Genomic DNA, 115,343 nt, shown 5'->3' with positions numbered 1-115,343 from the left:
TCCTGCCCGAAGAAATTCTTCAGAAAGCATCGGGACGTCGAAGCGGCTGGAATTGAAGCCCGCTAAATCGCAACCTTCCAACATATCGGCCAACGATTTTGCCACTTGTTTAAAGGTCGGACTATCTTTCACATCATCATCGGTGATACCGTGAATGGCTGTCGACTGGGCAGGAATAGGCATCTCGGGGTTGATAAGCCGGGATTTTATTTCTTCTTTCCCGTTCGGATGGACTTTCAGTAACGATATTTCTACAATCCTGTCTTTTGTAATATTTATCCCCGTGGTTTCCAAGTCAAAGAAAACCAGCGGGTTTTTGAGGTTTAGTTTCATTTATCAATCATTTAACATCATCGGCATCAGCAGTGTGAGCATGTCTTCGTTTTCTTCGTTTTCGGCAGGAAGAATAATTCCGGCACGCGAAGGATCAGAAAGTTCGAGCTTCACATCGGTGGATGGAATATTGTTCAGTATATCAATCAGGAAAACAGCTTTAAAACCAATATTCATTACGTTTCCGTTATACTGGCAAGGAATCATTTCTTCTGCTGAAGTCAGAAAATCAATATCCTGCGCCGAAACAACAATTTTGTCTTCCGACAGTTGCAGCTTTACCAGACTGCTTGCCGGATTTGAAAATACGCTCACGCGTTTTAAAGCATTCAGCAACGCAAGCCTGTCGAGCGTAACGTTGTTGGGATTATTTTGTGGAATTACCGAATTGTAATTGGGATAGCGTCCTTCCACGAAACGACAGATCATCACAAAGTTCGACATCGTTATGTACGCATTGTTTTCGTCAAATTTCACATCCACCGTTCCGTTTTCCTTCGGAAGGAGCGACCTCAGCAAGTTAGCCGGTTTTTTCGGCAGAATAAACGACGATCTTCCATCCCCTTTCACGTCTTTATGAATTACACGCACAAGCTTGTGTCCGTCTGAAGCAACGAAAGTCAGGTCATCTGTAGTGATATCGAAATAGATACCGTTCATCACCGGGCGCAATTCATCGTCAGCCGTAGCGAAAACAGTTCTGTTGATGCCGTTGAAAAGTGTTTCGGCAGGAATATTGAGTCCTATTGCCGATTCTTTCAACTCTTTGGGTCTTGGATATTCATCGCCTTTTAAACCTACAAAATTGTACTTCCCGTTGTGGTAGTATATGTAAATTTCAAGCGTTTCGTCGTTTACATCGAAAGTGAGCGGCTGGTCGGGAAGCTCTCTCAGCGGATCCAACAGGTTTTTTGAATTAATGGCCAAACTGCCTGTTCCTTCCGAGCTGTTCACTTCGACTTTGGTTTCCAATCGGGTTTCGTTGTCGGCGGCTGTAATGGTCAACACATTTCCGTCCAGTTCCAAGAGAAAACAATCCAAAATAGGTAACGAATTTTTTGAATTGATAACTCTGCTGATCGCTTGCAGATGGCTCAACAATGTGGCGCTTGATACTACAAATTTCATAGGGAGTGAATTTATTTAATGTTTGATGTTTTGATATAATTTAGCAAATATACAAAATTATCCGTTTTGAAAAGATTTGTCTGTCCAATTTTTCCAAGATTTGTCGATAAGAGCATTTGGTCATTTCTTATTCCGGGGATGATGTTCAATAATCTCTTGCCTCAGAAAACTTCGGTCCATGTGAGTATATATTTCGGTAGTTGTGATTTTTTCATGCCCCAGCATTTCCTGAATTACACGGATGTTCGCTCCTCTTTCCAACAGGTGTGTAGCAAATGAATGACGAAAAACATGTGGACTGATCTCCTTGCTGATTCCAGCTGCCTCAGCGTATTGCCTGATATAATAAAAAACCGTGACACGCGAGATAGCTGTTCCTCTTGAACTTAAAAAAACAACATCTTCACTTCCTTTTTTCACCCTTTGTTGATTGCGGTGCAAAAGATAATTTTTTATTTTTTGGATAGCTGTTTCCGATATGGGAACCAGCCGTTGCTTGCTACCCTTCCCCTGTACGCGTATAAACCCTTCATCGAAGAACAAATCGGAGAACCTGAGGTTAGTCAGTTCAGACACACGCAGTCCACAACTGTATAGTGTTTCGATAATCGCATAGTTTCGGGCACCTTCGGCAGTGGAGACATCTATTCTGTCTAACAAGCAATCGATTTCCTCAACAGACAGCACTACCGGCAGCTTCAACCCAATTTTGGGAGCTTCCAACAACAGGCCGGGGTTTTCCTCGATAAATCCGTCAAGGACAAGATAATGAAAAAAAGACTTAATCCCCGATATTATCCGTGCCACCGAACGAGCTTTTATACCGTTGTCGTGCAATTCAGCAAGAAACTCCTCCAAGTGTTGAAGCTTCATTTCAGTGAAGGAAAGGTTCCGGGTCTCTGCAAAATCAATCAGTTTTTGCAGATCGGTCATATAAGCGTCAATGGTGTTTGACGATAGCCCTCTTTCCAAGAGCAGGTAGCGTTTGTATTTTTCGACAGGTGAGTTTCGTTGCATCGGTTAGCGTTTGTCCATTTCCGATATCCGATTTTTTGCTTCGTCAATATACCGGCATATTGCTTCGATTATCTTACTCTTCTCATCTTCCCGAACGTTTTTTTCATGGTCTAATTTCAGCAAAACATCCGATAATTCCTCGTCTCCCATCATCTTGAAAAGCGGCAATATTTTGTGCGCAACCTGTGCGGCGTTTTCCATGTCGTTTTTCTCAAAACAGGTCTTGAGGTCATTGTTGTTCTTCCCGGTATCGAGCACGAACGCCCTCAGTATTTCCAACGAACTTTCCCGGTCGTCTTTAACAACGTCAATCAATGCAGAAACTCCTTTACTGTTTTCAACCGCTCCCATCTCCTCAGCCAATGTGATCCTCACGTATTTATTAATCATCGTGAAAAGTTGTGCGGAAGTGAAAGGCTTGTTTAGAAAATCAGTAAAACCCAACTGTTTGAAATCAGCAGAAGACAAATCCGATTTCGCCGACAAGGCAATAACCGGCGTTGATTTCGATTGAAAGATGTCAGAGTCTAACATGCTTTTTACAAGTGTGAAACCATTTGTCCTTGGCATTTGAATATCCAGAAATATTAAATCGAAAATCTTGTTTTTTAAAATATTCAACACATTATCAGGATCGACTTCGGTAACAACATTTATCTTTTTCAATTTGAGCATTTCAGCCAGCATTGTCAGCTGAATCGGATCATCATCTACAGCTAGCACCGAAATATTTTCACAATCAAAATCGGGACAACCTTCACCTGAACTCCATGTTTCTGTCAACCGCGATGTTTCAAGCGGAAGATCAACAAAAAACTCGGAACCTTTGCCTCTCTCGGATCGCAGGTGAATTTTTCCACCCAACTCATCTACCAACCCTTTTGTTATAGCCAGTCCGAGACCGCTTCCTTCTTCCTGCTGCCCTATTTTGTCGGGTTTTATCTGGGTAAACTCCTGAAAAATATACTCCTGATATTCTTCACTGATTCCTAATCCGGTGTCTCTTACCGAGAATTTCAAAATCGTTTTGCCTATATCATTTACCGGCTCAACAAAAACCTCAACCGTCCCTTGTAACGTGTACTTTATCGCGTTTGAAATCAAGTTGGAATAAATCTCCCGGATCATAAACGGATCCCCAAAAACAAGTAAATCTCCGGGGACTTTATTGACCACATTGTATTCCAGTTGTTTTTTTTCAGCAAGGGGTTTAAAGCTGTTCACTGTATTTTCGACCAGTTCATGCAAATTAAAATTCATCTCCTTGCGCAACCACGTACCTGATTCTATTTTCTGATAATCGAGAAGGTTTGTGACCAGTTGCAACACATGATTTCCCGATTTTTTCATGTTTTTCAAGTATGTTTTCCGGGTGTTTTCATCGGCTCCCGACTCCATCAATTCCACATATCCCAGAATTGAACTCATCGGCGCCTTTATATCGTGTGAAATGGATAACATCAGCTTTTCGCGTGACCGCAGCAATTGGTTGATGCGGACGTTGGATTCTTCCAATCTTCTTCGATACTTCTGGCTTCGGTTGATATCCATCAAAAACAACAATCCAAAAACAAGCGCTATCAATATGGCCAGAGAAGTGACACCCAACACCGTTTTTGAAGACCGGTTGAGTGTGGCCTCTTTTTCTTCAATAAGCCGGATTGACTTGTTGATTTCCTCCTGTTCGATAGATTTTAATAAATCATCGATTCGTGCGGTCAGCAAATGATTAGTGTTAGTCATTGAGGATTGTCTTAGAAGTAACGCGGCCTGAAATTTTCGCTGACTATCCAGATTCAACCTTTCGGAATACCTCACCATATTGACCACCGTGTCGATTGCCAGCCTGATGTTATCGCGGGAAATATCAGCAGCAGAAGGACGGTTTTGAATGATCAGGGTTGAGTCCTGCTTACCCCTTATGGCATCCCCGATTCTTTTAAAAAGTCCTTTTTGCTCACTTTTCACAACCGTGGTATCGCTCTCTTCGACCGATTTGCGGACAACGTTTTTCCGCTCCATGTATTGCTTAATTTGATCATTAAGGTTTCTGGGAACAAATGTACTGACTGTCTCACGGATTATCCCCGGAGTTTTGTTGATGGAGTCCAACAAGACAGCTATGGCACGAAGGTTTTCTTCTTTTTCATCCAGCAACACTTCAATACTGTCGAGTTTAATTACCCGCAACGTATCTTTTGAAAGTTGTTTCAACGAGTTAATCTTAGCATTAATTTCTGGCCTTAGTGAATGGTATCGGGCAAAGTAATCTGCCGCACTTTCGGGAGTGTACAGGTTTTGTGTGCTTTCAATTTCGTATAATTGATTGATAACATTACCTACAATAATCAGTTCAGACATATCTTCGTTCCGGACCCTTGTCTCTGAAAATCTGACAAGATTCTGGTAAACGGCCAACAACCCCACAATCATGATTGCTACGACCAGGACATACCCGATAATTACCTCATATTTTATGGAAGAACGTGATCCGGATGATTCCATTCAATTGATTCAGGTGATTAATTTAATTCTACGTTGTAAAGTTTTATCTTGTTGTACAAGGTTTTTCTGTCAATATTAAGTATTGATGCCGCCACGGTTTTATTTCCTTTGGCAATTCCAAGTGCTTCGATTATTTTTTCCTTTTCGTAATTTTCTTTCTTCAATCCTTCAATGACTTGCTTCTGCGGCTGAACAGACTCCGTTCCTTCCCCTGCAAGGTTTTTAAAAAGAACAGGCAGAATCGTTTCGGGAACTGTATTTCCTTCTGTCAACAGGCAAGCTTTAAAAATTAAGTTTTTCAGCTCTTTAATGTTCTCCTCCCAAGAGTGCTTAAAAAACGCTTCAAGAACTTCGGGGGCAATATTTTTCACCTTCCTGTCCAACTGTCTGTTTGCCACACCCAAAAAATGTTCAGCGTAAAACAAAATGGCCTCCTCGTTTCCCCGCAAAGTGGGGAGTTCAATGTATGACCTCAGGAGTGAGTCGACTAGTTTCGGGAGCAATACCGAAGTTAGCTGTTCCTTTTTTTCTCCAGTCGTTATGATAATTTGGACAAAATTATCATCTTTCTTCTGAGAGGAGAGGGCTTTCAACAACAATGTCTGAAAATTGATACCGGTCTTCTGAAGATTTTTAACAAGCAGTAAGCCCCCTTTTGCTTTATCAAGCGCCTGCAAAAACAACTCTTCATAATCTCTCCGCTCACCGTTCCTGTTCAGTACTTGCGAATCCAGATCGAAAGTTACAAACGGACCCGAATCTATTCTGCTCCTGCTGTAAATATAGTGCGCAACGGAAGTTTTTCCGGTTCCCTTATCCCCGATAACCAACAGGTGGGAATCGTCGTGTACAACTTCACTCAGCTTATCGAAAACCCTCGTGTAAATCTCCCCTCCCGGCCGAATCAATGGATCCCGAAACTGTTCCGTAATTTTTTGATTCTCCTGGTATTTTAGGGCATCGTCAATCTTTTTGTACAAGACTTCCGCTTCAATGGGCTTTGCGATATAATCCACCGCTCCCAGTTTCATAGACTCTACTGCCGTTTCAATATCAGCATAGCCGGTCATCATAATTACCAAAATATCTGAGTCGAACTTTTTAATCCATGACAGGAAAGAAAAGCCATCAGCTTCGGGCATCCTGATATCTGAAAGGATCAAATCGTAAGCTTCATTTTTTACTTTTTGTTGGGCCTCCTGAACACTTATGGCCGTATCTGCCTGGTAGTGCTGCTTCACCAACCAGGATTTCAGCATCAGGCAAATAGTCAAATTATCGTCTAGGATTAGGATTCTTTTCATGTTATAAGCTGAAGGTTATTCATTTCCTCCCATTGATCTCTCTTTATGAAGTTCCCTGGAAATCATGACTCCCGAATAAAGCAAGAAAACGGCCCCGATCATCATCGACAACGCCCACAAATTGTTCTTCCTAAACATCAGGTAGGTGCCAACAATCATCAACACACACGCAATCACCTGAAAATTGAATAATCGCTTTCCGCGAACACTCTTACCCGGATAAGGTGAAAGAGCCGTAACCCCACTGAAAATCAGCACTGAAACTGCCATAATCCACGGGGCAACCAATGGGGCAAAAAGATACAATACAGCAGATATTAAGATGACAATGCCGGAAATCTGATAAATGGTTTCTTTTGATTTATGCATTAATTTTCACTTTAAACTTCAGAACAATGATTTCTAATGTATTTAACATAAAATGTCCAATTCAACGGTACCACAAATTTAATAAAATAAACTTATCAGGTACTTCCTTTTCAGAAAACTTTCGCCACCTCCAGGGTTTACTATTCAATCACGAAGATCTCTTCGTTTTCTTTCTTCATCAAATAGTTTTCCCGGGCATATTTTTCGAGATTCTCCAGACTTGACTGAAGTTCATTTAACTTGGCCTTATCTGTTTCTGTTTGTTTGCGGTAATATTCGATTTGTGTTTTCAGGTCACGGATTTCGTTTTCGTATTTGATTCGCTTCAGCAGGCTACTATCACTGAAAAAGAACAACATAGCTATAAGAGCTACCAAAATTATCAATTGATAGACCGATAAGCTTAATACCCTTTTTTTCATAATTTTTCTGAAATCCATAAAGTTCAGCTAATCTTGAGAAACTGTTTGAATTTTATACTACAAAATTAAACGAAATTTCATACTAATTCAAACGATTTCGTGGAATTAAGTGAAATATAACAGAGACAGCGCGGGTTTTTCCCGGTTTTTGAAGTATCTTTACGCTTTGTAAACTTTAAAATTCACTATAAAATATGAAAAGATTCTTCTCCATCACCGTTGTTTTTTTCTTTGCAGTATATGCAACTTATCCCTGCACAAATCTACTCGTAGGCAAAAAAGCATCGGTTGACGGTTCAACCCTTATTTCCTATTCTGCCGATTCTTACAATCTTTACGGTGAACTTTATCATTGGGAAGCTGCACAATACAATCCCGGTACGATGCTGAAAGTATATGAATGGGATACGGGAAAATACCTGGGTGAAATACCGCAGGCACTCAAGACCTACAACGTTATCGGCAACATGAACGAACATCAGGTAGCCATCGGGGAAACCACCTTTGGCGGACGTCCCGAGTTAAGCGACTCCACCGGAATCATGGATTACGGAAGCTTGATTTATATTACCCTGCAACGGGCAAAAACTGCACGTGAAGCCATAAAAGTCATGACCGGCCTGGTAGCTGAACACGGGTATTACAGTTCCGGCGAATCTTTCTCCATTGCTGATCCAAACGAAGTTTGGGTAATGGAAATGATTAGCAAAGGCGTTGGCAACAAAGGGGCTGTATGGGTGGCTGTCCGCATTCCCGATGATTGTGTATCGGCACATGCCAACCAGGCACGTATCCAGCAGTTTCCTTTAAACGATCCCGAAAACTGCCTCTACTCTCCCGATGTTATTTCTTTTGCCAGACAACAAGGATATTTCTCGGGCAAAGATGCCGATTTTAGTTTTGCTCAGGCTTATGCACCCCTCGATTTTGGAGCGCTACGTTTTTGTGAGGCGCGTGTATGGTCGTTTTTTAATCGCGTAAATAAAGATATGGGAAAATATGTAACGTATGCACAGGGTAAAACTATCGATCCGATGCCGTTATATATCAAGCCGGATAAAAAACTCAGTGTCCACGATATCCAGGGTATGATGCGCGACCATTATGAAGGAACCGAACTCGACTGGCGTTTTGATGTCGGTGCCGGCCCGTTCAACTCTCCCTATCGCTGGTCTCCACTCACCTTCCAAGTAGATTCAGTTGAGTACTGCAACGAGCGTCCAATTGCTACTCAACAGACCGGATTCTCTTTTGTCGCTCAAATGCGTTCCTGGCTGCCTGAAACGATTGGAGGTATTCTGTGGTTCGGTGTTGACGACGCTGCTCAAACAGTTTATTATCCGGTTTACTGCGGACATGCCCATGTACCGGAAGAGATGGCGGTTGGCAACGGCGATTTACTCACCTACTCCGAAACATCGGCTTTCTGGACGCACAATTGGGTGTCGAACATGGTTTACACACGATACAGCGATATGAACATAGACATGCAAAAAGTGCAGCAGAAACTGGAAAACAATTTCAGGGAAACACAGCCCGAAATTGAAAAGAAAGCATTAAATTTGTACAGGAAATCCCCGCCAGAAGCTGTTCGTTTTCTCACCAACCACACCAATTCTTTGATTAGAGATGGTCTACAGGAGTGGAAGAAGCTCGGACAATACTTAATGGTGAAATATGTGGATGGTGTGGTAAAGAAAGAAGAAAACGGGAAATTCAAAAGAAACCCGCACGGACAACCCGCGTCACCGGAACGTCCTGGTTATTCAAATGAATTTTATAAAAAGGTTATCGACCAAACCGGAGAAAAATATAAGGTTCAAAAAGTAGAACCAACGGTGGATTAATTATATATTTTGTTATTCTATGGACAACGAAACATTATTAGCTCAAGTAACCGATAAGGCTCAATTATGGCTTAGCGGCAACTACGACGAAGAAACAAAAAAAGAAGTAAGGCAGATGCTGCAAAACGAAGACAAGCGTCAACTGATTGATGCGTTCTACAGAGATCTAGAGTTTGGCACAGGAGGTCTTCGTGGCATTATGGGGGCAGGCAGCAACCGAATGAATATTTACACCGTTGGTGCGGCTACGCAAGGATTATCCAACTACTTGTTACAGGAGTTTGCCGAGTTGGAACAGATCAAAGTAGTCATCGGGCACGATTGCCGGAACAACAGTCGTAAATTTGCCGAGATATCTGCCGATATTTTCACCGCAAACGGAATTAAAGTGTTTCTTTTCGAAGACTTACGTCCGACACCGGAAGTTTCATACGCCATTAGAAAACTCGGTTGTCAGAGTGGAATTATGCTTACAGCATCACACAATCCCAAGGAATACAACGGATATAAGGCCTATTGGGAGGATGGAGCACAAGTACTTGGGCCGCACGACAAAAACATTATTGCTGAAGTAAACAGAATCTCATCGATAGAAGAAATTAAGTTCAACGGCAACAAGGAATTGATCGAGATTATCGGGAAAGACATGGACAAGGCCTTTATCGACAAGGTTAAAAGTTTTGTTCTTTCTCCCCAAGCTATTGAAAATCAAAAAGAATTAAAGATTGTTTATACACCCATCCATGGAACCGGCATCAAGCTTATCCCCGATGCGCTGAAAGCCATTGGATTCACGAATGTTATCAACGTACCCGAGCAGGACGTAATAAGTGGAGATTTTCCGACAGTCATCTCTCCCAATCCCGAGGAGCCGGCAGCATTGGACTTAGCTATAAAAAGAGGTATCGAAACAGAAGCTGATGTTGTTTTAGCCACTGATCCCGATGCCGACAGAATCGGAGCAGCCATCCGTGACGACGAAGGCAATTTTAGGCTGGTCAATGGTAACCAGACCATGCTTATCCTTATTTATTACCTGATGACACGCCGCAAAGAGTATGGGCTGCTAAAAGGTAAGGAATTTATCGTAAAAACGATTGTCACCTCCGAGTTGGTGAAAAAAATCGCAGACAAGATGGGCATCGAAATGTTCGACTGTTACACCGGATTCAAATGGATTGCCGACGTTATCCGCAAGAACGAAGGGGTAAAAAAATACATCGGTGGAGGAGAAGAAAGCTACGGATTCCTCGCCGACGATTTTGTGCGCGACAAAGATTCGGTATCAGCCTGCACGCTGTTTGCAGAAGTTGCAGCCTGGGCAAAAGATAATGGAAAGACACTGTACCAACTGCTTCAGGATATCTATGTAGAATATGGGTATTCCAAAGAGGCAGGTATTTCATTGGTGCGCAAAGGGAAAGAGGGTGCCGACGAAATTGAAGCCATGATGAAAAACTTCAGGGCGAACCCCATGAAAGAATTAGCAGGCTCACCCGTTATTTTATCGAAGGATTTTGTGAAACTGGAAAGTGTGGATTATGTCAAAGAAGAGGTGACCACACTCGAGATGCCCACAACATCTAACGTGTTACAATACTTTACAGAAGATGGCACAAAAGTATCTATTCGCCCTTCCGGAACTGAACCCAAGATAAAATTCTATATTGAGGTACAAAGCTCTCCCATATCTTCGCGCGAAGAAATTCTACAAGCGGAGGCTCAGGCAGATGAAAAAATTAATGCTATCAAAGAATTCTTCGGAATCTAATCATCGAATAATTATTAAAATGAGAAAAAAACTGACCATTGCCCTGGTGGCCCATGATCATCGAAAAGCCGACATGGTCGACTGGGTTATCTTTAATTCAGATTTCCTATCCCACCATCATCTGGTCTGCACGGGCACAACCGGCGGACTGGTTCGTGATGCACTGAACGAAGAAGGAGTATTTCCCGAAATTACCTGCATGAATTCCGGCCCTATGGGTGGGGATGCTGAGATCGCAGCCATGGTGGTACGCAAAGAAATCGATCTCGCCGTGTTCCTGATCGACGACCTGAACGCACAGCCGCACGAGGCAGACATCATGATGCTGCTGCGCCAGTGCCGTATACATAACGTACCTATAGCCTGTAACCGTTACAGCGCCGACCTGATGATTACCAGCAGTCTGTGGGACGACCTGTCTTATGTCCCCATGCCGCCGCGATACGAAAAATTTGAACGAAATTAATGAGACGGGAAACAAGAGACTGTCTCAAAATAAAAAACAACCCTACTGATACAATGAATATTCGGATTTGTTCTCGGATAGGTGAATAAAAAGAAGAAAGAGGGTGAAATCACACATTGAGATTCACCCTCTTTCTTGTATGTTTTTTAATAACAAAGATTACTTTACAATCTTTAGCTCACTGACGATATGAGGTGCGTTCATGATTTTATCGATTGTGTAAAGCACGTAACGGACATCCACGCTGATCGTACGTTGCATCTCGGGTTCAAAGACAATGTCTCCGCTCAACGCCTCCCAGTTTCCGTCGAACGCCAATCCGATAAGTTCCGCTTTCCCGTTAAAAACAGGGCTTCCCGAATTACCTCCGGTAATGTCGTTATCGGAAAGGAAATTCACTCGCATAGTCCCATCCTTAGCTGCATATCTTCCAAAATCTCTTTTTTGGAGAGCATCAACGATGTAAGGTTGTAAATGAAATTCCGGATCGTTTTCCTTATATTTTTCCAACACTCCTTTTTCGGTCGTATAATAATCATACCAGACCCCGTCGCGCGGCTTATATCCTTTCACCGATCCATAACTCATTCTTTGGGTAAACGTTGCATCGGGATAAAAATTCTTTCGAGAGTCCATCTCCATCAATGCAGCCATCAGTTCTCGCTCACCCCTCATCATGTTTTCATATGCCGACATCATTTGCCCCGAGAGTTCGTAGCCCATATCTTTAGTCGATAATGCCAGCTCCATAGCCGGGTCTTTGGTCAGCATTTCCGTATTTGCATCTTTCAACAAATTCATCAAATCAGTAAGGTTGGTAAATTGAGAATTGGCAAACAACCAATCGGCATACTTGTCGTAATCCCCATCAAATTGGGTTTTAATTTTTTTGTAAATATCGGGAAGGTACTTTTCCGGAACTCGCTGTTCGTAGAGCCGCATTAATACAGGAAGGACTTTCCGGTCAAGTTTTGACTCATAATTTTTATACGACTCAATGATCCTGTCGTTGATAAATTCAGCCTTGTCTTCTTCCGTCCCGTCCATATCAAACTGAAGGATGGTATTGGCAAAGCGGATCAATTCGATTCCGTTGTTAAACGTTTCGAGAAAATAGGTCGTGTAACGAGCCATATCAGTAGAACCGGCATACGCTTCTTCCAGCGTTTTTAGCAGATGACCGTATTTTGCCTTGTTTCTTTCGCTTTTGTTGATCCAGCTTGTCAACCGGCTTTCCAACAAGCGCTTTTCCGCCAATACGTCAAGTTTAACAAGGGCTTCGTTCATACCCATGGAGTTTTTCCAGTAGTTTGAGCTTCCGGCATACTTGTTAGCATATTTCAACCGGATAGTATCGTTTTTAGTCATGGCATCCCACCAGATATCCTGTTTGGCTCCACGTACCTCAACACGCGGCTTGTTCTCCGATTCCATTTGCTGCGCAATTCCAAACGACGAAAGATAGCGTTGTGTGCTTCCCGGATAACCGATGGTCATGGCATAGTCGCCGTCTCTCACTCCTCCCAAGGAAACCGGAACCACATATTTAGGCTTGTATGGCACATTATCGGCGTTGTGTTTAGCCGGTTTATTGTTCCTGTCCGCATACACGCGGAAAACCGAAAAATCACCCGTGTGGCGGGGCCACATCCAGTTATCCGTATCACCTCCGTATTTTCCTATCGACGATGGTGGAGTTACCACCAAACGGATATCACGAAAAACATCATAAACTACTTTGTAGTATTTATTCCCTGAATAAAAAGGGATAATCCGCACAGAGGTAAAGGGATCGTCGTCGTATTGCTTGAGCAGTTCATCCGAGATAGAGTCGATGGCCAATTCGCGTTGTACTTCGCTTAACACGGAAGGCACCTTAGGCAAAATCTGCTGGGTAACTTCCTCCATACTGCGGAGAAAAGAAATAGTCAACCCATCAGCATATAATTCCTGTTGCAAATTATCGGCTTTGAAGCCATTTTTCAGGTAATCCGCTTCAACCGAACTTAGTTTTTGAATAGCACCGTACCCGCAATGGTGGTTGGTAAAAATCAACCCTTTGTCGGATACGGCAACACCGGAACAACCGCCGCCGAAAATGACCACTGCATCTTTCAGCGAAGCGTTTTTCTCATCGTATAGTTTGTTTACTGGAAAAGTGAATCCCAGTTCTTTCATTCGCTCCACACTCTCCCGATTAAGTTCTTTCAAAAGCCACATTCCTTCGTCGGCTTTGGTTGCAAGTGCCACAAGCAATATGGCAGTAATCAATAGTATCTTTCTCATTTATTTCAAATTAAGTATATTATTTCCTGAAATATTTATTTATAATGGGTATCTGCTGCAAAGGTAAGTCCTTTTTTAAAACTATAAGCAGGTAAATTCCTATTAAAACAGTGTTTACAAGTAACCTTAATCCGGCACAACCAATATTTCCGTGAGTAAACATTATTCCCGCAAACAGGAACGAGGCTATGACAACATAAAATCCTGCCGATTTTAAATCGTATTGAATGGGATAGTTTTTCTGACCGAGAAAATAAGAAACCACCATCATGACAAGGTTAGCAAAAAATGCTGTCCAGGCACAAGCCATGTAACCGTATTCCGGGACAAATAAGATATTTCCCAACACCGTTACAACGAGTCCGATTAAGGATAAATAAGCGCCCCACCGGGTCTGATCGGTCAGTTTATACCACAACGACAGATTGAAGTAGATACCAAAAAACAACTCTGCTGCCATCACGATTGGAACTATAGCAAGCCCCTCCTGATAGTTAACCTCCAGCAAATATTTTACGATATCGAGATACCCCATGACAGCCAGGAAAATAAACAGCCCAAAAATAATGAAATACTTGGTTGCCTGGGAATAGGCCAACTTATTGTCACCTGATTCTTTATTTTTAGCAAAGATAAACGGTTCGAAAGCGTATCGGAAAGCTTGAGTGAACATGACCATAATCACCGCAACCTTAAACGAAGCCGTGTAAATGCCCAACTGCCCCATCTTATCTACTTCGGTAGAAAGGTGCGGATAAAGCATTTTATCCAGGTTCTGATTCATTATTCCGGCAACACCCAGCACAAGCAACGGCAGGGAATAGACCAACATTTTCTTCAGCAAAACTCCGTCGAAAGTATATTTCACCCTCAATTGCGGTGAAAGCAGCAGTAACCGGATAAACGACGCCATCAGGTTGGATATCAAAATATAGTCGACTCCCTTGCCTATATCGAACCAGAAAAAAGCTCCGGGGAATTTTACGGCAAGCCAAGGACAGGCCAGGAAGAAAAAAAGATTGAACGCGATGGTTATCACAACATTCAGGACCTGTATGGTTGCAAACCGGATGGGACGTTTTTGATACCTCAAAAAAGCGAAGGGAATTGCACTGAGCGTATCTAATCCGAGTATGATAATCAGCAGCAGAACATAGTGTGGTTTTATAGCCTCACTTCCAAAAATGGTTGTTATAGGATTTAAAAATAAGATTGCTAGGAGAATGAACAAAAACGTCGTAAAAGCAATACTGATAAGCGTTGTTGTATAAACCTTGAGTGGATCTTCATCGCTTTTATTCGCAAACCGGAACAATCCGGTTTCCATCCCATACGTAAGAATTACAACGGTGAGTGCAGTCCAGCTGTACAGATTGCCCACCACTCCCATTTGGGCAGTATTCATCAAAACATAAGTCCAAAAGGGGGTAAGCAACCAGTTTAGAAATCTGCCCAATATACTGCTTACTCCGTAAATTGCTGTTTCCTTTGCAAGGGTTTTCATTCCTCCTGCCATACATCCAAATCTTTGAAATTAACGGCAAAAGTACATAAAATAGGCTTTTGTTTGCCAATTTGAGGCATAATTATACATCTTTTAAATAGCGTTAGGATGGAACTTTCGAAAAAAACCGTTTACTTTGTAGCTTTATTGAGGAATCGTGATTTATGGCACAAGAAGACGTTTTTAAAAAGATTGTATCGCACTGTAAAGAGTACGGATTTGTTTTTCCATCGAGCGAGATTTACGATGGGTTAGGCGCCGTTTACGACTACGGGCAAATGGGTGTTGAACTGAAAAACAACATCAAAAAATATTGGTGGGACAGCATGACCTTACTGCACGAGAACGTGGTGGGGATTGATTCTGCCATTTTTATGCATCCAACTATATGGAAAGCTTCGGGGCACGTGGATGCTTTTAACGATCCGCTGATAGACAATAAAGACAGCAAAAAACGTTATCGGGCCGATGTATTGATTGAAGAATACCTGGCAAAGATTGACGAGAAAATAGAGAAGGAAGTTGAAAAGGCAGCCAAACGGTTCGGGGACAGCTTTGATGAAAAGATGTATCGCGAAACCAATCCGCGCGTATTGGAGAATCAACAAAAACGCGACGAGGTCCATGCCCGGTTTGCAAAAGCATTGAATGACAGTAATCTTGATGACCTGCGTCAACTCATTGTTGATTGTGAAATAGCCTGTCCGGTAAGCGGATCCAGGAACTGGACAGAAGTACGCCAGTTCAACCTGATGTTTGCCACGGAAATGGGCTCTACTGCTGAGGGTGCCATGAAGGTATACCTCCGGCCAGAAACGGCGCAGGGCATTTTCGTCAACTTCCTTAATGTGCAAAAAACCGGTCGGATGAAAGTTCCTTTCGGCATCGCACAGATTGGCAAGGCTTTTCGTAACGAAATCGTTGCCCGTCAGTTTATTTTCCGCATGCGCGAGTTCGAACAGATGGAGATGCAGTTTTTTGTAGCGCCGGGCACAGAACTCGACTGGTTTGAATATTGGAAAAAGGAGCGATTAAAATGGCATCAGGCTCTCGGTTTCGGCAATGAAAATTATCAATTTCACGACCACGACAAGTTGGCCCATTACGCCAATGCCGCTACAGACATTGAGTTTCGCATGCCTTTCGGCTTTAAGGAAGTGGAAGGAATTCACTCCCGCACCGATTTTGATTTGTCCCAACACGAAAAATACTCGGGCAAGAAGATGCAGTATTTCGATCCGGAACTCAACAGTTCCTACGTTCCTTACGTAGTGGAAACTTCTATCGGGGTAGATCGGATGTTTCTTTCAGTCCTCACCAGCTCCTATTGCGAAGAGAAACTGGAAGGCGGGGAAATTCGCGTAGTGCTGAAAATTCCTGCAGCCATAGCTCCCGTGAAACTAGCTGTCCTTCCCTTGGTAAAAAAAGACGGATTGCCCGAAAAAGCAACTGAAATAATGGATGCATTAAAATTCAGTTTTGCTTGTCAGTACGACGAAAAAGACAGCATTGGCAGGCGCTATCGTCGCCAGGATGCTATTGGCACGCCTTACTGCGTCACCGTTGACCACCAGACATTAAAAGACAACACCGTGACGGTTCGTGACCGGGACACGATGGAGCAAAAACGGGTTACCATCAACGAAATTGAGAAAGAAATTTCATTCAACACCGACATAAAACAGTTGCTTAAAAAACTTAATAAATAAAAAGACATCAGAAGTCAGAACACAATCTTTGCAATTGGGTCCTGGTTCTAAAAATCTTTAAAGAATATGAAAACAACATTATACTCCTTCGTCGTTGCCTGCTTGTCCCTGTTTCTTGTTTCCTGCGAGAAGACAGTCAGTTTTGATGATGAGTTCAAGATGGATAACGAGAAGCAATTTGCGAAAATTACTGCAAGCTCAGAATACACAAAAATTGAATCCCAATCGGGAAACGGACACATCATGTACAAAGAGATCACCGACGGTGATACCGGGGAAACGCCTTATTTTACGGATCAAGTCAGTGTGTTGTACACCGGTTGGTTCAAAAGGTATTGGACCAAGGAGGATACATTTACCGGCGATGACGGGAATCTTTTTAAGAACAAAGTGATTTTTGACTCAACCGCCGACAGGAATAATGTTCCCAGTAAATTTACCGTGGGCAGCGAATTAATTGACGGATTCAGCACTGCCTTACAACACATGGAGGTAGGAGATAGATGGGAGGTATGGATTCCCTGGCAATTGGGTTATGGAGCCACAGGTAGAGGTGATATAAAAGGCTACTCCACCCTGGTTTTCGAAATTGAGTTGTTGGAAATTGTGAAATAAAAACCTCCATAGTACTACAACGTCGATAAAAATTTCTCAATGGCACTCCTCACTTGTGGGCGGGTGCCATTAAATTTATTAATCATCACCGTGAAGGCATATTGCTTGTTTCCATCAATAAGATAGCCTGAATAGCACTGCACTCCGCCAATACTTCCGCTTTTTGCTGATATTTTGCCCTCGTATTTCGTGTTGCGCATAAAACTGCGTAATGTACCGTCTTTTCCGGCTTTGGGTAGCGAATCGAAAAAAACTTTCGAATTTTTGCTTTTCGTGTACATATATGCCAGAATTTCGGTCAGGAATGCCGGGCTGAACGCATTCTGAGGTGCAAGTCCGGACCCGTCATGCAACGTAAGCGACGAGATAGAAATCCCTTGTTGTTCCCAAAATTTCTTTACATAATCGATCCCTGCCTGAAGCGCATCGCTGTATATATCGGTATTTTGTGTTCTTCCGATTATCCTGAGCAAATGCTCTGCGTAATGGTTATTGCTCTTTACATTCACCTCCTGCACGATATCTTTCATCGGCCGTGAAGTTTGCGTGTGAACGATCTTTCCCGGTTTATACTGTACCTGTTTTTTTGCCAGATAATCTGTCCTTGCAGTTTCTACTTGACTTATTTTTATCCCCGAACGGACAAGATAATCAGCCAGCGTTTCACCTAAAAAAAGACCCGGATCAGGGATATCGCCCTTGATGCTGAACTCGGCCTTTCCAGCAGGAATATTCCCTTTCACTGTTCTCTCGTATGAAAACGGAATACCATAGATGTAACCATTATCACTTCCCGTCGTATTTAGTGTAAGAAAATTGGTGAACCGGATCTTTTTCATATCCGGCTCCGTCCGAAGAATCCGGGGCGGGGCGATCTTGGCAGAAGTATTAAAAAAAAGTTTATATGTATTATCAAAAATACTTATCCCGTAACTTCCCGAGGCGTAGTAATTTCCGATATCAATCCAAGTCCATTCGGGCGAAATACCGTCGTATCCGAACAGGTTATCGACTACGTAAATGCTGTATTCTCGATCCGGCTGCAATTCTTTCTTCAGCGCATCGGTGATATTGATGAAAAATGCGGTCGTGTTGTCGCCAAAGACATCACTGCCAAGCGTGGGATCACCCGAGCCAAGCACCAGGATCCTTGTAGGATCACTCTCATCCAAAGTCACCTGTGTAACGTATCTATACTCGCTACCCAACAGCTCCAGGGCCGTTGCGGAAGTAATAACCTTTGTTATCGATGCCGGCGTAAGCGATTTTTGCGGATCGTGCGAAACAATTGTTTTCCCGGTATTCAGGTCCGTGACCTGAATACCTACCGAGGCATGCTTCAAGGCGGCATTATTGAGGAGTTGTTGCAGCCCAACCTGCGAATAGGATAACCAAACGGAACACAGTGAAAGATATAAAAGAAGAAATCGTTTCATTCGTTTTTTTTAGTACGGACAAAAATAAGAAAAAAAAGACAAACTGGTTTATCTCTACAACAATTCATCCTTAATCGTCAAAAATAATTAATTGTCGTGCACAGCGCAAAAAAGACACCGCCTTACTGAAAGCGGTGTCTTTGTAATCACTATTTAAACAGGTCTTCTTAAAATTTGAAACCTACTGCAAGGTGCGCATTTTGACTTTTTACGTTAACTTCTTTATTTCTAGAAATATTGAGCAAGCCCATATCCCATCCCAAATCGACAAGGAAAGAACCGAATTCGGCACCAACACCTATACCGACACCAGCGTCGAAAGGCTTATACCCCATTCTCTTATCAAAAGTATTAACACTGTTTGTAGAAGCATTTATCTGTTTAAGGGCAGCGTCGACTGCTGCTTTTTGATCTGCCGGCACATTGCCTGAAACTTTTACAGTTGACTTACCGCTTATTTTGCCTCCAACTCCATAGGCCGCATAGGGACCGGCATGCAACACAACACGCGCCCCGGGGGTTACATCTATTTTATAGGCAAGGTGCAGAGGGATCTGCAAATACATGGCATTGGCTGTTTTATCCACCGTACCCGAAAGCTTAATGTCTCCTACTTTCTGGTCTATTTTTGTGGAAGATAGTTTTGCTCCTTTCGTAATAAAATATAATCCGGACTGAATAGCCACATTGGATTCAAATTCATAATCAGCTGCTATACCCACGTTAAAACCTAATTTCATCTTGGTGTCTTTTACCTCTTTTCCGTAAAAATTCGACATGTTTACTCCGCCTTTAATTCCTAGAGACAATCCCTGAGCGCTCACAGCTCCAACCATGGCCACCATGGCCAATGCCAATACAATCTTTTTCATAACTTTTTTAAATTAATAGTTAGTTTGTTTAAAAATTCAACGAAGTGATGTTGTTTCTCACTTCCGATAATAAGACGCAGGGAAACAAAAAACCCTCACTATTCGGTTGAAAAAATTCACAAAAGATTACTGCTTACAATAAAAAAACACCGCCCAAAAAGCGGTGTTTCCAACGTTTATAATTCTGAAAAATTAGAATTTGTAACCTACGGAGAGGTAGGCGTTTTGATTTTTTACGTTTCCACTACTTGAATTGGATATATTAACCAGACCCATATCCCATCCGACATCAACCAGAAAGCGACTGAATTCTGCACCAACGCCAAGTCCTAAACCGGCATCAAACGGTTTAAGCATTTTGTTTTCTCCAAAAACATTAACGCCCTCACTTTCTGTTGAACTACTACCGGACGATACTTTAAGTTTCGATTTTCCCCCAACCCCGTATGCGACATAAGGACCTGCGTGAAATACAATACGGGTACCCGGAGTCACCTCCTGTTTATAAGCGAAGTGAACGGGGAGTTGTAAGTACATCGGATTTACAGTAATGTCTCCTGAAACGGTTCCCAGAGAGCCACTGTATTTAGCCCCTTTCGTCGTGAAAAATAATCCGGTTTGAATAGCCATGCTCGGGGCAAAGTCATAATCTGCAGCTAGACCGACATGAAAACCAATTTTCATATTTTTGTCGGTCAATTCATCACCGTAAAAATTCGACATATTAACGCCGCCTTTAATCCCCAGATTCAATTGTGCACTTGCTGCCGTTACTATAGCCAGCATGGCAACCACTAACGATAATCTTAATTTTTTCATAATTTAATTGTTTAATTAATAAATATAGCCTGTTCAAAAACAATGTTCATTACACTTCTGATACGCTTAATAAACAACCGTTTTGTTTTTTTTGTTCGGTTTTGAATTTTTCAACGGATGCTTAACAAAAAGCATGCATCAAATGTAATCCAGATTAAAACAGCCACAAAATGAGAATGGGAACTGTGTGGAATTTCTCAACAGGTTTTTAACAAAAATTCTGCCTATTGATGCTTTTTTGATGTTTGTTAGGGATAAAGACTACTTAAATCACACGTATTTCAACTGATACAGTTGTTCCGGGAAGAACAATTTCTCTGCCAATTCCTGCAGTTGCACTGCACTTATGGCATCTATTTGGGAAAAAACCTCTTCCAAAGGAAGGTAATGATTAAAATGAAGATAGCTTTTAGCCATTCTCAGGGAGATACTTTCATTGTTTTCAGAAGCGATGCCCAGCTGTCCTTTATATTGTCTTTTTGCAGTTGCCAGTTGACCTGAGGACAAAGGAATCTCTATAATCCTTCTTAACTCTTTATTGATAAGCTTTAAACACCGTTCCACTTGTCTTTTATCGCAGGCAAAATAGACGGAAAACAGCCCCGTATCGGTGTACAACGTTACGTTCGATTCCACGTTATAGACCAATCCGTTTTTTTCACGCAACGAATTGTTAAGCCGGCTGTTGGTAGCTCCCCCGGCAACAATATGATTCAACAAATAAAGAGCGTACCTGTCCGGTTGAAACATATCAAAAGTGCGGGCTCCGAGGATAACATGCGTTTGGGCGGTACCTTTTCCAATCCGGCTCTTTTTTGCTGTTTCGCTCAGGGGACGTTCGCGCTTTTTGGATAATAAATACCGGGTATCGGGGAAACCGAAGTATTGTTCAGTCAAGCGTACCACTTTGGAAAAAGGAGTTTTTCCGAATGAAAACAAAACCATATTCGCAGGGGAGTACTGCCTGTTTACAAAATCGTCCACTTTTTTCTTATCCAAAGCAAGTAACGACTCAGATGTTCCCAGTATGTAATGCCCTATCTCGTGATTAGGAAACAAGAGATTTTCAAAATCATCAAATATCAACTCAGACGGTGAGTCGGCATAACTATTCATTTCATCTAAAATAACGTCTCTTTCTTTTTCTATCTGATGTTCGGGAAAAGTGGAATGAAAAACCATATCGCTTAACAACTCCACTGCTCTCTCAAAATATTCGGATAAAAACGTAGCGTAAATAAACGTTTCTTCCTTTGTGGTATAAGCGTTAAGTTCGCCGCCCACGTTCTCCATGCGGTTAATGACATGATGTGCCTGGCGCTTTTCAGTTCCTTTAAACAACATATGCTCCACAAAATGTGCCATCCCCTGTTCGTCCGGAAATTCGTCACGGGAACCCGTATTAATGGCTATTCCACAGTAGGATATTTCCGAGGGGAAAGGGTGATGAATAATGCGTAAGCCGTTGGTTAAGTGATGGGTTTGAAACATGTTCGATAATGGGTGTTAATTCTGGACTTCTTTCATCATGTACTTTTTTTTCTGCTCCGGCGTTAACTTCTCGATGGCGTATCGCAGCATTGTCCGGGGCATTTCCGTATAATGTGCGTCCAGAAAACAGGTTAATGTTTTTTCATCGCGTTTACCGGCTTCACGCAACATCCAGCCACAGGCTTTGTGCATTAAATCGTGACGATGGGTAAGAAACTTTTCAGCAAGTTTCAACGTATCTGTAAAATCTTTTTTTCGGATAAAGGCCAATGTGGAAATAATGGCTATCCGTTGTTCCCAGAGGTTTTCACTGCTGGCCAGTTGATACAGGACCGACCTGTCTTTGTCCAGAAGCCACTCCCCTACAATATGGTAAGCCGACACGTCCACCAGGTCCCAATTATTGATACCGTGAGTATGGGCAAGGTAAAATTCAAAAATTTCTTTACGCCCCGTGTCGCAGGCTTTTTCAAATTGCTCAGACAGAATGACCAAAGCACAAAAACGACATTCGTGATACTCGTCATTCAACAGTTTCCCGAGTTCGTCAAACGAAAGGTTTTTGTTAGCTTTAGCCACCTTTCTCGTTTCGGGGACAGTACTTCCTATAAACCGGTCGCCTTCACCGTACTGACCTTTTCCGGTCTTGAAAAAATACTTGGAATGTTCTGCTTTTTGGGGATTTCCAAAAGAGAACACCTGTTGTTTTACACTTTCTGCTGTCATGCTAATTAGAATTTAGCGTAGGGTATTGTGTTCAAAACTCTACGTCCATCAATTTACCCGGGACACCTCGTATTTGCCTTCGTAAAAACCAATAATATTATGTACCATTTCCTCCGCCATCCGATGACGGTCTTCAATGGTTCTGGTTCCGGCATGAGGCGAAAGTACCACATTATCCAACACCAGTAACTCGGAAGAGATTTTTGGTTCATTTTCATATACATCAAGCCCGGCAGCCCATATTTTTTTTTCTTTCAGCGCTTGAGCCAATGCTTTTTCATCGACCATATTTCCTCGGGCTGTATTAATAAATACCGCTGTAGGTTTCATTACGGAAAACTCTTTTTCTCCGATCAACTTTAAGGTTTGAGAAGTGGAAGGTGCATTCAGTGAAATAAAATCTGCCATTCGCAGTAACTCATCAAAAGAGACGTATGAAGCACCATAACGTTCTTCAATTTCCGGACTTAACCGGTTCCGGTTATGATAGATTATATTCATCCCTGAAGCTACTGCACGTCGCGCCAGGGCTTGTCCGATTCTTCCCATTCCGATTATACCCAAGGTTTTTCCAAAAATAGGCAATCCGGCATCTCCGTACACACCCCAGTCAACCGCCCGGTGTTCGCGTAGCTTCCGGTCATAATACCCAATTCGCCTTCCTGCGGCAAGCAACAAGGCAAATGCCAATTCAGCCGTAGGTTCACACGTCGTTTTGGGAATATTGGTTACCACAATTCCTTTCTGGGTTGCGTATTCCACATCAATATTATTGTAACCGACACCGTAGTTAGCAATCACCTCCAACCTCACTCCCCTGTCCATTATTTCCTTATCGGTAAAAAAACTGAAGTTAGGTATTACAACCTCATAATCAGAAATCATTTCCAGTACCTGGTCGCGTTTCATGTCTTTATCCTGTGGCATAAAAACTTCAAACTTCTCAAAAAGTTCTGCTAAAGATTCTCTGTGCAGGGCAGTTGTTATAAGAATTTTCTTCATGATCGGATTGTTTTTCATTAAACGAGCGTTGCGCAAAATTGTTTACGAGGGACATTCTGAAAATATCATACACGCTAAAAGAAAAAAGAGTGAGCATTACTACCCACTCTCTTTTCGCTCTTCAGGCTGGACTTGAACCAGCGACCCTCTGATTAACAGTCAGATGCTCTAACCGACTGAGCTACTGAAGAATTTCACTTCTCTTTTTTTAACGTTATTTTTCGCTCTTCAGGCTGGACTTGAACCAGCGACCCTCTGATTAACAGTCAGATGCTCTAACCGACTGAGCTACTGAAGAATTTTATATTTCTTTTCAGAAAAGTGATGCAAAAGTACTACAAATTTTCAAATATTCCAACAGCTTTGTCATAAAATTATCGGAGATGTTTTCAACACAAGTTTTTGTAGATAAATCATCTTTTATTTAAAAAAGTTTTTATTACCTTTGAAATCAAATAAACGAGTATTAAAACGCTTTTTTATGATTTTCAGATTCGCAATTATATCGGATGAAGTAGAAAACTTCAAAAGAGAAATAAAAATAGATGCCGACAATACTTTCTTGGATTTATTCAAAGCGATTGTCGACTGCACCGGTTTCAATGAAAGCGAGATGGCTTCTTTCTTTCTTTGTGACGACAACTGGCGTAAAGAGCAGGAAATCACTCTTGTGGAAATGGACACTTATTCCGATGAAGACCCTTATACGATGGCTGAATGCGTGCTGAACGACTACTTGGAAGATGAAAAACAAAAATTGCTTTTCGTATTTGACTACCTTACCGAGAGAGCATTGTTTATTGAGCTCTCGGAGATTATTACCGGTAAAAGCTTGAAAAAACCGATATGTACACTCTCCGTAGGAGAAGCGCCTAAACAATTCCTTAATTTCGATGAGATCGCAAGCACCTCGGCATCGCTGGACGTAGATGAGTCCTTTTTCGGAGATGAAAGTTTCGATTTGAACGAACTCGACAAAGAGGGCTTCGACGGGTTAGACGATATTGAGATATCAGCAGAAGAAAGCGACCTCTATTGACTTCACTTGTTTTGACGAAATAATCATCTTCCTGAACCGCAACAAACTACCTGTTTTATGAACACTTTGCTCGTGCTTCTGGGACCTACAGGCGTGGGCAAAACTGAAGTAAGCCTTCAGATAGCTGAACGGTTGAATAGCCCCGTAATATCCTCAGATTCCAGGCAAATATACAAACAAATGGTCATCGGTACGGCGGCGCCTACCAACGATCAACTAGGACGTATTCCCCACTACTTTGTAGGAACTCTTGAACCTGAAGATTATTACAGTGCCAGCCAGTTTGAGGAAGATGCTGTTCCGCTTATCGAAAACCTTCTGCAAACCCATTCGTTTGTGGTGATGTCTGGTGGCTCAATGATGTACATCGATGCTGTTTGTCAAGGGATTGACGAAATCCCGACCATCGACGAAAAATTACGAAAAGAAATTCATGACCTTTACCTGAAAGAAGGGTTGGATGCTATTCGTTCCCGTCTGAAAATCTTGGATCCGGTTTTTTACAACCAGGTCGACTTGAAAAATCCCAAGCGGGTAATTCATGCGCTCGAAGTATGCCTTATGGCAGGAAGGCCATATTCATCACTGCGAACGAATCCGAGAAAAGAAAGGAATTTTAACATTGTAAAAATCGGATTTATGCGCCCGCGGGAAGAATTATATGAACGTATCAACCGTCGCGTTGACCAAATGATTGAGGACGGCTTAGTGAAAGAAGCCTGGGAACTTTATCCGAAACGACACCTGAATTCTTTAAATACCGTGGGTTACAAAGAACTTTTCGATTATTTCGACGGGAATTGCACCCTTGATTTTGCCATCGGGAAAATAAAACAACATTCTCGAAACTATGCCCGCAAACAAATGACGTGGTTCAAAAGGGACAAGGAGATTAACTGGATCGACCTTTCCAATAATAAATTGGATGCAGTAGAAAAAAGCATTCACCTGATTTCCCAATGCAATCGGATGGGGAAAAAAACCGACGGTTAACTTCCCTGTTTCTTTTTGGTCTGCGGTACAATTTTCTCGGCTTTCAGCCTCATAACCCCCATGGAAGTATCTACCTTACCCTCCATTTCATTGCCTTTGACCTTCGAAACTACAGTAACATACTCCGATTCAACATAAACACCCAATTTTAATGTGTCGGATTTGAGAAAAACATCGGATAACTTCACCTTAAGACCTGAATCGAAAACGAGATTGCCCGATAATGACTTATCCTTTTCTTCAAGGAAAATCACCCCTTTTTCGTATCCGAAAGGTGCTTCCGGCACACTGTACTTCCACTCTCCCAGTACGATTTTATTACTTTGTGCATTTACAATAAAAAAGACTCCTGTTGTCAAAAACAACCCCAAAACGATAAATAATCTTCTCATAACTATTGATTTTTGAAAGAAAGATTTTTGAATTTATATGACCAAAGATATAAATTTTTCGCACAAGAAAACTCTTAAAATAAAAATATATAAAGCATACATAAAGAACTGAATGAACTCAAACCCATATTGCACTGTTTAATCCATGAAAGGAGAATAAAGAAATGAAACTGTCTGCATACACCCCCATTGATCCCGATTTTTTTGATCTGTTTCAACAAGAAATCAAAAAAGGTTCGGTCAAGGTGATCTATTTTGACGCGAATCAGTTTCCGCATCTGAAAGAATCGAACGGAAAAGTAACAGCAATCGTTAGTAAACAAGAATCGGGACAATTTATGGTTTTCGAAAACGGTGATGAGGTGAGGACCGACCGGATCATTGTTTACAACGGTAAACCCGGTCCGGCCTATGATGAGTACGACGCTTACGCACTCGCTCCGCTTACCTGTAAAGCAGGATATGACGATGACGATTGTTAGTTCTACGCTTGGCAGGCCGATTCCTCTCAACGGTATTGACAAAAAAATAGTTAAGTTGAATAACAAAAAAGGTTATTTAGCTATCTTTGTTTTCTCAAAATAGGATTAGAAGTCATTTATGGCACTTAGGCAACAACAGGAACTCAAACAAACTCAAAAGTTATCGCCTCTACAGATGCAGGTGATAAAACTGGTTGAATTGAATTCTGTAGAGCTGGAAGACAAAATAAAGCAGGAGCTGGAAGATAATCCTGCGTTGGAAGAAGGAAATGAAGAGCTTAATCCGGAAAGTTCCGATGAGTTTCCGGAAAGTGAAGATAACTTGTCGGAAGAGGATATTGTGTTGGGTGATTATTTTTCCGAAGAAGATATCCCGGATTACCAGTTAAACAAATCCCACAGAAAAAGCGAACCCGATTTTATCGAAGCAACTTACTCGGATGATAAAAGCCTCAATGAAATTCTGCTGGAACAGATTGGTTTACGCCAACTGAATGCCCGGGATCAGAAAATTGCCGAGTACATTATCGGTAACCTTGATGAGAACGGGTATCTGCAACGAAGCCTGCAAGCCATATCCGATGACCTGTTGTTTCAACAAAACCTGGATGTTCCGGAAACGAATTTACAATCCATCCTGGAAATAATCCAGGATCTCGACCCCGCAGGTGTTGGAGCAAGTGATTTGCAGGAATGCCTCAGGCTTCAGTTGCAACGGAACGAGCCTACAAAGGGAAATAGGTTGGCGCTGGAAATTATTTCCAATTATTTCGAAGAGTTTTCGCGTAAACACTACGAGAAAATCATGCGTCAACTAAATATTTCACAAGACGACTTACGCGATGCCATCCATGAGATAGTTTCACTCAACCCCAAGCCCGGCAGTGCTTTGGGTGATTCAATAGAAGTGGCCATGAGCAACATTACCCCTGACTTTATCGTGGAGTCTTACAACGGTGAAATCAGCATGTACCTGAACAACAAAAATATCCCGGAGTTAAAAATAAACCGCGATTTTTCCGAAATGCTGCAAGGATACGCTCAAAACAAAGAGAGTATGAGCAACGATGCCAAGCAAGCCGTTTTGTTTATGAAACAAAAGGTAGATTCGGCAAAATGGTTTATCGATGCAGTCCGACAACGGCAAAACACGCTGCAGAGAACCATGGAGGCCATTGTAAATTTTCAATACGATTTTTTCGTCACAGAAGACGAGACAATGCTCAAACCCATGATCCTTAAAGACATTGCCCAAAAAACAGGGTTCGACATATCCACCATATCCCGGGTAAGCAACAGTAAATACGTACAAACCAATAACGGCGTTTATCCACTGAAGTTTTTCTTTTCCGAAGCGATGCAAAACGAAGCAGGAGAAGATGTATCGTCTCGCGAAGTAAAATCTCTCCTGAAGGAGTGCATTGAAAACGAGAATCCCTCCAAACCGCTTACCGACGAGCAGCTGACCGCACTGTTGAACAATAAAGGGTACATCATTGCCCGTCGAACAGTCGCAAAATATCGCGAACAGTTGAATATTCCTGTGGCACGTTTAAGAAAAAAAATTTAACTTTGCCGTTTCAAAAGCATAACCCAGCAATGAATCAATTTGCCCGAATTATATCGTCAGTTTTCCAGCCGTTATTAATGCCTGTATACAGTATTTTACTGCTTTTTGTTTACACGCATTTCAAATTATTGTTTGCCAATCAGTTTTGGACAATAATGGCACCTGTGATTCTTTTTTCATTTGCGGTTCCCGGTATCCTTATCTACGCGGTATACAAATTGAAATTAATTTCCGACCTGTCACTCAAGATCCGAAAGGAACGTTTTATCCCCTATTCCATTGTGTTGGTTTCTTACCTCGTTATGATATTTTACTATTACCGGATTGGAATGCCTGGATGGTTTCTTATGCTTGTTGCTTCTTCCATTGCGGTTATCCTCATCGCTATATTCATTACCATTTGGTGGAAAATTAGCGCTCATATGTTCGGTATCGGCGGTTTGCTGGGGGGGGTAATGTCGGTAAGTTATTTCATTGAAAAATCCAATCCCTTTTACCTGTTCATGGCACTTTTCACCGTAGCTGGATTGGTTGGCGTATCGAGATTAATATTACGAAGACATACTTTCGGACAGGTTGTCGGAGGGTTTTTCCTCGGATTTATCATTTCTTTTCTCTTTGTATGGATCGGAACGCATATTTAGTGCTGTATCCCTTTACTTAAAAAGATTTTGCAGTAAAGAAAATATATAGTATTTTTACCCTACAATTAAAACCACTCACATTAAAAAAATAACTTCTATGAATTTTCCTGAAAATTTAAAGTATTCAAGCGACCATGAATGGGTGAAAGTTGACGGAAACGAGGCTTACATCGGCATTTCCGATTTCGCACAAAGCGAACTGGGAGAAATTGTTTTTGTTGATATCACAACAGAAGGAGAAAAGGTTGACAAAGGAGCCGTTTTTGGCAGTATTGAGGCAGTAAAAACCGTTTCTGATCTTTTGATGCCCATAACCGGCGAGGTACTTGAAGTCAATCCCAAGCTGGATGACCAACCTGAACTGGTAAACCAAGATCCCTACGGAGAAGGATGGATCGTAAAAGTAACTATCGAAGAGGAAGCCGATCTCAATGAGCTTCTCTCAAGTGATGCGTACAAAGCCCTCATAGGACAGTAAACAGATGGATCCAATAATAAGTATAATAATGGGCAGTACTTCCGACTTACCCGTCATGGAAAAGGCTGCCTGTTTTTTTGACGAAATGGAAGTTCCGTTCGAAATAAACGCACTTTCTGCACATCGCACACCCGAAGCTGTTGAGCAATTTGCCAGGAATGCCGAAAAACGGGGAATAAAGGTTATAATAGCAGCAGCTGGGATGGCGGCCCATTTGCCGGGTGTAATTGCGTCAATGACCACACTTCCCGTTATCGGCGTCCCTATAAAAGCTTCACTGGACGGTATGGACGCACTGCTTGCCATCGTGCAAATGCCTCCGGGAATCCCGGTTGCCACTGTTGGCATTAACGGATCACTTAACGCCGCTATTCTTGCGTTGCAGATGATCGCAACTGGAGATGAATCACTCCGGCAAAAATTGGCAACCTACAAAGAGGACCTGAAGAGTAAAATCACTCAAGCTAACGAAGAACTGGCAGGCATCAAATTTAAATTCAAAACAAATTAAATAAACTGTCAGCAGAAAACTATTCCAACAACCTCACGATTTGTTGGTATTTTTTATTCTTTCGCCTGAATTCTTAAAACAAAGAAGTGGAAATTGATTTTGTAATAACCTGGGTAGATATGAATGACCCGAGATGGCAAAAAGATTTTGCCATCTATTCGGGGAAAATAGACAACACGGTAAATGAGTTGTCAGAAGCTAGATTCAGAGACTATGGGCTACTAAAATACTGGTTCAGGGGAATAGAAAAATTTACCCCTTGGGTACGAAAAATTCATTTTGTCACCTGCGGACAAAAACCAGAATGGCTAAATGAGAATCATTCAAAGCTGCATATAGTTAATCACGAAGATTTTATTCCTGAACAATATCTACCTGTATTCAATTCAAATTTGATAGAAATTTATTTGCATAAAATCCCCGATTTAGCGGAACAATTTGTCTATTTTAACGATGATTTTTTTGTAACAGACCATACCCCTGCAACTCGTTTCTTCGAAAATGGACTTCCTAAAGACATTGCCACTTTTCGCACTAACTTTGGACGTTCTCAGTTTGGTAAGATGCTGAAGAATAACATCAGACTGATCAATAAGTTTTTTGATAAAAAAGAGGTTTTAAAAAGGGATTACGATAAATGGTTTCATGAATCGTACGGCAAAAGGAGAAGGTTAGCATATCTGCTAAAACCATACAATAAGTTTGTGACACTGCGAACCCCGCACAATGCGCAGCCTTTTCTAAAATCTACGTTTCATGAAGTTTGGGATAATTGTGGAAAGGAATTGACCGAAATGTCGAAAAACAGGTTCAGAAGTTCTTCCGACCTTACACCTGAATTATTCAAGACCTGGCAAATTTGCACTTCAAAATTCCTACCCTACAACACCTATCAAGACACAAAGATGTTCCCTCTTATTTTGAAATCTAAAAAAGCAATCCGTGCTGTCCGCGAACAAAAATACAAACTTGTCTGCTTAAATGACAACATACATATTCGGAACTACGATAAAAAGCTCAAAGAATTAAAAGCATCTTTTGAAAGTATTCTCCCAGAAAAGTCGAGCTTTGAATTGTAATATTGTCTCTATCCTACAGTTCATAACCCGATTTTTCAGGAAAGAGAGCTTCTAAAAAGGGCTTCACCCTCTCACGATCTTTATCTGTTGCCCGATGAGTATCGTTCAGACAGAAAAGCACTGGATTATACGACATGATATAATCCATAAAATCAGGTTTTTGCAGCCGGATACGACAAGATTCTTTTCGGCTCACGTAACGGAGCACTCCCCTTTTTTTTACCAAGGCATAGTATGAGTAAATGATCCGTTGGATGTCGTGTTCACTTCTCAGGTGATTGATCAGGGTCGATAAAATTTCATCCTTGAAATCTTTTTCTACCACGTTTCTGTAATCTGTTTTCAGATACGAATCTATATTATGGTGCGGAGTGCCGGAATAATATTTCCCAAATTTCTCTTTGATTAATCGGGCTGCTCTGTCAATGGTTTTTCGATAGATATTGGTAGGAATATTGAATATCCCCCTTATTCGACTCATCCAATTTCCTAAAAATGCACGCTGCAAGCGCACAATCGGCATTCCTTCAGAATTGAAAAAGAATTCAGGACCTATTTTAGCATTGAAAAACATATCGTCGTTAGCGTAAAGAAAATGTTCCGATAAGCCGGGAATTTTATATAAATAATGTTCAATGATTACCGAGTTGTAACATGGCAAGGCTTCGGGCGGAATAAGCGCACGGATATCTATAACTTCCACCTTTTCGTTTTTCAGATTCAGCCATTTAGGCTTTTGCTCATCGGTAACGATAAAAACTTTCCGGATCCAGGGAACATATTTCTCTGCAGAACGTAGTGAATATCTTAATTCATCATTGTCGGCGACACGCGCCTTTGAAGTGGCCTCGATATTCAAGCTGGTTTTATTCTCTAAATATTCTCTTTTCTTGGCCAACCATTCCGGGTCGCCACCATCGACCCACAGATAAACCAGATCAATTTCATATGGACTCATATAGCTTTTCATACTCTTCGAAATGGTTGTTAGTCGAAAATGATTCCGCATATTGTTTTTCTTTCCGTATCCATTCTCTGTCGTTATAAAATTCCTCCAAGTTATTATCTATTAGAGATTTCATGGAGTATGCATCAAAATGATCCCAGAAATAAGCAAACTTTCCACCTATTTCTTTCAGGCTTGTTTCCGCTGAAGAGAACACCGGTTTTCCAAACTGCATGGCTTCAATTACTGGCAACCCAAAGCCTTCAAACAACGAAGGAAAAAGAAAAGCCTCGCAGTTCTTATACATCCATATTTTTTCCTTATGCAGAATTCCACCAAGCAAGGTAACATTCGTTATCCCCTCATTTTTGATGCGTTCTTTCATCATTAGGGCATATGCATTTTTTTTCTTTTTTTTGGCTTCCGTACCCGCGATATAAAGATGTTTTCCAGGATATAACTTCATTAAATCAAGCAAGACGTGGAAGTTTTTCTTTTTCCGCAAAGCGCCAATAGAGAAGAAAAAAGGCATTTTAATATCGATACTGGGTTTAGAGGCCATACTTTCATTAAAAGGCTCTACGTAATTGTAAATCACGCTGCATTTCTTTCCGTTAAGGTTCAGATTTCTCTCTACTTCTTCTTTGGTAAAGTGAGAAATACAAACCAGTTGATTTGCCCGGTCTATTTTCCCCTGGATTTGACGGTGTTTTCTGTATCGGCTAAATCCTTTTCTTTCGTACAGATAGTTCAGATCATGGAATGTCAGTATCTGTTTTGTACCAGAATAGAAAGGTCTGAACTTGCTTAACTGATGTGTCGAATGCCAAACATCAAACTTTGGAAATAAAAATGGGAATCGTCTTTTGAGTCGTTTGGATGATGAGAGGTAGTTGACCTCGTTGCCAAACTTGCCCATCATATCGTCAGGAACCAGCAATGTAAGAGAATAACGAGCAGTTCCTTTTTTATAATTATTCTCAAAATATTTGCCGTAAGTCAACGCTATCTGTCCAAACCCACTGTATATATTATTCAGGGCTGATAAATCAACCAATACCTTTCTCATTAGCTTTTTTTAAAATTTATATCCGCCCCCCACAACCGATTAAAAGGATGTATATGCAACGCAACAACCCTATCCTGTCAGGCAGAAAGGCAAGATGCATCTATTTAATACCATCCACTTGAAAATATTGATCCAAAGATAATAAAAAAAGTAGCGATAATACCGGCCATTGTCCGATAACTATAAAATGTGCAACACTATTTTTTTATTAAAATAAAAAAAGAAAAAATTGATATTGTCCACAATTAATCTTGCAAGAATTTTACTATTTTTGTCAGATACTACAAAACATGTATGCTATGAAAGAAAATGACGGAAAACAAAAAATTTCGCGAAGAACAGCTTTGAAATACATGGGATTGGGTGCTGCGGTTATTCCGGCAAGCCTATATTTGGGCGGCTGCACAAAAAAAACCGACAAGAGCCAACCCGTTCCGGATTTGACCAATATTCCTACCGACAAAATGACATATACAGCCTTGTCTAAAACGGGTGACAAGATTTCGCTTCTCGGTTTTGGTACGATGCGTTATCCTACCGTGGAACGAGAAACACCCGAAGGGATAAGAAAATTCATCGATGAAGAAAAAGCAGGACAATTGGTGGATTACGCCATAGCACATGGCATAAACTATTTTGACACCGCATGGATGTATCATCAGGGAGAATCGGAAATTGTTACCGGTAAACTCCTGAAAAAATACCCCCGCAACAGCTTTTACCTGGCAACAAAATTGCCGGGCAGTGTGAAATCGAGAGAGGATGCCATTGCCACGTATCACAAACAATTGGAGAAACTTCAGGTAGATTATTTTGATTACTATCACCTGCACAGCTTAAGCAGCGATGTCATGTACGAACGTATTTACAAAGAATGGGGGATGCTGGACTTTCTGCTGAATGAAAAGAAAGAAGGACGCATCCGGAATCTGGGATGGTCTTTTCACGGTGATCAGCCTCTTTTTGACAAGGTGCTTGCAGAGCCTGTGGACTGGGATTTCGTGATGATCCAGATGAATTACTTCGACTGGAAATACGGCCGTGTTCCTGCGGAATACATGTACAACAGGCTGGTGGAACGAAATATTCCTGTTATGATCATGGAGCCGTTACTGGGAAGCCGTTTGGCAAAAGTAAGCCGTGCCGTATCGGAAATGATGCAGGAAGAACGTCCTGGCGATACGCCTGCACAGTGGGCTTTCCGGTTTGTGGGTTCACATCCACAGGTAATGGTAGTGTTAAGCGGTATGACGTTAATGGAACATTTACAGGAAAACATAAAAACCTATTCTCCCCTTGTTCCGGTCACCGATAAGCAGAAAGACATGTTGGCAAAAGCAGCGGAAATTATCCGCACCTACAAAATCATACCGTGTACGGATTGCAAATATTGCGTTCCTTGTCCGTATGGGGTTGATATTCCCGGAATCTTGCTTTATTACAACAAGGCGACCTGGGACAGTAACCTTCCTGATCTCGAAGGGCAACGTGATGCTGAATTCGAACGTGCTTCCAGGGCATTCCTGGTAGATTACAACCGCACTATTCCCGAACTGGAACAGGCAAACCATTGTATCAATTGCGGTGAATGTGAACCTACTTGTCCACAGAACATAAAAATCCCCACCGATTTATTGAAAATCGATAATCTTGTTCAACAACTAAAAACTACCTGATACCATGTTAAAGAAAATGAGAATTGCTTTGGCAATAGCCTGTTTTATTGTTATTTCCCTGCTGTTTCTCGATATCTCGGGCGTATTGCACAAGAATTTTGCTTTTTTAGCCGAATTTCAATTTATCCCGGCCCTGTTAGCACTCAATGTAGTTGTACTGGTCGTGCTTGCTGTGCTCACTCTGGTTTTCGGACGTATTTACTGCTCAGTTATTTGTCCTACAGGAGTATATCAGGATATTGTTTCTTACTTCGCCAGAAGAATAAAGTCGAAAAAAACACGCCGCTACAGTTTTTCCGCTGCAAAAACGGTGCTGAGAATAGTAGTTCTCGCCGTTTTTATTGTAGGGGTTGTTGCCGGAATCGGTATTGTTTCGGCTATTCTGGATCCTTACGGAGCATACGGCCGGATGGTTACCGAATTAGTTAGTCCGGTTTACGGAGCTGTTAACAATCTTTTTGCAAAGGTGTTGGGAGTTCAGCATTATACATTTGCCCCTACCGAAATCTGGATAAAGAGCATTTTCTCGTTGGTGCTGGCCTCACTCACGCTATTGATCATCGGATTTCTGGCATGGAGAAGCGGACGAACTTACTGCAATACCTTCTGTCCGGTAGGTACTATTCTCGGTTACCTCAGTAAGTGCTCCATCCTGAAACTCCGCATCGATAAAACCTCCTGCACCATGTGCGGCAGGTGCTCCAGAGATTGCAAAGCATCGTGCATCGACTTTAAAAATCACACCATCGATTACACGCGTTGTGTTACTTGCTTCAACTGTATTGAATCGTGCAAAGACGGCAGCATGACCTATTCAATAAAAAAGGCGGCTAAAAAACAGCCGTTGGAGATTGTCGGTGTCTCTTCGGAGAACAATTCCCGCAGACAGTTTTTCATAACTTCACTTCTGATGGTCGCTAGCGCAACCGGGCTAAAGGCTCAAGAAAAAAAGAGAAGCATGATTAAATTTCCTGCCGTTCGTAAAGACCGGTATAAACGCTCCATACCTGTTTCTCCTCCCGGGTCGTTAAGTCACGACAACCTCAACGATAAATGTACGGCTTGTCTGCTGTGCGTCAATCAATGTCCCGATAAGATTATCCGTCCATCGGTTAATGAATATGGATGGACGGCGGTTATGCAGCCTACTCTCTCTTTTGAACGCGGTTATTGCCGTACCGACTGCACTGTTTGTTCAGATGTTTGCCCTACCGACGCCATCACAAAACTTTCAAAAGGAGATAAGACCAAAGTGGCAATGGGACACGCCGTTTATGTACGCGAGAACTGCATCGTGGTGAAGGATGATGTAAACTGCGACGGGTGCTGGCGTATCTGCCCTACCGATGCCATTACCCGTGAGTACCGCGATAGCGGCGCAAGCTATCTTTCGCCGGCCGGTCAGCCGGACGCAAATACGGTTGATTTGCGGCTTGTACCCGTAGTGAACAAAGACAAGTGCATCGGATGCGGTGCCTGCGAATATATTTGCCCGGCAAGGCCGCTATCTGCTATATTTGTGGAAGGGTATAAAAAACATTTGGCGTTGAATTGACAAGGCCACAGCTTTTTAAATCAATGAAAAAAAGACAATTATTCTTATCTCTAACTGTAATTGGCATTATGTCCGCATTTTTTTCCTGTTCCACCCTCCCTAAGGGAGCTGTTGCCGTCAGACCTTTTGACAAAGAGAAATATCTTGGTAAATGGTACGAGATTGCCAGGCTGGATTTTAAATACGAGAAAGACCTGGACAACACCACTGCTGAATATTCTTTGAATGCCGACGGAACCATTAAAGTTGACAATAAAGGGTACCACACAAAAAAAGAAGAATGGAAACAAGCGGTGGGAAAAGCAAAATTTGTAGCAACCGAGGATGTGGCAATGCTGAAGGTGTCGTTCTTTGGCCCATTTTACTCGGGTTACAACGTCATTGCCATTGATCCGGACTATACCTACGCATTGGTCGCCGGAGCTAGTTTAAAGTATCTGTGGATCCTGTCCCGGGAAACAAGCATCCCGGATGATATAAAAAGCAAATACTTAAAGATAGCTCAGGATATCGGGTATAATGTAGCGGACCTTTTGTGGATTGAACACAATAAACGTCCGTGAATTATTTCTGCTTGTTGCCATCGTACCCCCATTTCAGGTAGACACTTCCCCAAGAGAAGCCTGCTCCGAACGCGGTGAGGATAATGTTGTCGCCCTTGCGGAGGTTGCGCTCCCATTCCCATAAGCAAAGCGGAATGGTTCCGGCACTGGTATTGCCATAACGTTCGATATTTATCATTACTTTTTCGGGGGCAACTCCGGCGCGAGCCACGGCGGCATCGATAATGCGGATATTGGCCTGGTGAGGCACAAACCAATCCAGATCTTCGTGAGTGAGGTTATTACGCTCCATAATGTCGAGCGAGACCTGTGCCATGTTGGATACGGCATACTTAAATACGACTTTTCCTTCCTGATATACGGTATGTTCATTGTTATCCACTGTTTCGTGAGTGGCGGGATACTTACTTCCACCGGCTTTCATTTGTAGCGGGGCGTAACCTGCACCATCGGAACGAAGAATTGTATCGACAATACCCAAGTTTTCTTCCGTTGGTTCAATCATAACGGCTCCGGCAGCATCCCCAAAAAGGGGACAAGTAGCCCTGTCGGTATAGTTTGTTACAGCCGACATTTTATCACCGGCAATCAGGATAACTTTTTTGTATTTCCCGGTCTTGATAAATCCGTTACATACTTCAAGGCCATATACAAACCCCGAGCAAGCCACTTCCATATCGAAACAAAAAGCGTTTTTTATCCCGTTGTTTTCAGCAACGATAGATGCCGCGGATGGGAAGGGATGGTCAGGCGTTGTTGTAGCAAAAATCACACCATCAACCTCTTCGGGTTTGGTGTGGGTTTTCTCAAGCAGTTCCTTTACTGCTTTTGTCCCTAAAACAGATATTCCCTGTTCTTCTCCTTTTAAAATTCTTCTCTCTTTAATTCCCACACGAGTCATGATCCACTCGTCGGAAGTATCTACCATTCTCGATAGCTCCTCATTGGTAAGTATATAATCGGGGACAGCTGCTGCAACTCCTGTAATAACCGCGTTTAAGTTCTTCATTATCCTGATTTTATTGTAAAAAAACCCCGAAAAACAAGGTTATTCAGGGTTTTGCTTATTACGAATGAATGAGTTTATACCGCAACTTCTTTTTCAATTGCCAATTTTCCTCTGTAGTACCCGCACTCACCACAAACAGTGTGATAGATATGCCATGCTCCGCAATTAGGGCAGATGGCCATAGTTGGCATTTTGGCATGGTCGTGCGATCTTCTTTTTCCTTGTCTTGCAGACGACTGTCTTCGTTTTGGATGTGCCATTTTGTATATTTATTTATTAACGTTTATATTTTAAGTTATTCCAAATTCAATCCTTTTAGGCCTTCCCATCTTGGATCGATGTTTTCTGTTATTTCTTCTTCATCGGCAAACTCAGTTTCTTCGTCCGGAATATCACCACCGTCATCTTCGTCATCTCTGCTTACTGCCCGGTGCTTACGAAGTTTGGTGGACATGGTCTTGTTGCATTTACCCGGTTCGTGAACATGCTTTATCGGAATATTCAACGCCACAAACTCATACAGAAACCACGCTATATTGATCTCCCCTTCATCTTCAGGAATAATAACCACCTCATCACTCTCTTCCGAATATTCTTTCCCGAGTTTCACCACTAAGCGGTTTTGAGAATCAATCTCCTGGTCCAGGTCATCCAGACAACGGTTACAAGGCACTTGAACAATACCTTTTAAATCGAAATTAAACTCATACGTGGATGAAGTTTTTTTGACAGTCAACACCACATTGACATTGCCTTTTTTTACCTCATCACCGTCAATCGCCTCAAAAAACTTTCTATCTAACTCATACTCATAAGTATGTTTTCCCTGAGAAAGATTCTTTAAAGGAATATTGTATAAGCTGAACTTTGCCACTTTTTTTACCTAAAAATAAAGCGGTGCAAAGATAGTGATTTTTTCTTCACACTGCTCTTTTTTTACATTATTTATTTTCCCGTATAAACCGTGCTGTTTTTTATCTATATTTTTCCGCCGTACTTAACACAATCTCCTGCATCATATCGAAATTCTGTTCAAGGCTCTGTAAAAACTTAAACTGAGCTTTTGAACGCACCAGGTTGTGGTTTCCGTAAGCAATTTTGTAATAAGTATCGCCATCGATATAGTCGGTCAGAAAACGTACAGTTTGCATATAGGTCAATAACTTGGCGCCGAAAGCAAGGTTTTCTATTTCCACCTCAGTAAGGAAAGAAGCAGCATTCTCCAGATAACCTTTAGTATATCCTTCAAAGATGGCCAGATCAAGCGAAACATTGTCTAAATCCTGATCATCTTCAGCACCTTTATTTGCCCCTGTACGGATAAAATCTCCAAAATCGGACAATACATAGCCCGGCATAACCGTATCTAAATCCACCACACACAACACCTGGTCGTTCTTATCGAAAAGGATATTGTTCACTTTGGTATCACAATGGTTGGTACGCTTGATCAATTTCCCTTCCCGGTGCATTCTTTCTGCTTTGCACATTTCATCGGCACGGGCCTCCAGTTCACTAACAAGATCCTGTACCTCTACCAAACGGCCCACTTTATTTGCTCTAACCGAATCCCTGAACGTTTCCAGTCTCGATTCAATGTTGTGAAAATTCGGAATGGTTTCAAACAATGGATCACCCGGCAGGTCAGCCAGCATTTTCTGAAATTCGCCAAAAGCGAGTCCGGCCCTGTAAGCCAATTCAGGATTTATCTCATCGTAACTTTTGCTATCCCGGATAAAATCCATCATCCGCCAGTAAGAACCCTCTGCATCTTGGTAAAAAAGTTTTCCGCCGGGTGTGGGAACGAGAGTCAACACCTTACGGTCGATATCGTTCACCCCGGCATCCATCAGTTTCTGGCGGATATGCATCGTTACGCGCAGAATATTGCTTTGCAGTTTCGGTACGTTCTTAAAAATAGAATGATTAATACGCTGTAGCACATACTCTTTCTCGCCAGCTTTCACCTTGTATGAATCGTTAATGTGACCTGCTCCTAACGGTTTTACGTCGATCTCTTCACTGTCGCCGACAAACTGGGCTACGATCTCTTTCAATTTACTAATTTCCTGCATATGTATTTAACTATGTTTGTGTTATCTGTACGAGTTTCGGCTCACTCCATTTCCAACAGTCCAAAGAACTGTGGAGCGTGAAAATCGGGTGAAGGCAAATCGATGGGGTTCCAACTGATGAAATGTGTTTCGGGAGTCTTATCACCGCACTTATAGAAATTTGCCCGGATCTTTTTTCCCGATAAACTCTCATCGGCATGGAAACCCATTGCCTGTCGGGGAATTATCAGGAACATCGTCCAGTCGCTAACCTGTATGCCGTTCTCATACCTGTGTCTGATCGTAGAAAAACGGGAGATCGAGGACATATGCTCCGTCAGTTTTTCCGCTATTTGCCGGGTTTCGTGCTTTGCTGCAAGTAACGCTCCCAATATATTACACTCAAAATTCCTATAAACGGCTTCGCCTTCCCGCTGCATAAAAAACTCTACACAACTGTCTTCCCAGACCGAACCGAAATCCTCTGTATTCACTGCACGTATTTTTTCTCCTACCACTTCAAAACAGAGGTAAATTTTTTCTCCATCGTGAGCAACACGCACCGTAACAGGAAGTGACTTGGGAAATTCTTTTTTCCAGTTCACCTGGTCAATTTTAGCGACTACGCCGGCTTCGCGCAATAAATTTATACAATCAAAAATAGTTTCGCATTGCGAAATGTGTTGTTTGGGTACTTTGAGAGTTTTCATCAGCAATTATTATTTTTTTCAAAAGTACCTGTTTTCCCCGGATTTAACAAAAATGCCGCCCACTTTTTTACCGGAGAAGCTCTTCCGCCTCCTCCATCGTGAGTTGCGGGCGAACAAGCGCATCGGAAAGGGCGGACTTATATTGTTGTAAACGGCGGATTTTTTCTTCCACCGTGCCCAGTGTTATATACCGGTAAAGCGTCACCTTCCGTTCCTGCCCGATACGGTGGGCACGGCTGACGGCCTGCATCTCGGCTGCCGGGTTCCACCAGGGGTCGAGAATAAATACGTAATCGGCGGCGGTGAGGTTCAGTCCCGTTCCCCCGGCTTTAAGCGAAATAAAAAAAGCACGCACTTCCGGATTGGAGTTGAACTCCGTTATTTCGATCTCACGCCGGATAGTCTGTCCCGTGAGCCAGGCGTATTTCCACCGGCGGGCATCGAAATAATCGGCAAACAGTTGCAAATGTTTCACAAACGATGAGAACACCAACACCTTATGCCCTTCTTGAAAAAGGGTCTCAACCGTGTCGATGACCTGTTCGAACTTGCCCGATTGTCCCGAAAAACCGCAGTCGACAAGCGCCGGGTGATTGGCAAGTTGCCGCAGGCGCATCAGGCCTGCCAGCGTAGAAAGGCCTATTCTCCGGCTCCCCTCCGAGAATTGTTTGACGAGGGTATTCCGGATTCTGTTTTTCTCCCGGTTATACCGTTCGGTCTGTTCTTCACTCATCTCACAGTAGCGGATTTCTTCGGTCAGCGACGGCAATTCCGGCGCGACCTGCTCCTTGGTACGTCGCAGGATAAAAGGCGAAATAATTTTCAGGAGCGACCGGACTGCCTCTCCATTCTCTTCCGGTGCCGGGATGAGGAAACGTTTCCGGAACTCGCCGAGCGGACCCAAAATCCCCGGATTCAAAAAATCCATTTGCGTCCAAAGGTCGGTAGGCGAATTTTCAACCGGAGTGCCCGTGAGTGTAAGCCTGTGGCGGGAACGAAGCCGTTTCACCGATAAAAAGGTTTGTGAGGCGGGATTTTTGATGTTCTGACTCTCATCGAGCACCACGTAATGAAAATCGAAATGTTGAAGGAAATCGATGTCCTGCCGCACCGTTCCGTATGTAGTGAGAACGATCGGGAAACGGCTCGACTGCCGTGCGAAAGCCTCGTCCCGAAAACGACTCGCCCCCGCATGCACATAAGCGGACAGCTCCGGTGCGAACTTCCTCAACTCATTCGACCAATTGTGGAGAAGCGAAGTAGGCATCACGACAAGCGACGGGGGAAACTCGGCGCTTGCTGCCCGGCCAAGGGCAACGGGCGCCTCGAAAAGCGAGAGCTGAACGGGCGCCCTGCTTCCCGGCGATGCCTCACCGCCGGTGTAATTGCACAAAAACATCGCAATGACCTGCAACGTTTTACCCAACCCCATATCATCCGCCAGGCATCCGCCGAAACGGTTTTGTTGCAATTGCATCAACCATCGGAAGCCGTACCGTTGATACGGACGCAGCACGGCATTTAACCCGCCGGGGATTTCGGCCGTGAGCATCGTGCTCTCCGGTTCCTCATCCGGCAACGCGCCTTTTTCGGCCAACTCTTTCACGCGAAAATGGTAGCCGGCAAGGCGGATATTGTCGCCGACGGCCCGCCCGAAACGAAACAGTTCACCGAACCGCGCAAACCATTCCGCCGGAAGCACGGCAATGCGCCCGTCGGGCAACAGATATTCCGTGATGCGGTTAAGGATGTGCCCCCTGAAGCGGACAAGTGGAATTTCGACATCATCGAAGCGAACCAAGCAATACACATCAAACCAGTCCCTTTTCCCGTTTACGGCAAACTCCAGGTTAATTTCGCCCGTATAGTAAACGTAATTCCCGAGCGACTGATTCAGTTCGAATGACCTCAACAGGGCTCCATTGCGGTTAATCCATTCAACGATGCCGGTTTTACTTTCTTCATTGCCCCAAACGGCAAACTGATTGTTTCGGCCGAGGATCAACCCGTTGTTCAGAAGCAAATCAACACAGTTTTGTTCCCACGGCTCGTCCCTAAAAAACCATCCGATGGAAAACGCGCCGTTTTGTTCCAGCAGTTCAACTTCTTTCTTTCGCGGAAGGTCGATAGCAAAAAGATGTTTCCCGTACCGGAATTTCAGGTTGAGCACCGGCATCAGGTCCAGTCCCGTTTCAAGCGTGAGAACAGCTACCGGCCGATGCGTCTGTTCAAACACGGAAAATCCCTCCGCCACCACATCAAACTCTTTCACACACGGCACAACAAATTTGCGGATATATTCGGGAACGTTTCGCGACGACACCTCAACCTGCTTTTTCACGAAAAAGGGACGCAATTTCTTCTCATCCACATCTTCAAAGTAATGCAGCCGGTTTCCGATAACCGCTTGGGCGGGTTTGGCGCAAAGCGGCGCAAAAAATCTCCCGAAAAGCGCCACCGACTCACCGCCGTTTCGCACACGCGCCGAGTAGGTAAACGTGGCCGCGTTGCGGAAAAGGAAAATCATTTTCGACGGGCAAGCCAGAATCTCGATAGCCCGGTCTTCCGAAAACTCGCGTTCGCGTATTTTTTCACGCAGAAACAGCGGTGTTGAAGTATCGCGCAGGGTAAGCAGCATTTCTTTATGCCGCGCCTCGATGAAAGGGCGTATATAGGTTTGAATGGTTTCGGGAGCGACTTTTTGCAGGAAAGCGGCCTCGTCTTTTTCATGCGAGTAGGTTTTCATCAGCGCCTTGTCGGAAAAACGTCCCGCCGCATTCACAATATTCTTTTCATCCTCCGACAGGTTTTCGTAATTCGAACCGCTGCCATGAGCCGTTTCGGTAATGGCGTACACTCCGGTTCCGGTGTCGAACGACGCAAAAACGGGTTGCAACAGATAACCGAATTTAGGATGAAGGGCAAGGGTTACAATAAGACGGTCGGACATCCAAAAAAAACTTTATTCTCGAATTACAAATTTGCGGATAAAAATTTCCTTATCTTCTCCGTTTCCGTGTTCCGGCGAAGGGCATAATCGTGTAATTGCTCTTCGGAGACAGGGCCAATAACGAAATATTTCGATTGTGGATGAGCAAAAATGAAACCGCTGACCGATGCCGGTGGATTCATCATTCCGTTTTCCGTCAACGAAATTCCGATCTCATCGGTTCTAAGCATATCGTGCAGTACAAAATTCATTGTTTGGTCGGGAATGGACGGATAACCCACCGCTGGGCGAATGCTCCGGTATCTTGAAGCCAGCATATCGGCAACAGACAGGTTTTCATCTTCCGCAAAACCCCAGTATTCTTTCCGGATCATGTGGTGCAACCACTCGGTTGCTGCTTCGGCCAGCCTTTCGAGCAATGATTTCAACAATAATGCCAAATACTCATCACCTTCGTCTTCATAAACTTGCAGCAGCTCATCGGCTCCATCTCCGGCAGTAACCGCAAAAGCGCCGACATAATCTTTTTTTCCGGATGAGGCTGGCGCAATAAAATCACTCAGGCTCAAGTATTCGTTTTTATCGTTCTTCTTTTGCTGGCGCAGCATGGGAATACGAACACCTTCAGCCAAAACATCATCGTTTTCACTGTATGCCTCATACAGGCCAAAAACAGCATGGATATATCCTGCCCGATCATTCACCAGCTTATTGAGCAAACGACGTGCATCATCGTACAATTTTGCGGCTTCGCCGGCCTTCTCCTGCTCGTCGTCCTTGAATTTTGCCATCCAGGCATTGCGTCCTTCCACTGTGAAATCCGAGTTAGCAACAGAGCCGAACTTGGCAGACAGGTTCCATCCGTGGAAGAAAAACTTCCAATCGATATAGGGAATTATAACCTCTACCGGAACGTTTTTCATCACTTTTCTTCCCATCATCCGGGGTTTTTCGGCAGAAAAATTTTCCCAGTCAATCTTATATGCGTTTTCCCGCGCTTCTTCAAGTGAAACCAGTTCTACTTTTCTGTCCGTACTGTTTTCGCGAAGGGCAGCGTATTCATCACGCACTTGTTGGGAATAATTTCCGTTCGTTTCATGATTTAACAGGTTCGCCACCACTCCCGGGCTTTGTGATGCATCTTTAACATATACCACTGCTCCCCTACTGTATTTCGGCTCTATTTTCAGGGCCGTATGCAACTTCGACGTGGTGGCACCACCGATGAGCAGAGGCATCCGGAATCCGACTTTTTCCATTTCAGCCGCAACAACAGCCATCTCTTCGAGTGAGGGCGTGATTAGTCCGCTCAATCCCACAATATCAGGTTGTTCACGAATAACGGTTTCGATAATTTTTTCGGGCGGGACCATCACCCCCAAATCCACAATTTCGTAATTGTTGCACGACAACACGATGGAAACGATGTTTTTTCCGATATCGTGCACATCACCCTTCACGGTAGCCAACACGATTTTCCCGGCTTTTTGCGCTGCTCCTGACGACTTTTCAGCTTCGATAACAGGTTGAAGTATGGAAACAGCTTTTTTCATCGTTCGGGCAGCTTTAACCACTTGCGGAAGGAACATCTTCCCGGAGCCGAACAAATCGCCTACCACGTTCATCCCTTTCATCAGCGGCTTATCAATAACATCCACAGCACGTGGATATACCGCAAGCGCTTCAGCGATATCTTCGTCCATAAAATCACCGACCCCCTTCACGAGAGCATAACTCAACCGCTCTTCGAGAGGCAGGGATCGCCACTCGAGCACTTTTTCCTTCGATTCTTCCGGGGTTTTGTTTTTGATGCTCTGTGCATACTCCATCATCCGCTCCGTGGCATCTTCCCTGCGATTGAAAATGATATCTTCCACCAATTCTTTTACTTCGGCGGGTATATCTTCGTACAACTCCGATTCTGTGGGATTGACTATTCCCATATCCATTCCGGCCTGAACGGCATGATAGAGGAAAACCGAGTGTATCGCTTCCCGGACATAGTTGTTTCCCCGGAATGAAAAAGAGAGGTTACTCACTCCTCCGCTCACCTTAGCTCCCGGTAAATTGGATTTTATCCATTTCACACTCTCCAGGTAGTCTACGGCGTAATTGCGGTGTTCTTCCATTCCCGTAGCAATCGCTAGCACATTCGGGTCAAAAATGATGTCTTGAGGAGGAAAACCGTTCCCGACAAGCAACCTGTAGGCTCTCTCACAAATTTCGATGCGCCGGCCGTAGGTATCCGCTTGTCCTTTTTCATCGAAAGCCATTACCACAACTGCCGCACCGTACGACATTACCTTTCCGGCTTCCTCCAGAAATTCCACTTCACCGTTTTTCAAAGAGATGGAGTTGACAATACACTTCCCCTGCATACATTTCAGGCCGGCCTCTATCACCTCCCATTTCGATGAATCTATCATCACGGGAACACGGGAAATATCCGGGTCGGATGCTAGCAGGTTGAGAAAACGGGTCATCTCCTGCACACCATCGAGCAACCCATCATCCATGTTTATGTCGATGACCTGTGCACCGTCTTCTACCTGTTTACGGGCAATCTGCAGGGCTTCTTCGTATTTCTTCTCCTGAATCAGGCGCAAGAACCTGCGTGAGCCCGCTACGTTACACCGTTCCCCGATATTCACAAAATTAATTCCGGGCGTCAGCACAAATTCTTCCAGGCCCGAAAGACGCATCAACCGGGGTTGTTCTACAGGAGCCGGTGGCACAACATCCGCTACGATTTCGACATATTTTGCAATGTGTTCGGGAGTGGTTCCGCAGCAACCGCCAACGATGTTTACCAATCCCTCGTCGATAAACTCCCGGATTTGGGAGGCCATCTTTTCGGGTGTCTCATCGTACTCTCCAAGCTGATTGGGTAGCCCTGCGTTGGGATAAGCGCTCAGGTAAAAAGGTGAAACGCGGCGAAGCTGCTTCACATAGGGTTTCATATCCGATGCGCCGAACGAACAGTTCAACCCCACCGAAAGTAAGTTGGCGTGGCTTACCGATGCAAGAAAAGCGTCTATCGTTTGTCCCGACAGTGTCCTTCCTGCCTTATCCGAAAGTGTTACTGAGAGGGAGACAGGTATATTCCTGCCCCTTTTTTTCCCCACTTCGTGAGTCGCAAAAAGAGCAGCTTTGGCGTTGAGCGTATCGAAAATGGTCTCGATCAGCAGGATATCAATCCCATTTTCCACCAAGGCGTCAATTTGTTCGTAATAGACATCGCGCAGATCATCGAAAGTTACGGCACGGTACATCGGGTTTTCCACATCAGGGCTCATCGATGCAGTTTTGTTAGTGGGGCCAATGGAGCCGGCAACAAAACGGGGTTTCCTGGGGTTTTGAGCCGTAAATTCATCGGCGGCTTTTCGCGCGATCTGAGCCGCTGAAGCATTGATTTCCCGTACCAGATGAGCCATTCCGTAATCATCCATCGAAATGGCGTTGGCATTGAACGTGTTGGTTTCGATAATATCGGCTCCAGCAGCCAGATAGCTGCGGTGAATTTCATCAATGATTTTCGGTTGCGTAATGGAAAGCAAATCGTTGTTCCCTTTCTGCAGCTTCGCAGCATCCCTGAACTGTTCGCCGCGATACTCCTCTTCCGTGAGCTTATAACGTTGTATCATTGTTCCCATAGCACCATCAAGAATGAGGATGCGGGATTCTAAAATTTCTTTTATTTTCATGCTTAACAAAATGTCAAATTAAATATTCTTATACGAATACATGGCTTTTCGCTTCATTTTTAAAAAAATCCGCCGAACCCAAACCACCAGCCAGGCTACCACCAACCTTACACCCAATATCCACCAGACCGATACTCCCAGCGCCACGAACAATAAATTATCCTCAATGACGGAATGGGAAACCGCCAGGTGGTAGTTTAATAATTCGGCATCCGACCGCGTTACTTTTCCCTCCTTCATCTGGTCAATCATCAACGCTCCACCGTAAGCCAGCCCAACGATATAACCGATAAGCCAAAGAAATCCGGTGCTCTCCGACAGACCGAAAAAACGTAAAACAGATTCAATAGCTTTCGACAACCTTACTATCATGTTGTTCTGTTCCAACAACTTATAAATAACGTTCAGAACGGTAACAATGAAGAATATCAGCAATGCCATCTGAACCGAACCCTTCAACCACAGCACCAGCACGTCTGCAACAGAGGTTGGCAGTTCAGCATTTACCTTGACGAACAAGGGCATTCCCATATCAGCCGGAAGGATCAGGTTAAGCAGCACCCCGACCAATATGCTGACAACAATCCGTAAGGAAAACATGGACCAGAACGATGTGCCCGTTTTTGCCTGGATAGCGCTTTCTACGGGTAAATTATGCGCTATCTGGCACATCAATGCCAGAATAGTCAGTTCACGCAACGTCACCGTCATTGACATTATAATTGCCAACGGCGCATAGAGGGGAAGGAAGATACTGGTGATGAATATAATTGCCGTGCTTCCGGGCAAACCGAGATGCAGGAAAACGGGGTCAAGGAACTGTGCAATAAAAGCCAAAGCCCCAAAATAATCAAGAAAACGAACCAGCAACGAGATGGGTAAAATAATTTTGAGCAGCCATATCGTTGTACTTCCTGATTTTCTGAAAGACGGGAAAAGTATCTGTTTGAGAAAATTCATTTTTTAAACATCCTGTCCATTGAGCGTTTGTCTTCCTTCTCTTTCAGCGATTGCCGTTTATCGTATTGCTTTTTTCCCTTTGCCACCGCAATAACCAGCTTTGCCAGCCCTTTTTCATTGATGAACAATCGTATGGGCACAATCGTGAATCCGGTTTCCTTGGTCGCACGGGTAAGCTTTCGCAATTCGTTCCGGTTCAGCAACAGTTTTCGGTCGCGCCGTGCCACGTGGTTGTTGTAGGTTCCGTAAAAATATTCGGCGATATGCATATTCCGCACCCAGAGTTCGCCTTTCTCAAGCAGGCAATAGGTATCCACCAGACTAGCCTTGCCAAGGCGAATCGATTTTATTTCGGTTCCGGTAAGCACAATACCCGCGGTGTAAGTTTCGAGCAGTTCGTAATCAAACGTGGCCCGTTTGTTTTTTATATTTATGGGTGCTTGTTTCATTTCTTTGAGACTATTGGAGATCAAATGTCAGACTTCAGACTGTTTTGTTGAGTGAATAGCTTTCTTAACCGGGCAATAAATTTATCATAAATTCCAATAATATTTTTATTGCCAGAGGTACAACAACAATAAGCAATGATGCAATAACGGTGAAACTCAACTTTTTGTTTGCCGTCATGTGTAAAAAATCACCGGCACCTGCGTAAACGATATACAACGTATAAATTATAGCAAACCACAAAAAAACAGCTCCCGGCAAGAGGGGTATCAGGAAAAACAAGAGGTATAGCACCACCGATGAATAACCCACAAATAATTGTGCGGCATGCAACTTTTTACCTAACCCAAATTTAGGGAAAAGCTCGTTTAATGCATACGATACCAGATAAAATCCGCCAAAAAGCGCCGACACCACGATAACCACCTGTTTTAACGCCCAATGGATTCCACCGTTATCGGCGAGCCACATTCCGCCAATAAAAGAAGGAATGGCAATGAACCCAAAAACGGGAAACAGGAAGTTGTTGATAAAATCCTGTTGTCCAGTATCTCTATCAGAAATTCTTCTCCATCCTTTTCGCGGTGAAGCAATTAAACAATAAATCGTTTTAATGATCGTTGCAAACATTACCTTTTGATTTTGAAGTGCAAAGGTAATGATTTCTTGCGGAAGTGCGATTGTTCCAAACCAGCCAATGCTTTTTTAAGTAAGGTTGTGGCATAATCGAGTGATATCTTATTAATCCCTGTAGTTTTTTTCGCAATTTGGCGTCTAATAAGAACAAATCTCATTATAACAAACTAAAACACAAATCCAGTTAAATAAAGAATTTGAGAAATAAGGTATTATCTTTGTACATGTGCATACACGATTTTTAAATGAAAAAACAACAAATCCTCTTTTGGATTATTTTCTTAATCGCCATAGACCAAGCAGTTAAGATTATCATAAACGTTTATTTCCTAGATATCAAATTCGAAATTATTCCGGGGTTGTTAGAGTTTAAACCTGTATTTAACAGCAAACACAGCTATTTAAATTCGTTGCTATACAAACACTTCAATATAAATTTGGGATTTTGGTTTCATATAATTTTGTTTTTGGTTGCTCAAGCCATTTTTATTGTTCTACACGATTTCTTAAAAAAAAATACCATTGACCGTGAAAAAATTCTCGATACCGGACTTGTATTTCAAATATCCGGATTTGTATGCGCGTTAATCGGAAACATAATCTGGGAAAACGGCATCCTTGACTTTATCTACCTGAAACCTCTTTTTATTTTTGATTTTAAAGATGTATATCTCAACTGTTTTGCAATTCTATTTATTATTTTTGTACACAAGCATAATAAACAAATAAAGCATTTTAAAACGAAAGATATAATTCAATATTCAAAAACCAAATTAAAACGATGGAACGAAGAGACTATCTCCTACTGGAAATCGAAAAGATAGGCCTTGTATTAACTGCTATAAAGCAGAAACTTTTTGGTGGTAAAGAGAATTTAGCCATAACTGTCAATAAACAAATGGAAGAGACTAAAGACATCTTGCTCAACGGACTGAATTTTGAGTTTGATAAATTCCTCACCTTAGATATGGATGAATCCATTCAATATTTAGACAGTTTCAACGGGTTCAATGTTGAGAACACCGACGAGTTGGCTGGATTTTTTTTAGGATTAGGCATTAAAGACAATTCCTCTCCATCTAAGGAATATTTAGAGAAAGCGCTACAGCTTTATACCATCAGTAACTTAAAAAGCAAAACATACTCTATGGAGCGGGAAATGCATATTATGAAAATAAAAAATGCATTGGAATCAATATAAACCTACAATCCAGTAAAATACTGTTCATAATTACTATTATGTCTAGCCCTCATAACGTAACACTCTTGACTAAACATCCGAAATTTTTCCGCTGAAAGTTGTAGTTTTTCACTCACTTTTGCGTCTAACAAATAAACGAAGTGAACGATGCATCTCGAAAAAGAGTTTGAAAAAATTGTCAAGCAATACAAAACAAACATGTACATGATTTGCTACATGTACGCCAAAGACAGCGACGAGGCCAACGACTTTTTTCAGGAAACACTTATCCGCCTGTGGCAGGGATTTTCTCAATTTCGCGGCGAAAGCAATATCAATACGTGGATTTCGCGTATCTGCATCAACACGTGCATATCGTCGCTCCGAATGACAAAAAAGCATGCGGCAACCATCCCGCTATCCATCGACCTGGACATGCTGGATGACGACCGCGAACAGAGCCGGCAACTAAACCGGATGCACACGCTCATCAACAAGCTGGGCATATTGGACAAGGCACTTATCCTGCTTTGGCTGGACAACATGAGTTATGCTGAAATTGCCGAAATAATGGGCATCTCCGTTTCCAACGTATCCGTAAAACTTTTGCGGATAAAGGAAAAGCTGAAAACAATGGCCTCCGTCGCATCTGACGAATTAACCGTTTGACGCATTTAACTCCCTACGCCTCAGACCAAAATCGGCCAGATGCGACACAAAAAAACGACATCGAATTGTCCGGAAAATTTGAAAACGATGTCTATGTATTTATCATTATAAACATTAAACTTTAAACTTTTTGAATATGGAACTCGAACAACTGAAACAACAATGGGAAATTTTACATAAGAGGCTTGATGAACAGAAAATTATTAACAAACGGTTGATGGAAAATGCGGTAAGACAGAAGATTGATTTTATCAATTCATACAATCTTTTTACCTCAATTTCTGCTCTTATCTTAATTCCCTTTCTTTTTATAGTACAAAAACAGAAAAATTTAGATGGCATATTATTTTATTTCATTCTAATTTGTGCTTTTTTGTTTATTGGTTTTAGTGTTTTTTGGTCGCTTCAATTTGCAAAAAAAATGTCTGTCAAAACAAAAACACTTGAACTTGAGAAATTTTTATTAAAATACAAGCGATATACCTATATTTCTACAATTATAGCATACATTTGGTCTATTATTATTTTCGCATGGACCATTGTAATTTATTACGATTTGTTTGTACAATACAATAGACTTGAAATAGCAATAGTTGCGTATTTAGCAACATTTCTTTTAATTGTCTTTATAGGTACGCGCGATATTAAACGGCTAAAAAACCTCCACCAAAGCATTTTCGACCTTAAGGAATTTGAAAAAGAATAACGTTCTCACTTCGTTTTTACGTTATCCTTTTTCACGGGCAGGCGATTTTTCGTCTGCCTACTTTATAAAAAAACACTACCTTTGTGCAATGATTATCAATCAACTCAAGCTTATTATTCTGCTCAAACTGACCACCTTGAAACGATCTGTGCGGGAAATTCCACCTGTACACCTTATTCTTTTGTCCATTTTCGCACTTTCGACAAGCTGGTTTCTTTTAAAAGCGGATATTCCCGTAACGGGGAAGTCCCTTTCCGTGGCGGCAATGCTTCAACTGCTCGTTTGCACGCGCCTGAAATATCCCGCCAACAAAAAAGAATTGCTGAATCAATACCCGAAACTCTACCCCGCTTCGTTGCTCACAGACACTTTACTTACCACACTGCCGTTTCTTTTCGCACACATTCTTTTTTGGTTTGTAGCCATTGCCGTCGCTCTGCCATATACACTGCTTTCTGTGCAAAAAGAACGAAAAACCGCCATAAAACTACCCGCCCTGCCGTCCCCCTTTTTCCCGAAAAGCGCCTATCTGTGGCATTCGCAATTCCGGGTATTTCTACCGGCGGTTTGGCTGTTTATCGCCGCAATTTCAGTTATCGCACGCATCCACGAAAATTTCAACCTGGCCATTGTAGTTTATAACGGCGGAGTTTTCGTTTCCGTCATAACGGTAATGCTGCAAAAAGAAGGAAGCGATTTCATCGGCATTTATCTGAACGGCTCACGTTTTAGAAAGCGGACAACGGAAGAAACCCTCGTGAGCGCCACCATATTCGCACTGCCGCCTGCCGTTTTGTTGCTGCCGCTGTTCCCTTCGGAATGGCCGGCAATCGCATTGTCGTTCCTGTGCATCCTGCTGATTAGCCTGAATTTATTGTGGATAAAATACATTTTTTACCCGTCAATGATATTGGCATCGTTGTTCTTTTTCGTGGGAATAGCTGTTCAGGCCGCATTAACCATCTCGCAATACGGCTTGGCGTTAATTCCTTTTTATCATCTCGGGCTTTACCATTTTTTTAAAAAAAGGACCCACCTCTATTTTACCGAAAATGAGAGAACTGATTATTGAATCGTTAAGCAAGAAATATGGCGATGTCCGGGTGTTGGAAAACCTGAATCTTCGCTACCGCTCCGGCACGATAAACGGCATCATCGGGAAAAACGGCGCGGGGAAAAGCACGCTTTTCAACTGCATTGCCCGCAATACTCCGTACCGCGGGAAAATTGAACGGAAAAACATCGAATCCATCGGTATGTTATCCGCCAACCCCTACATGTTCCCGCGCATCACCGGATACGAATTTATCCGCTTTTGTCTGTCGGCAAAAAACCGCAGGGAAAACAGGCAAAAGATGCTGCAACTGAACCGACTGTTTGAACTTCCGCTCGATAAATACGCCGAAAACTATTCCACCGGAATGCTCAAAAAGCTGCACCTGCTGGCGCTCTTTCTTCAGGAAAACGATTTGCTGCTGTTGGATGAACCTTTCAACGGACTGGATATTCAATCATCGGCATATTTATCTGAGATTTTAAAACAGATGAAACATTCCGATTCGCTAATTCTTGTTTCTTCGCACGACATCTCGCATCTTCTGAGAATTTCCGGCACCCTCACTACCCTGGAAAACGGAAGCGCTTATTTCAGAACCGAATCGCTATCGGATATCGAAAAAGAGTTTCAACGGGAAGCCGAAGAAAGAGTAAAAAACTTGTTCTCCATAACTTAGATACCGGCCAAGTCAAAACCGGCAAGCATTTTGAAAAAAAATCCGCCAACCGGTGTAAGATTTTTTCCGGCTTCCCGTCTATATATGTGTATGAACGCTCAGCAATTTCAACATCAAATCCTGTGCTATTCCGATAAGCTGTATCGCATGGCACGCTCGGTATTAAAAGACGAAAGCCTGTCGCAGGATGCCTATCAGGAATTGATGATGCGGTTGTGGGAAAAGCGCGGGCAGTTGGAAATAATCGAAAACCAGCAGGCCTTTGTGCTGACATCGATGCGAAACTTGTGCATTGATTGGCTGCGAAAACAACAACCCAACGGGGAAATTCCTGCTAACGCGACATACCCTGCACCCGGTCCGCATCAGCTTACGGAGGAGGCCGATACGGTAAACACCATCAGCAGGATGATTGACTTGCTACCCGAGATGCAACGAACCATTGTCCGGATGAAAGACGTGGAGGAGATGGAGGTTAAGGAAATTGCCGAAATCATGTCGATAACGGAGAATGCCGTTACCGTAAACCTGTCGCGAGCCCGAAAAAAACTCCGCGAAATGATTCTGACTCATCAACAACAGGAGAAACTGCTTTATGAACAACATAGATAACATACTGAACAATTATTTTGAAGGCAAGACATTGCCCGAAGAGGAAAGCAGGCTGAAGGAATATTTCCGGAGCAGTACCGTTTTGCCTCAGCACGAAATATATAAACCCCTGTTTATTGCTTTCGATAAAGAAAAACAAATTGCTGCTCCTTTTTTTGAAATTCCGGCAGAAAAGAACCGTAAAAAACCGTTTCCAATCTGGAAATTATGGATCGCTGCAGCAAGTATCGCTGCAGTTACTCTCCTGGTCGTTACTTTGTTTCCGTATAAAAACAAAGTAGGAATACCGTCAGGCGATTACCTGGTTTTCATAAACGGCAATGAAGTAACCAATCCGCAAAAGGCGCAACAATACGCCGATAAAATGTTTATGCAAGCCGATGAAATCATCCGCACCAGCTATAAACCGATTGTAGAAGCAAATGTCATACAAACCGAAATGGATGCCGACAGGATCTTTGACGACTTATCGCAAAAAATCAATTATATAGAATCTGTGAAACAATAATTTATAAACCCTACAAATATGAAAAAAATTCTTTCAATTTTATTTTTGGCAACCGTTTTTGTTGCCGGAGCATCGGCTCAACAACTCGAAAAGTTGTTCGACAAATATATGGAGGATGAGCGTTTCAATTATGTGTATCAGAAAAAAGCGAGCATGATGGATAGGCTGAACGATGCCGGAAACGTAGACGTCTGGGTGTTCGACAAATCGACAACAAGCCTGGGACGTCAAATGCTCACGTTGAATTCGGCCGACAAATCGCTGGACGAAAGTTTTACCCGGGAAGTGGAAAACGCGCTCAAAGCCGATAAATACGAACAGGTTTCGATCGTAAGAAACGGGAAAAACAGGGTGGAAACGTATGAGAAAAATACCGATAAAGGGATAGCAAAAGTCAGTTTTATAAAAAATCCCGGCAACATTATGGTTACATTGAATGTATACGCTCCCAGAAAATAACTCTACTTTTAAATACAAACACTTTACGGAAATAGGATGCGATATCGTGTTTCCGTTTTTTATTTTTAATTATCTTTGTCCGTTTAACAACCAAAGGTCAACAGATGCAACCAACCAAACCCTACCGCGATTTTTCAGAATTTCTCACGCAGAGATTTCCCTTTAAAGTTCAAAAGATTTCCATCAATGCCGGCTTTACGTGCCCCAACAGAGATGGAAGCAAGGGCCGCGGAGGATGTACCTACTGCAACAACCAAAGCTTCAGTCCGGGGTATGGCAAACCGACAAAAAGCATATCGGAACAGTTGGCTGACGGCATTAACTTCTTTTCGCACAAGTATCCCGAAATGAAATACCTGGCATATTTTCAATCGTACACCAACACATACGACAGCATACAAAAACTCATCGAGATGTACGAAGAAGCGCTTGCCTATCCTGATGTTGTGGGCATCATCATAGGCACCCGGCCCGATTGCATGCCGGATGAGTTGCTGGATTATTTTGCAGAGCTCAACAAAAAAACGTTCGTTTTAATCGAATATGGAGTAGAAAGTACATTAAATAAAACGCTGGAGCGTGTAAACCGTCAACACACCTGGGAGGAATCTGTTGAAGCCATTACAAGAACAGCAGAAAGGGAAGTTCCAGTAGGTGTACATTTAATTCTGGGGTTACCGGGAGAAACAGATGAAGACATTCTAAGTCACGCCGTAGAAATCTCAAAATTACCGCTAACAACCGTAAAACTCCACCAGTTACAAATTATTAGAGGGACGGCTATGGCCAAAGAGTTCAGGTTGCTTCCAGAGTCGTTTCACCTTTTCGGACTTGAAGAGTATGTGGATTTATGCGTTGATTTCGCAGAACGGCTGAATCCCGATTTTTATATTGAACGATTTGCGTCCCAATCACCAAAATCACTGCTTATTGCACCTGATTGGGGATTGAAAAATTATGAGTTGACAGAAAAAGTAAAGAAACGATTTAAGGGGAAAAATACGTTTCAGGGAAAACTCCACTCCCATAAGAATCACTACAAGTAGTGATTTTTTTTTTAACAAAAACGCATTTACTTTGTACGTTGAATTTAAAATTTATACACAAATCAAATGCACTTTAGAAAATCGTTTTCACTACAAAAAAGCGGTATTTTATTCCTTTTTCTTTACCTTATCATTCCAATTTCTGCTATTGAAAAAGACTCCCTACGACATTACAACTTAGATACGTTGGTGGTTTCCACATTCAAGCATGAAAACAACAAACTCATGAGGCCAATGGCGGCAAGCGTGGTTACCTCACAACTTATGGAGCGGCAACAGATCAGCGAAATGAAAGGTTTTACCGGAATTATTCCCAACTTTATGATCATCGACCGCGACACACGCCTCACCTCCTCGGTTTTCATCAGAGGTGTTGGTGCGCTTATAAACACTCCCGGCGTAGCGATGTATGTTGATGGAATTCCACATTTTGAAAAATCATCGTTCGATATCAACTCGTTCTCCTTTCCGCTATCAAGGCACCCGTCTTCAACTTCGCTACGGGAGTTACGACGAAACTTCCGTTACGCTTTCTCATCTCGGCAAAGCGAACGACAAATTCGCCCACAGCATTGCCGGAAACTACAATTACTACGGCGGTCACATCACAAATGTTCATACGGGGAAAAAGGCCAATTATCTAGGTTCAGCTTCTGTAAATACACGCTTTGAATGGCGGCCTTTACCACAAATGAATATCCGCCTAACTAATAATTTCGAGAATGCTCACCAAGGTGCTTTTTCTTATGGAGATGTAAATAACAAAACACTTCTCGTTGATTCTGTAAGCACAGATCATCCCAGCTATTATAAACGAAAACTATACGATGGAGGCCTTCAGATAAGCTATTACAACGATTACATCGCCATCAGATCGCAAACCTCCGTTCAACACTTAAACGATACGTATGAAGTTGACCAGGACGGCTCACCCAAAAATCTGTATTTTGCCATTCAATCAGAAAAACAACGACTAATATCCGAAGAAATCATCTTGAAAGGACTTGACGACAATATTTACGGATGGAATTTTGGCGTGTTTGCTTTCAACCACGGTATCGATCGTGCTACCGATGTATTTATGAACTTGAGGACCCCAAAGTATAAACTCGAAAAAAGATACGATGATTATAGCCGGGGAATTGCCCTGTTTCATCAATCCACACTCAACATTACGTCTAAACTCCGTGTTGAAGCCGGTTTACGGTATGATTATGAGAAAGCAAATTCTATTCACGAAGAACATAAAATAATCGAGAGTGAAGCACAATTAATTAACGATTTCGATTCGCCACTTACCTTTTCACAATGGACACCGAAAGCATCACTCCAATATTTACCCACTCATCAATCACAATTCTATCTTACCGTTGCAAAAGGCTATAAAACAGGCGGATTTAATACCGTTTTCGATACACCCCTGCAACGGACATTCGAACCCGAATACAGTTGGAACTATGAACTGGGAAGCAAGGGTTGGATCATACCCGAAAAACTTTTTGCAGAGGTAGCTCTGTTTTGCATCAACACCTACAATCAACAAATTAAGCAACACCTGGACCAACAAGGAATAAAAATATTTAACGCCGGTAGTTCTGTAAGCCAAGGATTTGAAGCTACACTTAACGCAACCCCTTTTAAAAACTTCGGGATAGATGTCGCATACGGCTTTACGCATGCAACGTTTACGAAATATCAATACAGTAATGATATCGATTATAGCGGTAAGTTTTTACCTTTTGTCCCGCGTAATACAGTTTCGGTAAACGCTGACTATACGATCCACACAACCAACGAATTTTCCGATGAAATAAGTTTTAACGCAAACTATACCGGTATTGGTGTAATGTTCTGGCACGAGAGCAATACCGTACAACAACCGTTCTATGGCTTACTTAATACAAGCGTAACCGCAAGAAACGGCAATGTAAGCTTTTCACTCTGGGGAAAAAACATCACCAACACTCAATATTTAGGTTACTTTTTTGAGGTAGGCGGACGAAAACGTGGAAAACAAGGCAAGCCTTTATCCGTTGGGATCAGCTTGACTTTAAACTTCTGAAGCAAAAATGAAAATAGATAAATCGTACAATCTCTTTACCTTTTTCACACTCTATATCGCCCAATCCATTCCGATGAGCTTTTTCTCTTCGGTTTTACCTATCTTAATGCGGCAAGGCGACTATTCTCTCGTGGCCATCGCGCTGCTGAAACTAATAAAGTTGCCGTGGATCATGAAATTTCTGTGGTCACCGATAATCGATAGAAAATGCGATAGCATAAACGATTACAAGCGATGGATTTTGGGTTCGGAAATAGTCTACGCCCTGCTCATTTTTGTTGTGGCTATGCTCAACCTGCAAACAAATTTCACGCTCATCATCGGGTTGATTCTTCTTGCATTTATTTCATCGGCTACTCAGGATATTGCCACAGATGCGTTGGCTGCCAGGTCTTTTGAACGCCGCGATAACAGCTTGCTCAACAGCATGCAGTCTATGGGTTCGTTTACAGGAAGCATGGTAGGCGGGGGATTCCTCCTACTGCTCTTTCAGCAAATCGGATGGGGTAAAATGCTACCGTGGGTTGCCATATTTGTATTACTGGCGCTTGTTCCACTGCAATTAAATATAAACCTAAGATTACGCGAACGGCAAAATAAAAGTAAGGCTCGCCCACAAGACATGTACCTGTTCTTTAAACAGAAAGGAATTGGCAAACACGTGTTATTCCTCTTTTTGTTTTATTCGGGAGTGATCGGCATTCTCTCCATTCTCCGGCCGTTGATGGTAGATCTGGGCTACGATATGAAAGAAATCGGGGCAATGATAGGTGTTTTCGGAACGGCTACCGGCATCTTCTGTTCGTTCCTTTCGGGGCTGTTTATCCGAAAGATCGGGCGAAAAAAATCACGACGAATCATATCGCTGCTTATCGTTGCCACGGCAAGCTATTTCCTGTGGGTGCACGCTTCGGGAAACGTCCACAGTCTCGTGGCAATAATGGCAGGAATTGCTCTCGTATGGGGCACTTACGGTATGGCTTCCACTATAGTTTATACCACATCGATGGACATTGTGCGAGAAGGCAGGGAAGGTACTGATTTTACTATGCAAATTGTTATTACGCATCTAAGTTCTATGATCGTTGCCATTATTTGTTCACGAATTGGAGATATTTTCGGATACGACGGATTATTCGCATTAGAGATTTCTCTGGCAGTAATTTCGTTCGTTTTCGTGTGGTTTTATCGTCCTCCTTTTTCAATGGATAAACTTGAAATGGAACAAATTCCAAATACTTCACATAACGAATAAAATGGATCATTTAATTTCAAAATACAATACTCCTGTACCCCGCTATACCAGTTATCCGCCTGCAAATTTCTTTCACGATAATTTTGCAGAGTCTCAATTTTGGGAAGCTATTACACACTCCAACACTCAAGAACCCAATCACCTCTCTTTCTACATCCATATCCCGTTTTGCAAACGAATGTGCTATTATTGCGGATGCAACTCTTTTCCTATGCAGCAAGAGCAAGAGGTAAGAGAATACAGGGACGCCATAAAAAGAGAAATAAATTTGGTCTGTGAAAAGATAAGCCCCGGGAGAAAAATATCGCAAATTCATTTTGGTGGAGGGTCGCCCACGGCAATACCATTATCTTACATTAAGGAAATCAACTCGTTGTTACTGCAAAAATTCGAATGCATTGACAACCCCGAGATAGCCATCGAATGTCATCCGGGATACATGGACGAGCACGATTTTGAATTGCTGGCAGATGCAGGATTCAACAGAATAAGCATTGGCATTCAGGACTTCAACAATGCAGTATTAAAAGCCTGTAACCGTAAAGCACCCCAAGTCCCTATCGATAAAATAGTTACCGCGCTGCGAAACAGAAATATTCACATCAATTTCGATTTTATTTACGGATTGCCCCTGCAAACAACGGAAAGCTTCGAAGAGACAATTCAACAAGCCATCGCACTTTCTCCCGACCGCCTTGTAACTTTTTCTTATGCTCACGTTCCGCATATATTTCCACGGCAGCAACTTCTCGAAAGAAATCCATTACCACAGGACGAACTGAAAAGTAACATCTACGAAAATGCACAAAAACTATTGCTTCACGCCGGCTATATTCAAGTAGGAATAGACCATTTTGTCAAACAAAACGACGAATTATCCATTGCCCGACAAAACCATACACTGCATCGAAATTTTCAGGGATATTGTACCCGACGTACAACCGGACAGGTTTATGCTTTTGGCGCCACAGCCATTTCGCAACTTACCTCTGCTTATACACAAAATACCAAAAGCATAAACGAATACATAGAAACCATAAACAAAGGACATATTCCGGTAAAAAAAGGATATGCGCTTAGCCAAGAAGAACAAATCTTACGCGAAGTCATCACGGATCTTATGTGTAATAACAGGATAAACTGGCAAGAAATAGCCGACAGAGTTAAGCTATCTGTTGCAGAAGTAAAATCTGCAACGACGTACGACGAAAAAAAATTACAGGAATTTGCTGATGACGGCATCACTGAGTGGTCTGAACAGGAAATAAGAATGAAACAAAAAGGATCTCCGTTTGTAAGAAATGTAGCGGCATCGCTCGACAAGCTTTTGCTGCAATCGGATAAAACATTTTCAAAACCGATATAATGATTAGCCTAATGGAAAAAGACGTAGTAATAATAGGGGCCGGACTTACCGGATTAACTGTTGCTTTACTTCTGAAAAACAGAGGATTGTCGGTAGCAATTCTTGAAAAGAGTAATCGCGTAGGCGGACAAATACAAACATTTCATGAAAATGGCTTTGTGTTTGAGTCGGGGCCAAATACCGGAGCAAGCGCATCAGAAGAAGTGATTAATTTATTTAATGTACTGCAGCCCGATTGCGAAATAGAATTTGCCCGTAAAGAATCGGAAAGCAGGTGGATATGGAAGAACGGACAGTTCCATCCATTGCCCAACGGTCTGTGGAGCGGCATTATTACACCGTTGTTTACATTTAGTGATAAGCTGCGGATATTGGGTGAACCTTTTCGGAAGAAAGGAAAAAATCCAGACGAGTCCATAGCAGCGTTGGGTGCCCGCCGTTTAGGAAAATCGTTTGTCAATTACGCTATCGACCCGTTCTTATCGGGAGTTTACGCCGGCGATGCCGAAACACTCATTACCCGTCACGCATTGCCAAAGCTCTATAGTCTGGAACAAACCTACGGTAGTTTTATCGGAGGAAGCATAAAAAAATCCTGCGAAAATAAAAGAGACTCCCGGTCTAAAACTCCAAAAGGTATTTTTTCGGTGAAAGGCGGCATGGAGAATTTACCCAAAGCCATGCAAAAACATATCGGAACAGAAAACCTGTTTCTTTCTGCAACCGGCACCATCGTTTCACAAAATTCTAAAAACAGAGCATGGCAGATTGAATGCACACAAAACGGAAAAGGACTTAATTTTACCTGCCGCCACGTAATAACCACCGTGGGAGCTTATGCTTTGCCGCCACTCCTACCGTTTATTCCTTATAACGAAATTGAAAAGATAAGCAATCTGCGCTACGCCCCAATCGTTCAAGTGGCAGTAGGAGTAAAAGAACGTGAGGAATTAACATTCAGCGCTTTTGGCGGATTAGTATCATCTAAAGACAAAGAGGATTTTTTGGGAATTCTTTTTCCGTTCTCTTGTTTTGACAAAAGATGTCCGGAAAACGGCGCTCTTTTTTCTTTCTTTATGGGTGGAACAAAGCGAGTAGATTTAACGCAGTTATCTGACACGGAGATTGAAGAAAAAACGGTAAAAGCTTTTCATCGCATGCTGAAATTCCCGGAAAACAAAATGCCCGATTTGATTAAAATATTTCGTCATCCGAATGCTATTCCCCAATATGAAATCTCTTCGGAAGAACGATTGAAAACGATATCGGAATTGGAAAAAAAATTTCCCGGCTTGCATATAGCCGGTAACCTGAGGGACGGAGTAGGAATGGCGCATCGCATTATTCAAGGAACAAAATTGGCCAATGAGATAAATCAGAAAAGTCACATCTTATAATTCCACGTACGTTGCGAATATTTCTCACGTTGCAATGTTTCTATAGCTTCCACCTCAGCCGGAGAGAATGAGGTTAGCCCGGCAATGTTAAAATATTTCATCGATTCATCTACAAACCGCTTTACAAATTCCCGGAAAGAAAAGGGGTTCCTTTTTTCTTCTTTCAAAAAAGAACTTATGTTTTTCACCGGACTGGGTACGGAAGCCGTTGCCTTGGTTATAAGGTTTCTTTTTTCCGGACTTAACGAACGTTTCAAATGTTCTAGATTGCTTTCGTAAAGCAATGTCCCGTGATGCAATTCACGGCCTTTTGACACATGCGACGCGGTACCCGAAACCTTGTACCCACCGGGTAACCATAAGTCTTTTCTCTTTCCGGTTTCAACGGGAATATTCAGCTGCTGAAGCACATGGATCACGGGCAAAAGAAAATCGGCGCTGAGCGGCATTTCTTTCTTATCGGATATAAAAGCGTAGTTCAGGTTTCCTGAATCGTGATAAACAGCTCCTCCACCCGATAAACGCCGGATAATGCGAATATCTTTCTCAATACAAAAGTCCATGTCCACTTCGTTCACCACCGCCTGATTATAGCCAACAATAACACTTGCATTATTTACATACAGGAAGAGATAATCTTCCCGGACGGAAAAAAGGTATTCCTCCGCAGCCAGGTTAAAAGCCGGTACGGTTGAGGGAGAAAAAATAAGTTTCGTATTCAAATTGAACTTATCCAACATTAAAGGCGATACGAAGGTCATCTATCTCCTTGTCCCCGATAGGTTTCAACGGTCCGATAGCAGAAGCCATCACGAGAGAATTGGCCGAAAATTCGGCAACTTCCAGGTAATCGAAAGTGTTGAGCAATTTATCTCCTGTAACAAAGACACTGTCGTTCTCCACCAAAATCACCCGGTTTTCACGAAACATTTTTGCTACACCGTCAATCTCGTTATAAATCAGTCCGAACGGAATCGAAGGCACGTCCTGCAGGAAGATCCAACTTTCGGGAATCGTACGTACATCAAACTTGCTTCCGCTCACAGCGTGTGCCATCAGGTTGATGGGTTGAGTGCAGATAATGGAATTGATGTGCGGATTAAGCTGATAAATCCGTTGGTGAAGCGCTACCGAACGGCTGGGTATTTTTCCTGCTTCTGCCATTCCGTTTTTGATTTGTACAATATCGCTCGGCAAAATATCCCAACGGGCAACATCACGGGGCGTTATTAAAAAGTCATCGTTACGCCACCGTACACTCACCGTTCCATACGTAGAAATCATCAAGCCCTGATCGCATGACCGGCGAATGATATTAACCATTTCGGTACGTAAAGCACGTTCATCAGACGGATATTCTACATCCATAAAATGTGAAATATTCCTCGGGATATGGTTCACATAGCTTGCCACCTGTTCGTCAGAAAGATATTTTACTTTTCCGAGTTTACCTGCATTCACGATGGTACGGCAGCAAAACTCCAAGGTTTCAAACCGCTGATAAGCGTCCATCATATCGGTCCCGCCCAGCACAACACCGTGATTTTCCATAATTACGGCCCGGAAACGTTTGTCTTGAAACACACCGGCAATTTTTTTTCCAAGGTCTTCACTCCCAGGTGTGCCATAAGGCGCAAAACCGATATCGCCACAGACATTATGCGCCTGCGGAACAATCTTGGTATCGGGGACAGTGCCGGCGATGCTGAAAGCGACCAGCGCCGGTGGATGAGCATGAATGATTGCCGTTATATCCGGACGAGATTCGTAAATCGCCCTGTGGAAAGGATATTCTGAAGATGGTTTGTGAAGGCCTACGACGGATCCATCTTTTTTTACACACATAATGTCCTTGGTGGTCAGATTTCCTTTATCCACGCCCGACGGTGTGATCCAGATATCTCCGTTATCATCCCGGATGGAAATATTTCCACCGGAAGTGGTGGTCATTCCGCTTCGGTAAATTCGTCCGATAATTATGTTGATCTGCTCTACCGGATGCATTAAATGAATGTCTAGTTGTTTCATATGATGCCAGTTTCGGGTTATGGGGTACGGATTGAGGGATGGTTAGACAAGAGGTATGCTTCTGCTTCTACGCTCCACAAACCGTTATGCCGGTCACAGATTTCAGCTAATTTCTTAAAGAGACCGTCGGTTTCTCCCAAACTTGCAAAATCGGAAATGGGGGTAAGCGGCATTTCTATATGTGTATAAATCAATTTTTTACCTCCAGGAATATGGGGCAGGTTGTTAGTCGCTTCAGCAACAGCATTCAAGCCTCCGATATGAGTAACCAATCCGGCAGGATCCAACCCTTTGCTCATGATGTCCAATGCTTCTACCATATCGTCGTTATTTCCACCGCTGGTGCCGACAATATGCGTATAGGCGTAATGAACATTATAGAAATTCAACATGGCACTGAAGTTCGGGTTGTCAGGGCCGGCAAAAAAGTTCAGGCATCCGTCAAATCCAAGAATAGCATCCCCTTGTTCTACAACAGGCTTTACGGGAGCAAACACAAAGACATCATCGAAACCTGCTCCGCCACTGATTGCTTTCAGCTCTTCCACGGGATTCTCCATCTTTCCTGTATTGATGTACTTCAGATCGATTCCGCGTGAAGCAGCGAACTCAACGGTATAGATGGATGCTGCACGGTCGAGCCGTGTCTGGTCGATATCGGTAACCACCAGTAAGGATGGCTTTACTTCTTCGCGACGGAGCACGAAATTGATCGCGGCCAGCCCCATTGGACCTACTCCGGCAAGAATAGCCATCTTTCCGCCGTCAATTATTTCCATATTATGCCGGTAACTGCCCGGAGTGGTATGATAATTGGCGTGCATGGCTCCAATAACACACGAAAGCGGTTCGGCCAATGAAGCAGGATAATACCCTTCACCGTGATAAGCCAGGAGGCAATCTCGCTCCATCACTTCATTCGGAATCACCACATAGGTTGCGTCACCTCCAATATACGAGTAACTATAACCAGGAGCGCTCAGAATACCAACAGGCCCGTTTTCGTAATACAGGGCCGGCTGAATGGAGAATTTATCACCTGCTTTGAACTTATGCGCCCACTTACTGCCAACTTCCAGTAATTCTCCGGCAAACTCATGACCGATGATGATAGGGTTTTCGGCTACATTATCGGGGATCCGTTTGTGTTCCGCGCCTTGCGAGGATGCCTTGTAAGACGACATACACAATGAATCAGAAACTACTTTTGCAAGTATCTCGTCGTCCTTAATGGCCGGCAATTCAAACTCTTCCAGCCTGAGATCTTTTTTGCCGTACAAACGGACTGCTCTTGTTTTCATTTTTTGCTATGATTTTATTAATTCAACATTACTTGTCCACCGGTAACAGGCAATGCCTGTCCAGTTTCGCCGCATTGCTCCATCAGATACAGTACCCCCTTGGTAACATCCCCGGGTGTGCAACCTTTTCGCATCGGCACCTGTGCCAGATAGAACGCTTTCACATCGTCAATAGTTTTGGCACCGGGTACTTTTCCTGCATTCAGGTATTGTACAAACAACCCATTTTCGGGATCACTCCAGAGCGGGCCTTCGTAGTAATTGCCAGGGCAGACCGAATTGACTTTTATCCTGAAGGGAGCCAGTTCCAGTGCAAAGGACTGCGTAAGTCCAACTCCTCCGAACTTCCCACCAGCATATGCAAAGTTAGCCTTGCTTCCGCGAAGTCCCGATTTCGAATTTATTTGAATGATATCGGCAAAATAATCGCTTGATGCATATTTCGTTTGCAGCTTCATTACTTGGCTCACTACTTTTGTACAATAGAAATAGGCATTGTAGTTGATCTTTGTGACAAAGTCGAAGTTTTCGGGTGTCATATCTTCTAGCCCACCGGCTCTCAACACACCGGCGTTGCTAATAAAGCAGTCAATTCCACCAAAATGACAGACAGTCTCCTGCACCAGGTTGTCGAGGCTTGAAATTTCGGAAACATTTGTTTTCACAAAAATTGCCCGGTTACTTTTCGCCAGGCCATTAAACTTCCCAACCGTATTCCGTCCTGCCTCTTCGTTCAAATCTGCCACTACAATATTGGCTCCTTCCCGCAGCAAACATTCGGCAATTCCCTCGCCAAAACCTTGTGCTGCACCGGTTACAACAATGGTTTTATTTTCTACCCGCCCCGAAGCATTTCCGGCAGCAACACTGCGGCGGTAATTTTCCACTTCCCAGTTATCAATAAATTCAATTTGAGCCTGTGTCATTGGGTGTGCACCGCCAAACGATTGAGAGAGAAAGGCAACTTTCATAGCATCCTCAAATACGTCGAGAATGGTATCGCATTGTCTGGCATTATCTCCCACGGATACAAGCCCGATGCCTTTTATCAACAAAACTTTTGGCAGATAACCAAACTTATTTACAAAGCCGGGAATCAATTCTTCAGCATTTTCGAGAACTTGTCCAGGTGTTTCATCGTTCAAAAACAAATAGTTAGACTTGCAGTAAACGATCGCATCGGGAGTAAAAGGTTTTGCAATGGCTACCTGGTTTCTCGGACTTTCGCAAAAGTATTCTATCAATCCGTTCCTGCGAACTTTCAGGGTTTTAAGGTTATCCTTAGAAACCAACATCCGGATTGCAGGCAACACTTCACTCACGCAGCGGCACACCTTCCTCTCGTCTTCCGGCAATGGAATGCTCACGGCCTTTTCAAGTGTTGCAAAAATTGAACCATATATAGATTTTATCTCTTCAATACTATCCGCAGCCACAAAAATCCCGTGGTTCTGCAACCAGATTACCTGTGGTTCTTCGCTGAATTTCTGGCGATATTCCTTTATTTTCTCGTCTACTTTTTTAAACAGAACATAGCCCGGATCGGTATATTCCACGTACAACACTTTTTCACCGAAAAGATTTTCCAACACTGTGGTGACATTTACTGCGCACATTAATCCATTTACGATCGTTGGATGTAAGTGAACCACAAATGCATAGTTGATCACGTTGTGCATGGAGGTTTCTACCGACGGGCGTTTACCTTTTGTGACAGTAGCCGCAGCAAGATCATTTTTGACTTGCTCTTCGCGTTCGGCAGCATTTTCGCTGTATTGCTTTCCAGACATGGGATTAAGTAGCGAGCGATCCAGTATGGCAAAGCCATCTTCAGTAATGGTTTCGAGTGATGAACCACTGGCTTTCACCCAGATCTTCTCTTCGTTCTTGTACGATGTATTTCCCCCTCCGGCGATCACAAAACGGCTGTCTTTGCCGTAGAATCGCGAAATGGATATTAAATCCTGAATTTCTTTCATCTTTATTGTTTTCCGACTGTGTTTCTGATTAACTCATCTCCCCATTTCACAAACTCACCTCTTTTTGAGCGGTCGGCGTTCCCCTGTTCATCCAAATAACCGCTCAGTCCCTGGGCAACCAAATGTTGATGAGCTGCAATAATACACGCACCCTCATAGTTGACCCGCAGTAATTTTTCCGATAACGGGGTCTGGTTGCGGGCAAAAAGTTCAATAGGTTCCATTGACGGAGAGTTGTGTTCACTGCCCAGGGTTACGATAAAACCCTGGTTGTGAAGATATGTTGCATATTTCTCCAACAGGTTCATATCGTTTCGGGTGGTAATAAATTCCACGGAATGAAACCCACGCTCGGTCAGTTGTTTTGCCACGTGTTCCAGGTCACGTTCAAAATCGGTATAATTTCCCTGGGCATCATCCGCTAAAAAGGGATAAGTAGGTATTCCTCCGGCTGCCAGAATGATTTTGCATACCGTCTGCATCGGAAGAAACGCCTCGACAGTCTCGGGAACAAAAGCCGAACCACCTGCTTTCAACAGGTTAGCACGGATCTCGTTCTCTACACCTGCAAGATTTTCAGTATCCGACTTCAGTTCTTTTCCATCGAAAATTTCTTCTAGCAGGTTCTTTATGCTTGTTGGGTTATCGCCTGAATTTTCATAAACTTTCAAGCGTAAAGCCTTCGCCAAATGACGTTCCCTAACAGAACCCTTAGTCAGATTATCCTTAATCCAATCCATATCGAGTACAAATCCGACATTTTTAGCAGTAAGGATTCCGTTCAGTTTTTCACACATGGCTTCCACCTGCTTATTAGCCTCTGTACGTACATTCGTCAATTGCGAAGCATAAGGCTCACTCAGCTTAAAGGGCTGTAACAATCCTTTCCCGCTGATGTAAGTCCGTCCTGGATTTCCGGGATCGTTCACCCGCAAACCTGCTTTTTGATCCTCTTCGTTCAGGCTGATAAACTCGATGCCGAAAAGCGGATAAAGTCCACGTTTGGAACAACCTTCCATCCACTCTTCGTAACCTTCGGCAGTATAAAAATCGTTGATACCAACCACTTTAACCTTTTCAGCAACGGCCCTGTCCAGCGCATCGTCAATATCGCGGAAAGCACTGAAAGAGAACGGGGTATGCAGGTGGGCATTTACTTTTGGTAAATTCATGATCAAATTCCTTTTTTTGCTCTCCTGATCATTTCGGCATCGGTGAAATTCTCACCGGGCATATACCCTTTGAGGGGCTGTATGCGTTCGTGGATCATATCGATGAACCAGCCTGGCTGCGGGAAGAACGCGCCTTCAAGTTCGTGAGCCGGCGTGATCCAGTTGCGTGACCCAAGCACCGCAACGGGCGCGTCCAGGTAATCGAAGCAGAGCGAACCGATGGTTGCCGCCAGGTCGTTCAGGAACGAGCCGCGGGCAGTCGCATCGCCGGCAACAATGATCTTGCCGGTTTTCTTCACCGAGGCGACCACTTTTTCGTAATTGAACGGCACCAGTGAACGGGCATCGATCACTTCGGCGCTCATCCCATGGACCGACTCCAATTCTTTTGCCGCCTGGAGCGCGGGATAAAGCGTGTGTCCGATGGTCAGGAAGGTGATGTCCTTTCCCTCTTTCTTCACGTCGGGTTCACCGATGGGTATTTCGTAATATCCGGCAGGAACGCCTCCTTCATGGAATTGCTCGCCGATATCGTAGATGCGCTGGCTTTCAAAGAAGATCACCGGATCGGTTCCCTGAAGCGCCGCGTTCATCAGCCCCTTGGCATCGTAAGGCGTCACCGGGAAACAAACCTTGATGCCCGGGATATGTGCCACAAGCGATGTCCAGTCCTGCGAGTGCTGCGCGCCGTATTTGGAGCCCACCGAAACACGAAGCACGACCGGCATCTTCAGCACGTTGCCGCTCATTGCCTGCCATTTGGGAAGCTGGTTGAACACTTCATCGCCACAACGTCCCAGAAAATCGCAGTACATGATTTCGGGGACAACCCTTCCTCCGCACATGGCGTAACCGATGGCCGTACCTACGATAGAGGCTTCCGATATGGGTGAGTTGAACAGGCGGTGATATGGCAAGGCTTCCGTCATCCCTCCGTAAACGGCAAAGGCGCCTCCCCAGTCGCGGTTCTCCTCTCCGTAGGCAACGAGCGAGGCATCCTTGTAAAACCTGTCCATGATGGCTTCGAAAATGGCGTCGCGCAACTGGAACTGCTTCATCTTGCTGAACGGCTTGCCTTCGGCATCGAACGCAAAACGTTCCTTGCCGGCTATCTTCTTTACGCGGGAGTTCTCCTCCATCGGCATCAGCACGTCGGGCCTTGCATCGGAGAAACTGTCCACGGAACCGTTCGAGAACATCATATCCCCGATCGCGTCGGGATTTTTCATGCGGGGCGAGATCTCATCGTTGATCGATTTGAGGAACATCTCGTGGATGAGCGTCCTTATGTCATTCCAGATGGCGTCAAGCTCGTCCTGGACGGCCACGCCCGCCTCCAGCAACTGTTTGCCGAACGACGCAATACAGTCCTGTCTTTCCCAGGCTTCCACTTCCTCCTTCGTGCGGTAGGAAGACGCGTCGGAGGGAGAGTGCCCGCTGTATCTGTAGGTCAGGACATCCAGCAAGACCGGCCCGTTTTTCTCATCAATTATTTTTCGCTTGCGTTTGTAAGCGTCAATTACCGCCAGCGGATTGTAACCGTCCACGCGTTCGGCGTGCATCTGTTCCTCGTTCACACCTGCACCGATACGGGCTGCGATGCCGTAACCCATGGTTTCGCCACAGGTCTGGCCGCCCATCCCGTACTGGTTGTTCATGATGTTGATGATCACCGGAAGCCCGCCCTTCATATCTCCGTCCCAAAGCTCCTTGAACTGGTCCATGGCGGCAAAAGTGATCCCTTCCCAAACAGGTCCGCAAGCCATCGATGCGTCACCTATGTTGGCAACCACCATGCCGGGTTTGCGGTTGACTTTTTTGTATAACGCGGCACCAACGGCTATGTCTCCCGATCCACCCACGATGGCATTGTTGGGATACACGCCGAAAGGCGTGAAGAAGGCGTGCATGGAACCGCCCAGTCCTCTGTTGAATCCGGTTTCCCGGGCAAAGATTTCAGCCAATGTTCCGTAAACCAGAAAACGGCGGGCAAGCTCCCTGGTTGTTCCGTTGAAATCCTTTTGAACGATTTCCAGTACCGAACCGTCAAAGAATCCCTGCATTATCTTCAACAGTTCCTCATCGGCAAGCTTATGGATGGCAGACATCCCCTTGGCCAGGATTTCACCGTGCGAACGGTGGCTCCCGAAAATAAAGTCATCCACGGTAAGCGTCCAGGCCATCCCCACGGCCGCCGACTCCTGTCCGATGGACAAGTGGGCCGGCCCGGGGTGATTGTAAGCCACACCGTTGTATTCACCTTTGGTTTTGATAAGGTTAAGCATGGTTTCAAACTCGCGGATGAGCGCCATGTCGTGATAAATGGCTTTTAGTTCCTCGTCGGTAAAATTTTCGCGTTCTTCTTTTACCGTTTTTTGATACTGATTGACAGGAATGGGCTGAAATTCCACAAAGCCCGGTTTCCGGGCTTCAGCCGGATCAATAAATTGAATTTTTGGCATACTGTTTTATTTTTTCGATCGATTTTACAATCGTCATTTTTCTTATAAATTGTTATTGGGTTTTGAGCAAGCAAGTCCGGGCAATCAAAATTCAAAAATCACTTCCTTGAATATTTCACTTACTGTAGGATGCGGAAAAACGACCTCTTTCATTTCTTCGAGCGTCATCTCCTGCTCTATTGCCAGACAGGCGCCGTAAATCATTTCACTGCTCGGGTTTCCCAGCATGTGAACACCGATGACTTCGCCGTATTTTTCACCTGCAAGCACCTTGCATAATCCGACACCGCCCTCGTTTTCTGCGACAAAACGCCCGGCATAGGCCATGGAGAGTCTGGCTACCTTGTAGGCAATCCCTTTTGCCCTGGCACTTTCTTCGGTTTCACCCACACCTGCAATTTCAGGGTTGATGTACACGACTCCCGGAATGGCATTATAACGCATAATGTCGTCTTTTCCCGTAAGGTTGTTAACCACCACTTCGCCTTCACGGCTGGCGGTATGCGCCAAAAGCGAAAAACCGGTCACGTCGCCGGCGGCAAAGACGTTGGGCACATTGGTACGCATCTTTTCATCGACCTTGATGCCTCCCCTGTCCAGTTCCACATTCAGATTTTCGAGTCCAAAACCCCTGGTCACCGCGCGGCGCCCGACGCTCAACAGGATTTTATCGCCTTCGACGGTGCGTGTTTCTCCCGCCTTCTCAAAAACCACTTTATTTCCGTCCACCCGGACCACCTTGGCGTTAAGGTGAAATTCGATGCCTTTCCTGGTGAAAATATCGCGCGAAAGGGCTGATATCTCGTAATCGTTGTTTCCCAGAATCTCGGGAAGCATCTCGATCACGGTCACCCTGGACCCTAAACTGTTGTAAAAACTGGCGAACTCCATCCCGATAACTCCTCCCCCGATGACGACTAGACTTTTGGGTTGCTCCTTGAGTTCAAGAACCTCACGGTTGGTCAGGACAACATCGCCGGCTTCCCCTAATCCGGGAATGGGCGGAACCGACGCTTCGGACCCGGTACATATCAACAGGTTGTTTCCCAGGTAATGCTCTCCGTTGCAAACCACCTCGATTCCCTTGGCGCTTCTGCCCGAGATCCAGGCTTCGCCTTCAACAACCGCAACATCGCTGGCCTTCATCTTGGTTTTCACGCCGGCGACCAATTTGCGCACCACTTTATTTTTGCGGGATACAATCTTGTCGTATTCAAAACGGACATTCTCCGCAAAAACACCGTATTTGTCCCCGTGAAGGGCATTCTCATAGGTCTTCGCACTGTAAAGCATGGTCTTGGTGGGAATACAGCCTTCGTTAAGGCAAACGCCTCCCAGGCTTTTCTTCTCGAACAGCACCACCTTCAGCCCCTTGTGCCCTGCGCGTTCCGCGGCCACATAACCGGCCGGTCCACCGCCGATGATCAGTAAGTCGTACATTATTTTGTTTTTTTAGATTAATAATCGATTTCAAGATTTTCTATTTCCAGGGCAATCTGCTTCAGGAAGCGTGTGGCTTCCCCGCCGTCAAGCGCCCGGTGGTCGTACGTGAGGCTCAGGCCGATGTAGGGAACAAAGGCATAAACCCCGTCACCCAGGTCTTTCGGACGCGGAACTATCGTGTTTACCCCCAATATGGCGGATTGCGGCAGGTTAATAACGGGAGTGAAGATCTCCACTCCGTAATTCCCCAGGTTGGACACGGTGAACGAACCGGCCTCGGCGGAAAGGATATCCGGATTCACGCTGCCCGCCTTGCAGGCGTTCGCCACCTCTTTCAGCTGGTTTGAGAGCCCCACGATCGACAGGTCATCGGCATTCTTCACCACCGGCACCATCAGGCCACGTTCAGTGTCCACCGCCAGCCCGAGATGCACCTTGTTGAAAAGGCGCATGCTGTCGCCCAGAAATTGCGAATTGACGTTGGGGAACTTCTTCAGGGCCTTGATCACGGCATGGCAAACCATGTCGTTCAGCGTGATGTTTGCCGATAGCTTCCGGGCTTCCACATCCGCTTTGACCTGTTTCCGGAGCTCAAGGATCCGGCGCGCGTCGGCACCCAGGTGGTGGGTAAGCTGCGCCGAGTTTTGCAGTGAAGCGTGCATGGCTCTTGCAATGAGCTTGCGCATGTTGGAGAGCTTCCTGTCCTCAAAGTCGTTGGCGTAGACAGTATTCAGCGAGGGAATCAAATCGGCGGACCGGGCTGTCCCCGCCAAGCCGGTGCCCGATTGTGGCTGCAGGTTTTCCTGCGAGGCAATCTTTTTTGCCAGGGGAGTCATTTTCGGACGATTTTCCAGGGTTGACAGGACGTCTTTTTCCAGGATGCGTCCCTGGGGCCCTGACCCGCTTATCGCTGCGGTATCGACCGCTTCCTTTGAGGCGAGGTTTTTGGCCCGGGGAGAAATGAAACGGGTTCCGGGTCCTGCGTTCCGGGATTCGAGCTTCTGCGGGGCGTTATTTTCAGGCCCGGCGCTTACGGTTTCCTGTCTTGCAGTTATCGACTCCTCGCTACCGCTATCGGACCCGGGCTCCGGACTGCCTTGCAGCAAAGCGGAATAATCCTCGCCGGGCTCACCGATAATCATCATGTTTCCCAGGACAGGCACCTCATCACCCTCCCGGTAAAAACACTCGAGAACCACTCCGTCCGAAGGGGATTCCTCCTCGAAGGAGGCTTTATCCGTTTCATAGGAAAAAAGGACTTCGCCTTTCTTTACATTATCCCCTTTTTTCTTGTTTATTGAGCCGATAATACAACTCTCGACCGACTGCCCCTGCTTGGGCATAATAACCACTATTGCCATATTTTTTTTGATTTTAGAAAGCTCTTCAATAATTGATTTATAACACAGTATTAAGTATCCCACACTATGCTGACACAAAGTTACCCATATTAACTAAAGTATCCAAAAAAAAAATTAAATAAAATAATGCTAATAATGGTCAACTTTTGATGTTGCAAAAATAGAGGGTTTTCTTTCTTAATCAATGTAATTATTGATTTTTGTACTGTATTTTTTGTCATAAAATATCAAATAATACAGCAACAAAATCATTTTTATTATTTTTACTTACCGTTCTTATTCTTATTTTTGTGAACTGTAACTTTTTATATTATTTAGCCTCATCATGAATGAAAGCAAACTAACCTCTTTTTTAGCTATCGATCTAGGTGCAACAAGCGGACGAGCCATTTTGGGTACAATCAAAAACAACCGGTTAGAGTTGAAAGAAGTCAATCGTTTTGCAAATCCGATTATCGACATCAACGGCAGATTATACTGGGACTTATTTCATCTGTATGGTGAGATAGTGAAATCTTTAAAAGACATTCAACACCAAGGTATTGAAATAGCATCTGTTGGAATTGACACCTGGGGCGTGGATTTCGTGTCTTTCGGCAAAGACGGGGAACCCCTTCGTATGCCCTACAGCTATCGCGATTCACGCACATTCACTGCTCCAGAAAATTTTTTCAATAAGGTTTTATCGAAAAAGGATACCTACCTGAAAACCGGAATTCAGATCATGAATTTCAATTCACTTTTTCAGCTATTTACTCAACACGAAGATAACAACCCCATCTATCCCGTAACGGACAAGTTTTTGTTTATGCCCGATGCTTTGTCTTACCTATTGACAAACAAGATGGTTACGGAATATACGATAGCGTCTACATCTCAACTGTTGAATCCTTTCACACGTTCTTTTGACGAAGAGCTGTTACAGGCGTTAAATCTATCTAAAGATAATTTTGCGCCGATTGTCTTTCCGGGAACACTAATCGGCACATTGTCAGAATCCGCGCAAAAACAAACCCACCTGGGAGCTGTTCCGGTTATTGCCGTAGCAGGACACGATACGGCGTCGGCAGTCATGGCTACTCCGGCTGAAAATGAAAACTTCGCCTATTTGAGCTCGGGCACCTGGTCGCTGATGGGAATCGAATCGAAAGAACCTGTTGTGAGTGAGGAAACTTTTTCACTGAATTTCACCAACGAAGGTGGAGCTGACGGCTCTATCCGTTTATTGAAAAACATCTGCGGCATGTGGCTTATTGAACAATGCAGAAAAGAATGGACAAAAGAAAAAGATGTCTCTTACGACGAAATAGTGCTTGAGGCTACTCAGGCTGACCCTTTTAAATGCTTCATTAATCCTGACGCATCCTGTTTTGCGAGCCCTGAATCAATGATTGATGAAATACAAAACTATTGCAAAAAAACCCAACAGTTTGTTCCACAGAGCATAGGAGAAATTGCCCGGTGTATTTACGAAAGCCTGGCTTTCCGGTATAAACAGGTACTCGGGAACCTGAAAAGCCTGGCCGATTTTCCCATTGACACCTTACATATTATCGGAGGAGGGTCACAAAACAATATGCTGAACAGATTCACTGCAAACGCTATCGGAATAGCTGTGGTTGCCGGACCGTCGGAAGCTACGGCCATTGGGAACATATTGCTTCAGGCAAAAGCTGTCGGACTAGTGGCGGACAAAAACGATATGCGAAAAATGGTTAGAAACTCCGTTGACCTTACGAGATTCGAGCCTCAGGACACCAGCCTGTGGGACAAACATTATACCGAATATTTAAATTTTTTCAAAGAGATATAAAACATAAATCAGTTAAATGAACAATAAAAAAAAATCATGAAAGAAGAACAAATTAAAAAAGAGTTTGCCGCTGCAAAAGAACAATACGCTGCACTTGGAGTTGATGTGGAAAAAGCCATTGAGAAGCTAAACAGTGTATCTATTTCCATTCACTGCTGGCAAGCCGACGACGTGTTGGGCTTTGAAAATCCCGACGGAGAACTGACCGGAGGAATCCAAACAACAGGGAACTATCCGGGCAAAGCCAGAACGATTGATGAATTAAAAAAAGACATCGGGAAAGTGTTGAATCTGATTCCTGGAAAACATCGCTTAAGTTTACATGCGATCTACGGTGATTTCGGAGGTAAATTGGTAGATAGGGACCAGATTGAGCCCAAACATTTTCAAACATGGATGAATTGGGCAAAGGAAACTGGTGCTAAACTGGATTTTAATTCTACCTTTTTCTCTCATTCAAAAAGCGGCAATTATTCACTTTCAAGTTTCGACCCGGAAATTCGCAACTTCTGGAAAGAACACTTACGCCGTTGCCGCCGTATTGGAGAAGAAATGGGCCGTCAACAAGGGGATGCATGTGTTCACAATATCTGGATCCACGATGGGGAAAAAGACAAGAGCGTATCCCGCATACAACACAGGCAACTGCTGAAAGAATCTCTGGACGAGGTATTGGCAGAAAAAATCAGCACTGAATACCTGAAAGATAGTGTTGAGTGCAAACTTTTTGGTATTGGCAGCGAAAGCTATGTGGTAGGTTCTCATGAGTTTTACATGGGATATGCCGTTAAAAACAACATGTTGTTAACGCTAGATGCAGGACATTTCCATCCGACCGAAGGAATTGCAGATAAAATTTCTTCCGTGTTGCTTTTTGTTCCTGAAATTACCCTGCACGTGAGCCGCCCAGAACGTTGGGACAGCGACCATGTAGTAATCCTGAACGACGCATTGCTGGAGTTAACACAAGAAATAGTACGTTCCGGACAGATGGAAAAAATACATATCGGGTTGGATTATTTCGATGCATCCATCAATCGTATTGGCGCATATGTTGTTGGAATCCGGTCTACCCAAAAAGCTTTATTACAAGCGCTTTTAGAGCCGACTGAAAAACTGCGTGAGTACGAGAATCAAGACAATAATTTTCAGCGTCTGGCTTATCTGGAAGAGCTGAAGGCCATGCCTTGGAATGCCGTTTACAACTATTATTGCCTGCAACAAGGTGTTCCCGTTGGAAACGAATACATTAAAGAAATTGAAAGTTACGAATCGGAAGTAACCTCTAAAAGATAAGCAGAATGAACACCATTATTGGTCTGATTATTATAGCGATAGGAAGTATGGGGCAGTCAAGCTCCTACGTTCCTATCAACAAAGTTAAAAATTGGTCGTGGGAAAATTTCTGGTTGGTGCAAGGAGTTTTCGCCTGGCTTATTTTTCCAGTTTTAGGAGCATTTCTAGCAAATTCCCTTCCGGAGTTGGTACAGGTTTATTCTGCAAATTCCGGTGCAGCGCTACAATCGATTGGATACGGCGCTTTGTGGGGGATTGGTGGATTAACTTTCGGGCTTAGCATGCGGTACCTGGGAATTGCACTTGGCCAATCTGTTGCTTTGGGAACATGTGCTGGATTTGGAACGCTAATCCCTGCTGTTCTTGCCGGGGATAATCTCTTTTCACCAAAAGGGTTGGTTCTGTTACTGGCCGTTGTTGTAACCCTAGTGGGGATTGCATTGGTTGGATACGCCGGCAGTTTACGCTCTAAAAACATGTCGGAAGAAGAACGCAGGAAAGCTATAAAAGACTTTGCCCTAAAAAAAGGGTTGCTGATAGCGTTGTTTGCCGGAGTAATGAGTGCTTGTTTCAGTTTAGGCCTGAGTGCCGGAATTCCGATAAAGGAAGCCGCTATTGCAGCGGGGGCAAAAGAAATTTTCGCTCAAAACCCCGTAACACTTTTGGTGACGATTGGCGGTTTTTTCACTAATCTGGTCTATTGCCTGTACATGAATTCGAAAAACAAGACCAGTGGGGAAATTCGGAAAACATCCAAATCGGTACTTGTTAACAACCTTCTCTTCTGTGCCTTGGCCGGTTTACTCTGGTATTCTCAGTTCTTCGGATTAGGGATGGGGCAAAGTTTTTTTGAACCGGGCAGTGTGATGATGGCATTCTCCTGGAGCATCCTGATGTCCTTAAACGTTGTTTTCAGTAATGTGTGGGGTATTATTCTGAAAGAATGGAAAGGAGCCGGTAAAAAAGCCGTCACATTTCTTGTCATCGGCATGGCCGTCTTAATATTTTCTTTAATAATTCCAAATCTATTCTAATTCATTCTCTCATTTTTTCAGAAGCACAATGCAATCAATTGAGTTTGCATTGTGCTTCATTTTTTTTTGTAAATTTGTAAAAAAAAGAAAAGCTACATACCACAAAAACAGAAAAAATGAGATACAACGACTTGGGTATAGATTTTAAATACTTGTTGGTCAGCGAGAAAGATAAAGAATTTGGATTAACAGTAAATACTGTTGGTTTTTCGCACATTGCACCCAACACATTATATCCTTCCACCGACCACCCCAAAAGTTATTATTTTAACCCCCAGAAAGGGAGAATACTATCTGAGTATCAATTTGTTTACATCTGTAAAGGGAGAGGGGTTTTTTCATCTGCCACGACAAAAAAAACATCCATTGAAAAGGGTCAGGTAATGGTCCTTTTTCCAGGACAGTGGCACTCGTATCAACCCGTAAAAGAAACGGGATGGAACGAGTATTATATTGGTTTTGAAGGAAGTATAATCGACTCTGTAATCGAAAAGAGCTTTATTTCAGAACAAAATCAGGTTTTAGATATTGGTACGAACGAAGAGCTTATCAATCTGTTTTTAACCGCTATCAGAGTTGCCAAGGAAGACAAAAAATCGGCCCAACAGTATCTCGCCGGAATAGCTTTTCACATCTTAGGAATGATTTTATCACTTTCTCAAAACAAAAGTTATGATGCTAATGAATCGACACAAGTAATTGAACGTGCCAAGATCATCATGAGAGAAAACATCCATAAAGACATCGATGTAAAGGAAATTGCATCAAATCTGGGAACAAGCTATTCCTGGTTCAGAAAATTTTTCAAAGAATATACGGGCTATCCGCCCGCACAATATTTTCAGGAATTGAAACTCCGAAAAGCAAAAGAACTGTTGACGGAAACAAGTTTACCTATCAAGGAAATTGCCTATGAGCTCAATTTCAGCTCCATCGAATATTTTTTATCCTTTTTCAAACAACGGGTCAGGATAACTCCTTCTGAATACCGCAAATTAAACGGCAACGATAAATAATAATTAATCAATCACCGCAAATCCTGTATAAGGCACCAATGCAGCCGGTATAATTATTCCTTCTGGGGTTTGGTTGTTTTCCAGAAGTGCGGCAACGATACGTGGCAAAGCCAGTGCGCTCCCGTTGAGGGTATGGCATAGTTGTGTTTTTCGATCCTCGTTGCGGTATCGGCATTTCAGCCGATTTGCCTGGTAACTCTCGAAATTAGACACGGAACTCACTTCCAACCACCTCTGTTGTGCCGCGGAATAGACTTCAAAGTCGAACGTAAGCGCCGATGTGAATCCCATATCACCGCCACAAAGACGTAAAATGCGCCAGGGGAGTCCTAACTTTTCCACCAAAGTTTGCACATAACAGACCATCTCATCCAACCGCTGATACGAATTTTCAGGCTTGTCAATACACACAATTTCTACTTTATCAAACTGATGCAAACGGTTCAATCCGCGCACATCTTTTCCGTAGGATCCTGCCTCACGGCGAAAACAAGCAGAATAAGCCGTATTCTTTACCGGCAGATCCTTTTCATCCAAAATCACGTCTCGGTAAAGATTGGTAACCGGCACCTCAGCCGTTGGTATCAGGTACAAATCGTCTAATCCTACATGATACATTTGTCCTTCCTTATCGGGTAACTGCCCAGTCGCAAAGCCAGATGCCGCATTTACGACATAAGGCGGCTGAATTTCAACAAATCCGGCATCACGGGCATTGTCAAGAAAGAAATTAATGAGTGCGCGCTGCAGGCGACTACCTTTGGCTTTGTAAACAGGAAACCCGGCACCGGTAATCTTCACCCCCCATTCAAAGTCTATCAGGTCATATTTTTTTGCCAGCTCCCAATGAGGAAGAGCGTCAGTAGAGAGTTGCGGAATGTTTCCTCCCGAACGCTCTACAAGATTATCTTCGGCAGATTTACCTTCAGGCACCGAATCGTGCGGTAAATTAGGAATAATAACCAACAAATTTTGAATAGCTGCTTCAGTTTCTCTCAGCCCGGCTTCATTAAGTTTGGAAAGCTCCTTCAGTTCGGAAACTTGTTGCTTGGCAATTTCCGCTTCAGCCTTCTTGCCTTCTTTCATCAGCCCTCCGATCGACTTCGACAGGAGGTTGATCTCCGACAACTGACTATCCAGAAGAGTTTGAGAACTACGACGTGTTTCGTCTAACGCCACAATTTGATTAATTATATCTTCAGCGGCGAATCTTTTTTTGGCAAGTTTGCGAATGACTTCTTCGCGATCTTCGTTTATTACTTTGAGTGTAAGCATAAAAAAAACAGTTTCAACTATTTTGACTGAGAATATGCAAAGGTAGCAAAAATTCTCGCGCCGAAACAGTTGTAACACAAAATATATTTACCGGTAAAGCGGCAATCAGAACAATTGGAAATGAACAAAATCCCTCATTTGACGGTCTCTCCTTTTCTTTCTCTGGTAGTTTCGCATCACAATATATGAAACTGCCGAAAAGGCTGCCACCACCAAGATATCCTTAAATACACTATTTTTCATTATCGTAGTTTTTTAGTTATAACCGTTTTATCTGCTTTTGTGTTTAAACAAAATCAATTTTTCCGCTATGAAGTTACATAAAAATACCTTTTCGTCAAAAAATAAGGGTGAGAATTATCCTGAAAATAGTTTTATTAAAGCTATTTCATCGTTTTTAACTCAATTTGCAAAACACGTTCAGTCGCTGGTGTAATTTTAAACCGGTTATCCGCCCGATGCCCCACAACCCAAACCACCTCCTCACCCGAAAGCAAAAGCCATGTTTCTTCCTTTTCTTTCAGGTTAAATTTCTGATCAGTGAAAAAATCACTCAACTTCTTTTTGCCTTTCATTCCAAAGGGAATAAACCTGTCGCCGGCTTGCCATTTCCGCAACTTGAGGGGGAACTGCAGCTTAGCGACATCGGCATATAACATACGACTCTTTTTATCGATTAGTTTCGGTACACCTGTTAATTTAATAGCTAAATTTACCGGAGTGGATATTTCTTGCGATACCGCATCGATAAAATAGATTGGGTCATCGGACTCCGTTTTTTTTATTTTATCGATTAGGAAACACGTACGATCTTTTATCAACCGATGTGTAGGTGAAAAAAACTGCTTCCCCGGCGAAGCATCCAATCCAGCCTTCACATCATCGATCACGGCAGGATGAAACCCTAAAGGTGACAGGATCTCAAACAAAACCGATAAGGGGGAAGCGGATAGTTTTAGCGCCTCAATATCTATTCTGTTATTTTTCAAAACAACTTCAATATCCGCATGAACTGCTTTTTTATATATTTTCTCTGCTTCGGCCAAGTTTTCAGCAGTACGGAAAATGGTTTCGTTGACTGACGGATTGATTTTCTGCAACATCGGCAAAACATTTAACCGTATGTGATTCCGGGTATAAATATCTTCGAGATTGGTACTGTCAGTCCTGAAAGGGATTTGACGTTCCACCAGGTAATTTTCGATTTCGACCCGGGAGACACAAAGCATCGGACGGATAACTTTTCCGTTTTGGGGCGAAATTCCGCTAAATCCACTTATTCCCGTACCGCGGATTAAATTCATCAGTACCGTTTCCACCGAATCATCCTTGTGATGAGCTACGGCAATTGCATCGGCATTAAATTGTTTCCTCACTATTTCAAACCAGGCGTAACGCAATTCACGTGCTGCCATCTCGATGGAAATTTTTTTATCGGCGGCATATTGCCGGGTATCGAAGTCGATGGTTGTAAATTCAATATCACTCTCCTTACACCATTTCTTTACAAAGCGGGCATCCTCCTCCGATTCTTCTCCCCGAAGATGGAAATTACAATGTGCAGCAATACACCGGTAACCCAATAAAGTCATTATATCCAGTAAAGCCATGGAGTCAGCGCCCCCACTAAGCCCCGTAATCAACACATTATCGTTCTCCAACAAACGTTTTTGGGCAATATAGGATTTTATTTTCTGAAGCATCGGCTCAAGATATACGAACAGGTATTTTTTGTAAATGCAAAAATACGATATGTTTTTCAAAAATTGCGGGAAATGATTTCTTTCTTCAAAATCAAGGTAAATAGCCAAGAAAAATGTATTTTTGCATAAAATTAAAGACAATAAAGATCGTATGTTAGATAAAATTCACTCCCTTCTTTCTGAAATAGATCAATTTTCAGCATCGGATGCCGATGAACTGGAAGCATTACGCATCAAATACTTAAGCAAAAAGGGCATCATTTCTGTGCTGATGGACGATTTCAGAAACGTTGCCCCCGAACAAAAACGCGAAGTGGGTATGAAGCTGAACGAGCTGAAACAGAAAGCCCAGGAAAAAATTCTTTCGTTGAAAGAGATGTTTAACGGCAACAAAGAAAAAAACGTGGATATCGACCTGACCCGGACGGCTTATCCGGTTGCTCTCGGAGCACGTCATCCGATATCGATTGTGAAAGAAGAAATTTGTGATATTTTTAAACGTCTGGGATTTTCCATCGCCGAAGGGCCGGAAGTGGAAGACGACTGGCATGTTTTTTCTTCACTTAACTTCGCAGAAGACCATCCTGCACGAGATATGCAGGACACATTCTTTATCGAAAGCAACCCGGATATTGTTTTACGCACACACACTTCATCTGTCCAGACTCGCGTAATGGAGAAAACGCAACCGCCCATCCGCATTATTTGTCCGGGGAGAGTTTATAGGAACGAAGCTATCTCGTACAGGGCACATTGTTTTTTCCATCAGGTGGAAGCATTATACGTAGACAAAGATGTATCGTTTGCCGATTTGAAACAGGCGTTGCTTTTCTTTGCCAAAGAAATGTTTGGTAACGAAACAAAAATCCGGCTTCGTCCTTCTTATTTCCCGTTTACAGAACCCAGTGCAGAAATGGATATCTCCTGTAACCTATGTGGAGGTGAAGGTTGCCCATTCTGCAAATATACCGGTTGGGTGGAAATCCTGGGATGCGGCATGGTTGACCCCAATGTATTGGATAATTGCGGAATAGATAGTAGGGTCTACACCGGATACGCTCTTGGAATGGGTATTGAGCGTATTACAAACCTGAAATACCAGGTAAAAGACCTGCGGATGTTTTCGGAAAACGATTTGAGTTTCCTTAAGCAATTTCAGGCAGCACATTAGACTTTAAAATTCAATATGGCCGCTATTCGTAGTGTCGGGAAACTATTCAACTAAACAATTGAATATCATAAAACAATAAATGATATGATAAAAATAAAACGTCTTGTATTGTCCGCTTTAATTGTTTTACTCCCTGCAGTTAGCATGCAGGCTCAGCAAACCGTGAGAATGAATGCCATCAAAGCCAACGACTACGGGGTAATCTATTCATTGCCGAAAACATCTCTGGTGGTAACGCTGAAAGTAAAAAAAACGGTTTACAATCGCGGTGAGTTTTATCAGTTCGCACAACGATACTTGAGTATTGATCCTATCACCGAAAGCAGAACCGAATTTACACTTGAAGATGTAATGGTAACGAACCGAGGAGTCGCCGACAAGGATAATTCGTTTATGGTAATCTTCAGGCCTAACTCAATCGCGCCTTACGTTCATCTCACACAAGACGGACTGATTTCTACCATAAACACAGACCCTGAATCAGAAAAAACACCTTCTTTCGACGTTCCTGAGCCATCTCCCGCTCCGCTAAACCCGAGAAGGTTTTTGTCGGAAGAAACGCTGATGGCGGGTTCAACAGCCAAGCAGGCAGAATTGGTCTCGAAACAGATTTTTGAGCTACGGCGAAGCCGAAACGATATCCTGATCGGCGAAGCCGATAATATGCCGCCCGACGGTGAAGCCTACAAAGTAGTTATGGAGCAAATAAACAATCAGGAAAAAGCATTGACTGAAATGTTTTCGGGAAGTACACAAACTGAATATTTCACCAAAGAAATTGTGGTTATCCCCACAGAAAAAGATATTGATAAAAGGATTATTGGCAGGTTTTCCGAAAAACTTGGTCCTGTGGATGCTGATAATCTTGCCGGGGCTCCCATTTACCTGACACTGAGAAGTAAAACACAGAAAGCAGAGACCATTCTTACCGACAAAGATAAAGAACGCCTCGCAAAAAAACTCTCCGAAGGAGTAGTGTATAATGTTCCAGGAAAAGCGCAACTCACACTGGAGTTCAGGAACAAAACGTTGAAAAATATGGAAACAGATATCGTTCAGTTTGGCACAAAGGATGTACTTGCCAAAAAAATGTTCGACAATATGAAACAACCCATTAAGGTAGTTTTCTATCCCGATCTGGGTGCTATAAAGCAGATTATTCAGTAATCAGACACCCTATTCATCCTGCCGGCGTCAAGGACATTGCCGGAAAAAGGTATTTTGTTCAGACCTGACGCATGGATATAAAGGTGGAAAACCAGAGACTGCAGGGTAAGAATTTTTATTGGCAGTCCCAACAAATAATTTAGATATGAGAAAAAATATTTTTCTTCCCGTTGCTATTTTGTTTTTCTTACTTTTGTGCACATTGTTTTCCTGCAAAAAGACCGCACAAATTTCCACAAAAATAGTTTTTGACAGTATCGTGATTAAAGACCAGATACCCCTACTCGAAACGAACGACACAACATTGCCTTTTGCCGATGTTAAAATAAGCTTTACTTATCCGGTAAAGTTTGGCAACAAGGAAGACCTTGCCCGTTTGCAACAAATCTTTATCGGTACATTTTTCAACAGCCTCCACCTCGACACCCTTTCTCCGCAAGAAGCTGTTAAGGCATATGTTTCCGGTTACAAAGAGGAATATAAGTCGCTGTCAAACACCTATTATTCCGAAAAGAGCCGACTTCCAAAAGGTGAGATACCTATGTGGTACTGGTATTATATGTACAACACCAATAAAGTGATGTTTCAAAACGATTCACTGCTGAGTTACGCTATAGAATATAGTGATTATACCGGTGGTGCACACGGCTCGTACAGAATTACTTATACGAACATCGATCTGGGTGAATTGGTTACTGTTTCGGAAGAGGACATCTTTGTGTCCAATTATAAAAAGCCACTCGCAGAAATCATAATTAACAGATTGATGGATCAATACAATGTCAGCGTTCCTGATTCCTTAATCAGCTTAGGTTTTTTTAATCTGGACGAAGTTTTTCCGAACAACAATTTTTGGCTGGACCATGAAGGGATTCACTACTCATTTAATCAATACGAGATTGCACCCTACTCAATGGGCGTAATTAATGTTGACATTCCCTACGGGGATTTGTCGGCTATCCTCAAACCGGAAAACGTTACACAAAAATTCTTTTTAAACTCAGGTCATCGCTGACCCGAGTTTTTTGAAAGATTCAGTTAATTGGCGACAAACTCCATATAAAGAACAAGATCTACATCTTTTGCAATCGCCTTGGAATCAGGATCGTAAGCTACGTTATAATCCAACCGGTTGATACTGTTTTTAGCCGTAAAGCCGATAATATCCTTACCGTCTCTGCCCACAATTTTTCCACCGTATTTAACCTCAAACGTAACGGGTTTTGTTACATCTTTGACGGTAAGCAAACCGTTTAATTTGTATCTCTTGTCGCCGGTTTTCTCGATGTCTGTACTTTTAAAACTCATTTTTGGATACTTTTCCACATCGAAAAAATCCGCACTACGCAAATGCTTATCACGCGGCTCAATCCGGGTATCAATACTTTCCGCATCAACCGTAAACTCAATATTGGCATTCTCCAGGCTGTTTAAATCCCCTTCTATAAATCCTTCGAAAGAATTAAAACTGCCGTTGACAAAAGATATTCCGTTATGTTTCACTTTAAAATTGACGGAAGAATGTGCTTTATCCACCAAATATCTCGTTTGGGCCATTAAGCCGAACATAAAAAACAATACTAAAAATGTTAAACCTGTTTTTTTCATCGTTTTATTCCTTTTTTAATTTAATTCCACCTTTTAACCCACCTACCACAGGTTTTGTTCAGAAATTGATGTAATTTTGCGTAAACAAATCCATACAAAGTTTGTTTATCCATGGAGGGGGAATTGGGCTCTCTTCTTTATTAAGAACCGATCACAGCGATCGATAATCAATATTTATCATGCAGGAATTAGATCAAGATCAGATATTAACCGACTTAACAACACAAGATTACAAATACGGATTCGTCACGGACGTTGAAACATATACAATTGAAAAAGGGCTGAATGAAGACGTTGTCCGGTTAATTTCTTCGAAAAAAAATGAGCCGGAATGGTTACTGGAATTCCGGTTAAAAGCATATCGTCATTGGCTGACAATGAAACTGCCCGACTGGGCGCAGTTAAATATCCCGGAAATAGATTTTCAGGAAATTATTTACTACGCAGATCCGACTCAAAAAAAGACTCCAAAATCGTTGGAGGAAGTAGATCCGGAGTTGTTGAAAACATTTGAACGATTAGGTATTCCGCTCAACGAACAAAAACAGCTGACCGGCGTGGCCGTAGATGCCGTTATGGATAGTGTCTCCATAAAAACGACTTTCAAGGAGGTCCTTGCTGAAAAAGGAATTATATTCAGCTCCTTCAGTGAAGCCGTGAAAAACCACCCCGACCTGGTGAAAAAATACCTGGCTACCGTGGTTCCTTACAAGGACAACTTCTATGCAGCATTAAACTCTGCCGTTTTCAGCGACGGCTCTTTCGTGTATGTCCCGAAAGGAGTTCGTTGCCCGATGGAATTATCTACCTATTTCCGTATAAATGCGCAAAACACAGGCCAGTTTGAACGTACGCTTATTGTTGCTGACGACAATTCATACGTAAGTTATCTGGAAGGATGCACGGCCCCCATGCGTGACGAAAATCAGCTGCACGCGGCAGTGGTGGAGATCATTGCCCTTGAGAATGCCGAAGTAAAATATTCGACGGTACAAAACTGGTATCCGGGTGATAAAAACGGTAAGGGCGGAGTTTATAACTTCGTTACGAAACGCGGTATCTGCAAAGGCAATAATTCAAAGATTTCCTGGACACAGGTTGAAACTGGTTCAGCAATTACCTGGAAATATCCCTCGTGTATCATGGCAGGAGACAACTCCGTAGGGGAGTTTTATTCAGTTGCCGTTACCAACAACTTCCAACAGGCCGACACAGGAACAAAAATGATCCACCTGGGCAAAAATACCCGCAGCCGCATCGTCTCCAAAGGAATTTCAGCGGGAAGCAGTCAAAACAGCTACCGGGGATTGGTGAAGGTTTCTAAAAAAGCGATCAACGCAAGAAACCACTCACAATGCGATAGTTTGTTACTTACCGATCATTGCGGAGCCCACACTTTTCCTTATACCGACATCCAAAACCCCTCAGCGATTTTGGAACACGAAGCCACTACTTCAAAAATCAGTGAAGATCAGATTTTTTTACTGCAATCAGCGCGGTTTAGGAGAAGAAGAAGCCATAGGATTAATCGTGAACGGATATGTGAAAGAAGTAGTAAATAAACTTCCTATGGAGTTTGCCGTGGAAGCGCAAAAGCTGCTGCAGATCAGTTTGGAAGGCAGTGTAGGTTAATCTCCGGGTATGTATGGGTTGTGGATTGAAGACAAGTTAATTAGCTGTATAACTATTTAAAGCCGACACTGAAATGCAAAATGCTATTACAAAATTAACAACCGTTCTCATAGCACTTATCACGGTTCTATGTTTCACAAGCTGTGGAACTTCCTATTACGGGGCAGCGGAGAACAATTACTACGACAATTATTACGACTACAATCCGGCATGGGCGCCCGATTATTACTTTGGAACGCGCTATTACTATTTTCCCGACATTGAAACCTACTACGATCTGGGCACACGCAATTTCGTATATCTCAATAACGGACGTTGGCTTTTCGGACCAACGCTTCCGCCCATTTACGCTGCATTCAACCTGAATAATGCATTTATTGTAATCGTCAACCGTAGTGTGTACACCCCCTGGATGCATCATCACTATTACAATTCGCACTATCCACGCTATTATTACATCGATTATTACGACTTCAGTAACATCCCGTACGTAAGGGGATACAACGAAAACGGGCGCAGGGCAGTATATTGGCGAGAAGCAGAACGAAACCGCGCACGTGAATGGGGCGACAGAAGTATCCGCGAAGGGCGTAAATTCAAATACTCGACAGACGATCGCCGGGTACAGCAGGAAGTTACCCGCCGGATAACACAACGCACAGCCGTTTCGCCTGAAGAACTCAGACAAATTGGCAACGCTGACGAAGGAAGAATGGTCACATCCCGGTCGGGTACCACGCAAACGCCTTCCCGACAGGCGGCACCCGATACTCAGCGCACGAGTACCAGACGTTCCGAAGAAACGAATTACTACGGCGGAGAAATTGGTCAACCGGTGAAAGTACAGCCACAAATGCGCGGGAACACAAGTGGGCGTAGTTCTTCAACAAGGAGTGAAGGAACGTCAACACGAAACAGAGAGAAAACAACTTCAGGAAGGAGTTCTGATTCCCGCCGATAACTATTTCACGGTCGCAATAAAACAAGATCGTTAAAATAAACACATAAAATATATTTATTTTACCTCTGTTATTAGCTGTTTAAACAAAAAAATCTGAAAAATTCTTACCGGAAAGCCAGTAAAAAACCTAAAAATACACATGAGCATCCTTACTATTTCCGTTCTTGTACTGCTGAGCATCGTACTGATTGTAATCCTTACATCCGTCACAAAGCTCAACGCATTTGCATCGTTGTTCATGGTGTCTTTACTGCTTGCGGTTATCGCACTACCAGGTAAAGACATCGTGGAAATTCTTAAACAGGGCTTCGGCAACACCGTATCATCCATCGGATTTCTTATCATTTTTGGAGCAATCATTGCTGTGGTATTGGAAAAAACCGGTGGTGCAGCCAGCATCGCCAATTATATTTTATCGAAGACAGGACACCGGAACGCTGCCTCAGCAATGGGAATCACGGGGTTCATTGTAGGATTGCCCATTTTTTGTGATTCTGGATATATCATTATGAGCGGACTGGCAAAGTCATTCAGTTCCAAAGCCAAAGTCGCGCTGCCTTTTATTGCATTTGTACTGGCGACTTCGCTCTATTCAGTTCATTGCCTCACTCCCACCCATCCCGGTGCTTTGGCCGCCTCCGGGATTCTGGGTGCCAACCTGGGTATGCTGATCGTCTTGGGAACACTGTTTGCTATTCCTGCAGCTTTGGCCGCCTTTTTGTGGATTAAATGGCAAACCCGAAACGACATTTACACAGAAACCGAAAATTCTCATCATGAAATCCGGAGCAATGAACAACTTCCTCCGATTCACCTTTCCTTGTTACCTATCGTTACACCGCTTTTGCTTATAGCAACCGGCTCGTTGCTAACCGTACTGGATATTTCCAATGTCAACTTTATACTAAAAGGATTGGCTTTTCTCGGACAACCTATCGTTTCACTGATGATTGGGGTATTGCTATCGTTGTTTCTACTAAAAAACAGGGCAATAAAAAATATCAATATAGTCCTAGAATCTGCCATTGAAAAAGCTGGACCGATACTGATCGTTACCGGTGCAGGAGGAATGTTCGGGCTGGTGATCAAGGAAACCGGGGTGGGCGCTTATGCGGGCGAGTTTTTGCTGCAAACGGGATTGGGACTTGCCGTTCCGTTTCTCATAGCATCAATTTTAAAAACGGCGCAAGGTTCTTCTACCGTGGCAATTATCACGGCTGCATCTTTCGTTGTACCAATGCTACCCGCTTTGGGACTTGACTCTGAACCAGGAAAACTTTTGGCAATGATCTCGATGGGTGCAGGTTCGATGATGGTATCACATGCCAATGATTCTTACTTCTGGGTGGTTTCCCGGTTCTCGGGAATCGGCTCAAATACAGCGCTGAAGGTATACTCATCAGCCACCGTTGTGATGGGAATTGTAACGTTTCTTTGCGTGTGGCTGACTTCGCTCTTCATGTTGTAACCGGAAAAGATGAAAAAAATTGCCGAACTGATATTTTTTGCCGGAGTGAACGGTGTCTTGCCTGAGAAGCTGATGCAATCACAGGTGAAACTCTCCGGAGATCTATTGCAAGTCGCAGAAAAGAGATTCCCGTTATCCCGTTTCAGGCACATTTATGTTTTAGCTGCCGGTAAAGCAGCCGCCTCAATGTCTAGGGGGGTGGAAAAAGTTTTAGGCGACAAAATAACAAACGGTCACGTTGTCACCAAGTATGGACACGGAATGAACCTGAACTACCTGACACTTACCGAAGCTGGTCATCCTATACCCGATGCGGAGGGGGTAAAAGGTACTCAAAAAATAGTTAATATCGCCCGAAAAGCAACCGAAGATGACCTGGTTATCTGCCTGATATCCGGAGGAGCATCGGCTTTAATGGCCGATTTCCCGGAAGGTGTAACTCTCGATGATTTAAAACGCACCAATGAATTGCTGACCAAATGCGGCGCGAATATTACCGAAATTAATACGGTACGTAAGCATTTATCAAAAATTAAAGGAGGTCAACTCGCCCGGATACTCTTTCCGGCAACAACGGTGTGCCTGATATTATCGGATGTGGTCGGTGATAGGCTGGACGTGATTGCGTCTGGGCCAACTGTGGGTGATTCAAGTAGTTTTGCGGATGCACTGACTATTATTGATAAGTATTCGCTACAAAACCGGCTTCCCTCGTCTGTGTTGCATTATTTACTCGAAGGTGCAGACGGTTCAATTGCAGATACTCCCAAACCGGACAATCCGGTTTTTTCAAAATGTGCACAACTACATTATCGGTAGTAATGGTATCGCTCTCGAAAGCTCCGCAAAAAAGGCGATGGAACTGGGCTTTGAAACGCATACAGTAACCGACAGTATACAGGAGGATGTCACCGAAACCGCCAATTTTATTCTGAAAACAATCGATAATCAGAAGCCCACCGGTAACAAACCCGTTTGCCTGCTATTCGGCGGAGAGCCCACAGTAAAAGTTTCGGGGAAGGGACTAGGTGGGCGTAACCAACACCTGGCCTTGTATTTAGCAACAAAAATCTGTTGTAAAAAAAACATCACTATTCTTTGTGCGGGCACCGACGGTACAGACGGGCCTACAGACGCAGCAGGGGCAGTTGTGGATTACGAAACCGCGACCAAGGCTGTAGAGAAGGGTATCGACCCGAACCATTACCTCTCCAATTGCGACTCCTATCGTTTTTTTCAACAAGTTGGAGGGCATATCATCACCGGAAATACAGGTACAAACGTGATGGATATAATTGTGGCAATTGTTCAATAATTTTGTTTAAATTTGTACGACAAGCCCATAAAATTGAATCGACAGGGAATCAACTGATTCCAAAATTCATCAATGGTTAAGTTCCCCAATGATGAGAATCTCCCTTTATGATTACCCCGGGATTCAATATATTCAAATATATACAAGCACATTGGATACTCCGGACAAAATGTGTTACCTGACTTCTCAGACTACACAAAAATAAGCTTTTAGGCTTAACCCTGTGTCCCGGCTAAGTTAGTAATTCCACTGATAAACTTTAGTTTGAAGAGATACACTAAACTATTATTTAGTCTCTCCTTAATAAATCACTTTTATCAGGTCGCAAGTTGTAATCTCTGCTTGAAAAATATTCTGAGAACAAAATCCAAAAACTCTCTTACGAGTTTTTCCATCATTTTCTTCAAGTTCCAAGCCGTTGCAGCCATAAAAGCATTGATTTGTATGCCTTTTTCGCCCCACAAGTAGTTTTGTTCCATACGAAAGTCTTTTTTCAGATGTCCGATAATGGGTTCGATGGCTGCTCTGGCTCTACATTTGTTGCGTTTGCACCGTTTTTGATAAACCGTATCCGATGCTTTGGGTTTGTCGGGGGTAATGATGGTTACTCCCTTAATCTGCTTTCTGCCTTTCCCGCCACGATCGTATGCCAGCTCTTGGGGTAGTTTCAGCTTGTTCTGCTGCATTTGTTCCAATAAAGGATCGATGGTGTCTCCGTCATAAGGCGTATCCAAAAAAGCTTTTATCGCCGTGATAACTTTTCGACCTCTTTTTCCCGTAGTTATCAGTCCGACCTTATTGCCGAACTCATATTGTTTGTGCGTTTTGCCCTTGGAGATACAGCGTGTAAAAGGCTTGTGAAGGCTGTAAATCTTGTCTTTGTCATCTTTCTGTTGATTGATAACACGCTTGTAAAGCGACAGCTCTTTCCGGTAAAGCGCTTTTTGCTCATCGCTCATTTTGCGTTCAAGTTCTCGCAACAGGGCCCCTGCTATGGTTTTCAACCGTCGCTTTGCTTTTCCGGCTTTTTTTGCCCGCTTGGGATGCTTGCCGTTGTAAGTGTCGCGAACCAACTGCTTGCTCTCCCGTGTATAACGCTGACGCTGCTTAATACCCGATTCTTCGGCTATTTTATTGCATTTGTCGATAACCTTTTTACACAATTTGGCATCGGTGGGAAAAGTGGTGTTGTTTTCCTGGACTGTGGTGTCCGAAAGAACAAACTTGGATTGCCTGGGTACTTCTTTTCCGTGAAGATGCACGCTGTAGGCGAATATTTTGCCTGTGCCTTCTTTTTCCCACACGATTACGGAAGTGAACAAAATCACTCGGATCGAAAGGAAACTTGTGTTCGAAAAAATTCTCCGCCACAAAAAATACTGGAAGTAAACGTCTCGAACCCAAAACTCGGGTATACGTTCATCGCCGAGATTGTACAGATGCTTCAGCATCAAACAACCCACCATCAGACGAATGGGAACGCTTGGAGCCCCTTTTTCTGAATACAGCGGGGAAAACTCGTTTTCGAAGTATTCCCAATCTATTTTGTCTGCAAGCAAAACAAGTTCGTGCTTGCTGTCGATAAAGTCTTTCAGCATAGGACGGAATAAATCGCGCTGTCCTTTTTCCGGTAATTTTCCTATCATAATTTGCAGGGTTTCATACCGTAAAGATACAAAAAACGGCAAAAACACACAAGAAATACTAACGTTATTTTGCTGCTCATCAGATAATTATGCCTATTTTAAGGATCGACTATTTATTAAAACCTTTTGAGGAAAGAAATTCCCAAATACGTTCCAGGTATGTATAGCTCCCTGTTCCTGGAGATGCTTTAAGCTGGAAACAGTGGTCACGAGTAGCTAAGGTATGAAGTTCGCTTTGAATTCCCATCTGTTGCATCTTTTCCCAAGTCTTTACTGAGTTCATAGCAGCCCATCCGTCAGCATCTCCGTGTACAAATAGCATAGGAGCCGTTTTTAAATCGAAAGAGAGTTCTGGAACGAGAACGGCACTATCTTCATTGCCTTTATCTATATTGGGTTGCTCCGAGCCATCGGTTAGCGCATATGCAGGATAAATACCAATTCCCCATTGTACATTACAACGAAGTTTATCAATTTCGTCAATAGGCAAATAAGACTGATGCAAAGACGAAGTAACCCCCATCAAAGTTAAATGCCCACCTGCAGAACTACCCATAATACCTATTCGTTCTGGATCAAGCCCGCGTTTAGACGCTTCGCTTCGTACGATTTTGATGGCACGCTGCAAGTCTTGCCAAGCTGTGGTATGTTTAGATAACCCTGTAGTAGGTCTAGGTGTACGATACTTTAAGGTTACTACTGTCATTCCCATTTCATTTAGATAGCGACGGGCAGGAGCCACTTCAAAACCATCTGGGTCGTTGCCTTCATAACTTCCGCCCGAGTAGATAATTTGTATCGCTTTTATCTTTAGGTTTTTTGGTGTATGCCATTCTAAATAAGGTGTGCATTGATTCGGTTGAATATCTGGTGTTTTTCCCTCTGGCCAAATATTCATCTTAAAATAATCGGTACGACTATCATCGGAAGCATATCGCTTCATCAATTCTTCTTCCCCAGCTAGCTTACCCATATATCCCATTTGGCGCATAAATTCAACTCCTCTTTCTAGTCCAAAAGCGCCATGTCCCTTATCCGCATATAGATGTAATTCGGCAGGAATATTCATTCGTCTGAGTTGGCGGTAAACCAATGTCGAGGTCTGTGAAGCATAAATATCAGTTCCTCCGTGATGAAGACTCATCGGACAGGTACGTTCATCAAATTTAAAAACATTACTCAAATTCACATCCGTTCCATATCCTTGTCGGCTAGCAGGTATACCTGTTTCTGCATCGTTAGTACCATAGGCTGGAGCATTAATAATCGCCCAATTAATGTTGCAAGGTAGTTCGTCAATTGGGTCCACTTTTTCATAAGCCGATGTTTGTGAACTAGTCGCTAGCAATAAAGCTAAATGTGAACCTGCTGACATGGATATAACTCCTATTTTTTCTGGATCAAATCCACGTTTTTTAGCTTCACTCCGTACTTTACGTACAGCACGTTGTCCATCTTCCCATGCAGTTTGATAAATAGGAAGCCCCACAGGCCTAGGCGTCCTATACACAAAGTTTATACATTGAAACCCTAATTGAGTAAATGTTTTATTCCATAGTTTAATGAGTTCTACATCACAACAGGACTCGTAAGAACCGCCCGAAATAAGAATCATACATCCTCCATTACGTACTTCCTTAGGGGGGGCATCAAACCATTCCAGGTAAGCTACCCGATTCTTGTCTGCATTAAAATCTTTTTTCCCAGCCTCGTCTACCATGGCTGCAATCTGATGATCTTGCCTATGTGGCATTTTATCCTTTGGCCAAATAGGAACTCTTTCACTAGCAAATAAACTTATACTAATAAACAAAGTTAATAAGCATGCCATTTTTCTCATAGCTGAATATTATTTAAGATAAAGTAACGTATACAAAAGTACGTAAATTCGTTGAAGCTACAAGGCTTTAAGTTTCAAAAAGGAGTAAGCTAAAATAAAGAAATTCAAAAAAAACTTTTTACTTTTGTCATACCACTACGGTTTTATGCTAGCAGAGATTTATTTTTTCTTATGCCAGTCTCATTGAATAAGCATCGTCATCGATAGTTTTGATACATAATTATCCTTCTGGTAACTTAACTCCAACTAGTGCAGATTTGAACATAACCAAAAAATCAGTGATGCATGTAAACTTATGGATATTAATTCACTAACCCATTTAATAATAAATAACAGAAAGTAGAATAGTTTTGCAGCTAATGTGAAGTATAGCACTTCATCACACCTCCATTAAAAAAATCAGTAAAGATTAAAGTATGTATTTCATAGTAGTTAATATAGCGAAAACTGGAAACTAAATGTTTCAACTGTATTTCAATCAAAAATTAAGGGAGTTACAATATTAACTGTAACTCCCTCATTTTTAAGTCGGGGTGGCGGGATTCGAACTCGCGACCCCCTGCTCCCAAAGCAGGTACACTAACCGGACTGTGCTACACCCCGAGTCGTTCTTTTCAAAACGTGGGTGCAAAAGTACGATTTTATCCCGATAATATCAAAACTTTTCAGCTTTTTTTAATCGATAAGCGGTTTCAACGTTAGAAATGTGTAAATTTGCAATTCAAACATGGCAAACGAGCAAAATATATGTATAGAAACAGGACTTGTGGCGAATTACGAATCGCCGACATAAATAAGGAGGTCACCCTTTCGGGCTGGGTGCACAAAATTCGTAAAATGGGAGGTATGACTTTTATTGACTTACGCGACCGATACGGAGTCACTCAATTATCGTTTAACCAGGAGATAGACCGCGAACTTTGCGAACAGGCAAATAAACTGGCACGTGAATATGTAATTCAGGTGACGGGAAAAGTAGCAGAAAGATCAAGCAAGAATCAAAACATACCTACCGGAGATATTGAAATAGTAGCAACGGCTGTGACTGTTTTAAACGCAGCACAAACGCCTCCTTTCACCATCGAAACAGAAACTGATGGGGGTGATGATTTACGCATGAAATACCGCTACCTCGATTTACGACGCAGCATAGTTAGAAAAAACCTTGAACTCCGTCACAAAATGGCGTTCGAGGCACGGAAGTATCTCGATAAAAGAGACTTTCTGGAAGTAGAAACTCCCGTGCTTATCGGTTCTACTCCGGAAGGTGCACGCGATTTCATTGTACCATCGCGTATGAACCAGGGAGAGTTTTACGCGCTGCCACAATCGCCGCAGCTCTTTAAGCAGCTACTGATGGTTTCGGGATTCGATCGTTATTTCCAGATCGTGAAATGCTTTCGGGATGAGGACCTGCGCGCCGACCGCCAACCGGAATTTACACAAATCGATTGTGAAATGTCGTTCGTTGAGCAGGAAGACGTGCTGAATATGTTTGAGGGACTGACGAAACATCTTTTTAAAACGCAGAAAGGAATTGAGCTTCCCGATTTTCCGCGGATGAGCTACGCCGATGCCATGCGGCAATACGGATCGGACAAGCCCGATATCCGTTTCGACATGAAGTTTGTGGAAATAAAGGATTTGACAACCGGCCGGGGTTTTGGTGTCTTCGACTCATCGGAATACGTCGGTGCCATTTGTGCTCAGGGATGCGCTGCATACACCCGCAAACAACTCGACGAGTTGACGGATTTTGTGAAGCGACCGCAGATCGGAGCCAAAGGGTTAATCTATGTTCGTTACAACGAAGATGCAACCTTAAAATCATCGGTAGATAAATTCTTCTCCGAAAGCGATTTGAAATTGTGGGCGGAACGTTGCAACGCCAAACCCGGAGACCTGCTTCTTGTGTTAAGTGGAGAAACCGAGAAAACACAAAAACAACTCTCTGAACTTCGTCTCGAAATGGGTGCGCGCCTAGGATTACGAGACAAAAACAATTACAAATGCCTTTGGGTAGTAGATTTTCCTTTGCTGGAAAAAGACGAAGAGTTGAACCGGTTTTTCGCCAAGCATCATCCCTTTACCTCCCCCAAACCGGAAGATATCGCACTGCTTGATTCAGATCCGGGAGCTGTTCGCGCCAACGCTTACGATTTAGTAATCAATGGCGTGGAAGTTGGTGGCGGATCTATCCGTATCCATGACAGCGCGCTGCAAAAGAAAATGTTTTCGGTTCTTGGTTTTACCGAAGAACGCGCCCAGGAACAATTTGGATTTCTGATGAACGCTTTCAAGTACGGGGCACCTCCGCACGGAGGGATAGCCTTCGGCTTGGACAGGCTGGTTTCACTCTTTGCCGGGCTCGATAGTATTCGCGACTGCATCGCTTTCCCGAAAAACAATTCCGGACGCGACGTCATGATTGATGCTCCTTCGCGCATTGAACAAGAGCAGCTGGATGAACTGGGCTTGATTATCGTAGAAAAAGAAAAATAAGTTTTGGCGAACAATAATATTAAAAAAGCTGCCAAAAAAATTTTGGCAGCTTTTTTAATATCAGATCGAAAACCCTTCACTGTATGTTTTCGTGAGGTATTTTGTCGCTTCGGGGTCATCTACAAATGTTTGAGTTTGCGGATCCCATTTAACCGGACGTTTCAGTTCAATGGCAATATTGCCTAGATTGCACGTAGTACACGTGCTGTGCCCAATCTCTACCGGGACAATGGGATCAATATTTGACTTTACGGCATCGATAAAGTTCTGATTATGTGGAACTCTCGTTTCATATCTTCCTCCCTGAGTTTCTGCCTTAGGAGGCATCAGACTTTCATCGGAAGCATGATAGAATTGTCTCGAAACTTCAATCCAGCCTTTATCTCCCCAGAACTTAATTCCCAATGTTTTTTCCCTCGTCAAACGGCTCGTTGGTCACAACTACTCCATTATCGTATTTGAACGTAAGAAATTCCGTGCCCGCGTAGCCGGCGGGAATAATTTCAACTGGACCGCTCTTATCCATCCCGATACCCCATTGAGCGATATCGAAGTTGTGCGCTCCCCAGTCGGTAGTGTATCCTCCGCCTAATCCCTTGTTGTAACGCCATTCAGCCCAATAACTTTCATTCTGCTCCGGATCAAGCGAGATGGGTGGATTCAACCGGGAATTGTAATGAAAATACTCCAACGGGCCTAGCCACATTTTCCAATTCAAATCGGCAGGTACAGGTTCTTCCGGCAGATCATACGGATGTGGTCCAGGGCCTACATAAGCATTCACTTTCTCAACTTTCCCGATCTTCCCTTCCTGAACCATTTTCACAGCATGTTGAAAATTCGGATCCGAACGTTGCTGGCTGCCTACACCAAGAATTACATTATTTTCGCGTACGGCCTTGACCAGTTCCTGACCCTCTTTTATCGTAAATGTTAACGGTTTTTCCAGATAAATGTGTTTCTTTGCTTTACAAGCATCAATGGCAATAAAAGCGTGCCAATGATCGGGTGTGGCAATCACAACGGCATCAATATCATCGCGAGCCAGAAGATCTTTGTAATTTTCATAAACATCCACTGAAACAGTTTTTTTGCTGCGATCCATAATGATCGTTCAACCGTTTTAGAAAACGTTCCCGCTTAATCCCGTATACATCACTTCCTGCTACAACCTCCACTCCTGAAATAGTCAGAAATGCACCCAACAGGCCTATACCCTGCTGACCTAAACCGATGAACCCTAAACGAGTGATACCATCGTCAATCTTCTCATTTCCCGATTTTTTGTTTGAGTTGCAGGAAGCCAAAAACTGGGGAAGCACCGTTACACCAACCACTCCAACGGCTGCTGATTTAATAAATTTTCTCCTTGTTAATTGATTACTCATGACTTTAGATAAATAAATATAAGTTAATTTAACACCCGACACCAGTCTTTCGACTTGTCTGGATTTTATTCAAAATGGTATGTAAACATGGATCAGCAGGAAAAATGATGAGGGTATTCCTTAAAGAACACCCTCACGCCATAAATTGCTTCTTTTAAAGGATATAACCTTCAGTATAGGTTTTATTAAACAACCTGTTTTTATCCGCTTCCGGATCATCTACAAATTTTTTCTGTGGCAGGATCCCATTTTATCGGGCGCTTCATGTCGTAAGCGATGTTTCCGAGCGTACATACTGTACAACTGCGATGTCCGATTTCAACCGGCACAACCGGATCGGTTTTCGTTTTTACAGCATTGATGAAGTTTTCCAAATGCGGGACTTTCGTTTCATATGCACCTTCTGTTTCTTCAACTTTAGGAGGTAACAAACTGTCATCCGAAGCTAAGTAGTGCCCCCTCGATACTTCAATCCAACCTTTATCACCCCCAAAACTTCACACCTTTTGTTTGTTTTTCGTCGAAAGGTTCTTCAGTCATTACAGCGCCATCAGCATATTTGTACGTGAGAAATTTTGTATCTTGATATCCTGCGGGAATAATTTCCACCGGACCACTATTGTCCATGCCTAATCCCCATTGTGCAATATCAAACATATGGGCACCCCAGTCGGTAGTGAATCCACCCCCTAGCTCTTTGTACCAGCGCCATGCTCCCCAGAACTGTTCTTTTTGCTCGGGATCAAGTGAAATGGGCGGGTTTAATTGCGAGTTATAATGTATAAATTCAGAGGGGCCCAACCACAGTGGCCAGTTCAAGTCGGCCGGAACGGACTCTTCGGGAAGATCATACGGTGTTGGGGGAGCGCCTACGTAAGCATTTACTTTTTCTATTTTTCCAATTTTTCCTTCTTGTACCATTTTTACAGCGTGCTGGAAATTAGGATCTGAACGCTGTTGGCTGCCAACAGCAAGAATTACTCCGTTGTTTCTTACTGCTTTTACCAATTCCTGGCCTTCCTTTATAGTAAATGTTAACGGTTTTTCGAGATAGACGTTTTTCTTGGCATTACATGCTGCTATGGCAATAAACGCGTGCCAGTGATCGGGCGTAGCAATCACAACCGCATCGATATCCTCTCGTGCGATCAAGTCCTTATAGTTCTCATACACCTCTACTGCTACAGATTTCTGCTGTGTGACATTGTGATCGTTTATGCGCTTCAGAAATCGTTCCCGCTTGATACCGTACACGTCGCATCCGGCCACAACTTCTACTTCCGGCATCCCCATAAATCCGTTCAGCAAATACATGGCTTGCTGCCCTAAACCAATAAATCCCAGACGGATAATTCCATCGGCAACTTCACCGGCTTTCTTGTTCTGACAAGACGTTACGAACTGTGGGAATACGGCTACACCAACAGCACCGATAGCCGCCGTTTTCAAAAATTTTCTTCTTGTTAATTGATTACTCATGACTTTTAGATAAATTTTTAAGTATAATTTTTTTAAGTATAACTTTTTTCTTTAAACTTTACAAATATAACGGATAAATTCAAATATAAGTCCATTTATTGTGGAAAAAATGCTTTAATAATGCTCCAGCTTTTTCCGGTTTAACACCTTTAATTCCTTTTTGTATAAAGAAATAACACCATCATTGATCATCTCGCCAATGGTGCGTGCAAGGGACGGACGCTGAACACCAAAATATTCGGCTAATTGCGTCTGAGTTCTTTTTAAAATAAAACTGTCCTGATCGGGAGAGGTGTTCTCGAGGATATATAAGGACAACTTCGCACGCAGACTCTTGATAGAAAGCATTTTGACCTTCCCTGATAAAAAGACCGTCATATTGGAATTCAGCCTCAAAAAGTTTCTCAGCAACGTTTCATTCAACATCATTTTTTTGAGAAAAACAGATTTTGGAATCATATAAACAACTGCCTTCTCCATGGTAATGGCATCGACAGGAAACCTGTGCTGGTCGGAAAAAATAAATGCAGGTGCTAATGGACGAACGGCCTCAATAAATTCAATTTCAACCAAATTACCCTCAGCTGTAATCATTTCAGTGCGCACAATCCCTTCCGTCAATAAGTACAGAAAAGTGATAGTGTCTCCCTGTCTAACCACGTATTCTCCTTTCTGAAAAGTCCGGATTTCACATACTGTATCGGATATAAAATCCTCAAGAGTTTTATCGTCGATTCCGGAAAACAGTGGACAATCAGCAAGAATTGGGTTGTACATGTATTTTTTTAAAAACAAAAATAATTAAATCCATACAAACAATCAAAAAAACACGTTTATTTACTCAAGCAGTTAAGTTCCGCAGGTTATTCTTCCAAATGGTTGCATATGCACCCTGAAAATCCAACAAACTATTTAAAATTACCTAAAAAAATCTCGTGTAACCTGGGTTACAAAAGTTCATGATTCTCCGGACTACCTTTGTCTCACTAAACAATAACAATAAAAATTAAAAGTATTATGGATAAAATGTTTTGTTTTCAGTGTCAGGAAGCAGCAAAGAACGAAGGCTGCACCGTAAAGGGAGTATGTGGAAAAACCGCAGATGTGGCCAACCTTCAGGATTTGCTGTTGTTCTTGTGCAAAGGAATTTCACATTATACCGTTCCGTTGAGAAAATATGGGATTGAAATTCCGCAGATCAACAAATTTATTACTGATAGCTTGTTTATGACCATCACAAATGCCAATTTCGACAAAAACCGGTTTACCACACGCCTGTTAATGGCTTTCGAAATGCGGAATGCCGCAAGGGAACGCCTGACTAACACAGGGGGAAATATTGATGGGATCACTTTTGACGGTGCTCTCTGGGTGGGAGAAACCGAAGCCGAAATATCAAAAAAAGCGTTCGAAGTGGGTGTGCTTACCACAAAAAATGAAGATGTCCGCTCTCTTCGTGAACTCACCATTTACGGATTAAAAGGAATGGCTGCATATGCCGAACACGCTTTCAACTTAGGTTACACAGAAAACGAAATTTTCGCTTTTATGCAGCGTGCGCTGGTAGCAACAACGGACGACACCCTTTCGGTTGACGAGTTGACCGCACTGGTTCTCGAAACCGGGAAATACGGTGTACAGGTAATGGCATTGCTGGATAGAGCAAACACATCGAGTTACGGAAATCCGGAAATCACAAAAGTAAACCTTGGCGTACGTAACAATCCGGGAATTCTCATCAGCGGACACGACTTAAAGGATATGGAAGATCTGCTGAAACAAACCGAAGGGACAGGGGTAGATGTTTACACGCACAGTGAAATGCTTCCGGCAAACTACTATCCGGCATTTAAGAAATACAGCCACTTCGTGGGCAATTACGGGAGTTCATGGTGGCATCAAACCGAAGATTTTGAGAATTTTAACGGAATTATCCTGTTTACGACCAACTGCATTGTCCCTCCCCGAAAATCATCCACTTACATCGACAGGGTCTATACAACAGGGGCATCGGGATTCGAAGGATTCAAGCATATCGGGGACCGAAAGGAGGGACAACCAAAAGACTTTTCTGCAATAATCGAACATGCCAAAAAATGTGCTGCTCCCAAAGAAATCGAAACGGGTGAGATTGTAGGCGGATTCGCACACAATCAGGTCATTGCTCTTGCTGATAAAGTGGTTGAAGCAGTCGAGTCCGGCGCCATTCGCAAATTCTTTGTGATGGGAGGATGCGACGGGAGAATGAACGGAAGAAACTATTATACCGAGTTCGCTCAAAAACTGCCCGGGGATACAGTCATCTTAACCGCCGGTTGTGCCAAATACCGGTACAACAAGTTACCGTTGGGTGATATCAATGGCATTCCCCGTGTACTTGACGCCGGACAGTGCAACGACAGCTACTCACTCGTAAAAATCGCTCTCGCATTAAAAGAAGCCCTAGGTTTAAACGACTTGAACGATTTGCCCATCGCTTATAACATTGCCTGGTATGAACAAAAGGCGGTAATTGTTTTGCTGGCCCTGCTCTATTTGGGAGTAAAGAACATCCACCTTGGACCGACCCTCCCTGCATTCCTTTCACCCAACGTGGTGAATGTACTGGTAAACAACTTTGGAATTACGGGAATTACAAGCGTGGACGAAGACATGAAACTTCTCCTCGAAACGGTGGAGAGCAAATGATCCGATTTACTCAAAAAGTGAAAGATATCGAAAAAATTCTAAACTGTAACCTGAGTTACAGTTTAGTTTCAATCTAAATAATATCTTTACCGCATCAATCATCAATTAAAACCAATTATGGCAACTTTTGAACCTGCAAAAATTTTTACGATGGAAGATTCAATTGAATATTCCTCCGGAGGCGTTATCAGCAAACAAGTTATAAAAAAGCAATCGGGAAACGTCACATTGTTTTCTTTCGATAAAGACCAGGGACTGACGGAACACACCTCGCCCTATGATGCGATGGTATACCTGCTGGACGGTGAGGCAGAAATCCGCATAGACGGCAATCCTCACCATTTGAAAAAAGGTGAGTGCATCATTATGCCTGCCGGGTTCTCTCATGCACTCTATGCTATTGAGCCGTTTAAAATGGTGTTGACAATGATTAAGCAATAAATTTATGAGTGAAGTAATCAACAACTCGTCGCAGCGCAAAGAACTGTTGCGACACCTTCTCCTCCGTTTACACGAAGGAGAAAACCCCGAAGTGCTGCGACAAAGACTTATCGAAGTGCTCCGCAACATCCCATACAACGAAGTGGTGGAAGTTGAACAGGAACTCATCAATAGCAACGCACTTACCGAGGAAGAAATTCTCGATTTCTGCGATTTGCATACGGCTGTACTCGACGGTAGCATCGATTTGGGTGGTGCCAAACCCGTTCCCGCAGGGCATCCGGTGGACACATTCAAAAAAGAAAATCAGTCATTAAAAAGAGAAGTAATTAAAATCGCCGGCCTGTTTGATAACGTAACTGACCTTAGCGAAAAACAACTGCCGGGATTTATACTGCAGCTTCGTACAATATTCAATAACTTATCCGATGTGGATAAACACTACAAACGGAAGGAATATCTGCTTTTCCCCTTTTTGGAGAAACACCTTATCACAGGCCCTCCAAAGGTGATGTGGGGTAAACACGACGAAATCAGGGATTTGTTGAAAAGTTCTTTTGAAGCGCTGGAATCACCCGTTTCAACGGTGGAAGAAATGAAATCCCTTGTTCAGCTCGTACTTGTTCCGGCCGTTGAGATGTTGGACGGAATGATTATGAAAGAAGAGGAAATTTTGTTCCCAATGGCAATGGACACATTAACCGAAGAAGAATGGTACAAGGTCTATCAGGAAACGCCTAATTTCGGTTACTGCCTTTTTGACCCGGAAGACGAATGGCAACCGTCCGGCACAAAGGTTGAAAAACAGGAATACGTGACCGCCGATGCTATACGCCTTTCCTCCGGAGCATTTAATCTCGCTGAGCTAGAAGCCCTTTTCTTACATCTTCCCATCGACATTACATTTGTGGACAAAATCGATAAGGTACGTTTCTTTTCACACAGTCCCAACAGGGTTTTCGAGCGAAACCGTTCTATTATCGGACGTGATGTACGGATGTGCCATCCGCCGGGAAGTGTGCACGTGGTAGAGCAAATACTTTCCGATTTCAAAAGCGGGAAAGAAAACAAAGCCGTTTTTTGGATGTCGAACTTCATGGGGCGGTTCATCTATATCGAATACTCGGCTGTACGCGGAAAAGAAGGGGAGTATCTGGGTGTTGTGGAAGTAACGCAAGATATCACACAAATGAGAAAACTGGAAGGCGACCAGCGACTGCTTTCGTATGAACACAAATAATCCCGACATCACTCCCGACACCAAAGTTGCCGATTTATTAAAAGAATTTCCGCAACTGGAAGAGCTTTTGAAGCATTTCTCTCCTGCTTTTGCCGCATTAAAAAATCCGGTATTGCGAAAAACGGTAGCAAAAGTAACCTCGTTGCAGCAAGCGGCAAAAGTGGGAGGTGTGAGTATAGTGGAGATGGTTAATACGCTCAGAAAGGAAGCAGGACTATTGCCGCTTGAGAACAGTTTCTGTCCAAACAGTGAAGATATTCATATCCCTTTCTCAGAAAAAATGCTCCCGGCAACCATTACGCACACATTGGATGTCCGCCCCATCATCGAATCCGGAAATCACCCTAAGGATCAAATACTTGATCTCGCCAATAAGTTGAATCAAGGAGATTGTCTGGAATTTATCTCTTCGTTTCCTCCCACCCCACTGATCGATTTGCTACAAAAGAAAGGCTACAGCGTCACGATGCTTGCGCCTGATGAAGGCGTTGTAAGAACCTTCGTGAAAATGAAGTAATCTGCGTTTTTTGATGATAATCAAACGTAAATAGAAAAACCGTTGCCAATTAATTTTGTATTTTTGTCAAATTCAAACGTGTTTTTCTAAAAATATCATCATGACTACAAGAAGAGAATTTATCAAAAAAGCAGCCATTGGCACAACACTGGTTTCTATAGGGGGTGTTTTACCTGGATTTAGCGCCAGAAGCTACAAAAACATAGTCGGGGCCAACGAGAAAATAAAAATGGGCGCTATTGGTGTAAACTCACGTGGTAACGCCTTGTCGGGAGGTTTTGCACGGGAAAAAGGATGCGAAATAGCTTACGTTTGCGACGTAGACAGACGTGCCATGGAAAAATGTATCACCAACGTAAAAAAAATTGCAGGCAATACCCCTCAGGGAGAAAAAGACCTAAGAAAGTTGCTTGAAATAAAGGATTTAGATGCCGTGATCATTGCTACACCCGAACATTGGCATGCACCAGCTGCTCTGATGGCTATGAAAGCCGGCAAAAATGTCTATCTGGAAAAACCCACCAGTCACAATCCGGCAGAGGATGAAATCCTCATGCAGGCAGTGAAAAAATATAACATAGTTACTGCAACAGGTATGCAACGCAGATCGTGGCCTAATGTAATCAAAGCGGTACAGGAAATAAAAGAGGGAATCATTGGCAAAGTCTACTTCGGTAAAGCCTGGTACGCAAATAACAGGCCATCAATTGGAACAGGAAACGTTACGGCTGTACCGGAATGGCTTGACTGGGAACTGTGGCAAGGTCCGGCACCAAGGGTAACCAGCTACAAAGACAACTATCTCCACTATAACTGGCATTGGTTCTACAATTGGGGTACCGGCGAAGCTGGAAATAATGGTGTGCATTTTCTTGATATTCTCCGTTGGGGAATGGACTTGACCTATCCTACCCATGTTGATTCCTCAGGAGGCAGATACCTTTATAGTGATGACTGGGAATTTCCAGATACACAAATCGTCAACCTCGAATTTGGAGGCAACAAGCTAATCACATGGGAAGGTCGGAGTTGCAACGGTCGGAATATTGAAGACTCTTCGGTAGGCTGCGCATTCTACGGCGAATCCGGCACCCTGGTGATCGGAGGAGGAAATGCTTACAAGGTGTACGACCTGAAGAATAAGCTTGTAAAAGAGGTAACCAGTGAAATGAGTTTCAAGGCCGGGGATACTACAAACCCCACCCAACAATTGGACTCGTTCCATTTTTCCAACTTTTTGGACGGTATCAGAAAAGGGTCTACGCTTAATGCCGATATTAACGTAGGATGTATCAGCACAACCCTGGCACATTTAGGGAATATAGCCCAACGCACAAGAACTACATTCGAGACAAATCCCACCAACGCCCACATTATCAATAACCGTGCAGCCAGCAAACTGTGGAGCAGGAAATATCAAAAAGGTTGGGAAATGAAACTTTAAATTCATTCTTATAAATTCTCTCATTCTTTCATTCTTTCATTCCGCCAGATTTTTGTAAGGTTAACACACAAAAATCCTGGCGGATTTTTTTTAATTCCGGCTGTCTGCATTCGGACGCCTGAAATATACTTTGTTCTATCTTTATAAGATCTGACGCAATGAGAACAATTATCCAAGGTTTTAAGCAACTAATGGAACATGTCTTCTCTTTCTTGCGCTTTTTGAAAGAAGCTTTGCGTAATTTTCTGATATTATATGGTTTATCCTGGCGAACTTTGAAAAAAATGAAAAAACGGAAATCCCAGTAGATTTCTATGATTGTTTACGGATAATAAAACCTATAAATATTAGAAAAATGATTGCTAAAACCTATTTTTCAGGATTTCAGGATGCTCATGAAACCTACAATGCCATTTCCGAAGCCAGTGACGGAAAAATTTACTACGTCCTCTGTTCAACCCGGCACGACGTTGGAGCTCAGATGTATTGCTACGATCCGGCTTCAGACAAGACTCAGTTTCTGGCGGATCTCTCAGAAGCCCTGGGGGAGAAGAAACTGAATTATATTTCTCAGGGAAAGAGTCATACCGAATTCTTTGAACACGACAACAAACTCTTTTTTGCCACACATGTTGGATATTACGAAATGATCGATGGTGCACAGCAACTTCCTGTAAATGCACCTGATGGATATAAACTTTATCCGGGTGGACATTTTCTCTATTACGATATGACCACCGGAGAGATTCAGGATCTAGCATTGGCACCCGATGGGGAAGGAATTCTTACCATGACAATGGATAAAGAAAGAGAACGTTTGTATGGCATAACCTGGCCCAAGGGATATTTTATCGATTACGATATAAAAAAGAATACACTAAAAAATCTGGGTCTTATCAATGGACTGGGCGAGTTCGGAAAAAGAGGGGAAGATTACAGGGTGTTGTGCCGTTCCATCCTTGTAAACCCTGATGACGGACATGTTTTTTATTCTACGGCTGAAGGTGATATCTACGAATATGATCCTTTCACAGATCAGGTTCCACAGAAAATGGAGGAGGTAAGCATGAGACTTGATTACTTTGGGAAATACGATGTAAAGGATGCCGGCAGCATGGGATATAACTGGAGGAAAATCTTCTGGTACGGGCCAGAAAACAAAGCTTACGGTGTACATGGGAACTCAGGATATCTTTTCAACTTCGATCCTAAGAGCCGGAAGATTGAGATCGTCGAAAGAATCACGTCTGAACCTTCTCGTAAAAGCGGAATGTTCGATCAGTTTAGCTATGGATACCTGGGATTTAAAATTAAGAACGATACCATTTTTTATCTTACCGGTGCTCCTATATATAAGGATGGAAAACGAATAGCCGGATTGGAAAAAATAAGCATGGGCGCTCCTAAAGGATTAGAATATCTGCACGTTGTTACGTATAATATTCCGGAGCAAAAATATAAGGATCTGGGCCCGGTTTTTTATGAGAATGGCAATTTCCCCACCTATGTAAATTCTATTGCTATCGGTGATGATAATGATATCTATACCGTTGCCAGATTTGATCATAATGGAAAAAAGATAGATGATCTGGTAAAAATCTTTCTTGACACCTGAACGGCACCTTAGCCGGCTGGCCCGACAATAACAGCTATTAAAGAGTGACCTGCCGGCTTCGGTTTTTAATTCACGTGTTGAAATCATCCATATCGTTGGCACGAATGATTATTAATATGTTCTAAGAATAAATGTCATGACAGTTCATAAACGATTGAAATGTTTGCTGATGGTGCTGTCCATTACCTGGGCACCGTATATGATGATGGCTAAAAATCAGATTCCTCCAGCCAATAATTCAATTGCAATATCTGTCTTCGATCTGGATGCTACCCCTTCCGTTGGGACAGCTCTGGCATATGATGAAATGAAAAACAGCTGGGATTTGGGCCTTCGTGCTCGAGGAGTAGTGATCCTGGGATCGGGGGAACCGATTGTCTTATGTGCAATTGACTGGATTGGCATCGCCAATGAAAGTCATGTGGCTTTCAGAAAAGCATTGGCTGAAGCAGCAGGAACCACTCCCAACAGAGTTGCATTACACTCGCTTCATCAGCATGATGCTCCCCGTTCCGATTTTGGAGCTGAGAAGTTGTTAATTGAAGCAAATCTTGATCCCGAACGATATGAAGGCACCTACGACCGCCAGCTGATGGTTAAATTGGCTGATGCTGTGAAAGAATCACTAAAGAACCCCCACCCTATTACACATATTGGTCTGGGAGAGGCTGAAGTGTATCAAGTTGCTTCCAATCGCCGCATTTTCGGAAGTGATTCCCTTGTCAAAGCTACCCGTTTTTCGGCATGTGGGGATCGTAATCTCAGAGACGAGCCAGAAGGGCTGATCGATCCCAAAGTGTCCCTGATCAGTTTTTGGGAGAGAGAAAAACCGGTAGCTATACTGAGTTTTTATGCAACCCATCCTCAAAGTTATTATCGGACCGGTATTGCCAACCCCGATTTTCCGGGAATAGCCCGTTTTCTCAGACAGCTGGAGGTGCCTGATGTTTTGCATCTGCATTTTAACGGAGCAGGTGGCAATATTGCCGCTGGAAAATACAACGACGGCTCGAAGATAAACAGATGGATTCTCGCTCAACGTCTGGCGGATGGCATGAGAAGGGCCTGGAGCGCCACAGAGAAAGAAGCCGTCGCGGCAGTTTCAGTAGAGTGGTTGGTTCAACCGGTACGTTTGCGTCCTTCTGACAAGAGTCTTGAAGAGGTTAACAAATGGGAAAAAACCAAGGAGAAAGAGGCTCTGCCAGGAATTGTCTCCCGGGTTGCATATATTCAACGATACAGGGATGGCGGAGAAACTGACATCACGTGTTTAAAAATCGGAAAAGCCAGAATAATCGGACTACCCGGAGAGTGTTTTGTAGAATTTCAGCTGTTTGCAAAAAAAATCCGTCCCGATTTGTTTGTAGCAGTTGCTGCCTACGGAGATTACGGCCCGGGCTATATAGCCCCCCGGGAAGCTTATAAACAGGGAGGTTATGAAGTAGAGGTATCGGGTATCTCCCCCGAAGCAAGTGATACTCTGATGCAAGCAATCGAAAGTTTACTAACCCAGAAGTAACCCAGAATTCACAAAAGGAATCAATCATATAATCATCGGCTCCATCACAATCAATCACGATTAGCGTTTTAGGATCGTTTTCATTCTTTTGTACTGCCTGAGTATAAAAATCCTGTCTCCGGAAAATAGTTAAATATTACTAAATTACTTTTTTCTATTAAGATCCTACCTCTAAGTACTTATTTATGCCTATATTTGCATTGTAAAAGCGCATAAAAACGCAATAACTGTTTTTTAGTTATACTTAAATGTATGCGTTGTAGCTGCACCAAACCTAATTGAAATCAAAGACGACAGGATATGCTAAAGGAAGAACGATTTAAGATTATCATGAAACAGATCAATTTGCACAATAAAGTGCTTTCTGTTGATCTGAGCAAATTGTTAAACGTATCAGAAGACACCATCAGAAGAGACTTGAAAGAACTGGCTGATGGCGGACACATTGTCAGGGTTCACGGCGGTGCCATCAGTAAATCCCTGGTCAGGCCTTTTATTGCTGACGTCAATGTTTATTCGATAGAAGAAAAGAGGATTATTGCTGCAAAAGCTGTAAAACTGATTGAAAACAACATGACCTTGCTTTTTGAGGGAGGGACCACTATTTTTGAACTGACGAAGGTTATTCCTGAAAATCTCAACCTCACCATTTTTACCATAAGTCCGCAGATAGCAATCTCTCTTTCGGAGTACAAAAACATAAAAGTATTTACTATTGGGGGGGAATTAAAAAAAGATCATAACATTCATGTAGGTGCTCACACCATTAATGAGTTGCATCGAATAAGATTTGATCTTTGTTTTATGGGAGTAAATGCGATCTCCGTTGAACGGGGAATGACAGATATCGATATGGAGGTTGTTGAGGTGAACAAGGCCATGTTTGAGGTATCGGAAAAGAATGTACTGCTTACAATTGCTGAAAAACTGAATTTATCGCAACGCCATCAGGTATCAGATTTGTCCGACATCGATTTCTTGATCACCGAACTGGATTGTAATAATCCTTTTCTCGACGGATTCCGGAATCAATACAGCCACATAAATATCCATTAGTTTACCACATCAATTTAATAACTAAAAGATTATAACATGACAACAAAAAAAATCAACAGAAGAGGCTTTATTAAAAGCTCATCGATGATAGGTATGGGAGCAGCCCTTGGGCTGTCAGGCTTGCCCTACTCAATGCAATCGCAGACGCGCAGGTCGGCAATTCTTGGTGGAAAACGCTCGTTCAACGGTACCTGGCACGGATGGCCTGTAGTTGGAACTCCAGAAGAAGAAGAGTTGTTAAAAGTATTACGAAGTGGAAAATGGTGTCGCCTGGGCAGTCCCACAGCACCACGGTTTGAAGACGAATACCGGAAAATGACCGGTTCTGGACATGCCCTTGCCACCTCTAGTGGTACCACGGCCTTAACGACGATGCTCGGAGCATTGGATATCGGCCCCGGCGATGAGGTGATCTTGCCACCCTATACTTTTATCGCCACCTACAACGTGATTGTACAAAACTATGCGCTGCCCATTTTTGTGGATACGGATATAGAAAGTTTCCAGATTGATGCCTCAAAGATTGAGTCGGCGATCACTTCTCAAACCCGTGCATTAATGCCGGTACATATTGGCGGATCGCCATTTGATGTGGATACCGTGATGAAGGTTGCCTCCAAGCATAATCTCCCTGTCATTGAGGATGCCTGCCAAGCACATTTTGCCGAATGGAAAGGGAAAAAAGTCGGTAATTTCGGACTGGGAGGGGCTTTCAGTTTCCAGGCTTCCAAAAACCTCAATTCCGGGGAAGGAGGAGCGATCATCACCAACGATAAGGGTTTCTACAACAAATGCTACAGTTTTCACCACCAGGGACAGGGTTCCGATGCGGCAAGCCTTGAACCCGGCTCGGGCACCCGTGGTTCAAACCTGAGAATGACGGAGTTCCAGGCAGCAATCCTTCTGGCGCAGATGACGCGCATCCCTGAACAAATAAAACAACGATCAGAAAATGCAGCATATCTCTCAGGGTTACTTTCCGAGATTCCCGGGATCAAGCCCGCCAAGCTCTATGAAGGGACCACCCGCAGCGCTTTCCATCTCTATATGTTCCGTTACAACAAGGAAGCCTTCGCCGGTATGGATCGCTCCACATTTGTCCGGGCATTAAATGCGGAAGGCATTCCCTGTTCGACAGGTTATACTTCCCTGACCAAAGAGGCCTATGTACATAATCTGGCGAAGAACAAGCACTACCTGAAAATTTACGGGGAGAGGGGAATGAAACAATGGCTCGAACAGATTGCCTGCCCCGTGAACGATAAGTTATGCGAAGAAGAAGCGTTATGGTTTACCCAAACCATGCTGCTTGGTGACAGAAAGAATATGGATATGATTGCCGACGCTATCAGGAAGATATCCCGTGAAGCGAAAGCAATCAGCAAGTTGTAATTTTCCTGTACTTCATTTCAAATTATAAAGAGTTTCAGGTTCAAGAATAAATCACTTCAAACCGTATATTTATGAGAATAAAAACAGTCTTTATTTCTCAACTGATCGTTTTGTTTCTATACCCCTGTTTTTCTCAGGATTCCTACCGGGTGGGTTTTTCCTCTACAAGTCTTGAGCCGGACGATCAGTTTGTCTCACTTACCCTTGCCGGCTATGCTGCTCCTTGGGAAGGCCGATTCACACTGCACTGGAAAGAAAAGGGAACAATGCCCGCTTATTTGGGAATTACCGGTGGAGAAAGCCACCTCTTTTTTGTGGATGGCCAATCGCTGTACCGCAGCAGTAGCAAAAACACTTCTCGATGGGAGAAAATCGGCGATGCAACCGGTATTCGACAAATAGCCGCGGGAACGAACACAATCTATGGTGTTGATTCGGAGGGCCAGCTGAAAAAAAGTGATTTATCCCGGAAAAAGCTCAGGTGGAAAAACCTGGGCCACTGGGATCAACCGGTCCATGCCATTGCTGTTGCAGGAAATAAACTATATCTGGCAGACAAAGAGGGATTATTTCATGTCGCAGACCTTAAAGCCAGGAAACTGAAATGGGAAAAGGCCTCTTTTTTCCCCCTTGAAGATGTAATTTCTCTGGCTGGTGATGCTGACAGATTACTTGCTCTTACCCGGGAAGGGGTGCTTTATCAACAGGGTGGCACCTATCAGCAGGGTAAATGGATCAAGATCGGTTATAAAAACGGTGTAACTGTCCATGAGGATATCAAGGCCCTGGCCCTTGCCGGACACCAATTCTATGGGATAGACAGCTCCAACAGGTTATTTCAGGGAGAACACCGAAGCAGGCAGGAGCTCTCGGCAAGAGCACTCTCCATTGCCACTGCCGATAAAACCGTAATAGTTGTCGCTCTGGACCTGACCGGTATCAATGACTCCTTTACCAACATGGTCAAGAATGAACTCTATAAAAAACGGGCTCTCCCTCACTCGGCTGTATTTATCAACTCTTCTCATACACACTTTGCCCCGGTCACTCAAAACTGGCCTACCTGGCAGGAGAGCAACCGGATTGCTGACTCCACCTATCTCTATACAGTGGTACGTGAGGCAATTGTAAAGGCGGTGGAAGAATCGATAGACAATGCTAAGCCAGCCGAACTATTCATTGGCAGAGGCAGTGCACAGCTCGGCTACAACAGGAGCCTCAGGGATCATCCGGAGATCTATGATAATGCCGTCGATGTACTTCGCTTCCGTTATCTGCATGATCAAAGCGAAGGATGTCTCTTTATTGCTGCGTGCCATCCAGTATTCAGTTCACCGGAGGATCGTTTTACACTTTCTGCCAACTTCCCGGGGGTAGCGAGAAAAGTGATCGAAGAAAAAAGCGGCATCACCCGTACTCTCTTTTTACAGGGTACCGCCGGGGACATCAATCCGACAGACAATTCAGAATATACGACGGGTGAAAAGTTGGGCAACGAAGTGATGGCTGTGCTGAATCGTCCAATGGAAAAGATCGGTGGGCCTCTCACCTTTTTTCTCGACAGCGTTGTTTTTGATGTACCGGTGAAAAGCAGGGATGAGATCCTGGCCTATACAGGGGATGAAAAAATCAATGCCAACGCCATGCTTGCCGAAAGGAACCAGACCTGGGGTGAGATCATGCTGGATTACCTGAAACGGGGAACGAAGCAATTTCCGATGCCGGTCTATGTGCATACACTGAATGTCGGGAACTGGAAACTGGTGGGCTTCTCGCGGGAAACAACTACACCCTACAGTTTGCATGTAAAGAAGATGTGGCCAGGCCAAATGGTCTCTGTAACCGGTTATACAAACGATGTTTCCAGTTATCTACCTACTCACTTACATATCGAAAAGCGGAATTATGAAGGGATGGATTCCTTTTACTGGTATGGAATGCCCGATACTTATCCGTGGAATGTAGAAGAAAAGATCCTTACTGAAATTAAAAATAACAACCGATAAAAATTTCACACATTTAATATAGATAAACGAACAGGACAACTTATTTTACTCATCAAGACAAATATGGAAAAAATTACCGAACAACCCTCGTTATACAACGATCTGGAGAAGAAAAGTGTAGAAGAACTGACATCTGGATTGATTTCTGAATATAAAAAAATTGCACTGGCAGTTGAGGCTGCCAAGCCGCAGCTCGACAGGCTTTTGAATGCTGTTGTGGAGAAAGTGAAAGCAGGTGGACGGATGATCTATCTGGGAGCTGGCACAGGTGGACGTCTTTCAGTGCTTGATGTACTGGAACTACCCACAACCTTTGGTATGGAAGATGATACCATCTGCGCTGTGCTCGCTGGTGGTATAGATAAACTGATACTGGCGCTGGAAGAGAAAGAAGACGATACCGAAGAGTCATGGCAGATGCTCACCGAAAAGGGTGTCTCATCCCGTGACATCGTGGTGGGCATCTCGGCCAGCGGAACTACACCTTTTGTATTGAGCGGCCTTAAGAATTGCAGAGAAAACGGAATCACCACCTGCTGCATTGTCAATAACCCCGGCTCACCGATCGCGGAAGTCTCTGACTATCCGGTTGAAGTTATCACCGGCCCCGAGTTCGTGACCGGCAGCACCAGGATGAAAGCAGGCACTTCACAGAAGATGGTGTTTGACATGATCAGCACTACGGTCTGGATCCAAATGGGCAGGGTGCTCGACAACAGAATGGTAAACGTGCAGCTGATCAACCGCAAGATTACCGACAGGGCTGTGCGGATTTTGATGGACAAATCCGATATCAGAGACTACGATCAGGCACATACGTTTTTGCTTGAACAAGGCAGTGTAGCCAATGCCTTGAAAACGTTACACCAAAACGGAGGGATTAGAAAGTGATGGATGCTGCACGCAAGAACGCTTATCTCTACCCTTTAATGATTATCGGGGGATTATTTTTTATTTTTGGCTTCGTCACCTGGGCTATCGCCGTATTGATCCCTTATCTGCAGATTGCCTGTGAATTGACATCAATCCAGGCCATGTTGGTCTCCTCAGCCTTCTATATTTCCTATTTTGTGATGGCGATCCCTTCAGGGTATCTACTGAAAAGGATCGGCTACAAGAATGCACTCACATTTGGTCTTGTAAGCATGGCTGTTGGTTCATTGCTGTTTATTCCGGCAGCGATAACCCGTATTTATGCCATCTTCCTCCTCGGACTGTTTGTCCAGGGATTAGGCCTTTCCATACTGCAAACCGCATCCAATCCTTACGTGACCATTCTTGGT

Annotated in this window: 98 protein-coding genes, 3 tRNA genes and 4 pseudogenes (2 of these 105 running past the window's edge); 57 read left to right on the top strand and 48 right to left on the bottom strand. The window is 43.3% G+C overall.

Annotation, left to right across the window (positions count from 1 at the left end; genetic code table 11):
• From KCV26_10870 to KCV26_10840, 7 genes are all read right to left on the bottom strand, one after another.
• Nucleotides 1-333: the 5' portion of a 3'-5' exonuclease gene (locus KCV26_10870; protein WZX35804.1), read on the bottom strand. The gene continues 438 nt to the left of window position 1, outside the view; 333 of the gene's 771 nt are visible here — the first part of the coding sequence; it begins with the start codon at nt 331-333; its stop codon lies off the left edge, out of view.
• A 3-nt stretch (nt 334-336) separates the two neighbouring features.
• Nucleotides 337-1,461 carry a DNA polymerase III subunit beta gene (gene dnaN, locus KCV26_10865; protein ID WZX35803.1) on the bottom strand — a complete coding sequence of 375 codons (1,125 nt, stop codon included), beginning with the start codon at nt 1,459-1,461 and terminating at the stop codon, nt 337-339.
• A gap of 120 nt (nt 1,462-1,581) precedes the next feature.
• Nucleotides 1,582-2,478, bottom strand: coding sequence for a site-specific tyrosine recombinase XerD (gene xerD / locus KCV26_10860; GenBank protein WZX35802.1), 897 nt, complete (start codon nt 2,476-2,478; stop codon nt 1,582-1,584).
• A gap of 3 nt (nt 2,479-2,481) precedes the next feature.
• A complete protein-coding gene (locus tag KCV26_10855; GenBank protein WZX35801.1) occupies nt 2,482-4,983 on the bottom strand; it encodes a response regulator in 2,502 nt (833 codons plus the stop codon).
• A gap of 17 nt (nt 4,984-5,000) precedes the next feature.
• Nucleotides 5,001-6,287, bottom strand: a complete 1,287-nt coding sequence (locus tag KCV26_10850; GenBank protein ID WZX35800.1) for a sigma-54-dependent Fis family transcriptional regulator — start codon at nt 6,285-6,287, stop codon at nt 5,001-5,003.
• 15 nt (nt 6,288-6,302) lie between these two features.
• Nucleotides 6,303-6,656, bottom strand: coding sequence for a hypothetical protein (locus KCV26_10845; GenBank protein ID WZX35799.1), 354 nt, complete (start codon nt 6,654-6,656; stop codon nt 6,303-6,305).
• Between the two features lie 140 nt (nt 6,657-6,796).
• Complete coding sequence (locus KCV26_10840) at nt 6,797-7,096, bottom strand: septum formation initiator family protein (protein WZX35798.1); 300 nt, start codon at nt 7,094-7,096, stop codon at nt 6,797-6,799.
• Nucleotides 7,097-7,272: 176 nt separating this feature from the next.
• Here KCV26_10840 and KCV26_10835 point away from each other — a divergent pair, with 176 nt between their 5' ends.
• Genes KCV26_10835 through KCV26_10825 form a run of 3 tightly spaced genes read left to right on the top strand, consistent with a single transcriptional unit; the run spans nt 7,273 to nt 11,162 of the window.
• The gene (locus KCV26_10835; GenBank protein WZX35797.1) at nt 7,273-8,925 is read left to right on the top strand and encodes a C69 family dipeptidase; all 1,653 of its coding nucleotides are present in this window, start codon (nt 7,273-7,275) and stop codon (nt 8,923-8,925) included.
• A 19-nt stretch (nt 8,926-8,944) separates the two neighbouring features.
• Nucleotides 8,945-10,696: a phospho-sugar mutase gene (locus KCV26_10830; GenBank protein WZX35796.1), complete on the top strand. Its 1,752-nt coding sequence runs from the start codon at nt 8,945-8,947 to the stop codon at nt 10,694-10,696.
• A gap of 19 nt (nt 10,697-10,715) precedes the next feature.
• Nucleotides 10,716-11,162 carry a methylglyoxal synthase gene (locus tag KCV26_10825; protein ID WZX38380.1) on the top strand — a complete coding sequence of 149 codons (447 nt, stop codon included), beginning with the start codon at nt 10,716-10,718 and terminating at the stop codon, nt 11,160-11,162.
• A 159-nt stretch (nt 11,163-11,321) separates the two neighbouring features.
• On the opposite strand, the gene KCV26_10820 is transcribed toward KCV26_10825, so the two are convergent.
• The gene (locus KCV26_10820; GenBank protein ID WZX35795.1) at nt 11,322-13,448 is read right to left on the bottom strand and encodes a S46 family peptidase; all 2,127 of its coding nucleotides are present in this window, start codon (nt 13,446-13,448) and stop codon (nt 11,322-11,324) included.
• A gap of 19 nt (nt 13,449-13,467) precedes the next feature.
• Nucleotides 13,468-14,964, bottom strand: a complete 1,497-nt coding sequence (locus KCV26_10815) for a lipopolysaccharide biosynthesis protein (GenBank protein ID WZX35794.1) — start codon at nt 14,962-14,964, stop codon at nt 13,468-13,470.
• A 152-nt stretch (nt 14,965-15,116) separates the two neighbouring features.
• On the opposite strand from KCV26_10815, the gene KCV26_10810 reads away from it, so the two are divergent.
• Nucleotides 15,117-16,661, top strand: coding sequence for a glycine--tRNA ligase (locus KCV26_10810; GenBank protein ID WZX35793.1), 1,545 nt, complete (start codon nt 15,117-15,119; stop codon nt 16,659-16,661).
• Nucleotides 16,662-16,727: 66 nt separating this feature from the next.
• Complete coding sequence (locus tag KCV26_10805) at nt 16,728-17,276, top strand: FKBP-type peptidyl-prolyl cis-trans isomerase (GenBank protein ID WZX35792.1); 549 nt, start codon at nt 16,728-16,730, stop codon at nt 17,274-17,276.
• A gap of 14 nt (nt 17,277-17,290) precedes the next feature.
• Here the strand turns inward: KCV26_10805 and dacB are convergent, their stop codons facing one another.
• From dacB to KCV26_10765, 8 genes are all read right to left on the bottom strand, one after another.
• Nucleotides 17,291-18,712 (bottom strand): D-alanyl-D-alanine carboxypeptidase/D-alanyl-D-alanine-endopeptidase, encoded by a 1,422-nt coding sequence (gene dacB, locus KCV26_10800; GenBank protein ID WZX35791.1) that lies wholly within the window; start codon nt 18,710-18,712, stop codon nt 17,291-17,293.
• A gap of 167 nt (nt 18,713-18,879) precedes the next feature.
• Nucleotides 18,880-19,584 (bottom strand): PorT family protein, encoded by a 705-nt coding sequence (locus KCV26_10795; protein WZX35790.1) that lies wholly within the window; start codon nt 19,582-19,584, stop codon nt 18,880-18,882.
• Between the two features lie 192 nt (nt 19,585-19,776).
• Nucleotides 19,777-20,403 carry a PorT family protein gene (locus KCV26_10790; GenBank protein WZX35789.1) on the bottom strand — a complete coding sequence of 209 codons (627 nt, stop codon included), beginning with the start codon at nt 20,401-20,403 and terminating at the stop codon, nt 19,777-19,779.
• A gap of 270 nt (nt 20,404-20,673) precedes the next feature.
• Nucleotides 20,674-21,894: an insulinase family protein gene (locus KCV26_10785; protein ID WZX35788.1), complete on the bottom strand. Its 1,221-nt coding sequence runs from the start codon at nt 21,892-21,894 to the stop codon at nt 20,674-20,676.
• Nucleotides 21,895-21,909: 15 nt separating this feature from the next.
• Nucleotides 21,910-22,620, bottom strand: coding sequence for a DNA alkylation repair protein (locus tag KCV26_10780; GenBank protein ID WZX35787.1), 711 nt, complete (start codon nt 22,618-22,620; stop codon nt 21,910-21,912).
• 48 nt (nt 22,621-22,668) lie between these two features.
• Complete coding sequence (locus KCV26_10775; GenBank protein WZX35786.1) at nt 22,669-23,622, bottom strand: NAD(P)-binding domain-containing protein; 954 nt, start codon at nt 23,620-23,622, stop codon at nt 22,669-22,671.
• A 117-nt stretch (nt 23,623-23,739) separates the two neighbouring features.
• Nucleotides 23,740-23,813: transfer RNA gene (locus KCV26_10770), tRNA-Asn, on the bottom strand.
• Nucleotides 23,814-23,846: 33 nt separating this feature from the next.
• Nucleotides 23,847-23,920: transfer RNA gene (locus KCV26_10765), tRNA-Asn, on the bottom strand.
• A 183-nt stretch (nt 23,921-24,103) separates the two neighbouring features.
• Between KCV26_10765 and KCV26_10760 the strand changes: the two genes are divergently transcribed.
• A complete protein-coding gene (locus KCV26_10760) occupies nt 24,104-24,661 on the top strand; it encodes a hypothetical protein (protein WZX35785.1) in 558 nt (185 codons plus the stop codon).
• Nucleotides 24,662-24,718: 57 nt separating this feature from the next.
• Nucleotides 24,719-25,654 carry a tRNA (adenosine(37)-N6)-dimethylallyltransferase MiaA gene (gene miaA, locus KCV26_10755; protein ID WZX35784.1) on the top strand — a complete coding sequence of 312 codons (936 nt, stop codon included), beginning with the start codon at nt 24,719-24,721 and terminating at the stop codon, nt 25,652-25,654.
• Here miaA and KCV26_10750 read toward each other — a convergent pair.
• Nucleotides 25,651-26,046: a hypothetical protein gene (locus KCV26_10750; GenBank protein ID WZX35783.1), complete on the bottom strand. Its 396-nt coding sequence runs from the start codon at nt 26,044-26,046 to the stop codon at nt 25,651-25,653. The two genes, miaA and KCV26_10750, sit on opposite strands and share 4 nt — an antisense overlap.
• Before the next feature lie 164 nt (nt 26,047-26,210).
• Here KCV26_10750 and KCV26_10745 point away from each other — a divergent pair, with 164 nt between their 5' ends.
• The 6 genes from KCV26_10745 to KCV26_10720 all read left to right on the top strand — a co-directional run bounded on the left by KCV26_10745 (nt 26,211) and on the right by KCV26_10720 (nt 30,810).
• Nucleotides 26,211-26,528, top strand: a complete 318-nt coding sequence (locus tag KCV26_10745) for a hypothetical protein (protein WZX35782.1) — start codon at nt 26,211-26,213, stop codon at nt 26,526-26,528.
• A gap of 118 nt (nt 26,529-26,646) precedes the next feature.
• A complete protein-coding gene (rpoN, locus tag KCV26_10740; protein WZX35781.1) occupies nt 26,647-28,098 on the top strand; it encodes an RNA polymerase factor sigma-54 in 1,452 nt (483 codons plus the stop codon).
• Between the two features lie 29 nt (nt 28,099-28,127).
• Nucleotides 28,128-28,742: a hypothetical protein gene (locus tag KCV26_10735; protein ID WZX35780.1), complete on the top strand. Its 615-nt coding sequence runs from the start codon at nt 28,128-28,130 to the stop codon at nt 28,740-28,742.
• Between the two features lie 97 nt (nt 28,743-28,839).
• On the top strand, nt 28,840-29,220 hold the full coding sequence (gene gcvH / locus KCV26_10730) for a glycine cleavage system protein GcvH (GenBank protein WZX35779.1): 381 nt from the start codon (nt 28,840-28,842) through the stop codon (nt 29,218-29,220).
• 4 nt (nt 29,221-29,224) lie between these two features.
• Nucleotides 29,225-29,731 (top strand): 5-(carboxyamino)imidazole ribonucleotide mutase, encoded by a 507-nt coding sequence (purE, locus tag KCV26_10725; GenBank protein ID WZX35778.1) that lies wholly within the window; start codon nt 29,225-29,227, stop codon nt 29,729-29,731.
• Nucleotides 29,732-29,817: 86 nt separating this feature from the next.
• Nucleotides 29,818-30,810: a stealth family protein gene (locus tag KCV26_10720; protein WZX35777.1), complete on the top strand. Its 993-nt coding sequence runs from the start codon at nt 29,818-29,820 to the stop codon at nt 30,808-30,810.
• A 13-nt stretch (nt 30,811-30,823) separates the two neighbouring features.
• Here KCV26_10720 and KCV26_10715 read toward each other — a convergent pair whose 3' ends face one another.
• Both KCV26_10715 and KCV26_10710 read right to left on the bottom strand, forming a co-directional pair.
• Complete coding sequence (locus KCV26_10715) at nt 30,824-31,768, bottom strand: Stealth CR1 domain-containing protein (GenBank protein ID WZX35776.1); 945 nt, start codon at nt 31,766-31,768, stop codon at nt 30,824-30,826.
• Nucleotides 31,755-32,813 carry a glycosyltransferase family 4 protein gene (locus KCV26_10710; GenBank protein WZX38379.1) on the bottom strand — a complete coding sequence of 353 codons (1,059 nt, stop codon included), beginning with the start codon at nt 32,811-32,813 and terminating at the stop codon, nt 31,755-31,757. The genes KCV26_10715 and KCV26_10710 overlap by 14 nt, the downstream gene beginning before the upstream one ends.
• Before the next feature lie 302 nt (nt 32,814-33,115).
• Between KCV26_10710 and KCV26_10705 the strand changes: the two genes are divergently transcribed.
• Genes KCV26_10705 through KCV26_10695 form a run of 3 tightly spaced genes read left to right on the top strand, consistent with a single transcriptional unit; the run spans nt 33,116 to nt 36,619 of the window.
• On the top strand, nt 33,116-34,501 hold the full coding sequence (locus KCV26_10705; protein ID WZX35775.1) for an aldo/keto reductase: 1,386 nt from the start codon (nt 33,116-33,118) through the stop codon (nt 34,499-34,501).
• Nucleotides 34,502-34,505: 4 nt separating this feature from the next.
• Nucleotides 34,506-36,056: a 4Fe-4S binding protein gene (locus KCV26_10700; GenBank protein WZX35774.1), complete on the top strand. Its 1,551-nt coding sequence runs from the start codon at nt 34,506-34,508 to the stop codon at nt 36,054-36,056.
• Nucleotides 36,057-36,079: 23 nt separating this feature from the next.
• Entirely contained in the window at nt 36,080-36,619 is a 540-nt protein-coding gene (locus tag KCV26_10695; GenBank protein WZX35773.1) for a lipocalin family protein, read from the top strand.
• A gap of 1 nt (nt 36,620) precedes the next feature.
• Here KCV26_10695 and KCV26_10690 read toward each other — a convergent pair whose 3' ends face one another.
• The 10 genes from KCV26_10690 to KCV26_10645 form a co-directional block, all read right to left on the bottom strand.
• Nucleotides 36,621-37,628: a ketoacyl-ACP synthase III gene (locus KCV26_10690; protein ID WZX35772.1), complete on the bottom strand. Its 1,008-nt coding sequence runs from the start codon at nt 37,626-37,628 to the stop codon at nt 36,621-36,623.
• 74 nt (nt 37,629-37,702) lie between these two features.
• A complete protein-coding gene (rpmF, locus tag KCV26_10685; protein ID WZX35771.1) occupies nt 37,703-37,888 on the bottom strand; it encodes a 50S ribosomal protein L32 in 186 nt (61 codons plus the stop codon).
• Between the two features lie 35 nt (nt 37,889-37,923).
• Nucleotides 37,924-38,502 carry a DUF177 domain-containing protein gene (locus KCV26_10680; GenBank protein ID WZX35770.1) on the bottom strand — a complete coding sequence of 193 codons (579 nt, stop codon included), beginning with the start codon at nt 38,500-38,502 and terminating at the stop codon, nt 37,924-37,926.
• Between the two features lie 100 nt (nt 38,503-38,602).
• Complete coding sequence (locus tag KCV26_10675) at nt 38,603-39,703, bottom strand: aminoglycoside phosphotransferase family protein (GenBank protein WZX35769.1); 1,101 nt, start codon at nt 39,701-39,703, stop codon at nt 38,603-38,605.
• A gap of 41 nt (nt 39,704-39,744) precedes the next feature.
• Nucleotides 39,745-40,392 carry a hypothetical protein gene (locus KCV26_10670; GenBank protein ID WZX35768.1) on the bottom strand — a complete coding sequence of 216 codons (648 nt, stop codon included), beginning with the start codon at nt 40,390-40,392 and terminating at the stop codon, nt 39,745-39,747.
• A 67-nt stretch (nt 40,393-40,459) separates the two neighbouring features.
• Entirely contained in the window at nt 40,460-43,342 is a 2,883-nt protein-coding gene (locus KCV26_10665; protein WZX35767.1) for a DEAD/DEAH box helicase, read from the bottom strand.
• A 23-nt stretch (nt 43,343-43,365) separates the two neighbouring features.
• Nucleotides 43,366-47,046, bottom strand: a complete 3,681-nt coding sequence (gene metH, locus KCV26_10660; GenBank protein WZX35766.1) for a methionine synthase — start codon at nt 47,044-47,046, stop codon at nt 43,366-43,368.
• An 18-nt stretch (nt 47,047-47,064) separates the two neighbouring features.
• Nucleotides 47,065-48,006 (bottom strand): nucleoside recognition protein, encoded by a 942-nt coding sequence (locus KCV26_10655; GenBank protein WZX35765.1) that lies wholly within the window; start codon nt 48,004-48,006, stop codon nt 47,065-47,067.
• Nucleotides 48,003-48,455, bottom strand: a complete 453-nt coding sequence (gene smpB / locus KCV26_10650; protein WZX35764.1) for an SsrA-binding protein — start codon at nt 48,453-48,455, stop codon at nt 48,003-48,005. Before smpB ends, KCV26_10655 begins: the two co-directional genes overlap by 4 nt.
• Nucleotides 48,456-48,519: 64 nt before the next feature.
• Nucleotides 48,520-49,083: a DUF1282 family protein gene (locus KCV26_10645; GenBank protein WZX35763.1), complete on the bottom strand. Its 564-nt coding sequence runs from the start codon at nt 49,081-49,083 to the stop codon at nt 48,520-48,522.
• Between the two features lie 251 nt (nt 49,084-49,334).
• Here KCV26_10645 and KCV26_10640 point away from each other — a divergent pair, with 251 nt between their 5' ends.
• The 15 genes from KCV26_10640 to hemG all read left to right on the top strand — a co-directional run bounded on the left by KCV26_10640 (nt 49,335) and on the right by hemG (nt 62,082).
• The gene (locus tag KCV26_10640) at nt 49,335-49,913 is read left to right on the top strand and encodes a signal peptidase II (protein ID WZX35762.1); all 579 of its coding nucleotides are present in this window, start codon (nt 49,335-49,337) and stop codon (nt 49,911-49,913) included.
• Nucleotides 49,871-50,290 (top strand): hypothetical protein, encoded by a 420-nt coding sequence (locus KCV26_10635; GenBank protein WZX35761.1) that lies wholly within the window; start codon nt 49,871-49,873, stop codon nt 50,288-50,290. Before KCV26_10640 ends, KCV26_10635 begins: the two co-directional genes overlap by 43 nt.
• Nucleotides 50,291-50,437: 147 nt before the next feature.
• Nucleotides 50,438-50,938 (top strand): sigma-70 family RNA polymerase sigma factor, encoded by a 501-nt coding sequence (locus tag KCV26_10630; protein ID WZX35760.1) that lies wholly within the window; start codon nt 50,438-50,440, stop codon nt 50,936-50,938.
• A 136-nt stretch (nt 50,939-51,074) separates the two neighbouring features.
• Nucleotides 51,075-51,644 carry a hypothetical protein gene (locus KCV26_10625; protein WZX35759.1) on the top strand — a complete coding sequence of 190 codons (570 nt, stop codon included), beginning with the start codon at nt 51,075-51,077 and terminating at the stop codon, nt 51,642-51,644.
• Between the two features lie 88 nt (nt 51,645-51,732).
• Nucleotides 51,733-52,716, top strand: a complete 984-nt coding sequence (locus tag KCV26_10620) for a hypothetical protein (protein ID WZX35758.1) — start codon at nt 51,733-51,735, stop codon at nt 52,714-52,716.
• The gene (locus KCV26_10615; GenBank protein ID WZX35757.1) at nt 52,697-53,377 is read left to right on the top strand and encodes an ABC transporter ATP-binding protein; all 681 of its coding nucleotides are present in this window, start codon (nt 52,697-52,699) and stop codon (nt 53,375-53,377) included. The genes KCV26_10620 and KCV26_10615 overlap by 20 nt, the downstream gene beginning before the upstream one ends.
• A gap of 90 nt (nt 53,378-53,467) precedes the next feature.
• Complete coding sequence (locus tag KCV26_10610) at nt 53,468-53,989, top strand: RNA polymerase sigma factor (protein ID WZX35756.1); 522 nt, start codon at nt 53,468-53,470, stop codon at nt 53,987-53,989.
• Entirely contained in the window at nt 53,973-54,497 is a 525-nt protein-coding gene (locus KCV26_10605; GenBank protein WZX35755.1) for a hypothetical protein, read from the top strand. The genes KCV26_10610 and KCV26_10605 overlap by 17 nt, the downstream gene beginning before the upstream one ends.
• An 18-nt stretch (nt 54,498-54,515) precedes the next feature.
• On the top strand, nt 54,516-54,956 hold the full coding sequence (locus tag KCV26_10600) for a DUF4252 domain-containing protein (GenBank protein WZX35754.1): 441 nt from the start codon (nt 54,516-54,518) through the stop codon (nt 54,954-54,956).
• A 104-nt stretch (nt 54,957-55,060) separates the two neighbouring features.
• Nucleotides 55,061-56,002, top strand: a complete 942-nt coding sequence (locus KCV26_10595) for a TIGR01212 family radical SAM protein (GenBank protein WZX35753.1) — start codon at nt 55,061-55,063, stop codon at nt 56,000-56,002.
• A gap of 66 nt (nt 56,003-56,068) precedes the next feature.
• A complete protein-coding gene (locus KCV26_10590) occupies nt 56,069-56,674 on the top strand; it encodes a Plug domain-containing protein (protein WZX35752.1) in 606 nt (201 codons plus the stop codon).
• 19 nt (nt 56,675-56,693) lie between these two features.
• Entirely contained in the window at nt 56,694-58,064 is a 1,371-nt protein-coding gene (locus tag KCV26_10585; protein WZX35751.1) for a TonB-dependent receptor, read from the top strand.
• 7 nt (nt 58,065-58,071) lie between these two features.
• A complete protein-coding gene (locus KCV26_10580; protein ID WZX35750.1) occupies nt 58,072-59,319 on the top strand; it encodes an MFS transporter in 1,248 nt (415 codons plus the stop codon).
• Nucleotide 59,320: 1 nt separating this feature from the next.
• Nucleotides 59,321-60,685 carry an oxygen-independent coproporphyrinogen III oxidase gene (hemN, locus tag KCV26_10575; GenBank protein ID WZX35749.1) on the top strand — a complete coding sequence of 455 codons (1,365 nt, stop codon included), beginning with the start codon at nt 59,321-59,323 and terminating at the stop codon, nt 60,683-60,685.
• Between the two features lie 11 nt (nt 60,686-60,696).
• Nucleotides 60,697-62,082, top strand: coding sequence for a protoporphyrinogen oxidase (gene hemG, locus KCV26_10570; protein WZX38378.1), 1,386 nt, complete (start codon nt 60,697-60,699; stop codon nt 62,080-62,082).
• On the opposite strand, the gene KCV26_10565 is transcribed toward hemG, so the two are convergent.
• The 8 genes from KCV26_10565 to KCV26_10530 all read right to left on the bottom strand — a co-directional run bounded on the left by KCV26_10565 (nt 62,070) and on the right by KCV26_10530 (nt 73,828).
• Complete coding sequence (locus KCV26_10565; GenBank protein ID WZX35748.1) at nt 62,070-62,843, bottom strand: lipoate--protein ligase family protein; 774 nt, start codon at nt 62,841-62,843, stop codon at nt 62,070-62,072. The genes hemG and KCV26_10565 overlap by 13 nt on opposite strands.
• Nucleotides 62,812-64,110, bottom strand: a complete 1,299-nt coding sequence (locus KCV26_10560) for a class II aldolase/adducin family protein (GenBank protein WZX35747.1) — start codon at nt 64,108-64,110, stop codon at nt 62,812-62,814. Before KCV26_10560 ends, KCV26_10565 begins: the two co-directional genes overlap by 32 nt.
• Before the next feature lie 17 nt (nt 64,111-64,127).
• On the bottom strand, nt 64,128-65,411 hold the full coding sequence (locus KCV26_10555; protein WZX35746.1) for a zinc-binding dehydrogenase: 1,284 nt from the start codon (nt 65,409-65,411) through the stop codon (nt 64,128-64,130).
• A gap of 17 nt (nt 65,412-65,428) precedes the next feature.
• Complete coding sequence (locus KCV26_10550) at nt 65,429-67,390, bottom strand: SDR family NAD(P)-dependent oxidoreductase (GenBank protein WZX35745.1); 1,962 nt, start codon at nt 67,388-67,390, stop codon at nt 65,429-65,431.
• Nucleotides 67,391-67,392: 2 nt separating this feature from the next.
• Entirely contained in the window at nt 67,393-68,562 is a 1,170-nt protein-coding gene (locus KCV26_10545) for a PHP domain-containing protein (protein ID WZX35744.1), read from the bottom strand.
• Between the two features lie 2 nt (nt 68,563-68,564).
• Nucleotides 68,565-71,024: a dehydrogenase gene (locus tag KCV26_10540; protein WZX35743.1), complete on the bottom strand. Its 2,460-nt coding sequence runs from the start codon at nt 71,022-71,024 to the stop codon at nt 68,565-68,567.
• 84 nt (nt 71,025-71,108) lie between these two features.
• Nucleotides 71,109-72,467: a dihydrolipoyl dehydrogenase gene (lpdA, locus tag KCV26_10535; GenBank protein WZX38377.1), complete on the bottom strand. Its 1,359-nt coding sequence runs from the start codon at nt 72,465-72,467 to the stop codon at nt 71,109-71,111.
• 14 nt (nt 72,468-72,481) lie between these two features.
• Nucleotides 72,482-73,828, bottom strand: a complete 1,347-nt coding sequence (locus KCV26_10530; protein WZX35742.1) for a 2-oxo acid dehydrogenase subunit E2 — start codon at nt 73,826-73,828, stop codon at nt 72,482-72,484.
• A gap of 325 nt (nt 73,829-74,153) precedes the next feature.
• Here KCV26_10530 and rhaB point away from each other — a divergent pair, with 325 nt between their 5' ends.
• From rhaB to KCV26_10510, 4 genes are all read left to right on the top strand, one after another.
• Nucleotides 74,154-75,641, top strand: a complete 1,488-nt coding sequence (gene rhaB / locus KCV26_10525) for a rhamnulokinase (GenBank protein WZX35741.1) — start codon at nt 74,154-74,156, stop codon at nt 75,639-75,641.
• Nucleotides 75,642-75,677: 36 nt separating this feature from the next.
• On the top strand, nt 75,678-76,937 hold the full coding sequence (locus KCV26_10520) for an L-rhamnose isomerase (protein ID WZX35740.1): 1,260 nt from the start codon (nt 75,678-75,680) through the stop codon (nt 76,935-76,937).
• A gap of 5 nt (nt 76,938-76,942) precedes the next feature.
• Nucleotides 76,943-77,971, top strand: coding sequence for an L-rhamnose/proton symporter RhaT (rhaT, locus tag KCV26_10515; protein WZX35739.1), 1,029 nt, complete (start codon nt 76,943-76,945; stop codon nt 77,969-77,971).
• 116 nt (nt 77,972-78,087) lie between these two features.
• The gene (locus KCV26_10510) at nt 78,088-78,987 is read left to right on the top strand and encodes a helix-turn-helix transcriptional regulator (GenBank protein WZX35738.1); all 900 of its coding nucleotides are present in this window, start codon (nt 78,088-78,090) and stop codon (nt 78,985-78,987) included.
• A gap of 3 nt (nt 78,988-78,990) precedes the next feature.
• Here the strand turns inward: KCV26_10510 and serS are convergent, their stop codons facing one another.
• The 3 genes from serS to tilS all read right to left on the bottom strand — a co-directional run bounded on the left by serS (nt 78,991) and on the right by tilS (nt 81,965).
• Nucleotides 78,991-80,262, bottom strand: coding sequence for a serine--tRNA ligase (gene serS / locus KCV26_10505; GenBank protein WZX35737.1), 1,272 nt, complete (start codon nt 80,260-80,262; stop codon nt 78,991-78,993).
• Nucleotides 80,263-80,367: 105 nt separating this feature from the next.
• The gene (locus KCV26_10500) at nt 80,368-80,505 is read right to left on the bottom strand and encodes a hypothetical protein (protein ID WZX35736.1); all 138 of its coding nucleotides are present in this window, start codon (nt 80,503-80,505) and stop codon (nt 80,368-80,370) included.
• A gap of 140 nt (nt 80,506-80,645) precedes the next feature.
• Nucleotides 80,646-81,965, bottom strand: a complete 1,320-nt coding sequence (gene tilS / locus KCV26_10495) for a tRNA lysidine(34) synthetase TilS (GenBank protein ID WZX35735.1) — start codon at nt 81,963-81,965, stop codon at nt 80,646-80,648.
• 151 nt (nt 81,966-82,116) lie between these two features.
• Between tilS and pheS the strand changes: the two genes are divergently transcribed.
• The 3 genes from pheS (at nt 82,117) to KCV26_10480 (ending at nt 85,318) form a co-directional block, all read left to right on the top strand.
• A complete protein-coding gene (gene pheS / locus KCV26_10490) occupies nt 82,117-83,136 on the top strand; it encodes a phenylalanine--tRNA ligase subunit alpha (GenBank protein WZX35734.1) in 1,020 nt (339 codons plus the stop codon).
• An 84-nt stretch (nt 83,137-83,220) separates the two neighbouring features.
• Complete coding sequence (locus KCV26_10485) at nt 83,221-84,303, top strand: DUF4831 family protein (GenBank protein ID WZX35733.1); 1,083 nt, start codon at nt 83,221-83,223, stop codon at nt 84,301-84,303.
• Nucleotides 84,304-84,448: 145 nt separating this feature from the next.
• Nucleotides 84,449-85,318: a DUF3298 domain-containing protein gene (locus KCV26_10480; GenBank protein ID WZX35732.1), complete on the top strand. Its 870-nt coding sequence runs from the start codon at nt 84,449-84,451 to the stop codon at nt 85,316-85,318.
• 23 nt (nt 85,319-85,341) lie between these two features.
• Here the strand turns inward: KCV26_10480 and KCV26_10475 are convergent, their stop codons facing one another.
• The gene (locus tag KCV26_10475; protein ID WZX35731.1) at nt 85,342-85,911 is read right to left on the bottom strand and encodes a YceI family protein; all 570 of its coding nucleotides are present in this window, start codon (nt 85,909-85,911) and stop codon (nt 85,342-85,344) included.
• Nucleotides 85,912-86,090: 179 nt separating this feature from the next.
• On the opposite strand from KCV26_10475, the pseudogene sufB reads away from it, so the two are divergent.
• The 5 genes and pseudogenes from sufB to KCV26_10450 all read left to right on the top strand — a co-directional run bounded on the left by sufB (nt 86,091) and on the right by KCV26_10450 (nt 91,287).
• A pseudogene (sufB, locus tag KCV26_10470) lies at nt 86,091-87,543 on the top strand (Fe-S cluster assembly protein SufB).
• Nucleotides 87,544-87,616: 73 nt separating this feature from the next.
• Complete coding sequence (locus tag KCV26_10465) at nt 87,617-88,504, top strand: hypothetical protein (protein ID WZX35730.1); 888 nt, start codon at nt 87,617-87,619, stop codon at nt 88,502-88,504.
• Nucleotides 88,505-88,643: 139 nt separating this feature from the next.
• The gene (locus tag KCV26_10460; GenBank protein WZX35729.1) at nt 88,644-89,972 is read left to right on the top strand and encodes a GntP family permease; all 1,329 of its coding nucleotides are present in this window, start codon (nt 88,644-88,646) and stop codon (nt 89,970-89,972) included.
• Between the two features lie 9 nt (nt 89,973-89,981).
• Nucleotides 89,982-90,791, top strand: a complete 810-nt coding sequence (locus KCV26_10455) for a glycerate-2-kinase family protein (GenBank protein WZX35728.1) — start codon at nt 89,982-89,984, stop codon at nt 90,789-90,791.
• Nucleotides 90,769-91,287 carry a hypothetical protein gene (locus KCV26_10450; GenBank protein ID WZX35727.1) on the top strand — a complete coding sequence of 173 codons (519 nt, stop codon included), beginning with the start codon at nt 90,769-90,771 and terminating at the stop codon, nt 91,285-91,287. The genes KCV26_10455 and KCV26_10450 overlap by 23 nt, the downstream gene beginning before the upstream one ends.
• Before the next feature lie 383 nt (nt 91,288-91,670).
• On the opposite strand, the pseudogene KCV26_10445 reads toward KCV26_10450, so the two are convergent.
• Both KCV26_10445 and KCV26_10440 read right to left on the bottom strand, forming a co-directional pair.
• A pseudogene (locus KCV26_10445) lies at nt 91,671-92,885 on the bottom strand (IS5 family transposase).
• 157 nt (nt 92,886-93,042) lie between these two features.
• Nucleotides 93,043-94,773: an alpha/beta hydrolase gene (locus KCV26_10440; GenBank protein WZX35726.1), complete on the bottom strand. Its 1,731-nt coding sequence runs from the start codon at nt 94,771-94,773 to the stop codon at nt 93,043-93,045.
• Between the two features lie 209 nt (nt 94,774-94,982).
• On the opposite strand from KCV26_10440, the gene KCV26_10435 reads away from it, so the two are divergent.
• On the top strand, nt 94,983-95,087 hold the full coding sequence (locus tag KCV26_10435) for a hypothetical protein (protein WZX35725.1): 105 nt from the start codon (nt 94,983-94,985) through the stop codon (nt 95,085-95,087).
• Between the two features lie 214 nt (nt 95,088-95,301).
• Here the strand turns inward: KCV26_10435 and KCV26_10430 are convergent.
• A tRNA-Pro gene (locus KCV26_10430) sits at nt 95,302-95,376 on the bottom strand.
• Nucleotides 95,377-95,520: 144 nt separating this feature from the next.
• Between KCV26_10430 and aspS the strand changes: the two genes are divergently transcribed.
• Nucleotides 95,521-97,275, top strand: a complete 1,755-nt coding sequence (aspS, locus tag KCV26_10425) for an aspartate--tRNA ligase (GenBank protein WZX35724.1) — start codon at nt 95,521-95,523, stop codon at nt 97,273-97,275.
• A 60-nt stretch (nt 97,276-97,335) separates the two neighbouring features.
• Here aspS and KCV26_10420 read toward each other — a convergent pair.
• From KCV26_10420 to KCV26_10410, 3 genes and pseudogenes are all read right to left on the bottom strand, one after another.
• A pseudogene (locus KCV26_10420) lies at nt 97,336-98,663 on the bottom strand (Gfo/Idh/MocA family oxidoreductase).
• 154 nt (nt 98,664-98,817) lie between these two features.
• A pseudogene (locus tag KCV26_10415) lies at nt 98,818-100,142 on the bottom strand (Gfo/Idh/MocA family oxidoreductase).
• Between the two features lie 114 nt (nt 100,143-100,256).
• A complete protein-coding gene (locus KCV26_10410) occupies nt 100,257-100,919 on the bottom strand; it encodes a Crp/Fnr family transcriptional regulator (protein ID WZX35723.1) in 663 nt (220 codons plus the stop codon).
• Between the two features lie 249 nt (nt 100,920-101,168).
• Between KCV26_10410 and hcp the strand changes: the two genes are divergently transcribed.
• From hcp to KCV26_10350, 12 genes are all read left to right on the top strand, one after another.
• Complete coding sequence (gene hcp, locus KCV26_10405) at nt 101,169-102,830, top strand: hydroxylamine reductase (GenBank protein WZX38376.1); 1,662 nt, start codon at nt 101,169-101,171, stop codon at nt 102,828-102,830.
• Between the two features lie 117 nt (nt 102,831-102,947).
• A complete protein-coding gene (locus KCV26_10400; protein WZX35722.1) occupies nt 102,948-103,271 on the top strand; it encodes a cupin domain-containing protein in 324 nt (107 codons plus the stop codon).
• A 4-nt stretch (nt 103,272-103,275) separates the two neighbouring features.
• Entirely contained in the window at nt 103,276-104,511 is a 1,236-nt protein-coding gene (locus KCV26_10395) for a DUF438 domain-containing protein (GenBank protein ID WZX35721.1), read from the top strand.
• Nucleotides 104,498-105,028 (top strand): DUF1858 domain-containing protein, encoded by a 531-nt coding sequence (locus tag KCV26_10390; GenBank protein ID WZX35720.1) that lies wholly within the window; start codon nt 104,498-104,500, stop codon nt 105,026-105,028. The genes KCV26_10395 and KCV26_10390 overlap by 14 nt, the downstream gene beginning before the upstream one ends.
• Nucleotides 105,029-105,128: 100 nt before the next feature.
• Entirely contained in the window at nt 105,129-106,472 is a 1,344-nt protein-coding gene (locus tag KCV26_10385) for a Gfo/Idh/MocA family oxidoreductase (protein WZX35719.1), read from the top strand.
• A 355-nt stretch (nt 106,473-106,827) separates the two neighbouring features.
• Nucleotides 106,828-108,087: a hypothetical protein gene (locus tag KCV26_10380; protein WZX35718.1), complete on the top strand. Its 1,260-nt coding sequence runs from the start codon at nt 106,828-106,830 to the stop codon at nt 108,085-108,087.
• A gap of 136 nt (nt 108,088-108,223) precedes the next feature.
• Nucleotides 108,224-109,606 carry a hypothetical protein gene (locus KCV26_10375; GenBank protein WZX35717.1) on the top strand — a complete coding sequence of 461 codons (1,383 nt, stop codon included), beginning with the start codon at nt 108,224-108,226 and terminating at the stop codon, nt 109,604-109,606.
• A gap of 300 nt (nt 109,607-109,906) precedes the next feature.
• Entirely contained in the window at nt 109,907-110,662 is a 756-nt protein-coding gene (locus KCV26_10370) for a DeoR/GlpR transcriptional regulator (protein WZX35716.1), read from the top strand.
• A gap of 51 nt (nt 110,663-110,713) precedes the next feature.
• Complete coding sequence (locus tag KCV26_10365) at nt 110,714-112,054, top strand: DegT/DnrJ/EryC1/StrS family aminotransferase (GenBank protein WZX38375.1); 1,341 nt, start codon at nt 110,714-110,716, stop codon at nt 112,052-112,054.
• 71 nt (nt 112,055-112,125) lie between these two features.
• Complete coding sequence (locus KCV26_10360; protein WZX35715.1) at nt 112,126-114,060, top strand: hypothetical protein; 1,935 nt, start codon at nt 112,126-112,128, stop codon at nt 114,058-114,060.
• A gap of 63 nt (nt 114,061-114,123) precedes the next feature.
• Nucleotides 114,124-114,951, top strand: a complete 828-nt coding sequence (locus KCV26_10355; protein WZX35714.1) for an N-acetylmuramic acid 6-phosphate etherase — start codon at nt 114,124-114,126, stop codon at nt 114,949-114,951.
• Nucleotides 114,951-115,343, top strand: the 5' end (the start) of a protein-coding gene (locus KCV26_10350; GenBank protein ID WZX35713.1) for a sugar MFS transporter. 876 nt of this gene lie beyond the right edge of the window; only the first 393 of its 1,269 coding nucleotides appear in the window; its start codon is at nt 114,951-114,953; its stop codon lies off the right edge, out of view. The genes KCV26_10355 and KCV26_10350 overlap by 1 nt, the downstream gene beginning before the upstream one ends.

The sequence above is a fragment of the Petrimonas sulfuriphila genome (genome assembly GCA_038561985.1).
GTDB lineage: Bacteria > Bacteroidota > Bacteroidia > Bacteroidales > Dysgonomonadaceae > Petrimonas > Petrimonas sulfuriphila.
The sequence above is the reverse complement of the archived record's forward strand: the minus strand, read 5'-3'. Positions and strand labels throughout refer to the sequence as shown.

Coding starts and splice junctions, on each gene's coding strand:
- KCV26_10830 (WZX35796.1), top strand. CDS start 8,945: ATGGACAACGAAACATTATTAGCTCAAGTAACCGATAAGGCTCAATTA.
- KCV26_10735 (WZX35780.1), top strand. CDS start 28,128: ATGAATCAATTTGCCCGAATTATATCGTCAGTTTTCCAGCCGTTATTA.
- KCV26_10485 (WZX35733.1), top strand. CDS start 83,221: ATGATAAAAATAAAACGTCTTGTATTGTCCGCTTTAATTGTTTTACTC.
- rpoN (WZX35781.1), top strand. CDS start 26,647: ATGGCACTTAGGCAACAACAGGAACTCAAACAAACTCAAAAGTTATCG.
- KCV26_10630 (WZX35760.1), top strand. CDS start 50,438: ATGCATCTCGAAAAAGAGTTTGAAAAAATTGTCAAGCAATACAAAACA.
- KCV26_10385 (WZX35719.1), top strand. CDS start 105,129: ATGACTACAAGAAGAGAATTTATCAAAAAAGCAGCCATTGGCACAACA.
- KCV26_10845 (WZX35799.1), bottom strand. CDS start 6,656: ATGCATAAATCAAAAGAAACCATTTATCAGATTTCCGGCATTGTCATC.
- KCV26_10550 (WZX35745.1), bottom strand. CDS start 67,390: ATGAAAGAAATTCAGGATTTAATATCCATTTCGCGATTCTACGGCAAA.
- KCV26_10605 (WZX35755.1), top strand. CDS start 53,973: ATGAACAACATAGATAACATACTGAACAATTATTTTGAAGGCAAGACA.
- KCV26_10465 (WZX35730.1), top strand. CDS start 87,617: ATGCAAAATGCTATTACAAAATTAACAACCGTTCTCATAGCACTTATC.
- KCV26_10480 (WZX35732.1), top strand. CDS start 84,449: ATGAGAAAAAATATTTTTCTTCCCGTTGCTATTTTGTTTTTCTTACTT.
- KCV26_10780 (WZX35787.1), bottom strand. CDS start 22,620: ATGACAGCAGAAAGTGTAAAACAACAGGTGTTCTCTTTTGGAAATCCC.
- KCV26_10815 (WZX35794.1), bottom strand. CDS start 14,964: ATGGCAGGAGGAATGAAAACCCTTGCAAAGGAAACAGCAATTTACGGA.
- pheS (WZX35734.1), top strand. CDS start 82,117: ATGTTAGATAAAATTCACTCCCTTCTTTCTGAAATAGATCAATTTTCA.
- rhaT (WZX35739.1), top strand. CDS start 76,943: ATGAACACCATTATTGGTCTGATTATTATAGCGATAGGAAGTATGGGG.
- KCV26_10555 (WZX35746.1), bottom strand. CDS start 65,411: ATGAAAACAAGAGCAGTCCGTTTGTACGGCAAAAAAGATCTCAGGCTG.
- dnaN (WZX35803.1), bottom strand. CDS start 1,461: ATGAAATTTGTAGTATCAAGCGCCACATTGTTGAGCCATCTGCAAGCG.
- KCV26_10500 (WZX35736.1), bottom strand. CDS start 80,505: ATGAAAAATAGTGTATTTAAGGATATCTTGGTGGTGGCAGCCTTTTCG.
- KCV26_10530 (WZX35742.1), bottom strand. CDS start 73,828: ATGGCAATAGTGGTTATTATGCCCAAGCAGGGGCAGTCGGTCGAGAGT.
- KCV26_10690 (WZX35772.1), bottom strand. CDS start 37,628: ATGAAGAACTTAAACGCGGTTATTACAGGAGTTGCAGCAGCTGTCCCC.
- rpmF (WZX35771.1), bottom strand. CDS start 37,888: ATGGCACATCCAAAACGAAGACAGTCGTCTGCAAGACAAGGAAAAAGA.
- KCV26_10410 (WZX35723.1), bottom strand. CDS start 100,919: ATGTACAACCCAATTCTTGCTGATTGTCCACTGTTTTCCGGAATCGAC.
- xerD (WZX35802.1), bottom strand. CDS start 2,478: ATGCAACGAAACTCACCTGTCGAAAAATACAAACGCTACCTGCTCTTG.
- KCV26_10640 (WZX35762.1), top strand. CDS start 49,335: ATGAAAAAACAACAAATCCTCTTTTGGATTATTTTCTTAATCGCCATA.
- gcvH (WZX35779.1), top strand. CDS start 28,840: ATGAATTTTCCTGAAAATTTAAAGTATTCAAGCGACCATGAATGGGTG.
- serS (WZX35737.1), bottom strand. CDS start 80,262: ATGCTTACACTCAAAGTAATAAACGAAGATCGCGAAGAAGTCATTCGC.
- hemG (WZX38378.1), top strand. CDS start 60,697: ATGGAAAAAGACGTAGTAATAATAGGGGCCGGACTTACCGGATTAACT.
- smpB (WZX35764.1), bottom strand. CDS start 48,455: ATGAAACAAGCACCCATAAATATAAAAAACAAACGGGCCACGTTTGAT.
- KCV26_10540 (WZX35743.1), bottom strand. CDS start 71,024: ATGCCAAAAATTCAATTTATTGATCCGGCTGAAGCCCGGAAACCGGGC.
- KCV26_10715 (WZX35776.1), bottom strand. CDS start 31,768: ATGAGTCCATATGAAATTGATCTGGTTTATCTGTGGGTCGATGGTGGC.
- KCV26_10590 (WZX35752.1), top strand. CDS start 56,069: ATGCACTTTAGAAAATCGTTTTCACTACAAAAAAGCGGTATTTTATTC.
- KCV26_10665 (WZX35767.1), bottom strand. CDS start 43,342: ATGTCCGACCGTCTTATTGTAACCCTTGCCCTTCATCCTAAATTCGGT.
- KCV26_10835 (WZX35797.1), top strand. CDS start 7,273: ATGAAAAGATTCTTCTCCATCACCGTTGTTTTTTTCTTTGCAGTATAT.
- KCV26_10355 (WZX35714.1), top strand. CDS start 114,124: ATGGAAAAAATTACCGAACAACCCTCGTTATACAACGATCTGGAGAAG.
- KCV26_10625 (WZX35759.1), top strand. CDS start 51,075: ATGGAACTCGAACAACTGAAACAACAATGGGAAATTTTACATAAGAGG.
- KCV26_10580 (WZX35750.1), top strand. CDS start 58,072: ATGAAAATAGATAAATCGTACAATCTCTTTACCTTTTTCACACTCTAT.
- KCV26_10695 (WZX35773.1), top strand. CDS start 36,080: ATGAAAAAAAGACAATTATTCTTATCTCTAACTGTAATTGGCATTATG.
- KCV26_10855 (WZX35801.1), bottom strand. CDS start 4,983: ATGGAATCATCCGGATCACGTTCTTCCATAAAATATGAGGTAATTATC.
- KCV26_10595 (WZX35753.1), top strand. CDS start 55,061: ATGCAACCAACCAAACCCTACCGCGATTTTTCAGAATTTCTCACGCAG.
- KCV26_10840 (WZX35798.1), bottom strand. CDS start 7,096: ATGGATTTCAGAAAAATTATGAAAAAAAGGGTATTAAGCTTATCGGTC.
- KCV26_10375 (WZX35717.1), top strand. CDS start 108,224: ATGACAGTTCATAAACGATTGAAATGTTTGCTGATGGTGCTGTCCATT.
- KCV26_10615 (WZX35757.1), top strand. CDS start 52,697: ATGAGAGAACTGATTATTGAATCGTTAAGCAAGAAATATGGCGATGTC.
- KCV26_10645 (WZX35763.1), bottom strand. CDS start 49,083: ATGTTTGCAACGATCATTAAAACGATTTATTGTTTAATTGCTTCACCG.
- KCV26_10475 (WZX35731.1), bottom strand. CDS start 85,911: ATGAAAAAAACAGGTTTAACATTTTTAGTATTGTTTTTTATGTTCGGC.
- aspS (WZX35724.1), top strand. CDS start 95,521: ATGTATAGAAACAGGACTTGTGGCGAATTACGAATCGCCGACATAAAT.
- dacB (WZX35791.1), bottom strand. CDS start 18,712: ATGAAACGATTTCTTCTTTTATATCTTTCACTGTGTTCCGTTTGGTTA.
- metH (WZX35766.1), bottom strand. CDS start 47,046: ATGAAAATAAAAGAAATTTTAGAATCCCGCATCCTCATTCTTGATGGT.
- KCV26_10510 (WZX35738.1), top strand. CDS start 78,088: ATGAGATACAACGACTTGGGTATAGATTTTAAATACTTGTTGGTCAGC.
- KCV26_10400 (WZX35722.1), top strand. CDS start 102,948: ATGGCAACTTTTGAACCTGCAAAAATTTTTACGATGGAAGATTCAATT.
- KCV26_10795 (WZX35790.1), bottom strand. CDS start 19,584: ATGAAAAAGATTGTATTGGCATTGGCCATGGTGGCCATGGTTGGAGCT.
- KCV26_10390 (WZX35720.1), top strand. CDS start 104,498: ATGAACACAAATAATCCCGACATCACTCCCGACACCAAAGTTGCCGAT.
- KCV26_10850 (WZX35800.1), bottom strand. CDS start 6,287: ATGAAAAGAATCCTAATCCTAGACGATAATTTGACTATTTGCCTGATG.
- KCV26_10380 (WZX35718.1), top strand. CDS start 106,828: ATGATTGCTAAAACCTATTTTTCAGGATTTCAGGATGCTCATGAAACC.
- KCV26_10750 (WZX35783.1), bottom strand. CDS start 26,046: ATGAGAAGATTATTTATCGTTTTGGGGTTGTTTTTGACAACAGGAGTC.
- KCV26_10600 (WZX35754.1), top strand. CDS start 54,516: ATGAAAAAAATTCTTTCAATTTTATTTTTGGCAACCGTTTTTGTTGCC.
- rhaB (WZX35741.1), top strand. CDS start 74,154: ATGAATGAAAGCAAACTAACCTCTTTTTTAGCTATCGATCTAGGTGCA.
- purE (WZX35778.1), top strand. CDS start 29,225: ATGGATCCAATAATAAGTATAATAATGGGCAGTACTTCCGACTTACCC.
- KCV26_10655 (WZX35765.1), bottom strand. CDS start 48,006: ATGAATTTTCTCAAACAGATACTTTTCCCGTCTTTCAGAAAATCAGGA.
- KCV26_10565 (WZX35748.1), bottom strand. CDS start 62,843: ATGACCTTCGTATCGCCTTTAATGTTGGATAAGTTCAATTTGAATACG.
- KCV26_10395 (WZX35721.1), top strand. CDS start 103,276: ATGAGTGAAGTAATCAACAACTCGTCGCAGCGCAAAGAACTGTTGCGA.
- KCV26_10560 (WZX35747.1), bottom strand. CDS start 64,110: ATGAAACAACTAGACATTCATTTAATGCATCCGGTAGAGCAGATCAAC.
- KCV26_10545 (WZX35744.1), bottom strand. CDS start 68,562: ATGAATTTACCAAAAGTAAATGCCCACCTGCATACCCCGTTCTCTTTC.
- KCV26_10705 (WZX35775.1), top strand. CDS start 33,116: ATGTATGCTATGAAAGAAAATGACGGAAAACAAAAAATTTCGCGAAGA.
- KCV26_10670 (WZX35768.1), bottom strand. CDS start 40,392: ATGAAAACTCTCAAAGTACCCAAACAACACATTTCGCAATGCGAAACT.
- KCV26_10820 (WZX35795.1), bottom strand. CDS start 13,448: ATGAGAAAGATACTATTGATTACTGCCATATTGCTTGTGGCACTTGCA.
- KCV26_10790 (WZX35789.1), bottom strand. CDS start 20,403: ATGAAAAAATTAAGATTATCGTTAGTGGTTGCCATGCTGGCTATAGTA.
- KCV26_10360 (WZX35715.1), top strand. CDS start 112,126: ATGAGAATAAAAACAGTCTTTATTTCTCAACTGATCGTTTTGTTTCTA.
- KCV26_10805 (WZX35792.1), top strand. CDS start 16,728: ATGAAAACAACATTATACTCCTTCGTCGTTGCCTGCTTGTCCCTGTTT.
- KCV26_10455 (WZX35728.1), top strand. CDS start 89,982: ATGAAAAAAATTGCCGAACTGATATTTTTTGCCGGAGTGAACGGTGTC.
- KCV26_10620 (WZX35758.1), top strand. CDS start 51,733: ATGATTATCAATCAACTCAAGCTTATTATTCTGCTCAAACTGACCACC.
- miaA (WZX35784.1), top strand. CDS start 24,719: ATGAACACTTTGCTCGTGCTTCTGGGACCTACAGGCGTGGGCAAAACT.
- hemN (WZX35749.1), top strand. CDS start 59,321: ATGGATCATTTAATTTCAAAATACAATACTCCTGTACCCCGCTATACC.
- KCV26_10745 (WZX35782.1), top strand. CDS start 26,211: ATGAAACTGTCTGCATACACCCCCATTGATCCCGATTTTTTTGATCTG.
- KCV26_10810 (WZX35793.1), top strand. CDS start 15,117: ATGGCACAAGAAGACGTTTTTAAAAAGATTGTATCGCACTGTAAAGAG.
- KCV26_10585 (WZX35751.1), top strand. CDS start 56,694: ATGAATATCCGCCTAACTAATAATTTCGAGAATGCTCACCAAGGTGCT.
- KCV26_10635 (WZX35761.1), top strand. CDS start 49,871: ATGGAACGAAGAGACTATCTCCTACTGGAAATCGAAAAGATAGGCCTT.
- KCV26_10520 (WZX35740.1), top strand. CDS start 75,678: ATGAAAGAAGAACAAATTAAAAAAGAGTTTGCCGCTGCAAAAGAACAA.
- tilS (WZX35735.1), bottom strand. CDS start 81,965: ATGCTTCAGAAAATAAAATCCTATATTGCCCAAAAACGTTTGTTGGAG.
- KCV26_10440 (WZX35726.1), bottom strand. CDS start 94,773: ATGAGAAAAATGGCATGCTTATTAACTTTGTTTATTAGTATAAGTTTA.
- KCV26_10775 (WZX35786.1), bottom strand. CDS start 23,622: ATGAAGAAAATTCTTATAACAACTGCCCTGCACAGAGAATCTTTAGCA.
- KCV26_10785 (WZX35788.1), bottom strand. CDS start 21,894: ATGTTTCAAACCCATCACTTAACCAACGGCTTACGCATTATTCATCAC.
- KCV26_10825 (WZX38380.1), top strand. CDS start 10,716: ATGAGAAAAAAACTGACCATTGCCCTGGTGGCCCATGATCATCGAAAA.
- KCV26_10610 (WZX35756.1), top strand. CDS start 53,468: ATGAACGCTCAGCAATTTCAACATCAAATCCTGTGCTATTCCGATAAG.
- hcp (WZX38376.1), top strand. CDS start 101,169: ATGTTTTGTTTTCAGTGTCAGGAAGCAGCAAAGAACGAAGGCTGCACC.
- KCV26_10370 (WZX35716.1), top strand. CDS start 109,907: ATGCTAAAGGAAGAACGATTTAAGATTATCATGAAACAGATCAATTTG.
- KCV26_10700 (WZX35774.1), top strand. CDS start 34,506: ATGTTAAAGAAAATGAGAATTGCTTTGGCAATAGCCTGTTTTATTGTT.
- KCV26_10675 (WZX35769.1), bottom strand. CDS start 39,703: ATGCAGGAAATTAGTAAATTGAAAGAGATCGTAGCCCAGTTTGTCGGC.
- KCV26_10460 (WZX35729.1), top strand. CDS start 88,644: ATGAGCATCCTTACTATTTCCGTTCTTGTACTGCTGAGCATCGTACTG.
- KCV26_10760 (WZX35785.1), top strand. CDS start 24,104: ATGATTTTCAGATTCGCAATTATATCGGATGAAGTAGAAAACTTCAAA.